This window comes from Citrobacter koseri ATCC BAA-895 (assembly GCF_000018045.1).
In the GTDB taxonomy this organism is placed as follows: domain Bacteria; phylum Pseudomonadota; class Gammaproteobacteria; order Enterobacterales; family Enterobacteriaceae; genus Citrobacter_B; species Citrobacter_B koseri.
In genome coordinates this window covers 3,915,538-4,028,770 of record NC_009792.1, presented here as the reverse complement: position 1 = coordinate 4,028,770, position 113,233 = coordinate 3,915,538, and the positions used below count along the sequence as shown (strand labels likewise).

Genomic DNA, 113,233 nt, shown 5'->3' with positions numbered 1-113,233 from the left:
ATGCCATTCTTGATATGTTGTATTTGTGTATTGTTTACGTTCTTCAAAGATATAATGATAAAATGCAGCTCAGAATACTGGCGAAAATAATCTGGTATATGGCCGACTGTAAGAATTATTCATCTTCATTGTGCCAAAATTTTGAACTTGATGATGGGAAAATCGAAGAGGTTTTACGGCGACTTCAGGATCTCGACGAAAAAGAGGAGATTCTTGAGAATCTGATCGGAGAATCCATATATCCTGTTACAGCCAGGTTACAGAAGATGGCCGTGAAGGGGGCTGTTCATATGGCTACAGATATGGTTACACAAGGAATTCTGGCGTACACTGCTGGACCTATATTGCCGGTTCGGCAAGCCTGAGTAAGTCCGTAAAAGATGTATTAACTGGATGGGGAGGGAGAGTCGTTGGTGTTCTTTCTGCCTATGGTAGAATTACGATAGCCACTGGCCTTATTGAAAGGCTAAAATTATGTAACCCAAAACTCTATCATTTACTGTATATCAATAATCTGGAAATGTTTTTCTTTCTCTTTGATAAATATCTTCCATCTGCAATATATCAGGGTGATTATGCCTTTGCGACTGAAGAAGATGCAGTGCGGTTTTTCAAGGAGATGATAAAGTGAAAGAATTTATTCGACGGGGGGCGCAATTGTTCAAGATGTTGCCTCCCGTGTGTTACCAGTTATATTTGTTATTGGTCTTTGGTTTATTGTACTGACGTTTTTTTCAGATTATTTTGATATGTTATTTCTTCCAATATTGATTGGAGTGCCGCTAATTATCTGCGCCATCATTTATCTTATGCCTAAAGACTGATAACGAAAATAGGATGATATATATGAATTTTTTATATTCTAACTGGTTGAGGATACCGATATTTTTTGTAAATGCATCTCTGGATATGCCTGTCTGTAATTTGCTTTCTGGAGGTTTTTTTGCGATTTTAGGAGTGATCTGTTTTCGTCAGAACGCAGGGAGTGTCCATGACTCAGGATAAATGAAATGGGTTCCCGACCGCCGAAAATCAGGTTTATCCAAGAGGCGATAAATGAAAAATTTAATTCTTTGGTTAGTCAAGAAGGTAAGGAATTTAATTAAATAGGTCTTGATTATTAATATCATTGGGTGGGTTCTTGTCGGTATTTTAGTTGTAGTTGCGGTATATTTTCCTGATTATATTGATATATTATTTTTTCCGATGCCTTTAATTGTTTCATTTGTTTTGGCTATAGTCTCAATATTTATTTTTGGTAATGATGATGATCTGTAGGGTAAGTATTGGGAATATCCATGAATAATTTTATGTTTAACCCTGTCGGGATCGCTGACGCTTTTTGTAAGCGTTATCCGGAAGCTATTAGCGGAATTGAAAAAGTCCGGTTAATGAAAGGCCGGGAAATTCCCGACTGGCCATACTGGTGTTTTTTTTCCGGAAAGTCACTGGACAATGTTGTTTATGGGTAAACAACGTAGTCAGTTCACCAGAGAAATGTGGCGGTATATACAAAAACGCCAGGTGCTGGGTACCTGGCGATATAGCAAAGGGATTTACTCTGTTCATCCGGCACTGCTGAATGCCCTGACAGAAACCTCCATCACTGACTCGCTGCCGATGGATGTGTTTTTGCAGCTTCCGGAATGGTGTATTTACGTCAGAACACCGGGGATGATTATGGACGGGGAACCGTTGTATGGATTCTGATCTATGGTCAGTCAGGATATTAAGAATGGCAGAAATCTTTATCTGCTTCTGAACGGGCAGAACGGTATACGGACTGAATTATTTGCCCTTAAAACCGGTTCCATCAAAGCTTTCCAGGAAAAGATGTTCAGTGACGGCCAGGGCAGTAGCGGTATGACGCCTGACGTTATTGAATCGCTGAAAAAATCCGGTTACATCAACGATTATCTAAAAAGAAAGTCGGACTATATCAGCAAATTATTGTCAATTTTGCTGTTTATTTGTTCTGGCGAGCCTGAAATTGACAGTGAGTGTCAACCTGTTACGTACCCGACTTGCTCAAAACTGGTGAAAACTAAAAAGGGATTCAGACTTTTTCCGGCGAATGGCCCCGGTACTGGACTGTCGGTGAGAATACGGAGCGGCATTCGATGATGCTGCGGTCAGTGCTGTGAGTGGGCGGCAGGTTCGTGCCCATTTGCGGAGTGGACGCTGGCATGGCTTCTGGTCTGGAAAAAGAGATGGCTCAGAGAACAGGAAATTTTGCCGCCACAAATTATTGGCGGCAGGCGAAGTGAAGGTGTTAATTACTGATAGCGGTTTGCCAGGTCTTTAATCACTGTGGCAAAGGTTTTTTGCTTTAACTGAGCGATCTGCTGTTCTGTGATCGGTGTTCTTCCGGTGAGTGGCTGGAGAATATTATCTTCGTAGTTAACAGGAGACCAGGTTGCCCATTCTCCCGTCGCCACATCCACGAGGGCGAAACGCACCAGGTAGCGCAACGAGACTGAATCAGACAACGTTTCGTTTCGGAAATCCGACCAGACAGTGGTTTTTGTCGCAGTATTATATTTCCCCAGTTGTAGCGTATCCCAGTAAACAATGATCGCTTTTTGTTGTCCTTTTGCCGCAATATAACGTAGGGCCTGCATATAATTCATATTTTCGCTGTTGACGGCTTCTCCTTCTTCGTTTTTCATCTTATTACAGGAAATAGCTTTTTGCCTGTCGGGGATACCTGAAAATGTTGATATCCGGTAATAGCGATTCATTTCTTGCTGCATGATCATTTCTGGTGCACGATTGCCAGACTGGACCAGAATGACGGCAGAGTTCAGCGGGACGCTGAATTTCTCATCATCCAGTGCGGCCTGGATATCTTCTTCTGAAACGGCAAGCGTGGTCTCGTTGCCGAAGATATCTTTATCTGTTAACTGGTTGGGAGTATTTTTACTGATGCCACTCTCCGTTCTGGGTAGGGCTTTTTTATTTGCATCAATTGGGGAGTGGATACAGGCACTCAATAAAAATATTGCGGCGCATAAACATATCATTGAACAGATTTTCATATATTTTCCTGAAAATGGATGTTAGATGTGGATGTAATTATAAAGCTCTGGTTGTTGTTATGACTATATCCTATTGTTGATAATTTTAGGAGAATTGTTTTTATATTCATGAATCAAATGAAATGATCTAATTTGATATTTTCTGTTTATTTTTGATTGGTTTCTCATCGATTCCTGCGATTGCGACAGGTTCTGGATAAAATCGGTCTCAAGCGTTCTCAGGTTTACGCCTACATGAAAACGGGACATTTCCTCAAATCCGTCAGGATTGGGCCTGCCAGTGTGGTCTGGCTTGAATCGGAGATTGATGATTAGATTAATGCGAAAATAAACAGTCGCTGACCGTCTTTCTGTTACTCACTGACTTATTCAGGATCATAATGATGAACATTGATCAGGGCATACTCATGCCTGTTGCACTGGATCAACTGTGGGCATTTGATTTAAATCCTCGTATTACCTGTAATCCGAATTACGATGAAATTAAAGAGTCGATTCGCCATCGTGGGCTGGAACATCCACCGCAGATCACCCAGCGTCCGGGAGAGCTGTTTTATATTATCGCCAACGGTGGAAATATCCGTCTTTCAGAGTATCAATAAAGGGTGTTCGAAAAATGAAACTGTAAAAATGCTGACTCTTCGTTCCAGTACCGAAAAATTCTGGGATAAAGCCTGCCAGGAATTACCATCGCCCGTTGAACGTAACCTGCCGTTATTTGATGATATTTTCGTGATGGCGCTGATATCGTTTAATGGCCCGACAACGGGATTCTCACAGGAGCATATTCAGGATGAACTGACCGACCTGAGCAGCCAGACGCTGAATATTGACTATAACACGGTTGTACTGGTGACAGATGCCCGCGCACAAAAGCGCACCTCAATACTCGGTATCTACGTCCTGATATCGCAACTCCAGACTCGATTTGCTTGCGTCGGTGTGAACTGCCGTTTCAGCAAGTTCGGGGAGGCAGATGTTTCTTCCCCGACGTTTCGGTAGGGATGTTTCCCTGGTTGGCGGCTCTCCAGACCACATTCTTGCATCAACCTACGAGCCAGCCAACGTCCCACGTTATAACCGGAGCGACGCATTAGCAGACTCAGGGTTCGATTTCCGGCTGACCCCCGGCTCTGTTGATGTAACTCCCGCAAACGGCTTCTCAGATGCAGTCGGCTTATATCGACCGACCGCTTTAGCGATGCATAGTAAACGCTACGCGTTATTTTCAGCAGACGACACAACTCAATCACCGGCCATTTTGCTTTCAGCCGTGTGATTAATGCATAGATTTGACGGGTATTTCGCTCATCAACACGGCTGCCTGCTTTAGTATTTCTTTTTCCATTTCTGGTCTCTTAATTCGCGCCCTCAGTGACTGGATTTCACGTTGCTCGGACGTCAGAGCAGGATTATCCGGCGTCACGTCACTCACTTCGGCCTAATACTGACGTATCCATTTACGTAATTGGCTGGGGTCTGGTTCAAGAGTATGAACGACCTCAACAGCAGACTGTTGATATTTAACAACCTGTTCAATCGCTTCGAGCTTAAATTCGGGAGAAAAACGGCGTTTGGTTTGTTTACGTTGGGTCATTATTCGCTTACCTCAATTTACTGTTGTTACAATTAACAGGCTATTGAGGTGTCCGGAATTACTGAGCCACTACAAGTCTCAGGCAATCTGTATGCCACAGGGTGGCGATATACTGAAACGTCAGAGATTCATCAACAATGATTTTTTCAGACCGACACTGTTGTGAAGGATTTAAACCTGATTTTAGTATCCGTTTAGTGGCATTGCGTTTTTCGCGGGCAAGGGCGGGTGAGGTTTCGGGATAAGAACCGAGTGGCACTCTTGATTCTTTTCCCTCAAAACGATATTTGAGATACCAGATAAGGGAACCGGGAAGATACAAATCGAGCGTGTTAACGAGCTTGTAGGGTTTATCAGAGGGTTTTGCACTGCGGACTTGTTTATCGGTTAATGCCATTTGGGGGGCATTCCTTTATCGAACCAGGTTGACCACCAAAAGCCCCAGATACAGACAGATAAATAGATATCCGCTGGGAAGAGTTTTCCGCTAACTTATTGAACCCGCTACATATAGAGATTCATAGAAACGCGCAAAACAAGCAAGAAAGTGGTGCCCGGACTCGGAATCGAACCAAGGACACGGGGATTTTCAATCCCCTGCTCTACCGACTGAGCTATCCGGGCAACGGGGCGCATTAAAACCGATTCGCTTCGTTTCGTCAACGAAATTTCTTCAAATCCATGCAGACTGCACAATCTATCACCAGATTGTTGGTATTGCACGCATTTTCAGGCAAAAAACGCGGTCCACGCGGCGGAAAGCGGCATCGCCAGGAGCAGGGCGGGGAGCATATTGACCACCGCAAACATCTTGATTCCGCAAATACGTAGACCGGTCGCCAGCAGCAGTAATCCGCCTACGGCACTAAAATCTGCCATCATCGCCGGGGTGGTGAGCGGTAAAATTAAGGCTGCGCAGGTGGCGAGCAATAGCTGGATAACCAACATAGGGGCGGAAATAACGGCGACGGCGACTCCCAGCGAGCAGGCGAAGATCATGGCCGTGAAGAAATCGAGAAACGATTTTGCGATGAGAATGCTCGGGTCGCCGGTCATGCCTTCATGCATCGCGCCGAAAATGCCGGTTCCGCTGGCGCAAAAAAGAACAATAATGGCGACATAGTTCTGAATAAAGGTGTCGTGGACGGCTTTCTTCCCCGGTTTCTTAATCAGTTGCTGCGCTTTCGTCACCGCCGTGTTGATGCCTTTTTCCAGGTAACAAAACTCGCCGATAAGCGCGCCGATGATTGTCGCCAGAACCATCACCGGAAGGTTAGCGCATTTTATGACCAGTAAAATACCGATCCCCAGCGATGCCAGCCCGAAAATAGAGGTCATTGAGACACGAATCCGTTCCGGTAAACGCTGGCTGAGAAGCGCGCCAAGCACGCCTCCAGCTAAAACGGCGCTGGCGTTAATAAAAGGCCCGATTACCACAGTCGCTCCTGCTATTTGTTTTATCTGATTGCATTATTATGCCCCGAATATCACGCATTATGCGCGTTTGTCGATGGCGCGTATGTCCGGGATTTGATCTTGCGCCCCCAGGGGAAAGGTGCCATGATTGCGCGAATTTTCTCCTGTTTGTACGGGGCTGCCTGGGATGATCATATTACCCTTACATCGCCTTCAACTTCGCCTTTCTGCGCGACGATTGCCCCTTTCTTTGATCTCCCTTCATTCTCTCACCATGCGGTGAGGGCAGCGCACGCTCACTGCGGGACAACAGTAAGATCAGAGGCTGTCTGCTTTTACTGATGTCTGGCGGTCGGAGCTGGTGACCAGTTTGACCCAACATTTCGTGGGGCAGGGTAATGTTACCTTGCCCGGGACTTCTATTCTCCCGAAACGGGTTTTTGCGCTTATGAAATCAATGAATATTGCCGCCAGTGGTGAACTGGTCTCTCGCTTGTCTACTCACCGCCATGTGGTGGCGCTGGATGGCACTGACTTTACTGATGTCGCGGCAGTCGTCATTACCGTTGCAGACAGTCGCAGCGGCATCCTGGCATTGCTTAAACGCACCGGTTTTCAGTTGCCGGTGTTTATTCTCTCTGACGATCATGTTGATGCGCCTGCCGGTGTTGAGGCGGTGATAAGCGGCAACGCGCAGGACTGGCTGGAACTGGAATCGGCCGCCTGCCGTTATGAAGAGAATCTGCTGCCGCCGTTTTATGACACGCTGACCCAGTATGTCGATATGGGTAACAGCACTTTTGCCTGCCCGGGCCATCAGCACGGTGAGTTTTTCAGAAAACACCCGGCCGGTCGGCATTTTTATGACTTCTTCGGCGAAAACCTCTTTCGGGCGGATATGTGCAACGCGGACGTAAAGCTGGGGGATCTGCTCATTCATGAGGGATCGGCCAAGCATGCGCAGAAGTTTGCGGCGAAAGTCTTTCATGCGGATAAAACGTATTTCGTGCTGAATGGCACCTCGGCGGCGAATAAGGTTGTGACCAACGCGCTGCTGACGCGCGGCGATCTGGTGCTGTTCGATCGTAACAACCATAAATCAAACCACCACGGGGCGTTGATTCAGGCGGGCGCCACGCCGGTCTATCTCGAAGCCGCGCGCAACCCGTTTGGTTTTATCGGCGGCATTGATGAGCACTGTTTTGACGAGGCATACCTGCGTGAGCAGATCCGCGAGGTCGCCCCGCAGAAAGCCGATCGGCCGCGCCCGTTTCGTCTGGCTGTCATTCAACTGGGGACGTATGACGGCACGATCTACAACGCCCGTCAGGTTATCGACAAAATCGGCAGTCTGTGTGATTACATCCTGTTTGACTCCGCCTGGGTCGGGTATGAGCAATTTATTCCGATGATGGCGGACGGTTCGCCGCTGCTGCTGGCGCTGAACGAAAACGATCCGGGGATTTTTGTTACGCAGTCGGTACACAAGCAGCAGGCTGGTTTCTCGCAAACCTCGCAGATTCACAAAAAGGACAACCACATTCGCGGTCAGGCGCGTTTTTGCCCGCACAAGCGCCTGAATAACGCCTTTATGCTGCATGCTTCCACCAGTCCGTTCTACCCGCTGTTTGCTGCGCTGGATGTCAATGCCAAAATCCATGAAGGGGAGAGCGGTCGCCGCCTGTGGGCAGAGTGTGTGGCGCTGGGCATCGAGGCGCGCAAGGCGATACTCGCCCGCTGCAAACTGCTTCAGCCATTCATTCCGCCGCTTGTGGACGGTAAGCCGTGGCAGGAGCATCCAACGGCACTGATTGCCAGCGATCGACGCTTCTTCAGCTTTGAACCCGGGGCGAAATGGCATGGCTTTGCAGGCTATGCGGAGGATCAGTATTTTGTCGATCCGTGCAAACTGCTGTTGACCACGCCGGGCATTGATGCTGAAACCGGGCGCTATACCGACTTTGGTATCCCGGCCACTATTCTGGCGCACTATCTGCGTGAGAACGGCATCGTGCCGGAAAAATGCGATCTCAACTCGATTTTGTTCCTGCTGACGCCTGCCGAAAGCGAAGCCAAAATGGCGCAACTGGTGGCGATGCTGGCCCAGTTCGAACAACATATCGAAGACGACACGCCGCTGGCGGATGTGCTGCCGACCATCTTTAACAAATATCCGGTACGTTACCGCGACTACACCCTGCGCCAGTTATGCCAGGAGATGCACGATCTGTACGTCAGTTTTGACGTGAAAGATCTGCAAAAAGCGATGTTCCGCAAAGAGAGCCTGCCTGCGGTGGCGATGAATCCGCAGGATGCCAATAGCGCTTTTATTCGCGGCGATGTTGAGTTAGTGCGTATTCGTGACGCTGAAGGGCGTATCGCGGCAGAAGGCGCGCTGCCATATCCACCGGGTGTGCTGTGCGTCGTGCCGGGCGAAGTGTGGGGTGGGGCGGTGCAGCGCTACTTCCTGGCGCTGGAAGAGGGCGTCAATTTGCTACCCGGCTTCTCACCGGAACTGCAAGGGGTTTACAGCGAGACTGATGCCGATGGGATTAAACGTCTGTATGGCTATGTGCTGAAATAAGTTCGCGTTATCCGGCCTACGGGGCGACTCCCTTGTAGGCCGGATAAGCATTAGCGCCATCCGGCGTAAAGATTAATGCGCGATAGTCTGCGCGCCTGCCGGAACGCGAACGTGTTTGTATTTAAACAGCGCCACGAACGCAAAGGCCAGAACCAGAGAGTAGCCTGCGAAAATCAGCCACACGGTCTGCCAGTCGGTAATCCCGTTCAGGGTGTAGTGTTCCACCACTTTACCGCTCACGACGCCGCCAAGGATACAACCGAAGCCGTTAGTCATCATCAGGAACATGCCCTGCGCACTGGCGCGGATTTCAGGGCGTACCTCTTTTTCCACAAACACCGAACCGGAGATGTTGAAGAAGTCGAAGGCGCAACCGTAAACAATCATCGACAGAACCAGCAGCACGGTACCGAACGGCGTTGGGTCGCCATAAGCGAACAGGCCAAAGCGCAGCATCCAGGCCACAATACTGATCAGCATGACGTTCTTAATACCGTAACGGCTTAAGAAAAACGGAATGGTCAGGATGAACAGTGTCTCGGAAATCTGCGAAATCGACATCATGACCGAGGCATGCTGCACGATAAAGCTGCTGGCGAACAGCGGATCTTTATCAAAGCTGTGCAGGAAGGTGTTACCGAACATATTGGTAATTTGCAGCTCGGCGCCCAGCATCATGGAGAAGATAAAGAAAATCGCCATGCGTTTGTTTTTGAACAGCGCGAAAGCATCCAGCCCCAGCATTGAAGTCCAGCTCTGGTTCTTCTGCTGTCTGGCAACCGGAATGTGCGGCAGCGTAAGCGTAAACAGTACCAGAATGACGGAAAGCGCCGCGCCGATGTACAGCTGCATATGGCTCAGTTCAAAGCCAGAGAAGCTTACGCCCCACATCGCCATAATAAAGCCGATGGTGCCCCAGATACGAATAGGCGGGAAGTCGGTGACGATGTCCAGCCCTGCAGATTGCAGGCGGTAGTAGGAGATGGTGTTGATCAACCCTAACGTTGGCATATAGGCCAGCGAGTTAAGCAAGATCACAAAGAACATGGCGCCTGGCGTGGTCACTTCGGCAGCCATGAACAATGTTGCAGCGCCAACGACGTGGCAAATGGCGTATACCCATTTCGCACTCAACCATTTGTCGGCCACAATCCCTAACAGCGTGGGCATAAAGACGGCGGCAATCCCCAGCGAGCTATACACAGCACCGATGGATGCACCGTCGAATTTAAGGGTGACAAACATATATGAGCCGAGGGTGGTAAGCCAGCTTCCCCACAGGCAGAACTGCAGAAAGGAGAGGACTTTCAGCTGCAGCTTAAGATTCATGTTAATTTCCTCACACCATATAGCGGATGAATGTTTTAAAAGGCACATTTGCCGTTGCAATATGATGTGATTCTATCAATGAGGAAAGGGTATTTTTTGTTACCTGTGACAAATATTTGCAAACAATTTCTAATTGCAAAGCAAAAGAGTGATGGAGTTAACACTTTTCGGCCTTCCCGCCCCAGTGCGATCGGGGGCGGGAACGGCGAGATTACTTCCGACGGTAGGATTTCTGGGTGGCATTGACCTTATACAGATAGCGACGCGATTCCGCAGAAGGATGCCGCGTGGTTAATGTCTGGTACACATCGCCCGGGGACATACTGTTGATAATGTTTGCCGCCTGAACCTTATCGTTAGAGAAAACGCGCAACACGCTGCCTGCACCGCCGTTATAGGCGGTGATCACCGCGTAACGACGCGATGTCGGATTATCAATGCCGCCTAAATAGACATTGTTGAGCATCGCCAGATAAGCGGTACCGGTATCAATGTTGCTGGCAGGATCGAACAGGAAACTGCGGCCTGGCGTGCCCGATTTCCCCTGTGAACGGAATACGTCCTTCCCGGCGGTGTGCTGTACCACCTGCATCAGCCCCAGCGCGTCGGAACGGCTGACCGCATACGGGTTGAAAGAGGACTCGGTTTGCATAATTGCCAGAATCAGCGACTCATCGACGCCGTATTTGCGTGCGGCCTGGCGAACCATGCCAACATATTTATGCGCACGTTTATCCAGGTGGTTCGGCACCAGATTGATCGTCACGCTGTAGATGATGCGCAGACCGTTACTGCGACTCTTAAGACGCGTTTTCAGCAGATAGTCAGCGAAGTTGGTTGCGCGTCCCTCCCAGCGAATGGGTTGCCCGGTATTATCGACCACCTGACCATACAGGAACGGCTCTCTGGAGATCTGAATATCATCGACGTCCGAGTAGAGGTCGACCGAACCGGGGTCGTCGCCCATTAGCAGCGTCTTGATGATCGCGCGACGCAGGTGCGCGGCGGGCTCTGTTCCGGCAATGGTTTCGACGGTGATCGTACCGTCGTCAAAGTTGATGTGGCTGCGGGTCTGATACTGGTCAGTGTACTTCACGTAGTCCTTCGGACCCGCGATCAACACTTCCTTGAACCCCCACAGATTCTCAATGTTATGGGCAAACTGCCCCATCAGAATATCAAAACCGTTGGTATCCTTGACCCAGGCTTCGTTATAGGTATCGCCTTTTTTGGTCGAACTGGAGCAGGAGATGAGCAACGGCGCAACAAGAGCAAGCGCGAAAAATTTTTTCATCATTCCGGGAGTGCGTGTTGTGTTTGTTGTTGTATCGTTTTGCCGGATGGCGGTGCAAGCACCTTATCCGGCCTACGAGATTGCCAGCAAGAGATGCTTATTTTTTCTCTTCCGGCGTATAGCCTTCAATATGCACGTCTTTCCCTTCAAACAGGAAGTTGATCATCTCCTGCTCCAGCAGTTTGCGGTGCTCGACGTTCATCATGTTGAGTTTCTTTTCGTTGATCAGCATGGTTTGCTTATGCTGCCACTGCGCCCACGCTTCTTTAGAGATCTCGTTGTAGATGCGTTTCCCCAGTTCGCCCGGGTACAGCTGAAAATCCTGGCCTTCCGCTTCACGTTGCAGGAAAGTACAAAAAATGGTTCTGCTCATAAAAAATCCTCTTTATCGACCGGGGTGCTCAAACCGGCGCGCCGGTACGTAACTGCTGTAACAAACGCTCCACGGGGGCCGCCAGTCCGACCGACGGCGGTTGCGCTAAGTTATACCAGAGCGCGTTGCCTTCATCCATGCACACGGTGAATGAAGACACGGGAAGCCACATAGGCACAATATCTAAGTGGAAATGGCTAAACGTGTGGCGAAAAGCATTAAGTTGACTGAGATTATCGGCCTGAATATGCCGTTGCGCCAGCCACTGACGTAAGCCATCTTCATCCTCAAACTGAGGAAAACAGTATAATCCGCCCCATAAGCCGCTCGGTGGACGCTGCGCCAGAAACACGTCGTCATTATGCTGCAACAGCAAAAAATAGCCTGTACGCTCCGGCAGCGTCTGTTTTGGCTTCTTGCCGGGGTACAGCGACCAGCTCTCGTTCGCGGCGGCAACGCAGCCATTCTGGAGCGGGCACAGCGAACATTTCGGCCTGGAGCGCGTACACACCATAGCGCCTAAATCCATCATCGCCTGGTTAAAACGCGCCACGCCGTTGGCAGGCGTAACCTGCTCGCTCAGATCCCACAGCCGTTTCTCAACCTCTTTTTTCCCCGGCCAACCGCTGACAGCATAGCAGCGTGCCAGCACGCGTTTAACATTGCCGTCGAGAATCGGAAAATGTTTATCCAAAGAGAGCGAGAGAACCGCGCCGGCGGTGGAGCGGCCTACGCCGGGCAGGGCGGCGACCTCGTCGAACGTTTCCGGGAACCGGCCGCCGTGCAGCGTCGCCACCTGTTGCGCCGCCTTATGCAGATTGCGCGCGCGGGCGTAGTAGCCGAGGCCCGTCCACAAATGCAGAACCTCATCCAGCGGCGCGTTGGCTAAATCCGTCACTGTTGGAAAGTGCGACATAAAACGTTCGAAATAGGGGATAACTGTCGCAACCTGCGTCTGTTGCAACATTACTTCCGAGAGCCATACTTTGTAGGGCGTCTTGTCAATTTGCCAGGGCAGGGTTTTCCGCCCGTATTTGTCGTACCAGCCCAAAACCTGAGCCGAAAATTGAGACGCTTGCATGGTCACCGCTTTAAAATTGCTGGGGGCAAGATTGCAGCACAGAGGCAACGAGGTGTAAACCGGAACTTTCCTGTGATCACTCTCTTCCTTTACTTGCATCCGGCAACTAACTTTGGATAATGCCCGTTTTCGGAACTCAATCACAAGCAGACTTAACTTTTATGAAGAACGACGTCATTTCACCGGAATTTGATGAAAACGGCCGCCCGTTGCGCCGAATTCGTAGCTTTGTTCGTCGCCAGGGGCGACTGACGAAAGGGCAGGAACACGCGCTGGAAAACTACTGGCCGGTGATGGGCGTTGAATTCAGCGAAGAACCGGTGGATTTCGCCACGCTGTTTGGCCGCGACGCGCCGGTTACGCTTGAGATTGGTTTTGGTATGGGCGCCTCGCTGGTCGCGATGGCGAAAGCCCGCCCGGAACAAAATTTCCTCGGTATTGAAGTGCATTCGCCTGGCGTTGGCGCATGTCTGGCGTCTGCGCACGAAGAAGGCGTCGGGAACCTGCGTGTGATGTGTCATGACGCGGTTGAAGTGCTGCATAAAATGATTCCTGACAATTCTTTATCGATGGTTCAGCTCTTTTTCCCTGACCCGTGGCATAAAGCGCGTCATAATAAACGCCGTATCGTTCAGGTTCCGTTTGCCGAACTGGTGAAAAGCAAACTGAAGCTGGGCGGTGTGTTCCATATGGCGACCGACTGGGAAGCCTATGCGGAGCATATGCTGGAAGTGATGTCCTCCATCGACGGGTATAAAAACCTGTCAGAGAGTAACGATTATGTACCGCGCCCGGAATCGCGCCCGGTAACCAAATTTGAACAACGTGGTCATCGTCTTGGCCACGGCGTATGGGACTTAATGTTCGAGAGGGTGAAATAATGGCAAAGAACCGTAGTCGTCGTCTGCGTAAAAAAATGCATATCGACGAATTCCAGGAATTAGGGTTTTCGGTTGCATGGCGTTTCCCGGAAGGCACTTCTGAAGAGCAGGTTGATAAAATTGTCGATGACTTTATCAATGACGTTATTGAGCCAAATAAACTGGCGTTTGACGGCAGCGGTTATCTGTCCTGGGAAGGGCTGATCTGCATGCAGGAAATCGGCAAATGCACCGAAGAACATCAGGCGATTGTGCGTAAGTGGCTGGAAGAACACAAACTTGAAGACGTGCGCACCAGCGAACTTTTCGACGTTTGGTGGGACTAATAAAGCATACGGGGCCAGCATTTGCTGGCCCGATTTGTCTTGAGGGAAAGTTATGATGCGCAAAACGCTGCTGGCGGCAGTTCTTTCGTTGACGGCGATGGCCGCACACGCAGATTATCAATGCAGCGTCACTCCGCGTGACGATGTGATTCTTAGCCCGCAAACGGTTCAGGTAAAAGGCGAAAACGGCAACCTGGTGATCGCGCCGGACGGCAATGTGATGTTTAACGGCAAACAGTACACCCTTAGCGCCGCGCAGCGCGAACAGGCGAAAGATTACCAGGCGGAATTGCGCAGCGCGCTGCCGTGGATCGATGAGGGCGCCAGAAGCCGCGTCGAGAAAGGCCGCGTGGCGCTGGATAAAATCATCGCGCAGGAAGTGGGCGAAAGCAGCAATATGCGTGGTCGATTGACCAAACTTGATGCGCAACTGAAAGAGCAGATGAACCGCATCATTGAGCATCGTACTGACGGCCTGACCTTCCACTACAAGGCGATTGATCAGGTGCGCGCCGACGGCCAGCAGCTGGTGAATCAGGCGATGGGCGGCATTTTGCAGGACAGCATTAACGAAATGGGCGCGAAAGCGGTGCTTAAAGGCGGCGGTAATCCGTTGCAGGGCGTGCTGGGTAGCCTCGGCGGTCTGCAAACGTCGATTCAGAATGAATGGAAGAATCAGGAAAAAGACTTCCAGCAGTTCGGCAAAGATGTGTGCAGTCGCGTTGTGACGCTGGAAGACAGCCGCAAAGCGCTGGTGAGCAGCCTGAAATAAAACTCTTGTCTATGGCACAGCGCCTGCTGTGCCGTTTTATGTTGTCATACCCCGCCGTTTTGATATCCATCTCTAAAAACCACAAACGTAAAAAGATATTTATCTGGTTAATTGGAAGACGTCACATTATTCATCTTCGACATTGGGATAATGCGTCAAATTCACGTAACTGGAGAAATAACATGGAGTTTTTCAGGAAAACGGTACTCGCCGCTCTGGTAATGGGTTGCAGCGGCGCGGCGCTGGCTTTGCCGAATGTCACTATTCTGGCGACCGGGGGAACCATTGCCGGTGGCGGTGACTCCGCGACAAAATCAAATTATACGGCGGGTAAAGTTGGCGTCGAAAGCCTGGTGGACGCGGTGCCTCAGTTAAAGGATATCGCAGTTGTAAAAGGTGAGCAGGTCGTCAATATCGGTTCGCAGGATATGAACGATGAAGTCTGGTTAACGCTGGCGAAGAAAATCAACACCGACTGCGATAACACCGACGGCTTCGTGATCACCCACGGTACCGATACGATGGAAGAGACGGCTTATTTCCTCGACCTGACCGTCAAGTGTAATAAACCGGTAGTGCTGGTCGGGGCGATGCGTCCGTCCACGTCAATGAGCGCCGACGGCCCGTTCAACCTCTATAACGCCGTGGTCACTGCGGCGGATAAAGCGTCCGCGAGTCGCGGCGTACTGGTGGTGATGAACGACACTGTGCTGGACGGCCGTGACGTTACCAAGACCAATACCACCGATGTCGCCACCTTCAAGTCTGTGAATTACGGGCCGCTGGGCTACATTCACAACGGTAAAATTGATTATCAGCGTACGCCAGCGCGCAAGCACACCACTTCCACGCCGTTTGACGTTTCTAAGCTGACTGAGCTGCCGAAAGTCGGGATTATTTATAACTACGCGAATGCGTCCGATCTGCCGGCGAAAGCGCTGGTGGATGCGGGTTACGAAGGGATTGTGAGCGCGGGCGTGGGTAACGGCAACCTGTACAAAACGGTTTTCGATACGCTGGCGACTGCTGCGCATAAAGGCACGGTTGTCGTGCGTTCTTCTCGTGTACCGACTGGCGCCACCACGCAGGATGCTGAAGTCGATGACGCGAAATACGGGTTTGTCGCTTCCGGTTCGTTGAACCCGCAAAAAGCGCGCGTGCTGTTGCAACTGGCGCTGACGCAAACCAAAGATCCGCAACAGATCCAGACGATGTTTAATCAGTATTAATCGGGGATGGTGGCTGCGCTTATCGCCCTAACCCTGTAGGCCTGATAAGCGCAGCGCCATCAGGCAATTTGCCGGATGGCGGCTCAAGGCCTTATCCGGCCTACATCTTCACCCGCCATCACTCCGCCAGAAACAGCTCCAGCAGGGAGTTTAAAAACAGCTTGCCGTGTTGGGTAATCTGCCAGTGCTGCTCGCATTCGGTGAGATACCCCTGGGCGATGGCCTCGTCGAGCTGCTCACGAATTACTGCTTCGGCAAGCCCGGTATACTGCGTAAACTCTGCCCGGGGAGCCGCTTCCAGTAACCGAAAACGGTTCATAAAGAACTCAAACGGCTTGTCGGCCTGTTCGACATCACGCTGGCTTTCCAGATAGCGCCCCTGCATATAACCGCGCGGGTGACGCGTTTTAGTGGTACGCAGGATGCGCCCGTCCGGGAAGGTCACTTTACCGTGTGCGCCGCAGCCAATTCCGAGGTAATCGCCAAAGCGCCAGTAGTTCAGATTGTGCTGACACTGATAACCCGGCCTGGCATACGCGGAGGTTTCGTACTGCTGATAACCTGCCGCCGTCAGCAACTGGTGGCCTTGCTCGAAGATATCCCACAGCGCGTCATCGTCTGGCAATACCGGCGGGCGTGAGCCGAACAGCGTGTTAGGTTCGATAGTCAACTGATACCACGACAGATGCGGCGGATTGAGCGCGATAGCCTGGCGCAGGTCGCCCAGCGCCTCTTCCAGCGTCTGATCCGGCAGGCCGTGCATCAGGTCCAGGTTGAAGCTGCGCAGCCCCAGACCGCTCGCCAGATTCGCTGCCCGCTTCGCCTCTTCCGGGCCGTGAATGCGCCCGAGGCGTTTTAGCTTCGGTTCACTAAAACTCTGCACGCCGATGGAAATACGGTTTACCCCGGCGCGTTGGTAATCAACGAAACGGTCGGCCTCTACCGTCCCCGGATTCGCCTCCATCGTGATTTCTGCATCCGCCGCCAGCGGCAGGCGCGCCCGCACGCCGTCCAGCAGCGTTTGCATTGCCGGGCCTGAGAGCAGACTCGGCGTACCGCCGCCAATAAAAATGGTCTTTACTTCGCGTCCCTGCGCATATGCCACGTTGGTATCGAGATCGCTCAGCAGGTGCTGAACATAATCATCGTGCGGCACTTCGCCTTTCAGCGCATGCGAGTTGAAATCGCAGTACGGGCATTTCTGCACGCACCACGGGATGTGAATATAAAGACTCAGCGGCGGCAGCTTAACCATTGCGTAAGGCGTCCAGCAGCAGCTTCAGCGCCTGCCCACGGTGGGAGATCGCGCTTTTTTCTTCACGGGTTAACTCGGCTGCCGTTTTACCTTCCGACGGAACAAAGAAAATAGGGTCATAGCCGAAACCGCCATTGCCCGCCGCTTCGCGGGTAATCATTCCTGGCCAGCTTCCGTGGCACACCAGCGGCGTCGGGTCTTCTGCATGGCGCATGTAGACCAGCACGCAGTGGAAGCGCGCCTGGCGCTTCTCATCCGGCACCTCCCGCAGGGTATGCAGCAGTTTTTCCAGGTTACGCTGGTCGGTGGCGTCTTCGCCGGAATAACGGGCGGAGTAAATACCCGGCGCGCCGCCCAGCGCATCAACGGCCAGGCCGGAGTCGTCGGCAATGGCGGGCAGACCGGTAGCTTTTGCGGCATGACGCGCTTTCAGAATCGCATTTTCGATGAACGTCAGACCGGTCTCTTCGGCTGAGTCAACGCCCAGTTCGGTTTGCGCGATGACATCAAGCCCAAAATCGCTCAACAGTGAGGCAAGCTCACGCACTTTACCGGCATTGCCGGTAGCGAGGACAACTTTTTGCATAGGATACCTAATCAGTTAACGCCGCGATTTCTGGCGGGATCTGTTGCGGATGAATGATTTTAACCTGTTTGTGGCGGCCCAGTTCGCCCTTTTCAATGACGACCTGGCTTTTCGCCACGCGGAATTGTTTGCCAAGAAACTTCACCAGATGGCTGTTGGCCTGGCCATCAACCGGCGGGGCGGTAATGGCGACTTTCACTTCGTCGCCATGTAAACCCACAATACTGTCACGGCTGGCTTTCGGCTGAATATAGAGCCGTAAAATCAGACCGTCAGCGCAGGGTGTAACGGCACTCATAGCGCCATCCACAGCCCCGGCAGCAGCATATTGCCTGTCGCCTGTAAGACTTCAGCGATGCCCATGTTGATAACATACAGCAGCAGAACCAGGATCATCGGCGAGAAGTCGATGCCGCCCATCGAAGGGAGCAGACGGCGAATCGGGCGCAGCAAAGGGTCCGCCAGTTGAAGCAGAACGTATTCAATCGGGCTGCGGCCCTGGCTCACCCAGCTCATGATCGCCATCACCAGCAGTACCCAGAAAATCAGCAGGCCGATGGTTTTCAGGACGATAAGTATGGCGGCGATCCAGATAATCGGCTGGAACGTCACGACCATGAAAAGCACTATCGCTTTGATAAAGCTCAGAATAAATGCCAACAGCATGGAGGCGCTATCAATCGGCCCCATTGGCGGAATAATACGACGCAGCGGCCCGATAATGGGTTGAGTCGCTTTCACCACAAACTGTGAGAAAGGGTTGTAAAAATCACAGCGAGCCCACTGCATCCATACGCGCAACAATAGCACCATGGTATACAGTTCAATTACCGTTGAGAGCAGGAAGGTCAACGTCTTCATGGCGTTCCTCAGTTTTCCTTAATTTTTTGTGTAATCACGCGCACCAAAAATAGCGGTGCCGATGCGCACCATCGTGCTACCTGCCGCAATTGCGGCGTCCATATCATCCGACATACCCAGAGAAAGGGTATCAACGCCAGGATAGCGCGTTTTCAGCCCGGCAAATGCTACAGCCATTTGGCGTGCAACTTCAAACTGCCTTACATAATCTGACTCAGGGGCGGGGATCGCCATCAGTCCGCGCAGCCTGATACCGGGAAGCTCAACAACGCTTGCCGCCAGAGCGTCCAGTTCCGTAAGCGGAATCCCGGACTTGCTGTTCTCATCGCTGATATTAATTTGAATCAGCACGTTCAGCGGCGGCAGACCTGTCGGGCGCTGTTCGCTCAGACGGGCGGCGATACGCAGACGATCGATCGTATGGCACCAGTCAAAATGCTCTGCCACCAGACGACTTTTGTTGGACTGCAAGGGGCCAATAAAGTGCCATTGCAGCCCTTCGACGCCGCTTTCTTTGAAGTGGCGAATTTTCTCTACCCCTTCCTGAACATAGTTTTCGCCAAACGCCCGCTGCCCGACCGCGATGGCTTCTGCGATGGCGCTCGCAGGCTTGGTTTTACTCACTGCAAGCAGCGTAACTTCTTCTGAAGACCGCCCGCAACGCGTCGCGGCGGCTGAGATTTTGTCCCGGACATGTGCCAGGTTATGCGCGATATCGTTCATTTTCCGAGGATGTTCGTATGGATATGGAAGAAATAGTGGCCCTTAGTGTAAAGCATAACGTCTCGGATCTACACCTGTGCAACGCATGGCCTGCGCGCTGGCGTAAACGGGGAAAAGTGGAAATAGCCCCGTTTAGCAGCCCGAATGTCGAGGTTTTGCTGTCACAATGGCTTAACGACGCGCAGCGCCGGGCGTGGCAGGCGGATGGTCAGCTCGACTTTGCGGTGTCGCTGCCGGGCGGACTGCGGTTACGCGCCAGCGCTTTTCATCACGAGCAGGGCGCATCGCTGGCGCTGCGGTTGCTGCCCACTACGTGCCCGCAACTGGACGCGCTCCAGACGCCTGCCGCGCTACCCGCGCTCCTTGGCGGCGAGAACGGACTGATTCTGGTGACCGGGGCGACGGGAAGCGGGAAATCCACCACGCTGGCGGCAATGGTAGAATACCTCAACCAGCATCTCGATGGTCATATCCTGACGCTGGAAGATCCTATTGAGTACCGCCATACCAGCCAGCGCTGCCTGATTCAGCAGCGGGAGGTTGGTGTACACTGCCGCTCCTTTGCCGCCGGGTTACGCGCTGCGCTGCGTGAAGACCCGGATGTGATTTTATTAGGCGAACTGCGCGACAGCGAGACCATTCGCCTGGCGCTGACGGCGGCGGAAACGGGGCATCTGTTACTGGCGACGCTACATACGCGCGGCGCGGCACAGGCGGTAGAGCGGCTGGTTGACTCCTTTCCGGCGCAGGAGAAAGATCCGGTACGCAGTCAACTTGCGGGCAGCCTGCGCGCCGTGTTGTCGCAGAAGCTGGAAACCGACAGGCAGGACGGACGCGTGGCGTTATTCGAACTGCTCATCAACACGCCAGCGGTTGGCAATCTTATTCGGGAGGGGAAAATTCACCAGTTGCCCGGCGTTATTCAGACCAGCCAACAGGCGGGGATGCAGACGTTTGCCCAGAGTCTGCAACAGCGGCAGGCGCAGGGCAGGCTTTAGCGAACGGTTGTGCCGGATGGCGGCCGATGGCCTTATCCGGCCTACAAGCGTGCCCGTAGGCCTGATAAGCGAAGCGCCATCAGGCGTTGATATGGAAGCTAATTTGTCAGCCTTAACGCTGCTCGCCATCAGGCAATTCGCTTCAGTAACCCTGCTCGAAATAGCTTTCGAGGATGATGACGGCCGAGGCGGAATCCACCTTGCCTTTGTTGAGTGCGCGATAACCGCCCTGTTCAAACAGGCCAGAACGCGCTTCTATGGTGCTGAGGCGTTCGTCATGCAGCGTAACCAGTACGCCAAAACGGCCATGAATGCGGTTGGCGAACTTGCGGGCGCGAGCGGTGAGGGGCTGCTCTGTGCCATCCATATTGAGCGGTAGCCCGACAATAATTTCATCCGGCTGCCACTCTTTCAGCAAACGCTCGATAATGTTCCAGTCTGGCGTTCCGTCCTGCGCTTTTATCGCTGGCAGTGCACGGGCGGTGCCGGTGATGCGCTGTCCTATCGCTACGCCGATGCTTTTGGTGCCGAAATCAAATGCGAGTAAGGTTCCGCTCATCAGGCATGCCCCGCCACACCAGGCATGGTCAGAATATCAATTCCGATTAATTTGGCCGCGTCTCGCCAACGGTCGGCAATCGGCGTTTTGAACAGAATATTGAGATCGGCAGGGGCCGTGAGCCAGGCATTATCCATCAGCTCTTGCTCCAGTTGACCTTTATCCCATGATGAATAACCCAGCGCCACCAGCACCTCAGAGGGTTGCTCCGGTGTGCCTAACGTCTCCAGCACGTCGCGGGACGTGGTGATCACCGTATTGTCAGAAATGCGAATACTGGACGAAAAGCGGGAGGGCGGAGTATGTAAAATAAATCCCCGATCTTCCGCCAGCGGCCCGCCGAGCATTACGGCTTTATCCAGACGAATCGCCGGATCGCGCGGTTCAGGCGTAATCTTCAGTTTTTCCAGAATCCCTTCAATCTGTAGATTTTCCAGAGGCTTATTAATGATAATCCCCATTGCGCCATCTTCATTGTGTTCGCAAATGTACACCACGGAGCGGCGGAAAATTGGGTCCTGGAGAGCAGGCATGGCAATAAGAAAGTGATGCTGTAAATTCATTGTCAGAGGTTCTGTATCCGGGTTCAAAAAAGCAACAGCGTCCAGTATGTGGGGAAAGTGCGAAGATGTCACCCTCTGAAAATAGCTTTGCCGGATGGCAGTTTCGTCTTATCCGGCCTGTGGGGTGAAATTCCAGGCCGGATAAGACGCGAAGGCGTCGTCATCCGGCAACTAATTTACTTCTGCAAACGCGCCTCAATGGCATCCATCAGCATTCCGGTAATCGAAACCGGGAACTCCGCTTCAATTTCACGAATACAGGTTGGGCTGGTGACGTTAATTTCGGTAAGACGATCGCCGATGATATCCAGACCCACAAAAATCAGCCCTTTCGCTTTCAGGGTTGGGCCAATGCGGCGGGCGATTTCCCAGTCGCTGTCGGTAAGCGGGCGCGGTTCGCCGCGACCACCGGCCGCCAGGTTGCCACGGGTCTCGCCGCCCTGCGGAATCCGCGCCAGGCAGTACGGAACGGGTTCGCCGTCAACAACCAGCACGCGTTTGTCGCCGTCTTTAATGGCAGGCAGGTAGTTCTGCGCCATGCAATAGCGGGTGCCATGCTCGGTCAGCGTTTCGGCGATCACGCCGAGGTTGGGGTCGCCTTCCTTCACGCGGAAGATAGACGCGCCGCCCATGCCGTCCAGCGGCTTGAGAATGATGTCGCTGTGCTTCTGCCAGAAGGCTTTCAGTTGCGCTTTGTTGCGCGTGACCAGCGTTTCCGGCGTCAGGTCGGAGAACCAGGCGGTGAACAGTTTTTCGTTGCAGTCGCGCAGGCTCTGGGGCTTATTGACGATCAGCGCGCCTTTCTCTTCCGCGCGCTCCAGAATATAAGTGGCGTAGATAAATTCGGTATCGAACGGCGGATCTTTACGCATCAGGATGACATCCAGATCGGCCAGCGGCAGATCCTGCTCGTCGTTGAACGTATACCAGTTGTCATAGTTCTGCTCTACGCTCAGGGTACGCGTGCGGGCGCGAGCCTCACCGTTGATCAAATACAGATCGGCCATCTCCATGTAATGAAGTTCGTAGCCACGACGTTGTGCTTCCAGCAGCATAGCGAAGCTGGAATCTTTCTTGATGTTGATGCTTGCGATGGGGTCCATCACGATGCCGAGCTTGATCATTGTTCTTCTCCGTTAGCCCAGATCGCCAAAACGCACCTGTAGCGCGGTAATGGCGGTGAGCGCAGTTGTCTCAGTACGCAGAACGCGAGGTCCTAACAGGATATCAGTAAACTGGTAGCGGGCGGTCATGGCGATTTCATCTGCCGACAAACCGCCTTCCGGGCCAATCAACAGGCGCACGCGCTCCACGGGGAGCGGCAGGGTGTTGATACTGGCGCTGGCGCGCGGGTGAAGGTTCAGTTTCAGCCCCTCGTCCTGTTCGGCGCACCAGGCTTCCAGATCCATTGCCGGGCGAATTTCCGGCACCCAGTTACGACCGCACTGTTCGCAGGCGGCAATAGCGATTTTTTGCCACTGCTGGCGCTTCTTGTTCAGACGTTCGCTGTCCAGTTTAACGCCGCAGCGCTCAGAAAAAAGTGGCGTAATGAGGCTTACACCCAGTTCGATCGATTTCTGGATAGTGAATTCCATTTTTTCGCCGCGCGACATCACCTGGCCGAGGTGAATATGCAGCGGGGATTCACGATCGTCGAGGGTGGCGCTGAGCACTTTTACATCGACGCTTTTTTTGCTGGCGTTGGTTATCTCGGCGTCAAACACCTGATTGCTGCCGTCAAACAACTGGAGCGCCTGGCCTGGCCCCATACGCAGCACGCGTCCGATATGGTTGGCGGCGTCTTCACACAGGGAGAACTGGCTGCCGGATGTGATGGGTTCAGGGTGATAAATGCGGGGAATGCGCATAATAGAAAAATCCGCGTCATCTCCCCACGCCATCTGATCGCGTGGGGCAGGGTTAAAAATATTCCCGCTAGTGTAGGTTAGCTCTTTTGCGCCTGGCAAGCGCGTTGCACGTATGGATTGTGGTTCCCTTGTACCCTGGCGATGCGTTCGTCGCGCTCGCACTCCCAGTCCGTGACCGGATACAGCTTGTTCCAGGCGTTGAAAAGCTGCGTTTGCTGACGGGAGAGCGTCAGATTGTACTGATCGCGCATATAAAAGTAGGTACGGGCGATCGCACCACGGGCGCGAGCAGGCGGTTCGGCGATTTTTTCCTTGAAATTGACCTTCATGGCGCACTGGCCGTACTGACCTTCGCCGCCATTCCACTGGCTATACATGAAGTTGCCGCGATCGCCATTCACCTCGCCGACGGCGGGTTGCAGATTGTGCATGTCGCTCTCCATCTTGCGGTAGACAGGATCTTTCGCACAGTTTTTTCGCCCGCCGTCCTGCCAACACTGACGCTGGTGGCCGAACTGCCAGGCGGGCACGACGTGTTCCCATTCAATGCGGCTGGCGCGGTTTTCATTTTTTCGGACTTTATAGCCGCAGGAGGCGAGATCCACGACGCCTTTTTTACCCTGCCAGTTAATTTTACACCCGCAGTAAAAATCGCCGGGAACATCGGCATTGACTTTGACCCCGGCGGTTTTGGCCTGAGAAAAACTGTTGATGCCTGTAGCCAGCACCTGCCCTGAGAGCATCATTGCCAACAACGCTGCGGCAAAAGAAAAATTACGGTACATCACGAACTCCGTGTCAAAACGAGCCCGCAACGTAGCGAAAGTTGTTCTTGTATGCAATCAGGCAGATCAGAAAAGTTCCTGATTATTCTGGCGATTATTCAGCAATAAGCGGTTCGCCGCAGTGAACGCAGCGGTAGGTGGCTTCACCGCGCACGATGCGATTATGGCGGCGCACGGTGAGCTGATGCTGCTGGCATTTACAGCGGTAGGTAAAGGTATTGCGGCGAACGGATTGCAGTTCAAACTGATGCGTGCGTCTGGCAGGGACGCCCAGTACGCTTTCCATCATCCATTTCCACTCTTTGCCGTGCGGCGCAACCCGGCCAAAATGCTTCCAGACCAGCAAATGCGCCAGTTCATGGGGCACCACTTCATTAACGAACGCGTCGACGTTTTCCATCAATAGCACAGGATTGAGACGGATTTCGTAGGTTTGTAGCCATGCTGTTCCCGCAGCAGTTCCACGTTGTTGATAAACCAGCCTGGGTTCCGGGTAATGACGTTCCAGTTTGAGATTGGCCTGGGCGAGTTTTTCCCGCAGGCTGCGCATGACGGCTTGCTGGACAGCGATAGGGAGACGGGAGGTTTTCATAACGACAGAGGATAATGGGAGGTGATGGAGACTGCAAGAGGGACGCTTCACCCCGCTAAGTTTTGCCGGATGGCGGCCGACAAACCGCGCTGCGTTCAACTGAGTGCAGTAGGCCCGATAAGCTTACGCCATCGGGCACTTACCGCTAATTATCAGCGTTAGTCGTGAGCGCCGATTTCGCGCAGCTTACGGCCTTTCATCAGGTTACGTTCAATGTGTTCCAGAGAGACGTGTTTGGTTTCAGGAACCAGCCAGATGGTCAGGATGATGAAGAACAGGTTCAGACCGGCATAGACCCAGAAGGTGTTTGCGTTGCCCAGCGTGTTGAGCATGGTCAGGAACGTTGCGCCGACGATCATATTGGCGATCCAGTTGGTGGCGGTAGAGCAGGTGATACCGAAATCGCGGCCTTTCAGCGGCTGAATTTCAGAGCACAGTACCCAAATCAGCGGACCGGCGCTCATCGCGAACCCGATGATAAACATCAGCAGCATGGCGATAGCGAAGTATTGCGCTGACGGCGAGTGAATGCCGATATGCATCATGGTGCCGAGAGTGCCCATGCCGATAGCCATGACCAGGAAGCCCAGCGTCAGCGTTGGTTTACGCCCCCAGCGGTCTACCAGGCCGATAGCGATAAAGGTGGCCAGCACGTTCGTCAGACCAACGATAACGGTGCCCCACATCTGCTCGGTGGTATTGGTATAACCTGCCAGTTCAAAGATTTTCGGCGCGTAGTACATGATGACGTTCATCCCGGTGAACTGTTGCATCACCTGCAAAAGCACCCCGAGGAACACCGCGCGACGGAAGTTGCTGTTCTCTTTAAACAGCGCCCAGCCGCTCTGTTTTACTTGCAGACTTTCACGGATCTCATCCAGCTCGCGTTTGGCTTCTGCGCTGGTATCACGCAGGCGCAGCAGTACGCGTTCGGCATCAATAAAGCGACGTTTCGCCGCGAACCAGCGCGGGCTGTCCGGCAGGAAGAACACGCCGATCAGCAGCAGAATGGCCGGAATGATGATCACGCCCAGCATCCAGCGCCATGCGCCGCTGTAGCTGAACGCGGTATCAGACAGATAGGCGCCAAGAATACCGATGGTGATCATCAACTGGTACATGGAGATCATACTGCCGCGAATTTTCTCCGGCGCGATCTCAGACAGGTACAACGGGGCGGTGTAGGACGCGACGCCAACGGCCAGGCCTAACAGAACGCGGGAAACGATCAGCACCTCAACGTTAGGCGCGGCGGCGGAAAACAGCGAACCGGCCACAAACAGGATCGCGCCGATCATCAGGCTTTTCTTACGACCTAATTTGAAGGAGAGCCAGCCGCTGCCGACGGCACCGACGGCGGCGCCGAACATCATCGAACTGACCACCCACTCCTGAGTGTGCGCGGTAATCTGGAATTCGTCAGTGATGAAGGGTAAAGCACCGGCGATAACGCCGATATCCAGGCCAAAAAGTAATCCTGCCAGGGCTGCAAGAAAGCAGACAAAAAATGTCATGGCCTTGTTTGAACGCCCCTGTTTTTTATTGTCAGGCATGATGCCTCCGGTTGGGTTGCCAGTTTTGTTGATGCTAAGGGTAGGTGAGTAGCCCGTAAAAATATGTGATTCGAATCACGTTAGTGTAATCGTTTACACTAGCATTTGATGGTGAAAGTAATTAATACTTTGAAAACATAGAGGTAAGTGAGGCCGTTTGTATCGTGAATACGCACATTTAAGACTTAACTGAAAAAAATGTAACGTCAGAAGAAAAATGATCATGCAAAAGGATTATTTTCAACGCGTGGCTTATAGAATGGAGGGTAAACGGTTTCATTAATCGCCGGGTGACGGCTATGCCAAAACGACAGAACCCGTAGGCCCGTGCAAGCGAAGCGACTCCGGGCAAAAGATGCGCGCACAAATACAAAAGGCCAGCACGAGGCTGGCCTTAAAAAAAGCAACGTCAGTAAATTACTTCAGACCTGCGGCATCACGCAGCAGCTGCGCTTTGTCGGTTTTTTCCCACGGGAAATGTTCGCGGCCAAAGTGACCGTATGCAGCGGTTTCTTTGTAGATCGGGTGCAGCAGATCCAGCATCTGAATCAGGCCGTACGGACGCAGGTCGAAGAACTCGCGTACCAGCAGGGTCAGCTGTTCAGAAGGCACTTTTTCAGTACCGAAGGTTTCAACCATGATAGAGGTTGGTTCAGCCACGCCGATAGCGTAAGAAACCTGAATCTCACAACGGTCAGCCAGACCTGCGGCAACGATGTTTTTCGCAACATAACGCGCGGCGTAGGCTGCGGAACGGTCAACCTTAGACGGGTCCTTACCGGAGAATGCGCCACCGCCGTGACGCGCCATACCGCCGTAGGTATCCACGATAATCTTACGACCGGTCAGACCGCAGTCGCCCATCGGGCCGCCGATAACAAAACGACCGGTTGGGTTGATGAAGAATTTCGTCGACGCGTTCAGCCATTCTGACGGCAGGATCGGCTTGATGATCTCTTCCATCACCGCTTCCTGAAGCGATTTCTGGTCAATTTCTTCAGCGTGCTGAGTAGACAGCACTACCGCGTCGATGCCGACAATTTTGCCGTCGTCATACTGGAAAGTGACCTGGCTTTTCGCATCCGGGCGCAGCCACGGCAGCGTGCCGTTTTTACGCACTTCAGCCTGACGCTGTACCAGACGGTGCGCGTAGGTGATCGGCGCTGGCATCAGCACGTCAGTTTCATTGGTCGCGTAACCGAACATCAGGCCCTGGTCGCCCGCGCCCTGTTCCAGCGGATCGGCACGGTCAACGCCCTGGTTGATATCCGGGGACTGTTTGCCGATAGCGCTCAGCACGGCGCAAGAGTTGGCGTCAAAGCCCATGTCGGAATGCACATAGCCAATCTCACGGACCGTGTTACGGGTGATCTCTTCGATATCAACCCATGCGCTGGTCGTGATCTCACCGCCAACTAAAACCATACCGGTTTTAACGTAGGTTTCGCATGCGACGCGCGCTTTCGGATCCTGTTCCAGGATCGCATCCAGCACGGCATCAGAGATTTGGTCAGCAATTTTGTCAGGATGCCCTTCTGATACGGACTCGGACGTAAAAAGGTGTTTTGCCATGTTTTATTTCACCTAAGGAGAATTTGGTTAGCTCAAACTGTTGTGTGGAATAGCCAAAGCAGAGGATTCTACCAAGGCTTGCAGGTTGATGACACTGGCAGTCTGAGTGTTAATCAGTATGGATGGATTAACATCTGGATGGCTATTTTAGGTCACTTCTTCACCCGATTTCCAGTTTTTTTTGAATCAACTCTCGTTGCGTTGAAAACACGACTGGAAATTTTTCAGGACACTGCTGGCAATGTGCGCATTTATGCTTTGCATTTTTCCCCTCTTGTCGGTATAAAACGCGGCGCGCGGCTCATACTAAAAAGCACACGACGGATTCCTCGTGTCGCCACTTCCAGCCGGGCTAAAACGTTGCTTTGGCTTAGAGGCTTGTCTTACGGGGCGGCCGTGGAGGTGATACGAGATAATGAACCGTTGTATTCTGCTGAATCTGTCGCACCGTTCTGGTGTGCGCATGTCCCCCGCAATCTGCATCTCTGCTTTGCATACCTGCCGATGTTATACCCATCTCGGCGCTTCTCAGGACTCCAGAGCCGGTCGGTAACGGAAGACTGAACAAGGGCGCTCTTGTTGAAACAAGAGTTTTCTCGTGGTTTCGCCGAACCGTCATACTTAAGTTCGGTTACGTGTTTTACAATGATATGAAAAAGAAACCGGTCGCGCAGGCGGAGTGTCAGCACTATCTGCTGGAAAATACGTCTGTTTATGGGTTGTTATCGCGTCTACGGATTGCGATAGTAGTCAACTGTTTTACACTTGTTAATAAAATTTGAGGTTCGCTATGTCTGACGACATGTCTATGGGTTCGCCTTCGTCAGCAGGCGAACAGGGTGTACTACGCTCCATGCAGGAGGTTGCAATGAGCTCCCAGGAAGCCAGCAAGATGCTGCGTACTTACAATATTGCCTGGTGGGGCAATAACTACTACGACGTCAACGAACTGGGACACATCAGCGTGTGCCCGGACCCTGACGTCCCTCAGGCGCGCGTCGATCTCGCCAAACTGGTGAAAGCTCGCGAAGCGCAAGGCCAGCGTCTGCCTGCGTTGTTCTGCTTCCCGCAGATCCTGCAACACCGTCTGCGTTCCATTAACGCGGCGTTTAAACGCGCGCGTGAATCCTACGGTTATAACGGCGACTACTTCCTCGTTTATCCGATCAAGGTCAACCAGCACCGTCGGGTGATTGAATCGCTGATTCACTCCGGCGAACCGCTGGGGCTGGAAGCCGGTTCGAAGGCGGAGCTGATGGCGGTTCTGGCGCACGCCGGAATGACCCGCAGCGTGATCGTCTGTAACGGCTACAAAGACCGTGAATACATCCGTCTGGCGCTGATCGGCGAAAAGATGGGCCACAAGGTCTACCTGGTCATCGAGAAGATGTCAGAAATCGCTATCGTGCTGGATGAAGCCGAGCGTCTGAACGTGATCCCGCGCCTGGGCGTGCGTGCGCGTCTGGCCTCGCAGGGTTCCGGTAAATGGCAGTCTTCCGGCGGAGAAAAATCCAAATTCGGCCTGGCGGCGACGCAGGTGCTGCAACTGGTTGAAACCCTGCGTGAAGCCGGGCGACTGGACAGCCTGCAACTGCTGCATTTCCACCTCGGCTCGCAGATGGCGAATATCCGCGACATTGCCACCGGCGTGCGCGAATCCGCCCGTTTCTACGTTGAATTGCATAAGCTGGGCGTCAACATTCAGTGTTTCGACGTCGGCGGCGGTCTGGGCGTGGATTACGAAGGAACCCGCTCGCAGTCTGATTGCTCCGTGAACTACGGCCTGAACGAATACGCTAACAACATCATCTGGGCGATTGGCGACGCGTGTGAAGAACACGGTCTGCCGCACCCAACGGTGATCACCGAGTCTGGCCGTGCGGTAACTGCGCACCATACCGTGCTGGTATCGAATATCATCGGCGTGGAGCGTAACGAATATACCGTGCCCACCGCGCCTGCCGACGACGCGCCGCGCGCGTTGCAGAGCATGTGGGAAACCTGGCAGGAGATGCACGAGCCGGGCACCCGCCGCTCGCTGCGTGAATGGCTGCACGACAGCCAGATGGATCTGCACGACATTCACATTGGCTACTCTTCCGGGACGTTCAGCTTGCAGGAACGCGCCTGGGCGGAACAGCTCTACCTGAGCATGTGCCACGAAGTACAGAAACAGCTGGACCCGCAGAACCGTGCGCATCGTCCGATCATCGATGAGTTGCAGGAGCGTATGGCGGACAAAATGTACGTCAACTTCTCGCTGTTCCAGTCAATGCCGGATGCGTGGGGTATCGATCAACTGTTTCCGGTGCTGCCGCTGGAAGGGCTGGATCAGGTGCCTGAGCGCCGCGCGGTGCTGCTGGACATCACCTGTGATTCCGATGGCGCGATCGATCACTACATCGACGGTGACGGCATCGCCACCACTATGCCGATGCCGGAGTACGATCCAGAGAACCCGCCGATGCTCGGTTTCTTTATGGTCGGCGCCTATCAGGAGATCCTTGGCAACATGCACAACCTGTTCGGCGACACCGAAGCGGTTGACGTGTTTGTCTTCCCGGATGGCAGCGTGGAAGTTGAGCTGTCTGACGAAGGGGACACCGTGGCGGATATGCTGCAATACGTACAGCTCGATCCGAACACGCTGCTGACTCACTTCCGCGATCAGGTGAAGCAGACCGGTCTGGACGATGCGCTGCAACAGCAGTTCCTCGAAGAGTTTGAGACGGGGCTGTACGGGTACACTTACCTGGAAGACGAGTAGCCGCTGATGCCCGGTGGCGCTGCGCTTACCGGGCCTACGAATATAGGCCGGATACGGCGAAGCCGCCATCCGGCAGAATGCTATACTCACTTGAACCCGTATGAATTAACGGCGATAATTCGCCCCAATAAGCGATTTACGAATCAATCCCTTCCTCGTCGGGTTTAACGACGCGGAGGGGATTTTTTTTCATCTGTTTTTAATGTATCGACTTTAAAAGAGGTCAGGACATGAGCACTTTAGGTCATCAGTACGATAACTCCCTGGTTTCCAACGCCTTTGGCTTTCTGCGTCTGCCGCTGAATTTCCAGCCTTATGACAGCGACGCCGACTGGGTTATCACCGGCGTACCGTTTGATATGGCGACTTCCGGTCGTGCGGGCGGCCGCCACGGCCCGGCGGCAATCCGTCAGGTTTCCACTAACCTGGCCTGGGAGCACAACCGCTTCCCGTGGAACTTCGACATGCGCGAGCGTCTGAACGTTGTGGACTGCGGTGACCTGGTCTATGCGTTTGGCGACGCGCGCGAGATGAGTGAAAAATTGCAGGCGCATGCGGAGAAACTGCTGTCAGCCGGTAAACGTATGCTCTCCTTCGGCGGCGACCACTTCGTGACCCTGCCGCTGCTGCGCGCTCATGCAAAGCACTTTGGCAAAATGGCGCTGGTGCATTTTGACGCGCATACCGACACTTACGCGAACGGCTGCGAGTTTGACCACGGCACCATGTTCTACACTGCGCCGAAAGAGGGGTTGATTGACCCGAACCACTCCGTGCAGATTGGTATTCGTACTGAATTTGATAAAGACAACGGTTTCACCGTGCTGGATGCCTGCCAGGTGAACGATCGCGGCGTGGATGACATCATCGCGCAGGTTAATCAGATCGTTGGCGATATGCCGGTCTACCTGACCTTTGATATCGACTGTCTGGACCCGGCGTTCGCACCGGGCACAGGGACACCGGTGATCGGCGGCCTGACTTCCGATCGCGCCATTAAACTGGTGCGCGGTCTGAAAGATCTGAACATCGTCGGGATGGACGTAGTGGAAGTGGCTCCGGCTTATGACCAGTCCGAAATCACCGCGCTGGCTGCGGCGACCCTGGCGCTGGAAATGCTCTACATTCAGGCGGCGAAAAAAGGCGAATAAGTGCTTCCCCCTCTCCGTCATCAGGAGAGGGGTTTTAACTTAAAAGATGTTAAACGGATATTCCACGTAAGCGCGAATCTCGTTGCCGCTGACGTTATAGTCGCTGGCGTTGCTGGACACGCGTAATACGGAATAGCGCAGCTTCAGTTTCAGGTCTTTCGCCATGCCGTCCTGAACCTGGTATTGCACCTGGTTGAACCACTCGTGCTCTTTGCCGTTGCTGGTTGCCGATGTTTTGATGTTATCGCCGCGAACATAAGCGGTTGTCCAGCTCAGCCCCGGTAAACCGAGACCGGCAAAATCCAGTCCATATGACGCCTGCCAGGAACGTTCGTCTTCACCGTTAAAATCAGACCAGTAAGAGTTCGCCAGCCAGATGGTGTTGCCGCCATCGCCGACGCCGCCCTGATCGCGATAGCTGCCGTAGTGATAACCGGTGCTGCCGCTGCTTTGCTGATACGCCACTTTAAAGGTATGAATATCCCAGATATAACTTGCCGCCAGGCTCCAGATGCTGTTGCTGCGGCCAGTATTCAGGCTATCGGCGTAACCGGAATCCAGACGTGAGTTGTAGCCGTTGAAGTCCAGCACCAGCTGCTGTCCGGTGCTGAAAGGCTGTTTGAAGTTCAGCCCCAGATACTGTTTGTTCAGCACATCTTCGACGTGCGAGGCATACAGGGCGCCGCTGAACTGATCGTTAAACTGGTAGCTCGCGCCGCCGAAAGAGAGGCTTTTCAGGCCGCTGTTGTGGCGGTCGTCGCTTTTGCGCTGCTCGTCGGTGAAGTAACCGGCATTAATCTCCAGACCGTCGATCTCTCTGGAGGTCAACATGGTGCCGGTGAAGCTTTCAAACAGCAGACGGGAATCGTCGGCGTAGACGATCGGGAGCTGCGGACGCTGGTTGCCGTAGCTCAGGACGGTGTTGGAGATGCGCATTTTGGCGGTTGCGCCAAATTTTGCCAGATCGGATTTCGCGCGGCCGTCGCTGTCTTGTTTGAAGAAGTCGATACCGCCTGCGCCACTGCGGCCACGGCCGCCGTCCAGACGCACGCCATACTGCGCAATACCGTCAACGCCAAAGCCGATCAGACCTTCGGTATAGCCGGATTCAAAGGTGGCGACAATGCCCTGGCCCCATTCGGCTTTGTCCTGTACGCCGCCCTGATAGTCGCGGTTAATCCAGGCGTTACGTAAAAAGAGATTTAAATGGCTGTCATTAACAAAACCCTGGCTGTCGGATTGTTGGCTGGCAATGGCAGGCAATGCGGCGAATAAACTTAATGCGATTAACGATATTTCTTTTTTCACTGAGGGAACTTCTCTTTATGGATAATATCAAATTGAATTGCTGCGTTACGGATAGTTACCTGAATAATTATTGATTGCAAACATTTTGTGACAAAGGCTTACAGCCGTTGGCGTGCCGGCCATATCGGGGCTGGACTATTTTATATTTTGTCTGTGGCGTTAAAAAAAGTGATAAAACATGCCGGGGAATATAAATACTAAAATAATCCTCTATCAGAGAATAAAACGTCGAATATATCGCTACTGTTTATATTCTGATATTTAACGTTCTGTGCGCTTAAGTTATCAATTTATGCGTTATAAGAATGGGGTAATTACCATTTGAGCGCTATTCTGTCTGCCGGGAGAATATTTAGCCAGGAAGATTGTTTCCGTTCACCTGATGTTCAACATTCCTCTGAAAACTCAGTATTCGTGAACGTGCAAGGGAGGCTCGCCGCCGCCTCCCTTGCAACCCAGGCTCTCCGGCAAGGAAAATCGCCGCTGCGCGGTTCATTCGCCTTATTCCGTCTGCCTTTCGGGTCGGGGCCGAGCCTGCGTCCCGGCAGGCCGTCCCCTCCGCCCGCGTCCTTGCGGGCGGACCCGGTCAGCCGTCAACGTCTCATCGATTTTCAGCCGGAACAGGGGCATTGCTGTAATGCCCTGATTTTCAGTTGCACCGGTTTTGCTGTTAAAAAAACAAACCGTGGAAATGGTCAGGTGTGGGCGGGTCCGGCTGAAAATTGCCGACGTGTTTCCGTAAGGCCGGAGGAACCCGCATGGATGCGGGTTCAGGGCGCGTTTTGCAGGGACGCTACCTCGCGCCCGCCCCGGTAGCCAGGAGGAATAAGCGGAGGGTATTGCGAAGCAACAATTTTCCCGCCGGGAGCCAGGATTGTTAAGGAGGCGGCGACGAGCCTCCTTAACACGTTCGCAAATGCTATGGTTTCAGACAGGTAACGAACATAAGGCGAACGGAACAGCTAACAAGAGCTACATGTTGCTCTCGTTTTTATTTAATACCGTCTGCCGCCATTCGGTCGCGAATATGCTGGGCACGTTCGGCGGAGGCCGGGTGATCGTCAAACATGGAGCTTTGACGTCCCGCTTCCAGTTTCGCCAGTTTCTCAAAGCTGGTTGCCAGACCGGCCGGACTGATGCCGCGTTTGCGCAACAAGTCATAGGAGTAATCATCCGCTTCGGACTCCTGGCGCTGGGAGAACTGTGAGTTCACCAGTTTCTCGCCAAGATCGCCCAACTGCGACTGCGACAGACTGCCGACAATACCGCCAGCGGAAGCGGCTGCGGCGCGAACCGCGTTAGTCCCCAGCGCAACCTGCATCCCTTTCTTCACATGGCCGAGCGCAACGTGTCCCATTTCGTGGCCGATGACCGCCTCCACTTCGTTATCGGTCATGATGTCCATCAGGCCGCTATAGACGCGGATACAGCCGTTCGCCATTGCAAACGCGTTAACGTCTTTCGCCACATAGACTTTGTAATTCACCGGCTGGCCGTTGATATTGTCGCCGAGCGCAGAGGCGATTTTGCTCAGTCGCTTCGCGTATTCGCTGCTGGCCGGGGCGATTGTCGCCTTGCTGTCCATTTCCGTACATGCCTGGTCGCTGAGCGCTTTTACTTGCTCATCACTGAGGCTGTTAAGCCTGAAAAGCGCCTGCACCTGAAGCGAGCAGTCCATTGGAGTCCATATTCTGGCAACCGGTCAGAACCGTCGCCATGCTCATAGCAAGCAGTAAAGCGCGAATTTTCATGTTTTCTCTTCCGCACGAAATCAGGATTGTTCTAAAAGTGCGCCTTGTGTCGATGAACCAGCGCCACGCTAAGTATAAAGAAAAGAACGACAAGGGGGTGAGCAGATTGCGCAACATGCGAACACGATCCGGAGATTTCTGAAGCGGCGAAAGGATGCTCCATGTACATGGCTCGCGGCTTGGGTTACATTGTTGGCACTTTTTTCCGGCGTAGCCCAAAACGCGCTGTCGTCAAGTCGTTAAGGGCATGGCCTTCATCATCCGATCTGGAGTCAAAATGTCCTCACGTAAAGAGCTTGCCAATGCTATTCGTGCGCTGAGCATGGACGCAGTACAGAAAGCCAAATCCGGCCACCCGGGTGCCCCTATGGGTATGGCTGACATTGCCGAAGTCCTGTGGCGTGATTTCCTGAACCACAACCCGCAGAACCCTTCCTGGGCTGACCGTGACCGCTTCGTGCTGTCTAACGGCCACGGCTCCATGCTGATCTACAGCCTGCTGCACCTCACCGGCTATGACCTGCCGATGTCTGAGCTGCAAAACTTCCGTCAGCTGCACTCCAAAACGCCGGGCCACCCGGAAGTGGGTTACACCGCAGGTGTTGAAACCACCACCGGTCCGCTGGGCCAGGGGATTGCGAACGCGGTCGGTATGGCGATTGCGGAAAAAACACTGGCGGCGCAGTTCAACCGTCCAGGCCACGATATCGTGGATCACTTCACCTATGCCTTCATGGGCGATGGCTGCATGATGGAAGGTATTTCCCATGAAGTCTGCTCTCTGGCAGGAACGCTGAAGCTGGGCAAACTGATCGCGTTCTACGATGACAACGGTATCTCTATCGATGGTCACGTTGAAGGCTGGTTCACTGATGACACCGCTAAACGTTTCGAAGCCTACGGCTGGCACGTTGTGCGCGGTATCGACGGTCACGATGCTGAAGCGATTAAACGCGCGGTTGAAGAAGCGCGCGCCGTTACTGACAAACCGTCCCTGCTGATGTGCAAAACCATCATCGGTTTCGGTTCCCCGAACAAAGCGGGTACGCACGACTCTCACGGCGCGCCGCTGGGCGATGCTGAAATCGCACTGACCCGCGAACAGCTGGGCTGGAAATACGCGCCGTTCGAAATCCCGTCTGAAATCTACGCGCAGTGGGATGCGAAAGAAGCCGGTCAGGCAAAAGAAGCGGCCTGGAATGAGAAATTCGCCGCCTATGCAAAAGCCTTCCCGCAGGAAGCCGCTGAATTTACCCGTCGTATGAAAGGCGAAATGCCGTCTGACTTCGACGCGAAAGCGAATGAATTTATCGCTAAGTTGCAGGCTAACCCGGCGAAAATCGCCAGCCGTAAAGCGTCTCAGAATGCGATTGAAGCGTTTGGGCCGCTGCTGCCTGAGTTCCTCGGCGGTTCCGCTGACCTGGCGCCAAGCAACCTGACCCTGTGGTCGGGTTCTAAAGCCATCAACGAAGATGCTGCGGGTAACTACATCCATTACGGCGTGCGCGAGTTCGGTATGACCGCCATCGCTAACGGTATCTCCCTGCACGGTGGTTTCCTGCCGTACACCTCTACCTTCCTGATGTTCGTGGAATATGCCCGTAACGCGGTGCGTATGGCTGCGCTGATGAAACAGCGTCAGGTGATGGTCTACACCCACGACTCCATCGGTCTGGGCGAAGATGGCCCGACTCACCAGCCGGTAGAGCAGGTGGCTTCTCTGCGCGTAACGCCGAACATGAGCACCTGGCGTCCGTGTGACCAGGTTGAATCCGCAGTGGCGTGGAAATACGGCGTTGAGCGTCAGGACGGCCCGACCGCGCTGATCCTCTCCCGTCAGAATCTGGCGCAGCAGGAACGTACCGAAGAGCAGCTGGCGAACATCGCGCGCGGTGGTTATGTGCTGAAAGATTGCGCCGGTCAGCCGGAACTGATCTTCATCGCAACCGGTTCTGAAGTTGAGCTGGCCGTTGCCGCATGGGACAAACTGTCTGCCGAAGGCGTGAAAGCGCGCGTGGTCTCCATGCCGTCTACCGACGCGTTCGACAAGCAGGATGCCGCTTACCGTGAAGCCGTACTGCCGAAAGCGGTTTCCGCTCGCGTGGCAGTAGAAGCGGGTATCGCTGACTACTGGTTCAAATACGTGGGCCTGAATGGCGCTATCGTCGGCATGACCACCTTCGGTGAGTCTGCGCCTGCTGAGCTGCTGTTCGAAGAGTTCGGCTTTACCGTTGATAACGTTGTCGCGAAAGCAAAAGAACTGCTGTAATCACGATACAACACCGAACGGGTCGCTCAGGCGGCCCGTTTTTTATAAAGGAATTATAAATAATTTCGTTCAGACAAGTGGCTATATATGATCTAATTCACATATTTGATATTTAGTGATTTGATGTAATTGTGATAAATAGCACATAAATACAGTTGCTTTTTATTTTTATGTTTTTAACTGTCTGTTTTTATTGAGTTCTAAAAAAACACTTTCTCCTTCTTCGCATTTTTCCCCTCGATTGATTTCGCTTTGCCGCGCGAGTATTTTGTTTTTAACGATAAGCAGTACCCTATATAAATAAGGATAATTTATGCGGCTGATTGATTATTTCCCTGAATCGTCAATAGCAATAAAAAATGCAGCGACTGACTGGCGCGAAGCAATTGATTTTTCCATGTCCTCTCTGCTTTCTCATGATTATGTTAACTCACGGTATATTCAGGCCATTAAAGAGTCCACATTAACCAATGGACCTTATTATATTCTGGCGCCAGGCGTCGCAATGCCGCATGCGCGCCCTGAATGTGGTGCTTTAAAAACGGGGATGTCGTTAACACTCCTCCGGCAAGAAGTGAAGTTTACAAAAGATGATCCGATCAAATTATTAATCGGTTTATCCGCCGCAGATGCGGACTCTCACATTGGCGCTATTCAGGCGTTAAGTGAATTATTATGTGAAGATGAAATTCTTACTGAGTTGTTAACAGCGACATCTGAAAAACAGCTAGCGGATATTATTGCTCGCGCATAATTAATTTCTCCTCTACAGGATATTATTATGGAACACAAGTCTGCTCGTGCAAAGGTCCAGGCTTTTGGGGGCTTTTTGACTGCAATGGTCATTCCCAATATCGGCGCATTTATTGCCTGGGGGTTTATTACTGCCTTATTTATTCCAACCGGTTGGCTACCGAATGAACATTTCGCCAAAATAGTTGGCCCTATGATCACCTATTTGCTGCCAGTAATGATCGGTTCTACTGGCGGCCATCTGGTGGGCGGGAAACGAGGCGCGGTGATGGGGGGAATTGGTACGATTGGCGTCATTATCGGCGCGGATATTCCTATGTTCCTCGGCTCAATGATCATGGGGCCACTTGGTGGGCTGGTGATTAAACATATCGACCGACTGCTGGACAAGCGTATTCCCGCTGGCTTTGAGATGGTGATTAATAACTTCTCTCTGGGGATTGCCGGGATGCTCCTGTGCCTGCTGGGGTTTGAGGTGATTGGCCCGGCAGTGCTCATCGCGAATAATTTTGTGAAAGAGTGTATTGAATCGCTGGTGCATGCCGGTTATCTGCCGCTGCTGTCGCTTATTAACGAACCCGCGAAAATTCTCTTTCTGAATAACGCGATTGATCAGGGCGTCTATTACCCGTTGGGGATGCAACAGGCGTCGGAGACGGGGAAATCGATTTTCTTCATGGTGGCCTCTAACCCTGGCCCGGGATTAGGGCTGCTGCTGGGCTTTACCTTCTTTGGCCGTGGTATGAGCAAAAAGTCCGCGCCGGGAGCGATGATCATCCACTTCCTGGGGGGGATTCACGAGCTGTACTTCCCGTATGTACTGATGAAACCGTTAACGCTGATTGCGATGATCGCTGGCGGGATGACGGGAACCTGGGTGTTTAATCTGTTAGGCGGTGGACTGGTTGCAGGCCCAAGTCCGGGTTCGATTTTTGCGTACCTTGCGCTGACGCCGAAAGGATCTTTCCTGGCTACGATCGCGGGTGTAACGGCGGGAACGCTGGTGACCTTCATCGTGACTTCGATCATCCTGAAAATGGAAAAGAGCGTTGAAACGGAGAATGAAGAAGACCATTTCGCAGAGTCTGCGAAAGCCGTGAAAGCAATGAAACAGGAAGGCGCATTTTCTTATAAGAATATTAAACGTATCGCTTTTGTTTGCGATGCCGGAATGGGTTCCAGCGCGATGGGGGCAACGACATTCCGTAAGCGTCTGGAGAAAGCCGGTCTGGTGATTGCGGTGGCTCATCATGCTATCGAAAATGTTCCTGATGACGCCGATATTATCGTGACGCATGCCAGCCTTGAGGGCCGCGTTAAGCGTGTGAGTAATAAGCCCACGGTGTTAATTAAAAATTACATCGGTGACCCACTGCTGGATGAATTATTTAAAAAACTCATCGCGGATTAGCATCATCAATTTTTCGGAGTAACTATGAAGACCAAAGTAGCTGCTATTTATGGTAAGCAGGATGTTCGCATCCGCGAGTTTGAATTGCCTGAAATTACAGATAATGAACTTTTAGTGAGTGTAATATCAGACAGCGTGTGTTTATCGACATGGAAAGCCGCCACGTTAGGTAGCGAGCATAAACGTGTGCCTGATGACTTAGAGAATCACCCGGTTATTACTGGTCATGAGTGCGCAGGTATTATTGTTGAGGTGGGGAAAAACCTGACCGATAAATATAAAAAGGGACAACGTTTTGTGTTGCAACCGGCGATGGGGTTGCCCAGCGGATATTCAGCGGGATATAGCTATGAATATTTTGGCGGCAATGCGACGTATATGATTATTCCTGAGCTGGCGATTAACCTCGGCTGTGTTTTACCGTATCACGGCTCTTATTTCGCGGCGGCGTCACTGGCAGAACCCATGTGCTGTATTATCGGCGCATACAATGCGAACTACCACACGACGCCTTATGTTTATGAGCACCGTATGGGGGTGAAACCCGGCGGTAATATTGCGCTTCTGGCGTGTGCCGGGCCGATGGGGATCGGCGCCATTGATTATGCCATCAACGGTGGTATCCAGCCTTCGCGAGTGGTGGTGGTCGATATTGATGAAGCCCGTCTGTCACAAGCGAAAAAACTGCTGCCGGTCGAGCTGGCGGCGGCGAAGGGGATTGAGCTTGTTTATGTGAATACCTGCGGCATGGAAAACCCGACGGCAAAACTGCGTGCGCTAACGGAAGATGCGGGTTTCGATGACGTTTTCGTTTATGCCGCCGTCCCGGCGGTGGTGGAAATGGCCGATACACTGCTGGCTGAAGACGGTTGTCTGAACTTTTTCGCGGGCCCAACGGATAAAGATTTTAAGGTTCCGTTTAACTTCTATAACGTGCATTACAACAGTACCCATGTTGTGGGAACGTCCGGCGGTTCGACCGATGACATGAAAGAGGCCATTGCGTTGAGCGCCACAGGGCAACTACAGCCTTCATTTATGGTAACGCACATTGGCGGGCTGGATGCCGTCCCGGAAACGGTGCTTAACCTGCCCAATATTCCGGGCGGGAAAAAACTCATTTATAACGGCGTGACCATGCCGCTGACCGCTATCGCCGATTTTGCCGAAAAAGGAAAAACCGACCCGTTATTCAAAGCGCTGGCGCGTCTGGTTGAAGAGACGCACGGCATCTGGAATGAAAACGCGGAGAGATATTTGCTGGCGCAGTTTGGCGTAGATATTGGGGAGGCGGCGGCATGATGTCTCTGGCGTGGCCGCTTTTTCGGATTACGGAACAGGCAGCGCTTGCTGCCTGGCCGCAAACCGGATGCGGCGATAAAAACAAAATCGATGGACTGGCGGTGACAGCCATGCGTCAGTCATTAAATGAAGTCGCCATGCGGGGCAAAATTGTTATCGGCGAAGGCGAAATCGACCATGCGCCGATGTTGTATATCGGTGAGGAGGTCGGAACCGGGACAGGGCCGAGCGTGGATATCGCCGTCGACCCGATTGAGGGAACGCGCATGGTGGCGATGGGGCAGAATAATGCGTTGTCCGTGATGGCGCTGGCGCCGCAGGGGAGCCTGCTGCATGCGCCTGACATGTATATGCGCAAACTGGTGGTTAACCGTCAGGCGAAGGGGGCGATTAACCTCGCGTTATCGCTGGAAGAGAACCTGCGTAATATTGCCGCTGCGCTGAATAAGCCGCTCACGTCGTTGCGTATGGCGACGCTGGATAAACCGCGCCATCAGGCGGTTATTCAGCAGGCCGCGCAGCTTGGCGTTAAGGTGTTTGCTTTGCCGGATGGTGATGTCGCCGCCAGCGTATTAACCTGCCAGCAACATCATCCGTTCGATGTGATGTACGCTATTGGCGGCGCGCCGGAAGGGGTGATATCAGCCTGCGCCGTGAAGGCGCTTGATGGTGATATGCAGGCTGAGTTGATTGACTTTTGTCAGGCGAAAGGTGAAACGGCGGAACACCGATTGATCGCGAACGATGAGTTACGTCGCTGTAAGCAAATGGGTGTCGCGGTGAACCGGGTTTATACGCTGGATGAACTCGTGGGAAGCCAGGATATTCTGTTTTCAGCAACGGGCGTAACGGGAGGCGATCTGTTACATGGCGTGCAGAAAACGGAAAATGGCGTCAGTACGCAAACATTACTGATCGGCGGCATCGATCGAACGTGTAATATAATAGACTCTCTGCATTGCTGGTGATTTATCGAGAAACGCATGACGACGTTGACAGAAGATGATGTACTTGAGCAACTGGACGCTCAGGATAATTTACTTTCGTTTATGGCAACCGCAAATGACATCCTGTTGCAGGCCATCAAAAATTTTCTGCCGTCATTATTCGTCAATAACGATGAAGAAATCGTCGAATATGCAGTGAAGCCGTTACTGGCTCAAAGCGGCCCGCTTGATGACATTGATGTGGCAATACGTTTGATTTATGCGTTGGGAAAAATGGATAAATGGCTGTATGCCGATGTGATTCACTTTTCTCAGTTTTATCAGTATTTACGTGAACAGCATGAAATCCCCCGTTTTTCTGATGATATCACCTGGGATTTTATGAGTAACGTCAATAGCATAACGACGAATGCTACACTCTACAATTCGTTGAAATCAATGAAGTTTGCAGATTTCGCCATCTATTCAGAAATACGTTTTGTCACCATGATCAAAACCGGGTTGGCTTTAGCGGTAACGACGATATTAAGGGAATTAACACCGTGAAAATATCGCTCCAGATTAATGGGCTGATGACCGACGCCTGGTATGATGACGATGAAGTAGAAAATGTCCATAAACCGCTGTTACGGCATCTGGCAACATTAAACGCGAAAACACCTGAGCGCCGCACCGTTATTTTTCTGAGCGCCCCGCCAGGAACAGGAAAGTCAACGCTCACCACCTTCTGGGAATATCTGTCGCGTAACGATCCAGAATTACCGACGATCCAGACGCTGCCGATGGATGGCTTCCATCATTATAATCGCTGGCTGGATGAGCATGAACTACGCGCCGCTAAAGGTGCGCCTGAAACCTTTAACGTTGAAAAACTGGCGAGTAATTTACGTCAGCTCCATGAGCAGAATGCAACCTGGCCTCAATATGATCGCCAACTGCATGACCCTGTCGAAAATGCCATTCAGGTGACGGCGCTTGTCGTTATTATTGAAGGAAACTGGCTGTTGTATAACGCGCCGTCCTGGCGCGAGCTACGGCAGTATTGCGATTATTCACTGTTTATCCGCGCGCCTGCCGATGTGCTACGCGGACGTTTAATCGCACGTAAACAGGCAGGAGGACTGAGCGAAGAGCAGGCGCAGATATTTTTTGACCGTACCGACGGGCCTAACGTTTGTCGGGTGCTGGAAAACAGCTTACCTGCGAGTCTTACGTTAGAGATGACGGCAAAGGGTGAGTATCGTCTTGCGCAGGCGTTGCCTGACGAGCCCCAGTAATGGCCCCGTTATGCAGACGAACCACCCTGGAAAAATGGCGCTGCGTAAAGGCGGCGTCATGACTGATCGCCACCACGCTGGTTCCCCGTTGTCGGCAAACCGCGAGCCAGTTTTCAAAGATTGCCAGCCAGTGGGCGTCAAAATCCCGGCTGGGTTCATCAAGCGTCAGAATTGCTGGTCTCATGACGTCAAGACTGGCAACAGCGACCATACGGCGTTGCGCCGTATGAAGATCTAACGGATGCATATCCGCGACCTCTTCCAGAGCGCATAATTTCAGCGCCGTAGCGGTGCGTTGCGCAATTTCGGTCGGCGGCAACTTTTGTAGCCGCAAGCCAAAAGCGACCTCTTCGGCGACATTACTGTGAAAAAGCTGGTTTTCCGCTTCCTGAAACAGCACGCCGAGAATCTGCGCGCGTTCGCGGTTTTTGCGTTGCGCAATCGGCGTTCCCTGAAGCAGCACGTCGCCGGATGACGGAGTGAGTAAGCCAGCCATGATGCGCAGAAGCGTCGATTTCCCCGCGCCGTTATCACCGGTCAGCGCCAGCCATTCCCCTGCGTTCAGCGTCAGTGAGATATCGTGAAGGCAGGGAGTAGCGGCGCCCGGCCAGCGAAAAGTCACCTGTTCTAGCGTCAGCATCGTAAAGATAATCCTTCGTTGTGCAACTGCCATGTGCGATCGCAATAGGCGAGAAAGGGGGCGGGGTCACGCTCAAAAAGAATGATTAACGCCTGTTGCGTATGCGCCCAGTCCTGTAAACGCGCCAGCAGCAGCGCCGTGGCCTGAGCCGTTAAACGGCTGAACGCTTCATCAAGAATCAACAGTTTCGGCTGCATAGCGAGTGCGCTGGCAATCACCACGCGCTGAGTTTCCCCGCCGGAAAGCGTACCCGGGTGGCGATGGCGCAATGGCTGGCATTCCGTCAGCGAGAGCGCGGCATCAACGCGACGCAGGATCTCCGCTTCTCTGAGCGCAAGGTTTTCCGGGCCGAACGCGATCTCTTCCTCTACGCTGAAGGTACAGCCGGAAAGTTGCAGCCAGGGCGACTGCTGGACAAGCTGGATGGTTTGCGCGTGTTCCGCCAGGGAGCGCTGCCCTATGGGCGTGCATAACAGTTCGCCTTTGCCGTCGATCGCGCCGGGAAGAAAATCGGGAAACCAGCCCGCCATTAACTGCGCCAGCGTACTTTTTCCGCTGCCGTTATTGCCAAAAATCGCCACGATACCGGGCGTGTCGTAATGAAAATCGAAGCACAGCGGGGCGCGCGTCGCATGTGTCGGGTGATAACGGAACTGCTCTAGCGTAACCATATCCACACTCCGGTTTCGACCAGCATCGCCAGTATCATGCTGTAGCGTGCGACCCGTTGCCGGGCGCTGTCCTCCGGCGCCCACAATGTGGTGCGACGGCGATGTAAACGAAACGCCCGCATATCCAATGCCGCGCCGCGAACCGCCAGATCGTTGAGCGCATTGTGCGTTAACGGAACGATAAGCGCAGGCATGGCGCGAAGTCGCTGATACCAACGTTCGTCCAGCGGCACGCCGCGGGCGCGCTGGGCTTCATGAATGATCGACAGCTGGCGTTTTAGCTGTTCGACAACCAGTAGTGGGCCGGCAAACAGGTAGGCGATGCCCGGCGGCAGGCGTGAGGCGAACAGGGCGCGAATAAACTGGCGAACCGGCACGTACTGCATCCACAACTGTGAGGTGGAGACTATCGCCAGAATCCGTAGCCAGAGCGTGACGGCGTGTTGCCAGCGTTGCGGATCGCGCGGCTGGCCGCTGATCCACTCGGTCAGCCAGCCTCCGTGTACCAGCCATAGGCCGAACCCCAGAGAAAACATCAGCCACGCGACATATTTCGCCCGCGGGCGCGTGGCGCTTATCCCCAGTAAACAGAGAAACGTCGCCGCGCTGTACAGCGTGAGCGCCATGCCGGCAGGAAGCAGCAGCGTGGTGCAGGCGGCCAGCGCCCAGAGCGTTAACGAGGTAAAAGGGTGCATTAGCGCACGGGCGACATCGTTGGGAAATGGCGCGTGGTGCGTAATGGCAACTGGCGCAACAGCACCCAGACGATAATCGCGGTCAGGATTTTATCGACCAGATTCGCCCCCAGGACGGTAATCGCAACGGACTCCACCAGGTTCTGACCGACAGAGTGCATCCAGGCGACAAACAGGTCGGCGCCGCTTCCGGTCACACCGCCAAACAGCGTGGTTCGCAGCGGCACGGCGACAACTGTGACCGCCAGCGTAATCACCACGCCGCTGGCCACCACTTTTGGCAGGGTGCGAAACCATCCGGCACGCGCCAGCCAACCGGCGACCAGACCAATCACCATCGCGACCGGCGCAAAGGCGGCGGCGATGGGATCGGTTAATAATCCCCAGAGTACGTTGGTGAGCAACCCGGTTAACATGCCGACAATCGGGCCGAGCAGGACGGCGCTGATCAACGTCCCGATGGAGTCGAGGAAAACCGGTAACTTCAACATGCTGATGAGCTGTCCGCCGATCATATTGATGGCGATAGCAATCACGATCAAAGCCAGGGACTGGCTGGAAAACTGGCGACGCGCCATAGAAAACCTCTTACTGAGTGAAACGTTAACGGGGTGAGATAACCAGTTCTTCATAACCGGAAACAGCGCAGGGCTGGCGGCTAAACGCCAGCGCGTTAAGCTCTCCGATGACTAGCTCAAGCGTGGTGCGAACGGTACAGCCTGCCATCATATGGCCGCCCAGCATTGCGCCTTTTGGGTCGGAAACAGAGAGATGAAGGTGTTCGCCAGTGAGTTCCAGCGTGCCGTTCAGGGAGATGACCTCATACGTTCCGGTGAGCAGGGTGGTTTCCTCTTGCCCGGCGAATCGCAGCGCGACGTCAGTCAGGCTGCCGGTACACCCGGCTATCCACGCGGCGCGCAGTTGGTGCTGTTGGACGAACGCGTGTAGTTGTGAAAAAACTTCCTGGCCGGGAAGCAGGCGCAGCGCATAAAAGCGTGCGGCAGATGAGGGAACTGGCGGCATTGTCATGGTTTGGGGACTCCGAGACTCGGACGTAGCGCTGATAATATAGACGCTGGCTCACGTACTTCCTGATATAAATCAGGATTTGTGATGCGGCAACGAAAAGATATTGCTACGCTTATTCGCCATTCTGGAATATGGAATAAATCGGGCGCTGAAGGGGGCGAAAGTGTGATGCAGGTCAGATAACTGGCTTCTTTGACTGGACAATCATTCCTTTTATTCCTCGTTTCGCTTATTCTAGCTGAAGCGTTTCAGTCGATTAAATGTTCGACAAATAATCAATCAGTCGCAGTTTGCGACAGGTAAGGTTTTCCTCGACGATTTGCTGGATTACTCTGTCAGCCTCATCTGAATCGGGATAGCCTTGCAGGAGACCTATGACCGTACGCGTAGCGATTAATGGCTTTGGTCGCATCGGGCGTAACGTGGTTCGTGCTTTGTATGAATCAGGACGCCGGGCGGAAATCAGCGTGGTGGCAATCAACGAACTTGCGGATGCTGCGGGCATGGCGCATTTGTTGAAATATGACACCAGCCATGGACGTTTTGCATGGGATGTTCGCCAGGAGCGCGAGCAGCTCATCGTCGGTGACGACACGATTCGCATTTTGCACGAGCGAACGCTGGATGCGCTGCCCTGGCGCGAACTGAGTATTGATGTCGTGCTGGATTGCACGGGCGTGTACGGTAATCGTGAACACGGCGAGGCGCATCTTGCCGCTGGCGCGAAAAAAGTGCTCTTTTCACATCCCGGCAGCCACGATCTTGACGCCACCGTCGTGTTTGGCGTGAACCAGGAGCAATTGCGTGCGGAACACCGCATCGTATCGAATGCGTCCTGTACCACGAATTGCATCATCCCCGTCATTAAATTGTTAGATGATGCATACGGCATTGAGTCGGGAACCGTCACGACGATCCACTCCGCTATGCACGATCAGCAGGTGATCGACGCGTACCATTCCGATCTGCGACGCACCCGCGCCGCCAGCCAGTCGATTATTCCGGTTGATACCAAACTGGCGGCGGGCATTACGCGAATTTTCCCGCAGTTCAACGACCGTTTTGAGGCGATTGCGGTACGCGTACCGACCATAAATGTGACGGCGATCGACTTAAGCGTGACGGTGAAAAAGCCGGTAAAAGCCAATGAAGTCAACCAGTTGCTGCAAAAAGCAGCACATGGGGCATTTCATGGTATAGTTGACTATACGGAATTGCCGTTGGTCTCGATAGATTTCAACCACGACCCGCATAGCGCCATCGTTGATGGCACCCAGACACGGGTCAGTGGCGCCCACCTGATCAAGACATTGGTCTGGTGCGATAATGAATGGGGCTTTGCTAACCGAATGCTCGACACGACGTTAGCGATGGCCGCAGTTGGTTTCAAGTAGGACATTTCATGCGCAAAATCCTTCAAAAGGATGAAGCGCATGACGTCTGCAAAACTTTATGAATCAATGAGAGGATTCACCATGTCTGTAATTAAGATGACCGATCTGGATCTTGCTGGTAAACGTGTTTTTATCCGTGCGGATCTGAACGTTCCAGTTAAAGAAGGGAAAGTAACCAGCGACGCGCGTATTCGTGCTTCCCTGCCGACCATCGAACTGGCCCTGAAACAGGGTGCGAAAGTGATGGTTACTTCCCACCTGGGTCGTCCTACCGAAGGCGAGTACAACGAAGAATTCTCTCTGCTGCCGGTTGTTAACTACCTGAAAGACAAACTGTCCAATCCGGTTCGCCTGGTAAAAGATTACCTGGACGGCGTTGAAGTGGCTGCCGGTGAACTGGTGGTTCTGGAAAACGTTCGCTTTAACAAAGGCGAGAAGAAAGACGACGAAGCCCTGTCTAAGAAATACGCTGCGCTGTGCGACGTATTCGTGATGGACGCTTTCGGTACTGCGCACCGCGCCCAGGCTTCTACCCACGGTATCGGTAAATTCGCCGACGTCGCTTGCGCAGGTCCGCTGCTGGCGGCAGAACTGGATGCGCTGGGTAAAGCGCTGAAAGAACCGGCTCGCCCGATGGTGGCTATCGTTGGCGGTTCTAAAGTGTCTACCAAACTGACCGTTCTGGACTCCCTGTCCAAAATCGCTGACCAGCTGATCGTTGGCGGCGGCATCGCAAACACCTTCGTTGCCGCTCAGGGCCACAATGTGGGCAAATCCCTGTACGAAGCTGACCTGGTTGACGAAGCGAAACGCCTGCTGACCACCTGCGATATCCCGGTTCCAACTGACGTACGCGTAGCAACCGAGTTCTCCGAAACCGCTACCGCGACCCTGAAATCTGTTAACGATATCAAAGACGACGAGCAGATTCTGGACCTGGGCGATACTTCCGCTGAGAAACTGGCTGACATCCTGAAGAATGCGAAAACCATTCTGTGGAACGGCCCGGTTGGCGTGTTCGAATTCCCGAACTTCCGTAAAGGCACCGAAATTGTTGCCAACGCGATCGCAGACAGCGAAGCTTTCTCCATCGCAGGCGGCGGCGACACTCTGGCGGCAATCGACCTGTTCGGCATTGCTGACAAAATCTCCTACATCTCCACTGGCGGCGGCGCATTCCTCGAATTCGTGGAAGGCAAAGTGCTGCCAGCAGTAGCAATGCTCGAAGAGCGCGCTAAGAAGTAATCGTTACGGGCAGGGATTCCTGCCCGTTGATTTATTGCCGTGCTGACATTCAGGGCGGCCCGTGTTTTTTCTAAGGCCCGACGATACAGGACAACGAAACATGTCTAAAATTTTTGATTTCGTAAAACCAGGCGTAATTACTGGTGATGACGTACAGAAAGTGTTCCAGGTAGCAAAAGAAAACAACTTTGCTCTGCCAGCAGTTAACTGCGTGGGCACCGATTCCATCAACGCCGTTCTGGAAACCGCTGCTAAAGTTAAAGCGCCGGTCATCGTCCAGTTCTCCAACGGTGGCGCTTCCTTTATCGCGGGTAAAGGCGTGAAAACCGACGTTCCTCAGGGCTCGGCAATCCTGGGCGCTATCTCTGGCGCGCATCACGTTCACCAGATGGCTGAACACTACGGTGTTCCGGTAATTCTGCACACCGACCACTGCGCGAAGAAACTGCTGCCGTGGATCGACGGTCTGCTGGACGCGGGTGAAAAACATTTCGCTGCGACCGGTAAGCCGCTGTTCTCTTCTCACATGATCGACCTGTCTGAAGAGTCTCTGGAAGAGAACATCGAAATCTGCTCCAAATACCTGGCGCGCATGGCCAAAATGGGCATGACTCTGGAAATCGAACTGGGTTGCACCGGTGGTGAAGAAGACGGCGTGGACAACAGCCACATGGACGCTTCTGCACTGTACACCCAGCCGGAAGACGTTGATTACGCGTACACTGAGCTGAGCAAAATCAGCCCGCGTTTCACCATCGCGGCTTCCTTCGGTAACGTACACGGTGTTTACAAACCGGGTAACGTGGTTCTGACCCCGACCATCCTGCGCGACTCTCAGGAATATGTTTCTAAGAAACACAACCTGCCGCACAACAGCCTGAACTTCGTATTCCACGGTGGTTCCGGTTCTACCGCTCAGGAAATCAAAGACTCCGTAAGCTACGGCGTAATCAAAATGAACATCGATACCGATACCCAATGGGCGACCTGGGAAGGTGTTCTGAAGTATTACAAAGATAACGAAGCGTATCTTCAGGGTCAGCTGGGCAACCCGAAAGGCGAAGATCAGCCGAACAAGAAATACTACGATCCGCGCGTATGGCTGCGTGCTGGCCAGACTTCCATGATCGCGCGTCTGGAACAGGCTTTCAAAGAACTGAACGCGATTGACGTTCTGTAATTCAGCCTGCTGATTGTAAAAATGGCTTCCTTCGGGAAGCCATTTTTTTTGCCGGATGGCGACGCGAAAGCGTCTTATCCGGCCTACGGGAAGCATGGTTGCCAATCGTAGTCGCCATCCGGCAAAAAGAGGTTTACCGCGTCACGCAGGTGCCTTTTTCCCCCGCCAGAATCTGTGGCGCATCTTTTAGCGCGCCGATAAACGCAGTGTTCCCGGTCTGCTTAACAAACTGCATCACCGCTGCGGCTTTGGGGCCCATCGCACCATCGGGGGCGGCAAACGGCGCCAGTTCTTCTACCGTTGCATGGCGTAGCGCGCGCGCCTGTGGCGTTCCCCAGTTCTCATACACAGCGTCCGCATCCGTCAGGATCAACAGATGATCGGCGTGGAGAGACTGCGCCAGCACCGAGGCCGTTAAATCTTTATCAATGACCGCTTCGACTCCCTGATATCCCTCGTCTTGTGCGATAACCGGAATGCCGCCGCCACCGCAGCAAATTACCGTATGTCCGGCATCTATCAACGTTTGTATTGCGTCACTGTCGAGAATTTTTAATGGCGTTGGAGAGGGAACAACCCGACGAATATAGTTGCCATCGGCTTTCATCAGCCAGCCGTAGCGTGCTTCCAGCTCCGCCTGCTGCGCTGGTTGATATACCGGGCCGATATACTTACCGGGCGTTGCAAAGGCGTCATCCCGCGGATCGACCGCCACGCGGGTCATCAGCGTTGTGACGGGCGCGCCGCCGGTACATGACGCCAGTTCCTGAGCGATAGCAAAACCGATCATTCCCTGGCTTTCGGCGACCAGAATATCCAGCGGCCAGGCGGGGGAGTCTGTACAGGCCGCATTCTGTAACGCCAGCAGACCCACCTGCGGGCCGTTGCCGTGAACAATCACCAGTTGATAATCCCGGGCCAGTACGGATGCCATTCTGGCGAATACCTGAATGCTACGCTGCTGATTTTCCGCGCTAAGAATTTCTCCGCGCTGTAATAACGCATTGCCGCCAAGGGCAATGACGATTTTCTTTTTCATGATGACCTCATTGTGCGAAATATCTCGCGGTAAAAATATCGTTTTGTTATTTTCATAATGTGATGTAACCGACAGCTCATTTACCCACAAAAATATCTCGCTAATCCTTAGCGTTTTTATCTCTTTTATTTAAATTGTTTTAAAAATGATTATTAGACTTTTTTTAATAATGCAGTGGTCAGTTCCCAGGAATTTATAACAATGGATTTTGTGTGATTTTGTTCAAATGAAATGGATTTTTCCCTCGATAAGGTAGCCTCAGTTAAAACATCAAACCTCACGTATCATGTCAGATAGCATGAGGTGTTCAGCGGTAAATATTACCGGGAGATTGCTTATGTCTGGATCATATGAAGTGACTGAGGTCACGAATAAAAGAGGAATACCGGCCTGGTGGGTCACCGTTTTCCTGTTCTGGTTAGGGTGGATTTTTATGTACGCTGACCGCACGATACTCAATCCGGTAATGGGAGAGCTGGAAAAAGAATTTGGCTTAAGTGGTACGCAATTAGGTATTCTTAATTCAGTTTTCTATTTTTCTTATGCTTTGCTTCAGGTTCCGGCAGGCATTCTGGGCGATAAGATTGGCAAAAAGAAAGTGCTGGTGCCGGGGTTTATTCTTTTTGGCGTATTCACCGCCGTCACAGGTTGGGCGAAAAGCTGGTATACGCTGCTGTTTGCCCGCGTGGTAACGGGAGCGGGAGAAGGGACTTACTATGGCCCGCAGTATGGCTTGTCTTCCGAGCAGATCCCCAAAAAATACCGTTCGCTGGGCAGCGCCATCATCAATAGCGGGATGGCCTTCGGTATTGCGCTGGGCCTGATGACCTCCAGTTGGCTGGTGTACGACCAGGGGTATTCGTGGCGTATGCCATTTTACGCGATGGCGATCCCCTCCGTGCTGGTTGGGATTGCGATCTGGTTGTTTGTGAAAGAGAAGAAGCGCACGGCCGAAGCCGATGGCAAACCGGTAAAAAAAGGGAATTTCAGCGACCTTCTGAAAAACCGTAATTTAATTATCACCTATATTATGGTGTTCTGTAGCCTGTTTGGTTTCTTCGTTATTCTGACCTGGCTTCCCTATTATCTGCAAAGTGAACGTGGCATCGCGGGCAGTGAAACCGGATTTATTTCTTCGCTGGTGGCGTGGATTTCAATTCCTGGCGCGCTGTTATTCTCCAGCTTGTCTGACAAACTGGGTAAGCGTAAACCATTAATTATGTTCCTGGTGCCCGTTGCCATTCTCAGCATGCTGTCAATTATCTGGATGCCAAATATGACCGGTGTCATTATCGCTCTGTGCGTTTATGGCCTTGTCGGGAAACTGGCGCTGGACCCGGTACTGGTCGCTCTGGTGGCGGATAGCGTCGATGAAAATAATTACAGCACGGCATTTGGTTTATTTAATTTCATCGGCATGAGTTCATCCATTCTGGCACCCATTATTGCAGGCGCAGCGCGTGATATCACCGGAAGTCTGGCTTCCAGTTTCTATGTTTCAGCCGCGCTGCTGGCTGTCGGTTTATTCGCCATGTTGTTTTTAAAAGAAAAACGCACATAAAGAGGTAGCGGTAATGATTTACGCCTTTATTAAAAAGGGAAGTTTTCAGGACTCCGTCAGCCTGATGATTATTTCCCGAAAACTCAGTGAACGCCCGGAAGTTGATCAGGTCTCGGTGATGATGGGCACGCCAGCGAATAAGTCGATGCTGGATTCAACCGGGTTCTGGCATGACGATTTTGCCGATGCCACGCCAAACGATATTTGCGTGGCGGTGCGAACCGAAGGCGAACAGCCCGGCATTCTGGATTTGATTCGTGAGCAACTGGAGAAAGAACTGAATGCGATGACGAATGCCTCGGGCAGCTCGCACCAGTTGACTAAAGCGCGCCGCTGGGAGAGCGCATGTCAAAAATTACCCCAGGCCAATCTGCTGTTAGTTTCCGTTGCCGGGGAATATGCCGCATCGGTTGCCAGAGAGGGGCTGCTGGCGAATAAAAACGTGATGCTGTTTTCCGATAACGTGCCGCTGGAACAGGAGGTCGAGCTGAAAACAATGGCGCGCGAGCGGGGGCTGATTGTGATGGGGCCTGACTGCGGCACGGCGATGATTGCCGGAAGTCCGCTGGCGTTTGCCAACGTACTGCCTGAAGGCGGGATTGGCGTAATTGGCGCATCGGGGACGGGGATTCAGGAAGTGACGTCGCAGATTGCGCTGCATCAGCAGGGAATCAGCCATGCGATAGGTCTGGGCGGGCGCGACCTGAGCGCGGAAGTGGGCGGCATCAGCGCGCTGACCGCGCTCGACATGCTGGCCGCGGATGACGCCACGCGGGTGATTGCTTTTGTCTCCAAACCGCCGTCGCCGCAGGTGCGAACCCGCATCATCGCGGCCATGCAAAACGTGGGGAAACCGGTGGTCGCGTTGTTCCTCGGGCGTCAACCGGAACAGCGCCGTGAAGGTAACGTCTGGCTGGCGAACTCCTTGTCGGATGCCGCCCAACTGGCGGTGCTGCTGATGCGCGTGGCGCAACAGCGACGGATTCAGCCGGAAGTGGCAGGGAAAGGTATTTATGGCCTGTACGCCGGGGGCACGCTGGCAGCCGAAGCCGCCATGCTGCTCTCCGCCGGGCTGGGCGTCCCCGTCAGCGAAAGCCACGACCAGGGCGTGATGCTGGAGGCTGGCGGCCATCGCATTGTCGACCTCGGTGATGACAGTTACACCCTGGGCAGACCCCATCCGATGATTGATCCAACTACCCGCAGTATTGAAATTGAAAAACTGACCGCAATGCCGACAGTGGGCGTGCTGCTGTTGGATGTGGTGCTGGGCTATGGCGCCTGTGCCGACCCGGCGGGAGCGGTCGTCGAGACGATAGAGCAAGTGCGCGCCAAACGCGCCGCGCCGCTGGTGGTGATTGCCACCCTGACCGGTACTGATGTCGACCCGCAGGGGCGCAGCGGGCAGGCGGAAAAACTTCGCGAGGCCGGGATTGCGGTGGTGGAAACGCTGGAAGAAGCCGTCCTGCTCGCCATCAGTCTTACACGCCATCAGGAGCGCGGCATACCGCAAGCACATAGCGCGCTTCTTGATGGCGTGCAGGTCATCAACGCCGGGTTGCGCAGCTTCGCGCTGGATCTGCAAAGCAGCGGTACGCCGGTTGTGCATTATCAGTGGGCGCCCGTTGCCGGTGGCAACGCCCGTCTCGCCAGTCTACTCAAACAGTTACATTAAGTTCAGAGGTACGGATATGTATTCATCTATTGCACAGGCCAACGAAGCCATTATTGAACGAATCAAAGCCGCGCGCCCACATTGGGTTGCGGTACGCCCGGCGAAAGACGCGGTGGCCGAATTAGCGTCTGGACGTAAATTACTGCACGCCGGCCCGCCGATCGCCTGGGAAGAGATGACCGGCCCGATGCGCGGCGCCTGTATCGGCGCGTCGCTGTTTGAAGGCTGGGCGGCCAGTGAGGAAGAGGCCGTACGCATGCTGGAACAAGGTGAGGTGGCGTTTATGCCTTGTCATCATGTGGGCGCAGTGGGGCCGATGGGCGGTATCACCTCCGCCAGTATGCCGGTGCTGGTGGTACGTGACGTGGTGCATGGCAACTTGTCCTGCTGCAACCTTAATGAAGGGATCGGCAAAGTGATGCGTTTCGGCGCTTACGGCGATGACGTCCAGAAACGCCTGCGCTGGATGCGTGATGTGCTGGCGCCGGTGTTGCAGGAAGCGCTCTCGCGGATGGAAAACGGCGTCGATCTGACGGCGCTGATGGCGCAGGCTATCACCATGGGGGATGAGTTCCACCAGCGTAATATTGCCGCCTCTTCTTTGCTGCTGCGCACGTTGTCGCCGGTGATCGCCGGACTGGATCGTCCGAAGGCTGAAATCATTGACGTGCTGCAATTCCTCAGTGTCACCGACCAGTTCTTCCTCAACCTGGCGATGGCTTACAGTAAAGCGGTGATGGATGCGGCGGCGGAAATTAAAGCCGGATCGGTCGTTACGGCCATGACGCGTAACGGTCGCGACTTTGGTATTCGCGTAAGCGGCACCGGCGACCGTTGGTTTACCGCGCCGGTGAATACGCCGCAGGGGCTGTTTTTTACCGGTTACAGCCAGGCCGATGCGAACCCGGATATTGGCGACAGCGCCATCACGGAAACACTGGGGATCGGCGGCGCGGCAATGATTGCCGCGCCTGGCGTAACGCGTTTTGTCGGCGCAGGCGGTATGGGGGCGGCGCTGGAAACGTCGGAAGAGATGGCCGAAATCTATCTGTCCAGCAATCCGCTGTTCCAGATTCCGTCCTGGGATTTCAGGGGAGCCTGCCTGGGGCTGGATATTCGCCGCGTTGTTGAAACGGGGATCACGCCGCTGATTAATACCGGTATTGCCCATCGTGAAGCGGGAATTGGGCAGGTGGGGGCGGGAACCGTACGCGCTCCGCTGCTTTGCTTTGAAAAAGCGCTGGAAGCGCTGGCGGAGTTGCATCACATCACGGCGTAATCGCTTTGCCCGGTGGCGCTACGCTTACCGGGCCTACGGTCTGGCAATGCTGTAAAGGCGTTTACGCCGCCATCCGGCATACTGGAGTGTACCGATGAGCATTATCAATCCCCTGGCCTGTGCCGGACTTTATCGACTTCCCGATGGTGAGTGGTCGTTACACAGCCGCTTCTCGCAGGCGACTAACTTTTGCCATTCCGGTGGCGAGCTATTGACGCTGTTTCGCTATGGGAAAGGAATGGGGCCGACGGGCGTGTTACTGAGCACCGCGCAGTTTTCCCGCGTGTCCCATGTTGAACGACTTATCAAACAGGGGAACACCCTGTGGGGGCAGGGCATAATGCTTGACCCTCGTCGCATACTTCGTGTGTCGCTGAGTTCTGCTGCTGTCGCTCCTGTCGATCTCTCATTCTGTACGCAACGCAGCGGCTTCTCCGGGGCGTTAAATCAACCGCTGACAGCTATGCCGTATTATCCTGAAATAATTAAGCAGCTTGCATGCTGGCATCATGGCATGATGCCGGACTGGCGCTGGCTTATCGGGTGTGGGCCAGGACTGACGCCCAGCGGCGATGATATGCTGACGGGTATGCTTGCCGTGCTGTATGTCGCCGGGTTTTCTGCGCGGCTGGGGCATTTCTTACCTCCGGCGGATCGGCTTGCGCAACTTACAACATCGGTAAGTTGCAGTTATCTGAACAGCGCCAGAATGGGGGAGTTTTCAATACCGGTGCTGAAGGTGATGCGCCGTTTACAGTCAGGGCGCGACCCGCAGCCCGCGATTCAGCGTTTGCTCGCGGTTGGACACACTTCAGGCGCCGATACATTACTGGGGATAGCAATAGCGCAACGGTGGTTACAGATGGTCGACTCAAGGGGAAGGCATGCTCGATCAGGAAACAATACGCACATTTATTCGGGTTGCGGAGACGGAGAGCTTTTCCCGCGCGGCCAGTTCGCTACATAAAACGCCAGCGGCGATCAGCTATCGCATAAAAACGCTGGAGGAGCAGGTGGGAACGCAGCTCTTTTTACGCACGACCCGATCGGTCAGCCTGACTCTTGCCGGGCAGCACCTGCTTGAGCATTGCCGCCAGTGGCTTAACTGGCTGGATGCAATGCCGGACGAGCTTCAGCAGATCAACGCAGGCGTTGAGCGGCAGGTGAATATCGTTATCAATAACCTGCTGTATCAGCCGCAGACCACGGCGGACTTACTGACGTGGTTACATCAACAGTTTCCGTTTACCCGTTTTCAAATTTCCCGTCAGGTCTACATGGGCGTGTGGGATTCGCTTTTGTATGACGACTTTCAGTTAGCGATTGGCGTAACGGGCTCGGAGTCGCTCTCCAATAACATCTCTCTGCTGCCGCTGGGGGATGTCAGTTGGCAGTTTGTGGTGGCGCAGAGTCATCCTTTGGCGAGCCATCCTGCGCCGGTATTGTCTGACGATATGCTGCGCCGTTACCCCGCCATTAATATTGAAGATACTTCGCGAACGCTGACGCGCCGTGTTGCCTGGTTGCTGAGCGGACAAAAAGAGATCAAGGTTCCAGATCTCAGCACCAAGCTGGCCTGCCATTTAAGCGGCCTCGGCGTCGGTTTTTTACCGGAGCGATTGTGCCGTCCGTATGTCGAGTCCGGGGCGCTGGTTGCCCGCTCAGTGGTCAATCCACGCCAGCCTTCGCCGCTTTCTATCGCATGGAAGAATGCGGGCAGCGGAAAAGTGGTGAGTGAAATCGCCGACGTCTTTAAGCAGAAGAGTGCATTAGTGAGCGGATTTCTCAGAAGGGTCGATCGACCTGCGGAGTATTAACGCTGCGCGTTTCCTTGATGGGAGCATGTTGAAAAATGGCATATTCGACTGTTTTTGTTTACCTTTAAAAGGTCGTTTTCGTGAGAATGATCTCATTTGCGTTTTTTTGATATGACCAAGGAATATTGAATGGAAGATTTGAATGTTGTCGACAGCATAAATGGTGCGGGCACCTGGCTGGTGCGCAATCAGGAGCTGTTGCTGAGTTATGCGGTTAACATCGTTGCGGCTATCGCTATCATCATCATCGGGATGATCGTGGCGCGTATTGTTTCCAATACCGTTAATCGCCTGATGCTGGCGCGCCATATTGATGCGACCGTGGCTGACTTCCTGTCTGCGCTGGTGCGTTACGGCATTATTGCCTTTACGCTGATTGCCGCGCTGGGGCGTGTTGGCGTACAAACGGCTTCCGTTATCGCTGTGTTGGGTGCCGCCGGTTTAGCGGTCGGTCTGGCCTTACAAGGTTCTTTGTCTAATCTCGCGGCAGGCGTACTGCTGGTGATGTTCCGTCCTTTCCGCGCGGGAGAATATGTCGATCTCGGCGGCGTCGCGGGTACGGTACTGAACGTACAAATTTTTTCGACCACCATGCGTACCGTGGACGGCAAAATTGTGGTGATCCCGAATGGCAAGATTATTGCCGGAAATATCATTAACTTTTCCCGCGAACCGGTGCGTCGTAACGAATTTATCATTGGCGTGGCGTATGACTCTGATATCGACCAGGTGAAAAAAATCCTGACCGATATTATCCAGTCTGACGAGCGTATTCTGAAAGACCGTGAAATGACGGTGCGCCTGAATGAGCTGGGCGCCTCCTCCATTAATTTCGTGGTGCGCGCATGGAGTAAAAGCGGCGATCTGCAAAATGTTTACTGGGATGTGCTGGAACGCATTAAACGTGAGTTCGATGCCGCAGGCATCAGCTTCCCGTATCCGCAGATGGACGTGAATTTCAAACGAGTGAAAGAGAACGCGGAATAAGCCGTTTCGCCCGGTGGCGCTGTCGCTTACCGGGCCTACAGGTTGTTTTGTAGGCCGGATAAGGCGTTAGCCGCCATCCGGCATTTCCTTCCCCCTTTATTAATTCCCCTAATCTGCGATTAAAATTATCAATTTCCGCTAATGATTCTCTCGCGCTATAGTCTGCGCTTAAGAGAAACAGTTCGGAATAATTATCGTGATATCTTATTATTTTCAAGGTTTTGCGCTTGGCGCGGCCATGATCCTGCCGCTCGGCCCGCAGAATGCGTTTGTGATGAATCAGGGGATTCGTCGGCAGTATCACATCATGATTGCGCTGCTTTGCGCGATCAGCGATTTAGTGCTTATCTGCGCAGGCATCTTTGGCGGCAGCGCATTGCTCATGCAGTCTCCCTGGCTGATGGCGTTAGTGACCTGGGGCGGTGTGGCGTTTTTATTGTGGTACGGCTTTGGCGCGTTAAAAACGGCAATGAGCAGCAACCTGGAACTGGCCAGCGCCGAGGTGATGAAGCAGGGGCGCTGGAAAATCATCGCCACGATGCTGGCGGTGACGTGGCTGAATCCGCACGTTTATCTGGATACCTTCGTGGTGCTGGGTAGCCTGGGCGGGCAACTGGAGATGGAGCCGAAGCGTTGGTTCGCTTTGGGAACCGTCAGCGCCTCTTTCTTGTGGTTCTTCGGTCTGGCGCTGCTGGCCGCCTGGCTGGCACCGCGACTGCGTACCGCCAAAGCCCAGCGTATCATCAATACTCTGGTAGGGCTGGTGATGTGGTTTATCGCTTTTCAACTGGCAAAAGAAGGGGTTGCACACGTTCACGCATTGTTCAACTAAGCGTTGTCTGATGGACAACGCGCAGATACCCGCTAAGCTTGCCTGCATGCGCCCTGAGTTTCAGGGCGATTAACGTAACATGGAGGAGCGACAGTGAAGTTCAAAGTGATGGCCCTTGCGGCATTAGTCGGATTTAGCGCAATCCCGGTACAGGCAAATGAGTTGCCGAATGGACCGCACATCGTGACTTCCGGGACGGCAAGCGTGGATGCGACGCCTGACATCGCCACCCTGGCGATTGAAGTCAACGTGTCGGCAAAGGATGCCGCTTCCGCCAAGAAACAGGCCGATGAGCGTGTTGCGCAATACCTTTCTTTCCTTGAACAAAATCAGATTGCCAAGAAAGACATCAGCTCTGCAAACCTGCGCACTCAGCCGGACTATGACTACCAGAATGGTAAAAGTGTGCTGAAAGGCTACCGCGCGGTGCGAACCGTTGAAGTTACGCTGCGCCAGCTGGACAAACTCAACTCTCTGCTGGATGGCGCGCTGAAAGCGGGTCTGAATGAGATCCGGTCGGTGTCATTAGGCGTTGCGCAACCGGATGCCTATAAAGATAAAGCGCGTAAAGCGGCGATTGATGACGCGGTTCACCAGGCTGAGCAACTGGCTGCGGGCTTTAACAGTAAGCTGGGGCCGGTTTATAGCGTGCGTTACCACGTTTCTAATTATCAGCCGAGCCCGGTGGTGCGAATGATGAAAGCGGACGCGGCGCCTGCGGTGTCGGCCCAGGAAACCTATGAGCAGCCGACAATTCAGTTTGCTGATCAGGTCGATGTGGTGTTCCAGTTAGAACCAGCAGCAGAGACGAAAGCACAGTAAGCGTTGTTGAAACGCCTTATCCGGCCTACAAACCATCGTAGGCCCGGCAAGCGCAGCGTCCCGGGCAAATTGCCGGATGGCGGCGTAAACGCCTTATCCGGCCTACAAAATAACCTGTAGGCCTGATAAGCGTAGCGTCATCAGGCACGGCGCGTTAATCCTGCCTTAAAACCTTATGCCCATACTCCAGCAGCGCGTCAGTCACGTTGCGCATCATACGGCTTTCCGGCGCAAAACGGTGCCAGTAGAGCATCCGACGCTGGAACAGGCCAGGCGTTAAATCGATCAGCTCACCGCTCTCCAGCTCTTTCTCGATCTGCAAATGCGGGATCATACAGCAGGTGGTGCCCTGACGCGCGAGCTGTACGAAGGCTTCGGAAGAGTTAACGATATGGCACGGCACGCTGCCCGGCGGTAAATCGAAGTTCTGCTGTAAAAAGGCCTGGTGCATGTCGTCCAGATGGTCAAACGCCACTGCGGGCGCTTTCAGCAGCGCAGAACGGGTGACGCCGTTGGGGAAGTAGCGCTCGGCGAAGGGTTTTGATCCCACGAACAGATAGTCGAGCGCACCAAGTTTGTCTACCAGGCAGCTTGGCAGCGCCTGGTGCTGAATACTCACCGCGCCAACCACTTCGCCGCGACGCAGACGTTCCTGGGTGCGGGTTTCATCTTCCACCTGCAAATTGAGGCGAATAGGCGAGTCGGCCAGAACCGGCGCCAGCGCCGGAAGCAGCCAGGTCGCCAGACTGTCGGCGTTGACCGCCAGCGACAGCAGCAGCGGCGTGGAGCCGGTTTGCTCATCGCCAAGCCACTCATCTTCCAGTAGCTCTACCTGACGCAGCAGCGCCAGCAATTTTTGCCCTTGTTCGGTAGGACGCGGCGGAACGGTTCGTACCAGCAGCGGTTGCCCAAACATATTCTCAAGCTGTTTTATGCGTTGTGAGACAGCGGATTGTGTGATGCACAACTTCTGTGCGGCGCGTTCAAATCCCCGTTCACGAATCACCGCATCCAGCGCTTGTAGTGTTCTGTAGTCTGGACGTTTCATTGCTCTGAGGTACTCCTGAAATTTTTCTTATCCCGCACTATGACATAAATTTCACTCAGGTACAGACGAAATCCGCCGCTTGCGAGCGGGGTCGGAGGGATTTTTTCGCACAATGATCTATAATGCGCCTGAATTTTCACACCACAGGCGAAACGATCATGACGCAGGATGAACTGAAAAAAGCAGTAGGATGGGCGGCACTTCAGTATGTACAGCCCGGCACCATTGTGGGCGTAGGTACCGGTTCAACAGCCGCGCACTTTATTGATGCGCTGGGCACAATGAAAGGTCAGATTGAAGGGGCGGTGTCCAGCTCGGATGCATCTACTGAAAAACTCAAGAGCCTCGGCATTACCGTTTTCGATCTGAATGAAGTGGACAGCCTGGGCGTCTATGTTGATGGCGCGGATGAGATCAACGGCCACATGCAGATGATTAAAGGCGGCGGCGCGGCGCTGACGCGTGAGAAAATCATTGCTTCGGTGGCGAAGAAATTCATCTGCATCGCGGATGCCTCCAAAGAGGTCGATATTCTGGGTAAATTCCCGCTGCCGGTGGAAGTGATCCCGATGGCGCGCAGCGCTGTCGCACGCCAGTTAGTGAAGCTGGGCGGTCGTCCTGAGTACCGTCAGGGCGTAGTCACTGATAACGGCAATGTTATCCTCGACGTATACGGCATGGAAATTCTTGATCCGATCGCGATGGAAAACGCGATTAACGCCATTCCGGGCGTCGTGACCGTCGGCCTGTTCGCCAACCGTGGCGCGGATGTGGCGCTGATTGGTACGGCAGACGGCGTAAAAACTATCGTAAAATGATCTGGCGAGGGTGATTCATCCCGCGTTAAAAAAATTTGGCAGGGCAAATTTGGTGACTTGTGTCACGTTTTGGATGTTGCCCTGCCGATCTCTCCAAAGAAAATCTTATCCCCAGCATTTTCCTCTGCCATTTCACGCTGAATGATATTTCTTCAGAGTGGCGACGCAAACGTTCATATTGCCGCAATAGTTTTTTTTGATATGTTGAAAGGCGGATACAAATCCACATACAACACATCAGTTTCGATAAAAAGACAGGGTCGGGGAAATGGCAAAGGTATCACTGGAGAAAGACAAGATTAAATTTCTGCTGGTTGAAGGTGTGCACCAAAAGGCACTCGAAAACCTTCGCGTGGCAGGTTATACCAACATCGAATTTCACAAAGGCGCTCTGGATACTGAGCAGTTGAAAGAGTCCATCCGTGATGCCCATTTCATTGGCCTGCGATCCCGAACCCATCTGACCGAAGATGTGATTGACGCCGCAGAGAAACTGGTGGCGATTGGATGTTTCTGCATCGGCACCAACCAGGTTGATCTGAACGCAGCGGCAAAACGCGGAATCCCCGTGTTTAACGCGCCGTTCTCCAACACGCGTTCTGTTGCGGAACTGGTGATTGGCGAGCTGCTGCTACTGCTTCGCGGCGTGCCGGAAGCGAACGCGAAAGCGCACCGTGGCGTGTGGAACAAACTGGCGGCCGGTTCGTTTGAAGCGCGCGGCAAAAAGCTGGGGATCATCGGTTACGGCCACATTGGCACGCAGTTGGGCATTCTGGCGGAATCGCTGGGCATGCACGTCTTCTTCTACGATATTGAAAATAAACTGCCGCTGGGCAACGCGACCCAGGTACAGCATCTTTCCGATCTGCTGAACATGAGCGACGTTGTGAGCCTGCATGTGCCGGAAAACGCCTCCACCAAAAACATGATGGGCGCGACGGAAATCGCACTGATGAAACCGGGCGCGCTGCTGATCAACGCGTCTCGCGGTACAGTGGTGGACATCCCGGCGCTGTGCGATGCGCTGGCGAGCAAACACCTGGCGGGCGCAGCTATCGACGTGTTCCCGACGGAACCTGCGACCAACAGCGATCCGTTTACTTCTCCGCTATGTGAATTCGACAATGTGCTTCTGACGCCGCATATCGGCGGTTCTACCCAGGAAGCGCAGGAGAACATCGGCCTTGAAGTGGCAGGCAAACTGACGAAGTATTCTGATAACGGCTCTACGCTGTCTGCGGTGAACTTCCCGGAAGTCTCCCTGCCGCTGCACGGCGGTCGTCGTCTGATGCACATCCATGAAAATCGTCCAGGCGTGCTGACCGCGCTTAACCAGATTTTTGCCGAGCAGGGCGTTAACATCGCCGCGCAGTATCTGCAAACGTCTGCCCAGGTCGGTTACGTGGTGATTGATATCGAAGCGGATGAAGATGTGGCGGAGAAAGCCCTGCTGGCGATGAAAGCGCTACCGGGTACGATTCGCGCTCGTCTGCTGTACTAATTTGTATACTGTGCCGGGTGGCGGCTATGCCTCACCCGGCCTGTGAGATCGGCTCGTAGGCCGGGTGAGGCGTAGCGCCATCAGGCAATTCACTGCGGCCACTCCCACACTTTTGACGGCGTCACCACCGCAGGCAGCGGGATATCCCACTCTTCGACAGGCAACTTTTCCACTAACTGACAATCGTGCGCATAACCCACCGGTTGGATCTTATGCTGTCGCCAGTTCTGCAACGTTCTGTCGTAGAACCCGCCGCCCATTCCCAGACGCTGGCCGTCTTCGTCGAAAGCGACTAACGGTGTGACCAGCACATCTAACTGAGAGAGCGGCAGCACGTCACGCACGTCCAGCTTCGGTTCCTGAATTTTCAGACGATTCATCACCAGCGAGCTTTGCGGATGATAATGCAGAAACAGTAAATTGCCGGGGCTGAACGGATGGAGAACCGGTAAATACACGCGTTTTCCCGCGCGCCAGAGCTGCTCAATCAAGGGTTGCGTGTCCAGCTCGCCATCGAATGAAAGAAACACCGCGACGGTGTGGGCAAGAACCACGGGAGGATAAGCAAGCATTCTGGTGGCGGCCTGTTGACCGAACGCGGTTTGCTGTTGAGACGTCAGCGTACGGCGACGTTGCCGAATCATCTGGCGGATTTCTTGTCGGGATAAAAGAAGTTCAGGAAGTTGCGTCATGGCTGTCGCCAGGTAGAAGGGGAATCTCCGAGATGCCGCCGCAGGCTGTAACCCTTGAACCCTTGGTTCAAGGTGAATGCGTCGTCACGGTTTTAAGGCTTCTCGGACTAGCCGAGCATGCTCACCAACCATGGAGCGCCACATTCTTGTGGTATGAAATATCGGCTCAGGGGACTGGCCCGCTTGCAAACATCTCAGAGAAATTTTGTCTTCACGGTCACTCTACCATAGTAAACCGAAAAGTGTTATTCAAAGTTTTGGCCCGTTTTTTCGGTTATGCGACCCTGATCAAGCAACGCCTGTTCAATGGTCTGTTGAAGCATCCGAATTCGTTGTTCCATGCTCGCCGCGTAGTCGCGGGTCTTCGCTTTTTCCTGAGTTAATTCATAGCTGATGTTCAATGCGGCAATGAAAACCAGCTGCTCAGTATTTGTGACTCTAGTGCGAACTTTTAGATCTTGCAACCGCTGATTCAGATCGTCCGCAGCCTGATTCAACGCATCCCTTTGTTCAGGCGGGCAATTCACGCGGAGTGAACGGCCAAAAATTTGGATATCGACGGGTTGTGCAGACATGCCACCTTCCTGCTGATTGACTGCGCTGCCTTCGCCTCCAGACCCTGGGTCGGCGAAGGGGCGACACTATAGCTACCCCGGTGTGAAGATACAAGCCCTTTTCTGGTTCACCAGGGTCCAAAGTGGTAGCATATCATGAATATCCTCCCTTTGATGACGAATGCTTATGTCTATACAGAACGAAATGCCTGGTTACAACGAAATGAACCAGTTTTTGAACCAACAGGGGACGGGGTTAACCCCGGCCGAAATGCACGGTTTGATCAGTGGGATGATTTGCGGCGGCAACAACGACAGCTCATGGCAGCCGCTGTTGCACGACCTGACGAACGAGGGGCTGGCATTTGGTCACGAACTGGCGCAGGCGCTGCGTAAAATGCACGCGGCAACCAGCGACGCGCTGGAAGACGACGGCTTCCTTTTTCAGCTTTTTCTGCCTGAAGGCGACGAGGTGAGCGTGTTCGATCGCGCTGATGCGCTGGCCGGCTGGGTTAACCACTTTTTACTGGGGCTTGGCGTCACGCAGCCTAAGCTGGATAAAGTGACCGGCGAAACCGGTGAAGCCATTGACGATCTGCGCAACATCGCCCAGCTCGGTTATGACGAAGACGAAGATCAGGAAGAGCTGGAGATGTCGCTCGAAGAGATCATCGAATATGTGCGGGTTGCGGCGCTGCTGTGCCACGACACCTTTACGCGTCAGCAGCCGACGGCGCCGGAAGTCCAGAAACCGACTCTGCACTAAGAACGTAAACGCAATGGAGAGTGTTATGAGCGATATATCTCAGCAGGAGTATCAGCGTCGCCGCCAGGTATTACTGGCGCAAATGCAGCCGGGCAGCGCCGCGTTGATTTTTGCAGCTCAGGAAGCCACGCGCAGCGCGGACAGTGAATATCCGTATCGCCAGAGCAGTGATTTCTGGTATTTCACCGGTTTTAACGAGCCGGAAGCGGTGCTGGTGCTGATTAAAAGTGATGACACTCATAACCACAGCGTTTTGTTTAACCGCGTTCGCGATCTGACGGCGGAGATCTGGTTTGGCCGCCGCCTGGGGCAGGACGCCGCGCCGGAAAAACTGGGCGTGGATCGCGCGCTGGCATTCAGCGAAATCAACCAGCAGCTTTATCAGCTACTCAATGGCCTTGACGTGGTTTACCACGCGCAGGGCGAATATGCGTATGCCGACGAGATTGTTTTCGCCGCGCTGGATAAACTGCGTAAAGGTTCCCGACAGAACCTGACTGCACCGGCGACGATGACCGACTGGCGGCCAATGGTGCACGAGATGCGCCTGTTTAAATCGCCGGAAGAGATTGCCGTCATGCGTCGCGCGGGCGAGATCAGCGCGCTGGCGCATACCCGCGCAATGAAAAAATGCCGTCCGGGGATGTTCGAATATCAACTGGAAGGTGAAATTCACCACGAGTTTAACCGTCACGGCGCGCGCTATCCGTCTTATAACACCATTGTTGGCAGCGGTGAGAACGGCTGCATCCTCCACTACACTGAAAATGAAAGCGAAATGCGCGACGGCGATCTGGTGTTGATCGACGCCGGATGCGAATACAAAGGTTATGCTGGCGACATTACGCGTACTTTCCCGGTGAACGGCAAATTTACGCCCGCCCAGCGCGAAATCTACGATATCGTGCTGGCGTCGCTGGAAACCAGCTTACGGCTGTTTCGCCCGGGAACGTCTATCCAGGAGGTCACGGGAGAAGTGGTGCGCATCATGATCGCGGGGCTGGTGAATCTGGGCATTTTGCAGGGTGACGTGGAGCAGTTGATCGCGGAAAACGCCCATCGTCCATTCTTTATGCATGGTCTTAGCCACTGGCTGGGGCTGGATGTACACGATGTTGGCGTTTACGGGCAGGATCGCTCCCGCGTGCTGGAGCCGGGCATGGTGCTCACCGTTGAGCCGGGTCTGTACATCGCGCCGGACGCCGACGTGCCGGAAGCGTATCGCGGCATCGGCATCCGTATTGAAGATGACATCGTCATTACGGAAACGGGCAACGAAAACCTGACCGCCAGCGTGGTGAAAAAGGCGGACGATATTGAAGCCTTAATGGCGGCGGCGCGTCAGCTATGAGCGTGATTATTGTTGGCGGCGGTATGGTGGGCGCGACGCTGGCGCTGGCCCTTTCTCAGCTTAGCCACGGCAAACTGGCCGTGCACCTGATTGAAGCAAGCGCGCCTGAAGCTGCCGCGCATCCCGGGTTCGACGCCCGGGCGATCGCGCTGGCGGCAGGCACCTGTCAGCAACTGGCGCGGATTGGCGTCTGGCAGGCGATTGCTGATTGCGCAACGGCGATCAACACGGTACATGTCAGCGATCGCGGCCATGCCGGTTTTGTCACTCTGGACGCGCAGGATTACAGCATCGCTGCGTTGGGGCAGGTTGTGGAGCTGCATGATGTCGGTCAGCGACTGTTTGCGCTGTTGCGCAAAGCGCCGGGCGTGACGCTGCATTGCCCGGATCGCGTTGCCAGCGTGGCGCGAACGCAAGAAAAGGTGAATGTCACTCTGGAAAACGGTGACGTGATTTCTGGTCATGTCGTGGTGGCGGCCGACGGTACGCACTCCGCTCTGGCGACCGCCTGCGGCGTGGACTGGCAGCAGCAGCCTTATGAACAACTGGCGGTGATCGCCAACGTTGCGACCGCTACCCTGCATGACGGACGTGCGTTTGAACGCTTTACCCAACACGGCCCGCTGGCGATGTTGCCGATGTCCGAAGGTCGCTGTTCGCTGGTGTGGTGCCATCCGCTTGAACAGCGCGATGAGATCATGCGCTGGTCGGATGAACGTTTTTGCCATGAGCTACAGTCGGCGTTTGGCTGGCGGCTGGGACGAATCACCCATGCGGGTAAGCGCAGCGCTTATCCGTTAGCGCTCACCACGGCGGCCAAAGCGATAACCCATCGCACCGTGCTGGTCGGCAATGCGGCGCAGACGCTGCATCCTATCGCCGGGCAAGGGTTTAACCTGGGGCTGCGCGATGTGATGAGCCTTGCCGAAACGCTGGTGCAGGCGCATGAGTCTGGGGCAGACGTCGGCGAGTACGGCGTGCTTTCTGAGTACCAGTCGCGCCGTCAGGCTGACAGAGAGGCGACGGTTGGCATAACGGATAGCCTGGTGCATCTGTTTGCTAACCGCTGGGCGCCGCTGGTTGCCGGGCGCAACGTCGGCTTAATGGCGATGGAGTTATTGCCTCCCCTTCGCGACACGTTGGCAAAACGGACGTTGGGCTGGGTCGCACGATAATTCACCGGTAGGTCGGAATAAAGAAGTAGGCCTGATTAGCGCAGCGCCATCAGGCAATGCCGCGGAAGTAATGTAATGCCGGATAGTGGCTTTGCCTTATCCGGCCTACGGTTTTTGATTGTCCTATTTTCAGGAGTACACAGTGCAAAGTGTTGATGTAGCCATTGTTGGCGGAGGCATGGTAGGCCTGGCTGTCGCCTGCGGTTTGCAGGGCAGCGGTTTACGCGTTGCCGTTCTGGAACAGCGCGTTCCACAGCCGCTGGCGAGCGACGCTCCCCCGGCATTACGCGTGTCGGCTATCAATGCCGCCAGTGAAAAACTGCTTACGCGTCTTGGGGTCTGGTCAGACATTCTTGCTCGCCGCGCAAGCTGCTACCACGGTATGGAAGTCTGGGATAAAGACAGCTTTGGCCGCATTGAGTTTGATGACAAAAGCATGGGATACAGCCACCTGGGGCACATCATTGAAAATTCGGTGATCCACTACGCGCTATGGCAAAAGGCGCAGCAGTCAGCGGATATTACCCTGATGGCGCCGGCTGAATTGCAGCAGGTCGCCTGGGGAGAAAATGAAACCTTCCTGACCCTGAAAGATGGCGCGATGCTGACGGCAAGGCTGGTGATTGGCGCAGACGGCGCGAACTCCTGGCTGCGCAACAAAGCGGATATTCCGCTGACCTTCTGGGATTACCGTCATCATGCGCTGGTGGCGACCATCCGCACCGAAGAGGCGCACGGCGCCGTTGCGCGTCAGGCGTTTCATGGCGAAGGCATCCTGGCGTTCCTGCCATTAAGCGATCCGCATCTGTGTTCCATTGTCTGGTCGCTGTCTCCGCAGGACGCTGAGCATATGCAGCAGGCGAGTGAGGATGCGTTCAATCGGGCGCTGAACGTCGCGTTTGATAACCGCCTCGGCTTATGCCTCGTTGAGAGCGAACGCCAGGTGTTCCCGCTGACGGGACGCTATGCGCGTCAGTTTGCCGCACACCGGCTGGCGCTGGTGGGCGACGCCGCACATACCATCCATCCGCTGGCGGGGCAGGGGGTGAACCTCGGCTTTATGGACGCCGCAGAGTTGATCGATGAACTCAAACGTCTGCAACGCCAGGGCAAAGACATTGGTCAATACCTCTATTTGCGTCGCTACGAGCGCAGCCGTAAGCACAGCGCCGCGATGATGCTGGCAGGTATGCAAGGTTTTCGCGAACTGTTTGCCGGAGAGAACCCGGCGAAGAAATTGCTGCGCGATATTGGTCTGAAACTGGCCGATACTCTTCCGGGCGTAAAACCGCAACTGATTCGTCAGGCGATGGGATTGAACGATCTGCCTGAGTGGCTCCGCTAAGCATTTCCCTCCTGCTTCTGAGAGTTTGAAACCCGTCACATTTTCCTCTCCCGGCCTTCGCGCCGGGACGCTTTCCTCATTTGAAATAATCTAATTTCACCTCTCTTTTCGCATTAGTTTTTTTAATATTACGATTTTCAACTATCGTCATTTTTGACATTTTTTCCACATTTAATATGGGTGTGTGCGGGATGGTTACGTATTTTATTATCGTTTATGGAGGTGGTTTGTTTATTTTGTGGTTTTTTATGCTGAGGTGGGTTTGGCGTTTTTTGGTCATAAGCTAATGTGATGGTTAATTTTGCCTTATGGTTTAGCGTCTGCTTCGGTGGTAAGTTCAGGTAAAAGAGAACGTTTGCGTCGAAGCCCTGGAGTGGCTGCGACGCCGGGTTTCGTGGCGAAGATTTCACCATGAAATGGTTGTAAGCCCCGCTTATTCAATGAGGACAAGATGGCTCAACAGACTCCTTTATACGAACAACACACGCTTTGTGGCGCGCGCATGGTGGATTTCCATGGCTGGATGATGCCGCTGCACTATGGTTCTCAACTTGATGAGCACCATGCAGTTCGCACTGATGCCGGTATGTTTGATGTGTCGCATATGACCATCGTCGATCTACGCGGCAGCCGCACCCGGGAGTTTTTGCGTTATCTGCTGGCGAATGACGTGGCGAAACTCACAAAGACCGGTAAAGCCCTCTACTCTGGCATGCTCAATGCCTCGGGCGGCGTGATAGATGACCTGATTGTCTATTACTTCACTGAAGATTTCTTCCGCCTCGTTGTAAACTCCGCCACCCGCGAAAAAGACCTCTCCTGGATTACCCAACACGCCGAACCTTACGCCATCGACATCACCGTTCGTGACGACCTGTCGCTGATTGCGGTACAGGGGCCGAATGCGCAGGCGAAAGCGGCCACGCTGTTTACTGAAGAACAGCGCAAGGCGGTGGAAGGCATGAAACCGTTCTTTGGCGTGCAGGCGGGCGATCTGTTTATTGCAACAACCGGTTATACCGGCGAAGCAGGCTATGAAATTGCGATGCCAAACGAAAAGGCGGCGGATTTCTGGCGTGCGCTGGTGGAATCCGGCGTGAAGCCGTGTGGCCTGGGCGCGCGCGATACGCTGCGTCTGGAAGCGGGTATGAACCTGTATGGTCAGGAGATGGATGAAGGCGTCTCTCCGCTGGCGGCGAACATGGGCTGGACCATCGCCTGGGAACCGGCCGATCGCGATTTTATTGGTCGCGAGGCGCTGGAAGTCCAGCGTGAAAAAGGCACCGAACAACTGGTGGGTCTGGTTATGACCGAGAAAGGCGTACTGCGTAACGAACTGCCGGTACGCTTTACCGATGCCCAGGGGAATCAGCTGGAAGGCGTTATCACCAGCGGCACTTTCTCTCCAACGCTGGGCTACAGCATTGCGCTGGCGCGCGTTCCGGCGGGTATTGGCGAGACGGCGATCGTGCAGATCCGCAATCGCGAAATGCCAGTAAAAGTCACTAAACCTGTTTTTGTGCGTAACGGCAAAGCCGTCGCGTGATTCATCCTTTTTTGGAGATTTATTGATGAGCAACGTACCTGTAGAACTGAAATACAGCAAAGAACACGAATGGCTGCGCAAAGAAGCAGACGGTACTTACACGGTTGGCATCACGGAACACGCTCAGGAATTGCTGGGCGATATGGTTTTTGTCGATCTGCCAGACGTCGGCGCCACCGTTGCGGCGGGCGATGACTGCGCGGTAGCAGAATCGGTAAAAGCCGCTTCTGACATTTATGCGCCGGTGAGCGGTGAGATTGTGGCGGTAAACGACGCGCTCAGCGACTCCCCTGAACTGGTCAACAGCGAGCCGTATGCGGGTGGCTGGATCTTCAAAATCAAAGCCAGCGACGAAAGCGAAATCGACTCGCTGCTGGATGCAACCGCATACGAAGCATTGTTAGAAGACGAATAAATACGCTTCATCCTTCACGCAGCAGGTGTGTTGGCTTCCTCGCTCACCCCAGTCACTTACTTAGGTAAGCTCCTGGGGGTTCTCTGCGTCGCCGCCGTCCTGCAACGTGAATGATTTTGCGTATTCGTTTTCGCACGCGTAGGCCCGGTAAGCGTTAGCGCCACCGGGCAATTAAGCCAGAGACAATCACGATTCACTGCACGTTTCAGGAACCATCGCCCATGACACAGACGCTAAGCCAGCTTGAAAACAGCGGCGCTTTCATTGAACGCCACATTGGACCGGACGCCGCACAGCAGCAAGAGATGCTGAATACCGTTGGCGCCGAGTCGTTAAACGCGCTGATCGGCCAGATTGTGCCGAAAGACATTCAGCTTGCCACGCCGCCGCAGGTAGGTGAAGCGGCGACGGAATACGCCGCGCTGGCCGAATTAAAAGCGATTGCCGGTCGCAACAAGCGCTTCACGTCTTACATTGGCATGGGTTATACCGCGGTGCAGCTGCCGCCGGTTATCCTGCGCAATATGCTGGAAAATCCGGGCTGGTACACCGCGTATACGCCTTATCAGCCGGAAGTTTCGCAGGGGCGTCTGGAAGCGCTGCTGAATTTCCAGCAGGTGACGCTGGATCTGACCGGGCTGGATATGGCCTCTGCTTCGTTGCTGGATGAAGCAACCGCTGCCGCAGAAGCGATGGCGATGGCAAAACGCATCAGTAAACTGAAAAACGCCAACCGCTTCTTTGTCGCCTCTGACGTTCACCCGCAAACGCTGGACGTCGTGCGCACCCGCGCGGAGACCTTCGGTTTTGATGTGATCGTCGATGACGCGGAAAAAGTGCTGGATCACCAGGATGTGTTCGGCGTGCTGTTGCAGCAGGTTGGCACCACCGGTGAAGTCCACGACTACAGCGCGCTGATTAGCGAACTGAAATCACGTAAAGTTATCGTCAGCGTAGCCGCCGATTTTATGGCGCTGGTGCTGCTGACGGCGCCGGGTAAACAGGGTGCGGACATTGTGTTCGGCTCTGCGCAACGCTTCGGCGTACCGATGGGCTACGGCGGCCCACACGCGGCGTTCTTTGCCGCCAAAGATGAATTCAAACGCTCCATGCCGGGCCGTATTATCGGCGTATCGAAAGATGCGGCGGGCAATACCGCACTGCGCATGGCGATGCAGACTCGCGAACAGCATATCCGTCGCGAGAAAGCGAACTCCAATATTTGTACTTCGCAGGTGCTGCTGGCCAACATCGCCAGCCTGTATGCTGTTTATCACGGTCCGGTTGGGCTGAAGCGCATTGCTAATCGCATTCACCGCCTGACCGACATTCTGGCGGCGGGCCTGCAACAAAAAGGGCTGAAACTGCGCCATGCGCATTACTTCGACACCCTGTGCGTAGAGGTGGCCGATAAAGCCGCCGTCCTGGCGCGCGCGGAGGTCGCAGAGATCAACCTGCGCAGCGACATCCACAATGCTGTCGGCATCACGCTGGATGAAACGACAACCCGCGAAAACGTGCTGCAACTGTTCTCTGTACTGCTGGGCGACGACCACGGTCTGAACATTGATACGCTGGATAAAGACGTGGCGCACGATAGCCGCTCTATCCAGGAGAGTATGCTGCGTGATGACGCGATCCTGACGCACCCGGTGTTCAACCGTTACCACAGCGAAACGGAGATGATGCGCTACATGCACTCGCTGGAGCGTAAAGATCTGGCGCTGAACCAGGCAATGATCCCGCTGGGTTCCTGTACCATGAAGCTGAACGCGGCGGCGGAGATGATCCCCATCACCTGGCCGGAATTTGCGGAACTGCATCCGTTCTGCCCGGCAGAGCAGGCGGAAGGGTATCATCAGATGATCAACCAGCTTTCTGACTGGCTGGTGAAACTGACGGGCTATGATGCCGTGTGTATGCAGCCGAACTCCGGCGCGCAGGGCGAATACGCGGGCCTGTTGGCGATTCGTCATTATCACGAAAGTCGCAACGACGGTCATCGCGATATCTGTCTGATCCCGGCCTCCGCTCACGGCACCAACCCGGCTTCCGCACAGATGGCGGGTATGCAGGTGGTGGTGGTCGCATGCGATAAGAACGGCAACATCGATCTGGCGGATCTGCGCGCTAAAGCCGAGCAGGCGGGTGACAATCTCTCTTGCATCATGGTGACTTACCCATCCACCCACGGCGTGTACGAAGAAACCATTCGTGAGGTGTGCGAGATCGTGCATCAGTTCGGCGGCCAGGTATACCTCGATGGCGCAAACATGAACGCGCAGGTTGGCATTACCTCTCCGGGCTTCATCGGCGCGGATGTTTCACACCTCAACCTGCATAAAACCTTCTGCATTCCGCACGGCGGCGGCGGCCCGGGTATGGGGCCGATCGGCGTGAAATCACATCTGGCGCCGTTTGTTCCGGGTCACAGCGTGGTGCAGATCGAAGGGATGCTGACCCGTCAGGGCGCGGTGTCCGCCGCACCGTTCGGCAGCGCATCCATTCTGCCGATCAGCTGGATGTACATCCGCATGATGGGCGCGGAAGGGCTGAAGCAGGCGAGCCAGGTGGCGATTCTGAACGCCAACTATATCGCCAGCCGCCTGAAAGACGCGTATCCGGTGCTGTATACCGGTCGCGATGGCCGCGTGGCGCACGAGTGTATTCTCGACATCCGCCCGCTGAAAGAAGAAACCGGCATCAGCGAACTGGATATTGCCAAGCGTTTGATCGACTACGGCTTCCACGCGCCGACCATGTCGTTCCCGGTGGCGGGAACGTTGATGGTTGAACCGACGGAATCTGAAAGCAAGATGGAACTGGATCGCTTTATCAATGCGATGCTGGCGATTCGTGCGGAAATCGATCGCGTGAAAGCCGGTGAGTGGCCGCTGGAGGATAACCCGCTGGTTAACGCGCCGCACACGCAGAATGAGCTGGTCGCGGAGTGGAACCACGGATACAGCCGTGAAGTCGCGGTGTTCCCGGCGGGGGTAGCGAACAAGTACTGGCCGACCGTGAAACGCCTTGATGACGTTTACGGCGACCGTAACCTGTTCTGCTCCTGCGTACCGATGAGCGAATATCAGTAATCTCTCTGCCATGCTGTAGGCCGGGTAAGCGCAAGCGCTACCCGGCTTTTTTTTATTCGGAGACAGAACTTGTCGGCCGGATAAGGTATTAGCCGCCATCCGGCAAAAAATTACAGCTTCTCGCCGTTGCTGGCGATAACCTCTTTATACCAGGTAAAACTTTTCTTCCGCGAGCGCGACATATCGCCGCTACCGTCGTCATGCTTGTTCACGTAAATAAAACCGTAACGCTTGCTGTATTGTCCGGTCGTGAATGACACGCAGTCGATGCAGCCCCACGGCGTATAGCCCATCAGATCCACACCATCATACGTCACCGCTTTCATCATCTCTTCTACGTGAGCACGCAGATAGTCGATGCGGTAATCGTCGTTGATGCTGCCGTCTTCTTCCACTTTGTCGTAGGCGCCAAACCCATTTTCCACAATAAACAGCGGCTTCTGATAGCGTTCATACAGCTCGCACAGGGAATAACGCAGGCCGACCGGGTCAATCTGCCAGCCCCAGTCGGAAGCTTTGACGTGCGGATTCGGCACGCTGCCCTCGAAGCCGGAAATGGCATCGCCGCTACCGCCTTCCGCTTTTACTGCGTTAGTCATGTAATAGCTGAAGCCAAGGTAATCGCAGGTGCCTTCGCGCAGAATCTCCGCGTCGCCAGCGTCCATGTTGATGTTAAAGCCGCGACGTTCCCATTCGTTCAGTACATAAGACGGGTAGTAGCCGCGTAGCTGAACGTCGGTAAACACATAGCGCTCGCGCATGGATTCCTGCGCGAACATGACATCTTCTGGCTTACAGGAAAACGGATAGAGCGCGACCATCGCCAGCATACAGCCGACCTTCATCTCCGGGTTGATGCGGCGTGCCGCCTTCACCGCCAGCGCGCTGGCGACGAACTGGTGATGCAGCACCTGATACATGGTTTCTTCCGGGTTTTCATGCTCGGTATACACCACGCCGGAACAGCAGTAGCCAAACAGCGGCGCGCGCCAGTTGCGCTGGTTGTTGATCTCGTTGAAGGTCATCCAGTATTTGACTTTGTGCTTGTAGCGCTCAAATACCACCTCCGCGAAGCGGACGAAGAAATCCACCACTTTACGGTTGGTCCAGCCGCCGTATTGCTGTACCAGATGCAGCGGCATTTCAAAGTGGGAGAGGGTGATGACCGGTTCGATGTTGTATCTGAGCAACTCATCGAACATATCATCGTAGAATTTCAGCCCTTCTTCGTTCGGTTGCGTCTCGTCACCCTGCGGGAAAATGCGGGTCCAGGCGATAGAGGTGCGAAAGCATTTAAACCCCATCTCGGCGAACAGCTTAATGTCTTCTTTATAGTGACCATAAAAATCGACCGCTTCATGGTTCGGATAATATTTACCCGCTACGACTTGTCGGGTGATTTCACGCGGTACGCCATGCGCTCCGCCGGTCAGCACATCACAGATGCTCGGCCCTTTGCCGCCTTTGTTCCAGCCGCCTTCAACCTGATGAGCGGCAACTGCGCCGCCCCATAAGAAATCTTTTGGTAAGGTGAGTTTTTTCATTGTTGCTCAATCTCAAATTAATACAATCTGATTTTGAGTCTAACAAAGGAAGGCAAAAAGTCACGATATAACAAAATAGCGTTGGTGTAATTTGTTACGCCCAAAAAACAAATTGTTTTTTTACGCTAATTTTTTCGCCAGCTTACGGCCTAATGATTCAAGAATATAGATAACGGGGATCTGCGTTGTAATATCATAAACGCCGGCAATACGGGTTTGTGGTACATGCCAGGAGAGATTAAAATCAGCCAGCTTTGCCAGCGCCGAGTGTTCATGGCTGGTAATCGACAGCACTTTGCAGTTGTGCAGGCTGAACTGGCTGGCAAAGCGCAGGATCTCCGCAGTCTCTCCCGATACTGAAAGCACAATCGCCAGCGCGTTTTTTGCCATGTCGTTGGTGACCGGAAAATAAGGATCGTCAATATGATTACTGAATTTCCCGACGTTAGAGAAAAAACGTGCGCCATATTTTGCCAGCGCGCCGGAAGTTCCTGCGCCGACAAATATAATACGTTCGGAAGATAAAATGATATCGACAGCCTGATCGAGTAATTTATCAAACTCATCGTTATTGACGCTTTTAAAGAAACTGATAATTTCGCTGGCGCCAAAATTAGCCTGTTGCGGCTCATCCTGCTCTAAATATAATTTAAAGCGCACGCGGAATTCAGAGTAGCCGTCACAGTGAAGTTTGCGACAAAAGCGCAGTACGGTGGTGGTGGAAACGCCCACGGCATCAGCCAGTTCGCGAATGGTCATGTACATGACTTTGTCACGGTTTTTGATGACATAGTTGTAGACCAGCATCTCAAGATTGTTGAGACTGGCGATGGCAGCGTGGGAGAACATACTCACAATGGCAAAACTCACTCATCAGACTTCATCTACAGGGAATAATAACATGCAGCCAAATGACATCACTTTTTTTCAGCGTTTCCAGGATGACATTCTGGCCGGACGCAAAACTATCACCATTCGTGACGAGTCCGAATCACACTTCAAAGTCGGGGATATTCTACGGGTTGGACGCTTCGAAGATGAGGGTTACTTCTGCACAATTGAGGTTGTTGGCACTTCAACCGTCACGCTGGAGACGCTGACGGAAAAACATGCCCGGCAGGAAAACATGACGCTTGAAGAGCTTAAACATGTGATTGCCGGGATTTACCCGGATCAGACGCAATTTTATGTGATTGATTTTAAATGCCTTTGATTTTAATGAACAACTGTTAGTTGAAAAATAAGTTTCAACATCATGATTTTCAAAGATTAATCTTAAGTTGATATTTATTTTAGCTAACAGGTGTTCACTGGAACCATTCTCAGTTACGCTAGGAACGCTATCACGATTGTGAACGTTCTTTGGAGTAAGCTATGGTTCAGAAACCATTAATCGCACAGGGATATTCGCTGGCAGAGGAAATTGCCAATAGCATCAGCCACGGTATTGGGTTGGTGTTTGGTATTGTCGGTCTGGTGCTGTTACTGGTTCAGGCGGTAGACGCGAATGCCAGTGCAACGGCCATTACCAGCTACAGCCTGTACGGCGGCAGCATGATCCTGCTGTTTCTTGCTTCAACCCTCTACCACGCGATTCCGCATCAACGGGCGAAGATCTGGCTGAAAAAATTCGACCACTGCGCTATCTATCTGCTGATTGCCGGAACCTATACGCCGTTTTTGCTGGTGGGGCTGGATTCGCCGCTGGCGCGTGGGCTGATGATTGTCATCTGGAGCCTGGCGCTGCTCGGTATTTTATTCAAGCTGACTATTGCCCACCGGTTTAAGGTTCTCTCGCTGGTAACGTATTTAACGATGGGGTGGCTGTCGCTGATTGTGGTTTATCAACTGGCGATCAAACTGGCGGCGGGAGGCGTGACGCTGCTGGCGGTCGGCGGCGTGGTCTATTCGCTAGGCGTGATTTTCTACGTCTGCAAACGCATTCCCTATAACCATGCAATCTGGCACGGGTTTGTGCTGGGCGGCAGCGTGTGCCACTTTCTGGCGATCTATCTGTATGTAGGGCAGGTCTGACACACTGTTGCCGGATGGCGGCTACGCCTTATCCGGCCTACGAGGGATGGGGCCTGAAACCCAACTGCCGGATGGCGGCTAATACCTTATCCGGCCTGCATGGCGCACTGAACCGTAGGCCTGATAAGCGCAGCGCCATCAGGCGTTATTCTTTTCACTCTTCCAGCGAATAGGGCAGCGGTACGATGTGCAGAGTATTCGCATCATCGCGTACGCGAAATACGCTGTCAGCTTCCATATCGTTGTTCATGACCACCTGCACCAGAATCTGGCCGTCATCCAGTTGCACTGCCGCAAGAACGGTGCCGGTACGACGCCAGTTCTCACCCATCTGCAACTCCAGATCTTCTCCGGTTTCCGGTACGCGGCTGGCTTTACCCGCCAGAGACCAGAGCGCGCGTTTGTTCGCACCGCGGAATTTTGCCCGGGCGACCATCTCCTGCCCGCTGTAGCAGCCTTTCTTAAAGCTGATGCCGCCCAGCGCCTGTAGGTTGGTTGCCTGCGGTATAAATTGCCCGCTGTTCGCGGAGTCAATGACCGGAATGCCCGCTTCAATATCCAGCGCCAGCCACTGCTGGCTGTTGTTCAGCGCCGCTTCGCCACGCAGTTTTTCAGTCAGGGATTCAGCCGTGGCGACATCCGTAATCAGCAGAAAACGTTCCGCCGGATGTTCAAACCAAAGCAGGGTGGACGCTCCTTCGCTCACGACCTGTTTTTCGCTGTTCGGTAACTCGCTAAAGATATTCGCCAGCGCTGCGCGAGCCTGAAAACCAGCGATACCGAGCAGAACACGCTCATCGTCAGGCGCGATCGCGACTTTAGAGAACACGGCGTATTTTTTCAGCTCGGTCAGTTGGGCCTCGCGCAGACTGCGGCGTTCGAGCCAGGCAAAACCGTCGCCGTCGCGGAACAGACGCAGGTTGCTCCACATCTTCCCTTTTGCATCGCAATGGGCGACCAGTAAGTGTTGCTGTTCGGTAAGCTGGTTGACGTCCGCGGTGACCTGACCTTGCATATACTTCTCGCTGTCGGTGCCGGTGATCGAGGCCAGCGCCCAGTCATCGAGAGTGATCAGCGTCAGAGGCAAACGGGCTGACGCGGACGGTTGACGAGGAGGAAAAGGTGTAAAAGCCATAATAATGTCCTGATTTGCTTAACGCAGTAATAGTGACTAATGGTAAAAGAGCTATAGCCCATTGCAAGCGGTTTAAACATCCCATTTGTGCCTTATCGCCCGCTTTGCGAGGCGCGATGCAAAATCGATGAACCCTTTGACTTAATGTGGTTTTATTTGCCGATCATGCTTCCGTTTATGGAGATTCCCGTAAAAGAACATGAAAAACACGTTACAATAGCCGGGTACTTCATTTTCGCGAGACAGGAAGAAGAACATGGATATTAATAACAAAGCACGTATTCATTGGGCATGCCGTCGCGGTATGCGTGAGCTCGACATTTCTATCATGCCGTTTTTCGAACATGAGTACGATAACTTAAGCGATGAAGAAAAATGCATCTTTGTTCGTTTGCTGGAATGCGACGATCCTGATTTATTTAACTGGTTGATGAACCACGGTAAACCGGGGGATGCAGAACTGGAACAAATGGTGAAACTCATCCAGACACGGAATCGGGAACGTGGTCCTGTGGCAATCTGATTTACGCGTCTCCTGGCGCGCACAATGGCTCTCTTTGCTCATTCATGGGCTTGTCGCCGCATTGGTTTTATTGATGCCCTGGCCATTGAGCTACACGCCGCTCTGGCTGATATTGCTTTCGCTGGTGGTGTTCGACTGTGTGCGCAGTCAGCGGCGGATTAATACCCGGCAGGGCGAAATTAAACTGCTGATGGATGGGCGTTTACGTTGGCAAGGGCAAGACTGGACGATTCAGGGGCCGCCTTGGATGCTTAAAACCGGCATGATGCTGCGTTTGCGCGCCGACAGCGGGAAGCGTCAGCATTTGTGGCTGGCGGCAGACAGCATGGATGACGCCGAGTGGCGGGATTTACGGCGGTTAATGTTGCAACAGGCGACGCAGGGGTAACGCCAACGAAGGCCTGATGGCGCGCAGCTTTAAGGCCTACGGTTCGGTGCGCCATGCAGGCCGGACAGGGCGTTCACGCCGCTATCCGGCAAAACGGTCAGCAGGAATAGTGCTCTGCCATCTCACCGAGAATTTGCTCGCACCAGGCCTGGATGCGCTCATCGCTGAGATCGTACTGGTTGGTTTCATCCAGCGCCAGGCCGACAAAAAGTTGCCCATCGGCAATGACCGGTTTCGGGCTGGTGAACTCATAGCCTTCGGTAGGCCAGTAGCCGACAAATTTAACGCCTTTGGTGACAAGTTTGTCATGCAGCATACCCAGCGCATCCAGGAACCACTCGCCGTAGCCTAACTGGTCGCCCATGCCGTAGAGCGCGACAATTTTGCCTTCCAGCTTGAGATCGTCCAGTTGATTCCAGACGGCTTCCCAGTCTTCCTGTATTTCACCAAAATCCCAGGTCGGAATGCCTAAAATGAGCACATCGTACTGCTCCATTAAGGTCGGAGAGTCATCCTTGAGGTTGTGTAATGTGACCAGTTCCGGGCCAATAATGTCGCGAATTTTTTCCGCTGCCATTTCGGTATAGCAGGTGCTGGAACCATAAAAAAGGCCGATATTCATGACGTACTGCTCTCGATTCTTGCGATGACGATGCGGCTAGTGTACCAGAAAGGCGTCGGCTTCAGGCATAATGGCGTTGATTTAACACGCAGAGGGGCCCGAGATGGATAAGGATCTGGCGCGTATCGAGCAGTTTCTCGATGCCCTGTGGCTGGAGCGTAATCTGGCGGAAAATACGCTGAGCGCGTATCGGCGCGACTTGTCGATGGTGGTCGAATGGTTGCATCATCGTGGAAAAACGTTGGCGACGGTGCAGAGCGATGATTTACAAACGCTGCTGGCGGAACGTATGGATGGCGGGTATAAAGCCACCAGTTCCGCACGGTTGTTGAGCGCCACGCGGCGCTTCTTTCAGCATCTGTACCGTGAAAAATTTCGTGAGGACGATCCGAGCGCGCAGCTCGCGTCGCCCAAACTTCCGCAGCGTTTGCCAAAAGATCTCAGCGAAGCACAAGTTGAGAGATTATTACAGTCGCCAGTTGTTGACCAACCGCTGGAATTACGCGACAAAGCAATGCTGGAAGTGCTGTATGCGACGGGCCTGCGCGTTTCTGAGCTGGTCGGGCTGACCATGAGCGATATCAGCCTGCGCCAGGGCGTCGTGCGGGTTATCGGTAAAGGCAATAAAGAACGTCTGGTGCCGTTGGGCGAAGAGGCGGTGTACTGGCTGGAGACGTATCTGGAGCACGGGCGCCCGTGGCTGTTGAACGGCGTGTCGATTGACGTTTTATTTCCCAGCCAGCGGGCGCAACAAATGACGCGTCAGACCTTCTGGCACCGCATTAAACACTATGCCGTGCTGGCGGGAATCGACAGCGAAAAGCTGTCGCCGCACGTTTTGCGTCACGCTTTCGCCACCCATTTGCTGAATCATGGCGCTGACTTACGCGTTGTACAGATGCTGCTTGGGCATAGCGATCTCTCGACCACACAAATTTATACTCATGTCGCAACGGAGCGCTTGCGTCAACTTCATCAACAGCATCACCCGCGAGCGTGAGTGCTGACAGGAAAGGATAGGTTATGAAAAAACGTTTTATGATGTTCACCCTGCTGGCGGCGGCATTTTCGGGAATGGTTCATGCGGACGATGCAGCCATTCGCCAGTCGCTGACTAAGCTGGGCGTGCAGAGCACGGAAATTCAACCCGCGCCGGTTGCAGGCATGAAAACCGTGCTGACCAACAGCGGTGTGCTGTACGTCACCGACGATGGTAAGCATATTATTCAGGGGCCGATGTATGACGTCAGCGGCGCGTCGCCGGTAAATGTCACCAATCAGTTGCTGATGAAACACCTGAATGCGCTGGAAAAAGAGATGATTGTTTACAAAGCGCCGCAGGAAAAACATGTCATCACCATCTTTACCGATATCACCTGCGGCTACTGTCACAAGCTGCATGAAGAGATGAAAGACTATAACGCGCTGGGGATTACCGTGCGTTATCTGGCCTTCCCGCGCCAGGGGCTGGAAAGCCAGGCCGAGCAGGATATGAAGTCCATCTGGTGCGCGAAAGACCGAAACAAAGCCTTTGATGAGGCGATGGCGGGCAAAGGCGTGAAAGCCGCCACCTGCGATATCGATATCGCCAATCATTATGCGCTGGGCGTGCAGTTCGGCGTGAGCGGCACGCCAGCGATTGTGCTGAGCAACGGCTATGTGGTGCCTGGCTATCAGGGGCCGAAAGAGATGAAGGCGTTCCTTGACGCGCACCAGAAACAGACCAGCGGTAAATAATTCGCGTGAAACAACAGATACAACTTCGTCGGCGTGAGGCCGACGAGACAGCTGAGCTGCCAGCCGATCTGCCGCCGCTGCTGCGCCGTTTATACGCCAGCCGGGGCGTACGCAGCGCGCAGGAGCTGGAGCGCAGCGTAAAAGGGATGCTGCCGTGGCAGCAGCTTAGCGGCGTCGAAAAGGCGGTTGAGATCCTCTATAACGCGTTTCGCGAGGGGACTCGCATCGTCGTCGTGGGCGATTTTGACGCGGATGGCGCCACCAGTACGGCGCTTAGCGTCCTCGGTATGCGTTCGCTGGGCTGTAACAATATCAGCTACCTGGTGCCAAACCGTTTTGAAGACGGCTACGGATTAAGCCCGGAAGTGGTCGATCAGGCGCATGCTCGCGGCGCGCAGATGATTGTGACGGTGGATAACGGTATCTCTTCTCATACCGGTGTGGAACATGCCAGAGCGTTGGGGATTCCGGTGGTGGTGACCGATCACCACCTGCCGGGCGATACGCTACCTGACGCAGAAGCCATCATTAACCCGAATCTGCGAGATTGCGATTTCCCGTCGAAGTCGCTGGCAGGCGTTGGCGTGGCGTTTTATCTGATGCTGGCGCTGCGCACTTTCCTGCGTGATAAAGGCTGGTTTGATGAGCGTGGCATTACGCCGCCGAATCTGGCGGAACTGCTCGACCTGGTCGCGTTAGGCACGGTGGCGGACGTGGTGCCGCTGGACGCCAATAACCGCATCCTGACGTGGCAGGGGTTGAGCCGTATCCGCGCCGGGAAATGTCGCCCAGGCATTAAGGCGCTGCTTGAGGTGTCGAACCGCGATCCGCAGAAGCTGGCGGCCAGCGATTTAGGCTTTGCGCTGGGGCCGCGTCTGAATGCCGCAGGGCGGCTGGATGATATGTCCGTCGGCGTGGCGTTGCTGCTGTGTGATAACATCGGCGAAGCGCGGGTGCTGGCGAATGAACTGGATGCGCTGAACCAGACGCGTAAAGAGATCGAACAGGGGATGCAGGCGGAAGCGCTGACCCTGTGCGAGAAACTGGAACGCAGCCGTGAAACGCTGCCTGGCGGCCTGGCGATGTACCATCCAGAATGGCATCAGGGCGTGGTCGGCATTCTGGCTTCGCGCATTAAAGAGCGCTTCCATCGCCCGGTGATTGCCTTTGCGCCCGCCGGTGACGGTACGCTGAAAGGTTCCGGTCGTTCCATTCAGGGGCTGCATATGCGCGATGCGCTGGAGCGTCTGGATACGCTGTATCCGGGGATGATGCTCAAATTCGGCGGCCATGCGATGGCGGCAGGATTGTCGCTGGAAGAGGCGCAGTTTGAACATTTCCAGCAGCGTTTTGGCGAGCTGGTGACCGAATGGCTCGACCCATCTCTGCTACAGGGCGAAGTGGTTTCTGATGGCCCGCTGAGCGTGGCTGAGATGACGATGGAAGTGGCGCAACTGCTGCGTGACGCAGGGCCGTGGGGGCAGATGTTCCCGGAACCGCTGTTTGACGGACGTTTTCGCCTGTTGCAGCAGCGGCTGGTCGGCGAACGCCACCTGAAAGTGATGGTCGAACCGGTTGGCGGCGGCCCGCTGCTGGACGGCATTGCGTTTAACGTTGATACCGCCTGCTGGCCGGATAACGGCGTACGCGAAGTTCAGCTTGCCTATAAGCTTGATATCAACGAGTTTCGCGGCAACCGTAGCCTACAGCTGATCATTGATCACCTCTGGCCAAATTGACAACAGTATATTAATGAGAGCGCGAATCCGGTAGAATTCCGCTCTTATCACTGCATTTTGACTAGTCCAATAAAAGAAATCAGACCATGTTTGAAATTAACCCGGTAAATAACCGCATTCAGGACCTCACGGAACGCTCTGACGTTCTTAGGGGGTATCTTTGACTACGATGCCAAGAAAGAGCGTCTGGAAGAAGTAAACGCCGAGCTGGAACAGCCGGATGTCTGGAACGAACCCGAACGCGCGCAGGCGCTGGGCAAAGAGCGTTCCTCCCTTGAAGCGATTGTCGACACCCTCGACCAAATGACTCAGGGTCTGGAAGATGTTTCCGGGCTGCTGGAGCTGGCTGTAGAAGCCGACGACGAAGAAACCTTTAACGAAGCCGTAGCTGAACTCGATACGCTGGAAGAAAAGCTGGCGCAGCTGGAATTCCGTCGTATGTTCTCCGGTGAGTATGACAGCGCGGATTGCTACCTCGATATTCAGGCAGGTTCCGGCGGTACTGAAGCGCAGGACTGGGCAAGCATGCTGGAGCGTATGTATCTGCGCTGGGCAGAAGCGCGCGGCTTTAAAACCGAAATTATTGAAGAGTCTGAAGGTGAAGTCGCGGGGATCAAATCCGTCACCATCAAGATTTCCGGCGAATACGCCTATGGCTGGCTGCGTACCGAAACCGGCGTTCATCGCCTGGTGCGTAAGAGCCCGTTCGATTCCGGCGGTCGTCGTCATACCTCGTTCAGCTCCGCGTTCGTCTACCCGGAAGTTGACGATGATATTGATATCGAGATCAACCCGGCAGACCTGCGTATCGACGTTTATCGCGCATCCGGCGCGGGCGGTCAGCACGTTAACCGTACAGAATCTGCGGTACGTATTACGCACATCCCGACCGGGATTGTGACGCAGTGCCAGAACGACCGTTCCCAGCACAAAAACAAAGACCAGGCCATGAAGCAGATGAAAGCGAAGCTTTATGAACTGGAGATGCAGAAGAAAAATGCCGAGAAACAGGCGATGGAAGATAACAAATCCGACATCGGCTGGGGCAGCCAGATTCGTTCTTATGTCCTTGATGACTCCCGCATTAAAGACTTGCGTACCGGGGTTGAGACCCGCAACACGCAGGCGGTGCTGGATGGCAGCCTGGATCAATTTATCGAAGCAAGTTTGAAAGCAGGGTTATGAGGAACCAACATGTCTGAACAACACGCACAGGGCGCTGACGCGGTAACCGATCTTAACAACGAACTGAAAACGCGCCGCGAGAAGCTGGCTAGCCTGCGCGAGCAGGGTATCCCGTTCCCGAATGATTTCCGTCGCGATCACACCTCAGACCAACTGCACGCTGACTTCGACGCGAAAGAGAACGAAGAACTGGAAGCGCTGAACATCGAAGTGTCCGTTGCGGGCCGTATGATGACCCGTCGTATTATGGGTAAAGCGTCTTTCGTTACGTTGCAGGATGTCGGCGGCCGTATTCAGCTGTACGTTGCCCGTGACGATCTGCCGGAAGGCGTTTACAACGAGCAGTTCAAAAAATGGGATCTGGGCGATATCCTCGGCGCGAAAGGGAAGCTGTTCAAGACCAAAACCGGTGAGCTGTCCATCCACTGCACCGAACTGCGTCTGCTGACCAAAGCGCTGCGTCCGCTGCCGGATAAATTCCACGGCTTGCAGGATCAGGAAGCGCGCTATCGCCAGCGTTACCTGGATCTCATCTCTAACGATGAATCCCGTAACACCTTTAAAGTCCGTTCACAGATTATGGCGGGTATTCGTCAGTTCATGGTGGGCCGCGGCTTTATGGAAGTGGAAACCCCGATGATGCAGGTGATTCCTGGCGGTGCGGCAGCACGTCCGTTTATCACCCATCACAACGCGCTGGATCTGGACATGTACCTGCGTATCGCGCCGGAACTGTACCTGAAGCGTCTGGTGGTTGGCGGCTTCGAGCGTGTGTTCGAAATCAACCGCAACTTCCGTAACGAAGGGATCTCCGTTCGTCATAACCCAGAGTTCACCATGATGGAACTCTATATGGCGTATGCGGACTATAAAGACCTGATCGAACTGACCGAATCGCTGTTCCGTACGCTGGCGCAGGATATCCTGGGCAAAACTGAAGTGCCTTACGGCGATGAAGTGTTCGACTTCGGCAAGCCGTTCGAAAAACTGACCATGCGCGAGGCTATCAAGAAATACCGTCCTGAAACGGATATGGCCGATCTGGATAACTTCGACTCCGCCAAAGCGATCGCTGAATCTATCGGCATCAAGGTTGAGAAAAGCTGGGGCCTGGGCCGCATTGTAACTGAGATCTTCGAAGAAGTGGCGGAAGCGCACCTGATTCAGCCGACCTTCATCACCGAATATCCGGCAGAGGTTTCTCCGCTGGCGCGCCGTAACGACGTGAACCCGGAAATCACCGACCGCTTTGAATTCTTCATCGGCGGCCGTGAAATCGGTAACGGCTTTAGCGAGCTGAACGATGCAGAAGATCAGGCGCAGCGTTTCCAGGATCAGGTTAACGCGAAAGAAGCCGGTGACGACGAAGCGATGTTCTACGACGAAGACTACGTTACCGCTCTGGAGCACGGTCTGCCGCCGACAGCGGGTCTGGGAATTGGTATCGACCGCATGGTAATGCTGTTCACCAACAGCCACACCATCCGCGACGTGATTCTGTTCCCGGCGATGCGCCCGGTAAAATAAGACGTGAGATGCCGGATGGTGGCTTCGCCTTATCCGGCCTACGTTTTGCACCTCTGTAGGCCCGGTAAGCACAGCGCCACCGGGCACAAAGCCAGTAAATTACCCCTGGTTATACTCCCGCAACAACTCACGCGCCTTGTCGTCAGACGCCTGCAATACCATCCACGGACTGAACGCCCACGGCGCCGCGCTCAATGCTTGCAGTACGGTTTCCAGGCCGCTCCACTGGTAATCCATCACTTCATCCGGGTTTACCTGTAGCGCACTGGTCACCTGCGCGGCGTATACCGGACAGACCTCATTTTCCACGATGCCATTCGGGTCAGTTGCCCGATAGCGAAAATCTGGATAGACAGGCGTCAGGTTGGTAATTTCGACGCCAAGCTCAAAACGGCTGCGTCGGATAATTGCCGCTTCAGTGCTTTCTCCCTGCTGTGGGTGTCCGCATACTGAGTTGGTCCAGACTCCCGGCCACGCTTTTTTACTGAGCGAGCGGCGAGTGACCAGCAATTGCCCCTGCGCGTTAAACAACCAGCATGAGAAGGCGAGATGTAAAAGGGTATCAGAGGTATGAGCCGCATATTTCTCCAGTATGCCGTCAGGATTACCCTGCTCATCCAGCAATATGACATGTTCCCCGGTCATAAAAACTCCTGAATATGAAAATAGCCGCATACTGCTGCAAGCCATATACTCTGGCAACTAGCGTAGTCTATATAGGGTGGAAAGGCATTACCAAAAGTAGCGGCGGCAAGAAGGAGATATCGTGACGCCGATGGCAATACATTGGGCATCTGGCTTTTGGCTGCTATGATAAGGCGTTTGAAATGTTGCGAGGAATAGTTTTGAGTGCAGGACGCCTGAACAACAAGAGCCTGAGTATTGTGATGCTGCTTTGTGCAGGCTTGCTTTTAGCGGGCTGCTCCAGCAATCAATCTTCTGATTCGGGTTCCGTCTATACCGTTAAGCGGGGAGATACGCTCTACCGCATTTCGCGCACGACGGGAACCAGCGTGAAAGAACTTGCCCGCCTGAACGGTATTTCCCCGCCTTACACTATTGAGATAGGGCAAAAACTGAAACTGGGCGGCGGGACGAAGCGTTCCGGTTCATCGCGTGCGACCACGGCGAAATCCTCTACGAAAACGGCGGCAGTCAGACCATCTTCTTCTGTGCCGCAATCGTCCTGGCCTCCGGTAGGACAACGTTGCTGGCGCTGGCCTGCCAGCGGCAAAGTCATTTTGCCTTATTCAACGGCGGAAGGCGGCAATAAAGGCATTGATATTTCCGCCGCGCGCGGCACGCCGATTTATGCGGCAGGGGCAGGGAAGGTGGTCTATGTCGGCAACCAGTTACGCGGTTACGGGAACCTCATCATGATTAAACATAATGAGGATTACATCACCGCTTATGCCCACAACGACACGCTGTTAGTTAACAACGGGCAGAGCGTGAAAGCCGGGCAGAAAATTGCCACAATGGGGAGCACTGATGCGGATTCTGTTCGCTTGCACTTCCAGATTCGCTACCGCGCAACAGCGATTGATCCGCTGCGTTATTTACCGCCGCAGGGGAGCAAACCAAAATGCTGACGGTGAATTAATCGCCAGTCAGTGAGCAAGCACCTTGTCAATAAGAGCGTAAGGTTTATAATGCCTTACGCATCTCGAAGCGGGCGTAGTTCAATGGTAGAACGAGAGCTTCCCAAGCTCTATACGAGGGTTCGATTCCCTTCGCCCGCTCCAGCTTCAAGTTTCCTGAACTCCGCATTCAACGCCCAACAGGATTAACTGCCCGCTATTATGGCGTCCGTGCCAGTAGTGCGGTCATTAACAGCCGTATCAACAATCTTCAATAATCAGATATACCGCCTTAACCGGGCCATGCACGCCGACCACCTTGATCAGTTCGATATCCGCCGTTGAGCTGGGTCCACTGATGATGTTAATACACGATGGCATGCGTTCACCGGCCTGCGATTTCTGATGCAGTTTTTCCGCCAGTTGTGCCACGCGCGGCAGAATGGTGCTCTTGCGTAGCACGAAAATCGAGGACTCCGGCAGCAGGCTTAATGAACGCCCGCGCTCAGGCGCGGAAAACAGCACCACACCGCCCGATTCCGTTAAGCCATATTCGGCATACACTACGCCGACTTTCGCTTGTTCGGCTTGGGTAACATTTTCTGCTCCCCGGGCCGGGGCCCAGACCACGGCGTTGCATTCCTGTTGCAAGCGTTCGGTGATGCCCAGTTCAACCAGTCGGCTATCGCCGCTGAGCACCACCGATTTATGCCCCAGTTCTTCACACAGGCGTAACGCCGCTTCCGGCGCCTGCGCTTCGCTGGTCAGTTCGCAGCGTACCAGCATGACATCGCTCGCAAACTGGATAAACGCGTCGCAGCGCTGCTGCTGGCTAAGTTCGGTCAGTCGCTCGTTCGCATAGTTGTTAACCGGCAGCGTATCTGCCTGCGGTTCGAATCGCAGCGGGCGGCCCAGCGCCTGGGCGATGGTGTTTAAAAACGCGCTACGGTTATCCATTCTTTTTCTCCTCTGCCTGATGTTTCTTAAACCAGCTACGGAAACTCTCTCCGTCAGCATCAGGGAGATCTCGCGCCTCCATCCAGTCACCAATAGCGCCGACTTTAAGCGGCGTTTTACCGCCATTAATAAACCAGCTTGCCGCATGGGCGCCCGCCATCATCCCGACTTTCCACAGCCCAGGATGGCTATTGGCATAAGCGAACATTTTGATCGCCCGTCGCTCGGCTTTCGGGGTAATGCCCTCTTCGGCCATCACTCTGCGATGGCGCAGGATCAGTTTTGACAGCGGAATGCGCACCGGGCAGACGCTGTCGCAGGCCGTGCATAATGAACAGGCATACGGCAGATCTTTAAAATCCTTATAACCGCCGAGCAGCGGGGAAATCACCGCGCCGATAGGGCCGGGATAGATAGAGCCATAGCCGTGTCCACCAATGTGGCGGTATGCCGGGCAGGTGTTCATACAGGCTCCGCAGCGAATGCAGCGCAGCACGTCGCGAAATTCAGAACCGAGTACCTGGGAGCGCCCGTTATCCACGATAACCAGATGGAACTCTTCCGGCCCGTCAACGTGGCCTGCCTCGCGTGGGCCGGTCAGCCAGGTGTTGTAACCCGTCAAACGTGCGCCAACGGCGCTGCGCGCCAGCATGGTGATCAGTACATCCACGTCGGCAAAGGTGGGGGCGATACGCTCCATCCCCATCACCGCAATGTGCGTTTTCGGCAGCGTGGTACACATCCGCGCATTGCCTTCGTTGGTCACCAGGCACACCGATCCGGTTTCCGCCACGGCGAAATTACAGCCGGTAATACCGATTTCAGCGCTGAGAAAATCCTCGCGGATCTTCTGGCGGATGAATAAGGTCATCGCTTCTGGCGTTTCCGGGCCGTCATAGCCCAGACGTTCATGCAGCACGCGGCGGATCTGATAGCGATCCTTATGGATTGCCGGAACTACAACGTGTGAAGGCGGGTCCTGATCCAACTGGAGAATATACTCGCCCAGATCGGTTTCGATCACCTGAATTCCGGCATCCTGCAACACATGATTGACGCCAATCTCTTCGGTCACCATCGACTTGGACTTCACTACCTTGCGCGCGTTTTTACTTTGGGCGACCTGTAAAATGTAGCGGGTGGCTTCTTCTTTGGTTTTGGCGAAGTAGACGTGCCCGCCGTTTTCCGTCACTTTCTCGGTGAGTTGATACAGGTAAGCGTCGAGATTACTCAGAACGTGATCGCGGATCTGGCTGGCACGGTCACGCCATTCGTCCCAATGCCCTAACTCATCGACCATTTTTTGCCGATTCGCGCCGATTCGCTCCTGCGCATTGGCCACGGCTTTGCGCATGATCGGATCTTCAATTTGCTGACGAATGCGCAGTTTAAATTCTACATCGCTGGTTTTTATCGACATCTCTTTCCCCTCAGCGGCTCATCAGCACTTCAGCAATATGCATCACTTTGACCGGCTGGCCTTCCCGTTGCAGTCGACCGCCAATGTTCAGCAGGCAGCTGACGTCTGCGCCAATCAAATATTCAGGCCGGGCATCCATCAGGTGTAAGACTTTCTCTTTCACCATCTCGCCGGATATTTCGGCCATTTTGACCGAGAACGTCCCGCCAAATCCGCAGCAGGTATCCTGATCGGCAAACGTCAATAGCTCCAGCCCGCGCACATTTTTCAGTAGCGTGAGCGGCTCTTCCTTCACTCCCAGCTTGCGGGTCAGGCTACAGGATGGGTGATAGACGGCTCTGCCCTGAAGGCTGGCTCCCACATCCACCACACCCAGTTTATTAACGATAAAGGAGGTGAGATCCTGCATGCGCGCGGCGACCTTTTCCGCACGTAACGCCCATTCAGGCTCATCGACCAGATATGTTGGGTAGCTTTTTACCGCGTAGGTACAGGAGCCAGCAGGAGAGATAATCGGGTCGTCGTTGTCTTCCAGCGCTGCGATCAGGTTTTTCATCCCAGGGATCGCTTCTTTGATGTAGCCGCTGTTGATGGCTGGCTGGCCGCAACACCCTTGCTTCTCGGGGAAATTAACGCGGCAGCCCAGTTTTTCCAGCAGCAATACGGAGTCTCGTGCCATCCGTGATTTCAGCGCGTCACCAATACAGGTAACAAAGAAATTTACATTCACAATTAATGCTCCATTGCTTCACTTCTATTTAGCCCCGATGGCAACCGGCCACCGGGTCATAAATCAATAATAAAAACGACCATTGTTTTTCGGTTTATCCTACTCTACGTTCATTTGTATGACAAAATGGAATAATCCACCAATCAATACCCATATGCAATACCCGGGTTTATTTATTTCGGCATCGCTCACATTTTTATAATGAAAACCACAGCGATGTGAACGTCCGAAAAATAGTTTCAAGTGATTACTAATTTCGTCAATATCATTATTAAACAGGTTGTTAAATAACTATTTATAGGTATCTGTCTTGCTCTTAAGTATATTTGCCTGGCATTGAATTTTAATTAAAAGATTACAATAGTTACAAAACTACAAATCATAATTACTTTATTCACTGAAGCGATTCAGTTTACATATTTCATTTGGCCAGCAATGTAGCCTCCCCACCATAAATATAAATCAGGTTTAATGAACCAATCAGGAATAGTAATGAACGAATATTTTATGTTTGCCCTGGCACTCTCTCCTTTGCTGCTTATGGTATTTTTAATTCTGAAATTGAAAATGCCCATCCATTATTCAGTTTTGATTTCGCTGGCATTCACTGCCGCGCTGTCTGCAATATTCTGGGACATGCCAGTACAAAATCTTAAAGCCTCGATGGGTTATGGCGCACTGAAAGGATTATGGCCGATCGTGATTGTGATCCTCGGCGCTATATTCAGTTATAACGTCATGCAGGCGACCAAAGCGCTGGATATTCTCCGCGATATTCTCGCCAGTATTAGCGAAGATAAGCGTATTCAGGTACTGCTGATTTCGTGGTGTTTCGGTGGATTCCTTGAAGCGGCTGCCGGGTACGGTACGGCGGTCGCGATACCTATCGGTATTCTCATCGCGCTGGGATTCAACCCACTGAAGGCAGCAATTGCTTCACTTGTGGCCAACACCGTACCCACGGCGTTCGGGGCGGTTGGTATTCCGGTCTCTATCCTGGCTGAACAGGTTAATCTGCCGGTTTACACCTTAGGCGGAACGATTATTCTGCAATTAGCCCTTTTTAATATCCTGCTGCCGTTTGTCATAATTTGCATTATTGGCGGTGGCCTGAAAGCCATTCGCGGCGTGTTCCTTATTACGCTGCTTTGCGGTATCACAACGCTTGTTCCGCAGTATTTTGTCGCCATACATCTCGGGGCAGAATTACCCGCTTTTGCCGGCAGCCTGGTCAGTCTTTTTGCCGTCGCAATTGCCAGCCGCCTGCGCAAAGGGAAAACAGATCCCGAGTGGCGCATTGAAGTCAGCCACACCCGTGAAACGACGCCGCGCTCGGCGAAAGTGCTGTTCCGGGTCGGTTCTATCTATCTGTTTATTTTTGTCTTTATTCTGCTGTGCTCGCCGTTATTCCCAACGATAAAAGCGGCGGCTTCTCAGTTGGCTTCGGTGCTGCATTTTACGCTGGCCGATGGCAAAACGCTGGCGCTGAAAGTCGAATGGGTCACCACGCCCGGAATGTTGATCATCTTTGCGACCATTATTGGCGGTTTTATTCAGGGGGCATCAGCACGCGGTATGCTGGAAGTGTTTATCAAGACCGTATTCCAGCTTAAAAATTCCATTGTCGCGATTATGGCGATCGTCGCTCTGGCAACGGTAATGGATCTTAGCGGTATTATCTCCACGCTGGCCCAGTCGATTGTCGATCTGACCGGAAGCTCGTACGTTTTTCTCGCTCCGGTGATTGGCGCGCTGGGAACGTTTGTTACCGGCAGCGACACCAACTCGAATATTCTGTTTGGCAAACTACAAACCATTGCCGCCAGTAAATTAAATATTGATCCAAACTGGCTGGCTGCGGCAAATACCTCCGGCGCAACAGGCGGGAAAATGATTTCACCGCAAAGTATCGCCATTGCGGTTTCGGCAACCAAAATGGAAGGACAGGCGAATCAGATAATGTCTGGCACCATGAAGTACTGCTGTGCCTATATTGTGATTCTTGGATTAAAAGTTGGTCTCTTTTATTACTGGTTTATGACTTAACGTTATTTTGCGCAACGACGACTGTTCATCAACTGGCAAATGCCTCTGTTTTCCTGTAGCCACGCCACTTTGACGGGGCTATGCTTACTAGCGAAAACATAACAATTACAGAGGCAATGTCATGGATCAGGAACTACTGGATGCGGGTTACCGGGCCTATACCGGCGAGAAAATCGATGTCTATTTCAATACGGCCATTTGTCAGCACTCGGGTAATTGCGTGCGCGGTAGCGCGAAGCTCTTTAATCTGAAACGTAAGCCGTGGATCATCCCGGATGAAGTGGATGTGGCAACGGTTGTGCGTGTTATTGATACCTGTCCGAGCGGCGCGCTGAAATACTGCCAGAAATAAGTGAGGAAATGATGGAGATACTCGAAGGCCACAACAAATTTTATGTGAATGATGCTGCGGGTAATCAGGTCGCCGAAATCGTATTTGTACCGACGGGCGAACATCTGAGCATTATTGAGCATACGGATGTCGATCCCAGTCTGAAGGGGCAGGGCGTCGGTAAACAGCTTGTCGCGAAGGTGGTTGAAAAGATGCGCCAGGAGAACCGCAAGGTTATTCCGCTTTGCCCTTTCGCCAAATATGAGTTCGATAAAACGCGCGAGTATGACGATATCCGCGCCTGATGCGTTTTACCGGTCATCGCCGTGGGTTTCTGCCCACGGTATTTTCCGGCGCTCCGCTGTTTATTATCGGTTTCTCATAAACCCAGCGATTACCGTGGTCGTTGATAAGCTCGTACCTGACGGTACGACAATGTCCCACTTTCCCGGATAACGCTAGCGGTTGTGAAGACAGCGGAGCGATCATCAGCGGCGTTGCGCTGGTGTTGTCGCACGCCAGCGCTGCCAGCGTGATGTACCACGGCGTCGGGTTATTAACATAAAGCTGCGCCTCCTGCGGCTGGAATGTGAAGGTCAGCCGTTCGCCATCCTGCTCTCTCAATGGCCCAACGCCCTGTGGACGAATAAACACTTTCATGCGGATGCGCAGCGGCAGCACGAGTTTTTGCCGCGTTTTCGCATCCTGATCGGTCATCGGCGGGATCTGGTAGATATTCAGCCAGTAAAGCGACTCCCGCTCGCGCGCTAACTCAGGCTTCTCTGCGAGCTGTAACTTTACCGTCCGAATTTCCGTCGGCTGCATTTTGAATACGGGCGGTATCGCGACGATGGGCGTGATGGTCTCAGCAGGCTGACTCAGCGGATCGCCTTCATCCGTCCAGATTTGAACCAGGGCAGGGTGCTGCGCTGAATTTGCCAGCGCCAGCGAATAATGGCTCTCTCCGGCGTTAAAAATAACGCGAGTCACTTCCGTATTGACCACGGCCCGTGCGGGGGGCGCCGTCCATCCTGTCCAGACGATAAGAAGCGTGTATGTGGGCCAGTTACTGAAAACTGACCACCACCTGGAGCTGTGCATAGACCGTTCCTGCTGTTACGTTTTCCCCCGGAATCGCTTCCAGAGAGGCGGTAAAGTCGCCGCTGTAGAGGCTGGTTGAGCCGCTGGCGGTTTGCGTGGTCAGATCCTGATAGCCGTACCAGCCGCCCGCGTTGCCCGTGGCTGTGGCTATTCGGTTGGGCAGAAGATTCAGCGCATTGCCATTTTGCTTGTCGCTGTAGAGGCGAATGCCAACGCCTGATGCAACGCCGTTTACGCCATAATGATTGTCGAGTAGCCATGTATAGGCGCCGGAACCGGTCTTGAGGCCCAACTGAGAGGCCGCATTGGCTGCGGTGGGGTTGCTGACCAGGAATCCCATCGCCACATATGCTCTTAAGCTGGTGGACGCCGTCGTGCCGGACAACGCCCCGGTTTCGCATTCAACGCTAATGCTAAAAGGAGCCTGACTGCTGCCGCCGCTGATGAGTTCGCCAACGCTGGCTGGCGGTAACCTGACAATGGCGGGATAGTCGTTGACCCGGCAGGCGGCGCCGCGCACGAACACGGTCTGGCTGGTTAACGTCCAGCCGCCGGGCCACTGCGCCGCGCCCCAGCCGCTATAGTTGGTTCGGCTGTCAGCGCCCTCGAAAAGCCCTGAACTCATGCCGCCGCCGTGGAAAGCAATATAGCCTGCCGGTCCCGCGTAGGGATAGGTATAACGGTTGGAACCATCAACGCCTCTGGCGCTGTCATCAACCCGAAACAGTTCAACAAATACGTCGCTAAAGGCGCTGGCTGGGATGTAGATATAGGTGCCGTCATTGAACATTTCACTTTCCGGGATTGCGCGCGCTTTCCAGTAACGGGAGTAATATTCTCCGGTTTTTAGATTGGTCAGCCTGACCGCCACGTTTTTAACGTAGGTGTAGTAAGCGCCGTCGATTCCCGGTACGTCGACCATGCCTCCCCAGTAATCGTCGCCGTTGGTGGCGTAGTATTCATATACCTGGCCGATTTCGGAAACGGTACAGCGAAACATAATCTGATTGGTCGTGACGCCCTGCGTTCGTCCATTGGGGACGAAACTGGCAGCGGCGCTGCCCAGCAACGTGCCTTCGCTCTGAAATCCCGTCCCGTTGCTTAAGGTAATGACGCCGGGCAAGCCCAGTTTCCCTTTTACATCGCCATCCCCCACGCCGCCCCAACTGGCGCCCACATAGCCTGCGTCTTTCGCCGCCTGAGAAAGGGGGCTGGCTGACGTGACCTTGATGCAGGCGGACAAGGCGGGATGCGCAACCATGCCGCTGAATAACAGGCCGTAAAAGAGCTGTCTGATTTTCATACGTTATTCCTGACGACAAGGTAGTGTGAGCTGGTACAGCGGCGTATGCGTTTTAGCCGGTAGTTGATACCAGACCTGGCATCGCTGCGTGGATTTTTGCCCCCACTGTACGAACAGCACGCCGGATTGTTCCGCCAGTCGGGCGTAAATTTGCCCGCCCTGGCCGACCATTCCCACGGATTCGCCGTGGCCGTCCGTCACGTCAGCGCCCATCGGCGGCTGGTCGCCATCGGGAAGCGTTGTGTTGATGAGTGCCGCTTTACCGCTGGTGGTCATGAATTTCACGCGGGAAATCGCGCCGGCGTAGGGCACGATGCGCTTGCTGCCGCTCTGTAGCTCTACTTCGGCATTCATGTTTCCGCTGTCCAGGCTTACGGTGTTATAGCGATAGGGGGTCATGGAAGGGAGCAGGGCATAGCCGAAATAATCGACCGTTGCGCCTTGCCCGTTACGTACCGCCGCGCCGCGTGCGCCTGGCGCTTCGATAAGCGCAAATGTATCGCTGGTGTAGGGGCCAGCGGTGATCCCGCCGCGGTGCGCAACCAGCGTGCCGGACATCCCCAGACCATATTGCTGGTAATCGCTGCCGCGGGAGGCAAAGCCGCGAAACGCGCCGACGGCGGTTCGTTGCTCCACGTTGCCGCCCCAGGTTGCGCTGCTGCCGTCGTGCTTATCTCGCTCCAGGCCGCTATAAACGGCCCAGGATGTGGCGCTGTTCTCGCCCGTGGCGCCGCTTATCCCCACCGTGGCGGTGCGAACGTCGCGGCTGCGATTCATATCCAGATTTAGCTGCGTGCGGCTGGCGCCAACATCGAAGGGGATGGAGATCCCCAGTGAAAGCGTGTTTTCGGTGTATTTACGCTGGTTTTCGCGGTCAAAATCCTGGTCGTTTACGCTGGTGTCGTAGCGGCTGGCATAACTGCTGCGCTGTCTGGCGGCGCTAAGATTAAAGGTGATGTTGCGCCAGCTGTTGCTGTAGCCAAACTGGAGTTGGGTGATGCGCGACGCGTCGCTGTAGTAATCTGACGTACTGCCGGTGAAGCTAACCATGCCCCAGTCGCCCATCGGCTGGCTGAGCGTGGCGGAAAAGTTATTACGCTGGTGCAGCGTATCCGAATAATACGCCACGCTGTTTTTCTGCTGACGGCGCACGCCCAGCACATCCTGCAAATCACGATAACCGCTGGTGGAGTAACGGTAGGCCGCCAGCACCAGATTTGTGCCGGTGGTAAACGTTTTGCTGTAGCTGGCCTCAATGCGCCAGCCCTGCTCGTTATCGTCGTTTTCGACTCTGGCGTTTGAGTAAACGGTATTGAGGCCGAATGCCCCGACGGATGTTGCCATCACCCCGCCCAGCAGAAACGCCTGATAATCATCGGCCAGCCGTGAACCCAAATTGGCGGTTAGCGTGTTGCTCATCCCGCGCTGCAAAACGGCTTCGACAAATTTATTCTCCACGCTGTAGTAGTGGCGAACGTAGCCCATTGCCAGCTCATAGTTCCAGTTTCCCGGTCGAACGGAATCAGGAACCGCCGAGTAGGGAACGGTAAAACTTGAGATTTGCCCGTTCGCTTCGATGACATCGACGGCCAGATCGCCCTGACCACGGGTATTGTAGAGATCGTTAATAACAAAAGCGCCGGGCGCGACGGTGGTTTCGTAAATCACTTTACCCTGCTGGCGTACCACCACGCGGGCGGTTGTGGTCGCCACGCCGCGCACTTCCGGCGCGTAACCGCGTTTGCCCTGCGGCCACATCCGTTGATCGGTGTTCAGTTTTATGCCGTTGAATGAGAGGCTGCCGAACAGGCTGCTGTTGGTGTAATTGTCCCCAAACGCTATCACGCTCTCAAACTGAGGAAGAGGGCGCTGAATCGCAGTCGCTACCGCATTGTATTTGTAGTGGCTACCCGTCTGGTTGTCATCGGCATAGCGGAGGTTCCCCTGATGGCGAAATTGCCACAGCCCGATGTTGAAACCGCCATTGATATTGCTCCACAGGTAGTCGTAGCGCAGGTGTGAGTCTGTATTTTCCGTATGATAAAAATTGGTATTGTGGCGCAAAAACAGCGCGGTCTCTCCGGCGTCCCATTCGGAAACGGGAATATACCCCCGGGGAGCGTGGTAAAGCCCGGCCTGAGGAATCGTCATATTCAGGCGCAGCTTCGCCATATCCACTTGCCAACTGATTTTTTGCCCGGTCTCGCTGATGCGCAGACAGTGCGGCGTTGAAGACGCCGCAGAGGAGCGGGTGCGAATCGCGCTGGCTCGAACCACCTCAAACGGCAGACAAGGTTCGACGGCGTTATCCGGCGTGGCGGATGCGATAAGTTCAATCTTTTCCTGCTGGCGAATCAACTGGTTATTAAGATAAACATCCAGCACGTATTCACCCGCAGGCACGCTGTCTTGGGTATGATTAAAGCGCTGGAGATCCAGACCATGACCGTATGCGGACCCCTGGAGCAGCGCGGGATCAAAATAGTAATCGGCCCTGGTCGCAGCGGAAAATGCCGTAACGCATACCATCAGGCCGAAACCCGCCGGGCGATTAAAGAGGAAAATCTTCACTGATTCTGGCTCCCTGATCGTTAATCAACGTGATGCGAACACGCTGATTTGCAGCCGATCGGGCGTCGGTAAAGACATAACGCTCACTGCTGAAAGGGGCAATCATGCCTGCTTTTTGGGCGCGGGTTTCTGAGACATTGATCAACTGTAGCCCGGCAATGGTGATGTAATAAGGCTGATTATTTTTAATGGTGATGCCGTTTTGACCCGTTCGCGTGACCTGAAGGTTCGCCAGCATTTTTTGTGGATTACCGTTTAATTCAGCCGGACGATAAAATAACTTCACCCGGTTGCGTAGCATGATCAGCAGGCTGTTTTGATTGCCCTGATCCTGGCTACGTTGGCCCACATTCGCGGGCGGAACCTGCATAAAATTAAAATAGAACAGAGATTCCCTGTCTTGTGGCAGGGACTGGGCCGCCGTAAAAACAATCCGAATAATTTGCCCTTCGCCGGGTTGAATACGAAATACCGGCGGCGTGGCGATAAAGGGAAGTTGAGCTGATTTCTCCGGCCCGTCTGCCATATTGCCGTTATCGAACCAGGTTGAGACCACGTAAGGGAAGGAATCTTTATTCTTTAAATGAACATCGACAGAGTTGGCTGAACCATTATAAATAATTCGCGTCCCGGTCATGGTAATACTGGCGGCGACGTGTTCACTCCAGAGTGTAAAAAAGATAAACAGAAACCCCGCGAGAGAATACAGGGCGTCGCGAATGGGGTTCATTTATTACTCCCTGGTCGAAAGAGGGCGGGACGAAATTCCCGCCTGGGTTAAATTACTGGTAAGAAACCGCGTATTGCATGGAGGCCTGCACCGTACCGGTGGTTGCTGCGCCCCCTGAGTAATATTGGGCCTTGTAGGTTGCCGTGGCTGATGTCTCATTTGCCGCCAGCGCTAAATCTCCGCCGCCATTAAACGCGTTGCGAAAATCGATCTCTGTATCGCTGGTGTCGAGGATCTGAATTTCAACATCGCTCGCCGAGCCATTGCTGGCCAGGTTTCCGGTCGTGGCGCTGATGTTATTTCCGACGAAGACGGTTGAAATATTGATCCCGGAGGCTGAGCCGGTGCATCCGCTGACGCCGATGTCGAAGGTCGTTTGTCCTGCAACCTGATTGGTGTTCAAGGTGTTTACCGTGACGGTAGGCAGTAAGACGACAGGTGAGGCCTCAGAACCATTTACCGATACGGAACAGGTTTCATCAGAAACTTCTCCCATAAATGTAATGGTATTATCAGAAGCCAGCGCGCCCGCAGAATAGATCGCGGAGATCACCAGCGCCGGAATTAGGGCACGATTCAGTTTCATAACTAAACTCCATTTTCATTCAGTCGTGTTGATTTACCCTGAGAATTCAGGGTGTTCCCAATGCTCAGGGACATTCATAAAAATGGCACTGTGCTGGAATGTTGCTGTATTAAGTCAGTGTTGGCGAAAATATTGGTATTAATCCTGGTGTTGAGGCGTTGAAATAGGAAAATGTGCTGCTGCACGCGCCTTCTCAGTTTTTATTCAACAATGCGTCCCAGGCGACAAATAGCCCATCTGAAAATATATCTTTTTTCTTATGCCGGAATTTTAACGACAGTAATCTTAAATATGAAAATCGTTTAAAACATCCGAATAAATCTTTTGCAATAGGCGCTGGCTATTAAAAACTGGAAATAGATCGGTTGTGTCGATATTAAGATAATTAGATATTCGCTTTATTGGTATTAATGATTTAGCCGTAAAGTCGTTCCATGCCGGTGAGTTAATTAATTGAATGTGTGATGTAAACAGATACCGGTTTTATAATAATCATCAGCATCGCTATACTGTTTCTGTTACTGACTATTAGGTGCGTACTCTTTACTTTAGGAATTTTATTTTATTTTGTTGGATCTTTTGGAGCTTAAAAGGCTTAGTTTCCAATAAACCCCATTTGATTAAGATCAACAATTGATGCAATCGTATTTAAGTTGCCAGTTGATATAGTGCGTTTTGTTCGCATGAAGCGTGTTTTCTGCGCGGAATTATGCTGATGTTGAGCGTGGGAGAGAACAATTTTTCCGCAATAAATCCGCAATGCCTGCGCGCTTGTCGCAAAAGCGCAGAACTGCAATACGCGTCGGGTAATAGCATCGAATTATACGGCCAGGCGACTTTCTGGAAAGATTCGTTAATGCGCTTCACTCATCAGAGCGGCTTACCGCCCGCCTACGGTCTGCTCATGGCTTGCGAAAAATTGATATGAACGGACGTGCAGCACTTGGGTCGCTGCACGTTTGTGGAAAAAGGCGGGGAACAATTAGCGGATAATGCCCAGATAACCATGCATTCCCATATAAAGCCCCACCAGACCGATCAGTATGCTGGAGAAATAGGGGGCTTTTCTCGCCAGGGTATTAAATCCGCTCCAGCGTTTTGCGGCCTGTTGCACGCTGATGGCTGCGCCCACGCCAACGGCTACCAGCGTTAACGCCAGACCAATGCTGAAGCACAGTACCATCGTGGCTCCCAGCGTGAAGGCTTTAAGCTGGATGCAGATCAGCAATACGGTGATGGCTGCCGGGCAAGGGATCAGGCCGCCCGTCAGGCCAAACAGTAAAATCTGTCCGTTTGTCACTTCCCGGTCGTGAAAGCGGCGCTGAATATCGGTTGCATGCGCCCGTTCATGGGCATCCTGCCAGGCGTGCGATCCGTCCGTTAGCCCCTTCAGGGAAATATGAACATGCTGGTGGTCGTGGTGATGGTCGTGGTCGTGGTCGTGATGGTGGTGCTCATGGTCGTGATGGTGGTGAGTGTGGGCAGGAAGCCTGTTAGCCAACCCGTCCCGCTCCCCTTTCCAGGTACGCCAGAACATCCAGAACGCCGTGCTCAGAATAATGATGGCGGAGACCAGCTGTAGCCAGGGTTCCACGGATTCTGCGGTAAACGCTCTGCTGACGTACATGCCGCCCAGGGCGATAAGCCACACAACGGCGGTATGTGAAAGCGTGGCTGCCAGCCCCAGCATCACAGCCTGCTTAATCGTCCCTTTGATGGCGATGATAAACGCCGCCATCATCGTTTTGGAGTGCCCGGGTTCCAGCCCATGTAATACGCCCAACAGAATGGCGCTGGGAATGAAGAACCAGGCGTTTCCTTGCTGAAGTAATGTTGAAAATTCGCCCATGAGAATGATTCTTAGTTGTCTTATTTCCCCGCATTCTACTCCCCCCCAGTACCAAATACTACCCCCCAGTAGAGTCACAATGCTATAATCCATAATGATTTATGTTAATAAGGCGTTGTTATGTCACATACGATCCGGGATAAACAAAAACTTAAAGCTCGCGCCAGTAAAATCCAGGGGCAGGTTGTCGCACTGAAAAAAATGCTGGATGAGCCTCACGAGTGTGCCGCGGTATTGCAGCAAATCGCGGCGATACGCGGCGCGGTGAACGGATTAATGCGTGAGGTGATCAAAGGGCATCTGACCGAACACATTGTTCATCAGAGCGATGAAGTGAAGCGCGAAGACGATCTGGAGGTGATCCTGAAGGTGCTGGATTCCTATATAAAATAGCCGGGACCGGTGCCCGACTGTTGTCTTCAATGCTAACGCCGTCTTTGCAGATGAATAAGCGAGCCTTTGCATTCCTTTGTGATCATTGGGAATGCGGCTTTTTCATTGGAGAGTGGATGCGAATGAATAAACAGCGTGTTTATCTTCCCGCCCATTCTTTTCTCGATCCTCTGTTTATAAGCATAGACGCTGCGGATATCCATACTCAGTAACTCGGCGATTTGATGCGGATTTTTCCCTGCAACCATGTTACCCATAATGATGAACTCCGTCTGGGTCAGGGTATTCCCTTTTGTAAAAGACAGATGTCGCCCAATAAATACTTGTCTGATTTTTTCATTTGCAACCGCCAGTCCATCATCGTGATAAATGACGACAGAAACCGCCGGATGATGTTTACGCCAGTAGTTGGCTAACGACTGCATGTTCCGATCGCTCACCAGTACAATACCCATACGCGTACTGGCGAGATAATCAATCCACTGTTTGTCGAGAAACAGCCGCAAAAAGCTGATAGAAAAATCGACAAAAATATAACCATTTAATCGGGCATTATGATTATTATTTAAAATTCCCTCAATAACACCTCTGTTAAAGTAGATACTTTCTTCCGGCCACATACAAAAACATGCGTTAGCACAATATTGTAAACGAGGTGATTTTTCTGGCATTATTTTACAATGTAAAGAACAACTACTGCACGTAAGGTTTTTTAATTTAACATCCAGCTCCATACAGGAACCTCCCTATCCGTAGATAATTTCATAATTTCATCCGTTTTTAAATATGTCAATACTTTGCCAGACGGCAATTAGCGTGCGTAAAAAATCGATGTATATCACTTATTGCTATTTTTCTTAAAGCTTTGCGATGTATTTATAATAGTGGCTATTTACATGCTACTTATTTTCCTGGGGCGACGTCTCGTCAGAGACAGAAACAATTTAGCATCCAGGACTTTTATAGCAAAATCCAGGAATAGTTATATTGCAAAAATGTTTAAGATATTTTGTTAAATGGCATTTATGGACAAAAGTTGCATTAATGTTAATTGTTGTATCTTAATTGTAAAATCGCTATTGTTTTTCATAATTAATAAATTATGTATTTGTGTGCTTTTTAAGCTTATCGTAATAATATCAGGAGAGCATGAAAATGCTTTAAAAATAGTCTTAATTAAGAACAAATGATCTTTTTTGACTTAAGGTTTTTGATTTATAAGTAATTTTACCGCTGGCGTTTGATAGTAATCGCATAATCAAATATTTATAGTGATCTCGATATAAGAATTTTGTAGCATGGCATTCATCATGTGAATGCCAGAAGGAATACTGTGTCGGATTTGTTAAAACACGCCAGATGTTACACAATTAATAACCTGGTTGACTTTCACCCTGGAAATCGGGCGTTATCGAATAGCGCAATGCAGAAGACCGTAACGTTACAAAGTCCTGCAAGCCTTATCCTTTTATATCTTATTCAGCATAACAACACGGTGGTTTCTCAAAACCAGCTGATTACAGCGGGTTGGGGAGAGAAGAATCATGTTACCTCGGCGAATACTTTTTATCAGACGATTCTCATTCTAAGAAATGCGTTAAGTGATATTGGGTTACCGCGCGATCTTATAAAAACCATTGCCCGTCGCGGTATGATGATTTCAGCGAATATTCAGACGGATGAGATAACCGCAAAAGCATCAGCGATCGAAGCGCCGGCGCAGATTGTTGAACCCCAAATGGAGCCGAAGGGAGACACGCCAATAAAAAAGCGCCATCTCTCGCGGCCTGCGGCGCTTTGCGGACTGGCGCTTCTGGTGGTGATGATAAGCATTGCCGCCAGCCTGTTTTATATGTCTCCAGAGTCTCTGCTGTCGTCTTATGAGGTTCTGGATTCCGAGACTTTTTCATCCTGTACCGTCCTGCAAAAAGGGAATGATGTGCTGGAGAAAAATTATATTCGCTTTATGCACAAACATCGCGAGATTTGCGATAACAATAACTATGTGTTTCTCTCAGGAATGAGCAGCGCAAAAAATATCACGGCGATTATATGCCCGGAGGATGCCAGAGAAAATCCGTCCGTAAAGTGTATAACCTACTATTCGATAAATGATGAAAATTAAAATACTGGCCGCGGCTATTATTATCACGTTCTTCATTGTGGGCGGTGGAGGACTCTGGTATACACACAGCATTAACCCGAAAATTGATTGCAGTGGTTATGCCGTCTGGGATATTGACCATGAACTTTTTGCTGGTGATATTACCTACCAGATGCATAATCATCAGGGAATCGTGACATTAACCGGCGTGTTGAATACGCCCGACGCTCATTCTTATAAAATTAGCCGGATTATTTATTTTACGTACCAGAAGTTGCAGCAAAACTATATTATTACGACGCATAATCTGGTCCGATATCCGTCTGACGAATTACAGGGCAGTCATGAACGCAAGGCTATGCCGCTTATTTATTTATCAAAGGACGCGACGTTCTCGTTTTTGATACAACCCTGGCGGGAAGGCTGGACGTTTACGACAGTCGGGTCGCCCTCACTATTATGCCGATAGATTAAAGACTGAGTAAAACGGCTCGCCCCTCTTCAGGTGGATGAGCCGTTTTGTATTGAGATTAGCCAAAAAACATCACGGACACGCAAAGCAGACCCACAATCAGGGTAAGCAGATTTCCCAGAGAGCGGTATGGTTTGAGCGCGGGGATCAGATAGGTCGACAGCGTCGGCATGATAAACAAAATCATGGCGATAAGCGGGCCGCTGATCGCATAAATCATCGAAATGGCGTTGGGATTAATGCAGCAAACGACAAAGGTAATCAGCGAGACCAGCATGATAGACAGGGCGCGATTAAATGCCCGGCTTTTCTTCACGCCAGTCTGAAGTAACGCCGTTCGTACTATCTCTGTTGCCCCTTCAATCACTCCAAAATAGGTGCCCAGAAACGATTTTGACATCGCGATAACGGCGACAATAATCCCTGAAATGGAGAGCCATGCCGGTGCGGCTGGCATCATAGACAGCGCTGACAGGATGGTCACGCCTTCATGTTTCGCGGCTTCAATATAGGATGGCGGAATGGAGAGCAGACAGCTGAAAACGAAAAACAGCACGCTCAGGCAAATGATCAGATAAGCCACCTTCATGATTTTTTTGCATTTACCCATGGCCTGCTCGCCGTATCTTTCACGTCTGTCGATAGCAAACGTGGAGATAATGGGCGTATGGCTAAAAGCGAAAACCATCACCGGAATGGATATCCATACCTGATGAAGTGTGTGCCGATCGAAAGACATCTGGCTGGTCAATAACGCGGGCTGCCAGCTTCCGGTCAAATAAAGCGACAGAAATAAGAAATAGGCGATAAGCGGAAACACTAAAAAGCCCATCACGCGGATAGTCGCATGTCGTCCCATCAGGAAAATCAGATTCAGAATCAATACGACGCCCAGACTGACCAGAACACGCACCCGCAGGTCTATCGTCATCTGCTTTGCCAGCTGTTCCGTCAGAGAATTGGTTATCGCCACGGCGTAAATCAGGACCACCACGAAAAACGCAATAAAGTATAGCGAGGTGATGAGACTGCCGATCTTCTTGCCGTAGTAATGCGTTACCGCACCGGTGATCCCTTCGCCAGCGGAGGTTTTCGAAGAGAGGATAAACTGGCACAGCGCTTTATGAGGCCAGTAAGTCAGAGGCCAGGCAACCAGTGCGGTAATAAACAGCACGATGGCCCCCGCGGAACCCAACTGAATGGGGAGGAAAAGGGTGCCTGCGCCGACCGCAGTCCCATATAGTGCAAAACTCCAGAGAGTTTCTTCTTTTGACCAAATTTTCGACATTATTTGAACGTATCAACTATAAAATAAACAAAAAGAAGCGCAATTTACCATAAATGGCATGGGGCTGGGGAAACTAAAGCGGTGTGCGAGGGCAGGCAGGAAGCGCCGGAACGGGGAATGTTCCGGCTAAACAGAGCATTATCAGGCAGTAACGCGCTGCTGGCGGCGTCTTACTACGCGAAGACGCAACGTGTCATAGGCCCAGTTGTAGAACATGGTGTATGGCAGGAAGAAAAGGAAGAAACCGATTTCCAGCGTGAAGGCCTGCAACAGGCTGACGTTCAGCGCCCAGGCGACAATACTTACACCAATAACGATAAAGCCGCTTTCAAATCCCAGCGCGTGCAGTGCGCGAACTTTAGCGGTGCGCGTCACTACGTGTGACGGCCAGAAGCGGTCAAACAGCGCGTTATAGATGATATTCCAGATCATCGCCGTGGTTGCCAGCAGAATGGTTAAGCCTCCCATTTCCAGCACTGAGCGCTGCATCAGCCAGGCGGTAGTCGGGGCCAGAATGGCGGTGGCAATGCCTTCGAAGCAGACCGCATGGAAAATGCGTTCGAGTAGCGAACGGCGTTGGACTAAATCATGTTGCATAGGATCAAACCTTTTTTTCATCTCCGGGAAAACGGAATGTCAGGCATTTTATCGTTTAATATGATATATAAAAGATAGAATCCATCGATAAAGTAGATAGTTCATGCGCTACTCTCCCGAAGCATTGATCGCATTTGTTGAGACGGTCTCCTGCGGCTCGTTTTCCGCTGCGGCGCGCCGGTTACGGAAAAGTCAGTCCACCGTCAGTACGGCGATTGCCCACCTGGAAGCCGATCTGGGGTTTTCACTGTTTGATCGCTCTTCACGACAGCCAGTGCTGACGGAAGAGGGCAAGCGGGTGCTCAGCTATGTGCAGGCTATTCTGTCAGCAAGCGATCGTCTGGATGAGGTGGCGTTATCCCTGTCTGGCGAAACAGAAACCCGTCTGACATTCGTGCTATCCGACACCCTGCATCCAGACGTTCTGGAAGAATTAATGGTGCAGTTCGACCGCCAGTTTCCCCATACGGAATTTGAATGTCTGATCGGCGAAGATGAAGATGTCATCGATCTCCTGCAAAAGGGACGCGCGCAGGTTGGGCTGATTGAAGCGCGCAATCATTACCCTACCGAGATGGGGGTGACGCGCCTGCCCATGCAAACCTGGATGGGACTCTACGTGGCGGCCTCGCATCCTCTGGCCGCGCAGAAAACCCTGCAATGGGATCAGCTGCATACCTGGCGTGAACTGCGGCTGAATACCTATCTGGAAAATGGCGCCAGCGTGGCGCGCGGCCCGGCCTGGTCTGCACCTAACTATTTGTTATTACTGAGTATGTCGGTACAGGGATTTGGCTGGTGCGCATTGCCTTGCGCGCTGGTGGAAGAGTTCGCGGCTGAAAAACCGCTGGTGCAACTGGATGTGCCCGGCTGGCCAAAGGCGATCTCGATTGATCTTCTCTGGAACAAGAAGTCGCCGCCGGGCGCGGCGGGAAGCTGGCTCCGCGATCATTTACAGCAGGGGCGTATACCGGCTGATTAAAATAGCTGCAATTTCCTTTGTGATAAAACTCACCATTTTTAAACAAGCAGGATAATTATCTTTAACAATCCTCTACTATTGCGGTGTTATTTTGCGCTGAGGTGGTGATGAAAGAGGTTGTGATAGTTGGGGCTTTACGTACGCCGATCGGATGCTTCCAGGGAACGCTGTCCCGCCATTCTGCCGTTGAACTGGGCAGCATGGTGGTAAAAGCGTTGATGGAGCGTACCGGCGTTGATGTACATGCTATCGATGAAGTTATCCTCGGTCAGGTGCTCACGGCGGGCGCAGGACAAAACCCGGCGCGGCAGTCAGCCATCAAAGGTGGGCTGCCCAACACCGTTTCCGCTATCACCATCAACGATGTCTGCGGCTCCGGCCTGAAAGCGCTGCACCTGGCTACACAGGCGATTCAGTGCGGCGAGGCGGATATTGTCATTGCCGGCGCGCAGGAGAACATGAGCCGGGCGCCGCACGTTCTTACCGACAGCCGCACAGGGGCGCAGCTCGGTAACAGCCAACTGGTGGACAGCCTGGTTCACGACGGCTTGTGGGATGCGTTTAACGATTACCACATGGGCGTTACCGCTGAAAATCTGGCGCGGGAATACGGCATCAGCCGCGAATTGCAGGACGCCTATGCCCTCAGTTCCCAGCAAAAAGCGCGGGCGGCCATTGATGCCGGGCGTTTTAAAGCTGAGATTGTCCCGGTTGTCACCCAGCGTAACGGCCAGCCTGTCGTTGTCGATACTGATGAGCAGCCAAGAACCGATGCCAGCGCGGAAGGATTGGCCCAGTTGAACCCGGCATTTGATCTCCTCGGCTCGGTCACGGCGGGCAATGCCTCGTCAATTAACGATGGCGCGGCTGCCGTCATGATGATGAGCGAAGCCAAAGCGCAGGAACTGGATTTACCCATACTGGCGCGTATTCGCGCTTTTGCCAGCGTCGGCGTCGATCCCGCACTGATGGGCATCGCACCCGTTTACGCCACCCGACGTTGTCTTGAACGGGTAGGCTGGCAGCTGGCGGACGTGGATCTTATCGAGGCTAACGAGGCTTTTGCTGCGCAGGCGTTATCCGTCGGCAAAATGCTGGAGTGGGACGAACGCCGGGTGAACGTTAACGGCGGAGCGATTGCGCTCGGTCATCCCATTGGCGCATCCGGCTGCCGGATTCTGGTGTCGCTGGTGCATGAGATGGTTAAACGCAATGCGCGAAAGGGCCTGGCGACGCTCTGCATTGGCGGCGGGCAAGGCGTGGCGCTTGCTATCGAACGAGATTAAGACCGCCTTCATTTTCCGCTTCCCCCGTGCTGGCGCTGCCAACCGCGCCAGCCGCAATATGTGCTGATATTTCCCCTCCCTGACGCCGCGGGTTGCAGCAATCCGGCGTTTCTTTTCAGGAGCACACGCTGCTCCCATATTCACCTGATAAACCTATCTTATTGTTTTTAATTTTATTTTAAGCATCTCCACCTGTGCCTGTTAAAGGGAAATCTCGCGCTGACGTGATCGCAATTACACTTTTGATAATAAGATGCGGAAAAAATGAAACAACGTTTTATTTGTAATTGAAAACCCGTTTCTGGAGGGATATCATTACCGCATAAAGTAAAACGGAACGGTGTTTCGCCTTCCGTTCTGACATTCACGGTCGGTTTATTATTGGAGGTTGATGTGGACGTAAGACAGAGCATCCACAGCGCGCACGCTAAAACGCTGGACACCCAGGGGCTGCGCAACGAGTTTTTGGTCGAGAAAGTGTTTGTTGCTGATGAATACACCATGGTTTACAGCCACATCGACCGCATTATTGTCGGCGGCATCATGCCGGTAGCGAAAACGGTTTCCGTTGGCGGTGAAGTTGGTAAACAGCTGGGCGTTACCTACTTCCTGGAGCGTCGTGAACTGGGGGTGATCAACATCGGCGGGCCGGGCACGATTGCTGTCGATGGTCAGTGCTATGAGATCGGCCACCGCGATGCCTTATACGTCGGTAAAGGCGCGAAAGAAGTTGTTTTCGCCAGCGTTGATGGCGCAAATCCGGCGAAGTTCTACTACAACTGCGCGCCGGCGCATACCACTTACCCGACTAAAAAAGTGACGCCAGCCGATGTCGCGCCGGTCACTCTGGGCGACAACCTCACCAGTAACCGCCGCACCATTAACAAATACTTCGTGCCGGACGTACTGGAGACCTGCCAGCTGAGCATGGGCCTGACCGAACTGGCGCCCGGCAACCTGTGGAACACCATGCCTTGTCACACCCATGAACGCCGCATGGAAGTGTACTTCTATTTCAACATGGAAGAGAACGCCTGCGTCTTTCATATGATGGGGCAGCCTCAGGAAACGCGTCATATCGTGATGCATAACGAGCAGGCGGTTATCTCCCCAAGCTGGTCTATTCACTCCGGCGTCGGCACCCAGGCCTATACGTTCATCTGGGGGATGGTGGGTGAAAACCAGGTCTTTGATGATATGGACCACGTTGCAGTAAAAGATCTGCGCTAGTCGCGGACGGCAATCATGTCTGTCCGTGACAGGCACTAAGAAAATAAGGATTAACAATGATTTTGAATGCATTCTCTCTTGAAGGTAAGGTCGCGGTAGTCACAGGTTGTGATACCGGTCTGGGTCAGGGGATGGCGCTGGGTCTGGCGGAAGCGGGCTGTGATATTGTCGGGATCAACATTGTTGAGCCGACGGAAACCATTGAACGCGTCACCGCGCTGGGCCGCCGTTTTTTAAGTCTGACGGCGGATTTGCGTCAGATTGACGGTATTCCTGCCCTGCTTGAACGTGCGGTGGCGGAATTCGGCCACATCGATATTCTGGTGAATAACGCCGGTCTGATCCGCCGTGAAGACGCGATCGACTTCAGTGAAAAAGACTGGGATGACGTCATGAACCTGAACATTAAGAGCGTGTTCTTTATGTCTCAGGCTGCGGCGAAGCACTTCATCGCCCAGGGTAACGGCGGCAAAATTATTAATATCGCCTCTATGCTCTCCTTCCAGGGCGGGATTCGCGTTCCTTCTTACACCGCGTCTAAAAGCGGCGTTATGGGCGTAACGCGCCTGATGGCGAACGAATGGGCGAAACATAACATCAACGTGAACGCTATCGCGCCGGGTTACATGGCGACGAACAATACTCAGCAACTGCGTGCTGATGAGCAGCGTAGCGCGGAAATCCTCGACCGTATTCCGGCGGGGCGTTGGGGTCTGCCGAGCGATCTGATGGGGCCGGTGGTGTTCCTGGCGTCCAGCGCATCTGACTATATTAACGGCTATACCGTTGCGGTGGATGGCGGCTGGCTGGCGCGTTAATTCTGATGTCGTAAAAGCCTCGCCCCGGTGAGGCGATAACATCCGGCCTGTGCAGGCCGGATGCGTATGGCTTACGCGTTGAGGAAATCTTCGCGTACTGGCGTGAAGGTATCCAGCAGTGTCCCCGGTTGTAAACACACGCAGCCATGCATGATATTGGGCCGTTTATATAGCGTGTCGCCAGCGCGCACCACATGCTTTTCTTCACCAATAGTAAACTCAAATTCACCGGACAAAACGTAAGTCAGCTGTTCATGAGGATGATTGTGCAACGGCCCGATTGCGCCTTTTTCGAAATTCACCTCTACCGCCATCATGTTGCCGTCGTGAGCCAGAATACGCCGGGTAACGCCATTTCCCAGATCCTCAAGCGTCGTCTCATTATGAAAAATAAACATGCGGTGATCCTGTTATTTATTGAAACAATGTTTCAACTAAATTAGTTCATACCGGGGAAAAAGAAAATGGCAGACCAAATGAACTGGAAACTTGATCACAAGTTTGCTTCACTGCTGTCATCAAGGTGAGAAGGAGAAGGTAATGAAAACGATTGGACTGCTGGGCGGCATGAGTTGGGAATCGACGATCCCCTATTACCGTTTGATTAATGAAGGAATCAAAGCACGCCTGGGCGGTTTGCATTCCGCCAGCCTGTTGCTGCATAGCGTTGATTTCCATGAAATTGAAGAGTGTCAGCGCCAGGGCGAGTGGGATAAAACGGGAGATATTCTGGCGCAGGCCGCACTGGGTTTGCAGCAGGCGGGCGCAGAAGCGATAGTGCTGTGTACTAATACCATGCATAAAGTGGCGGATACGATTGAGTCGCGCTGTTCACTGCCGTTTTTACATATTGCGGATGCGACAGGGCGGGCGATTGCGCGCAAAAACATGACGCGCGTGGCGCTACTGGGGACGCGCTACACGATGGAGCAGGATTTTTATCGCGGGCGTCTGGAGCAGCGGTTTGCGATTGAAACCCTGGTGCCGGAAACGGACGACCGCGCGCAGATCAACCAGATAATCTTTGACGAACTGTGCCTCGGCGAGTTTAGCGAACGCTCCCGCCAGTATTATTTGCAGGTGATCGAACGTCTGGCGGCGCAGGGCGCTCAGGGCGTGATTTTCGGCTGTACCGAGATTGGGTTGCTGGTGCCGGAAGCGCAGAGCGCGCTGCCGGTGTTTGATACTGCGGCGATCCATGCGGCTGACGCCGTGGAGTTTATGCTTTCGTAACCGGCTCCAGAATGGCCTCCAGCGGATCGACAAGACGCGGAAGGCTGGTTTGCAGGTGCTCGCTGAACGCATCCACCAGCGCGGATGATGGCCGGTGCAGCGGGCGGATCAGACTGACGGTAAACGGAACGTCGACACTGAACCGCCGCACGGTCACTCCGCTGGCGGCATAATCCAGCGCGGTGAGCGGGTTAACCACCGAAAGCCCGGCGCCCGCGCGCACCATCGCGCAAACCGACGCCGCGCTGTGGGTTTCCACGACCATCCGGCGTTTAACCTGGTGTTCGTTAAACAGCGCATCCAGCAGCTGACGATAGCTGTCGGTGCGTGACAGGCTGATGTAATTCTCTCCCTGAAAGTCGCCCGGCGTCAGCACGGATTTGGTCGCCAGCGGGTGGCCGGGCGGCAGCACGCACACTTCATTTAGCGTCAACAACGCGGTGCGTTCGGTGCCTGCCGGGGTATGCAACGTCTCCGTCAGGCCGAGGTCGTGGCGTTGAGCGGAAAGCCACTCTTCCAGCAGCGGCGACTCCTGCGGCACGATGTTCAGGCTGACATCAGGATAGCGGGCGAGAAACGGTTGCAGCAGCGTGGGTAAAAAGGACTGGGAGAAAACGGGCAGGCAGACAATCGACAGCTCGCCCTGGCGAAATTCACGCAGGCTCTCCGCCGCGTTTACAATGCGATCCAGCCCATACCAGGAACGCTGCACCTCTTCGAATAGCCGTAATCCTTGCACCGTCGGGTGCAGGCGTCCGCGCGTGCGCTCAAACAGTTTAAGCCCCAATACTTTTTCGAACCGCGCCAGCTCCCGGCTAACGGTGGGCTGTGAGGTATGCAGCAGGCGCGCCGCTTCGGTCAGGTTTCCGGCGGTCATCACGGCATGAAAGATTTCAATGTGGCGCAGGTTCACGGCTGCCATCGTTGGCTTTCCCCTCAGTGGATATTATCTATATCATTTTTGCATAGACTCGCCATAAAACGATATTTTTTATTCCCTTCAGTTTGTGGCGTAATCATAAAAAATGTTTTGCCCGGAGTCTGCTATGCCACATTCACTGAATTGCACTGATACTGACCTCAACGCTGAAAATCTGCTCAGACTACCGGCGGAATTCGGCTGCCCGGTATGGGTCTATGACGCGCAGATTATTCGCCGTCAGATCGCGGCCCTGCAACAGTTTGATGTGGTGCGCTTTGCGCAAAAGGCCTGCTCGAATATTCATATTTTGCGCCTGATGCGTGAGCA

General features: G+C 53.5%; 114 protein-coding genes, 2 tRNA genes, 1 other RNA gene and 2 pseudogenes (2 of these 119 running past the window's edge). 66 read left to right on the top strand and 53 right to left on the bottom strand.

What is annotated here, in order from left to right; translation table 11 throughout:
* The 3 genes from CKO_RS18575 to CKO_RS18565 all read left to right on the top strand — a co-directional run.
* A protein-coding gene (locus CKO_RS18575; RefSeq protein WP_112001559.1) for a hypothetical protein crosses the window boundary here: on the top strand, positions 1–365 show its 3' portion. It extends 286 nt beyond the left edge of the window; 365 of the gene's 651 nt are visible here — the last part of the coding sequence; its start codon lies off the left edge, out of view; it ends in the stop codon at positions 363–365.
* A 1,099-nt stretch (positions 366–1,464) separates the two neighbouring features.
* A complete protein-coding gene (locus tag CKO_RS18570; protein WP_134863651.1) occupies positions 1,465–1,710 on the top strand; it encodes an AcrVA2 family anti-CRISPR protein in 246 nt (81 codons plus the stop codon).
* Between the two features lie 3 nt (positions 1,711–1,713).
* Positions 1,714–2,124 (top strand): hypothetical protein, encoded by a 411-nt coding sequence (locus tag CKO_RS18565; RefSeq protein ID WP_012135090.1) that lies wholly within the window; start codon positions 1,714–1,716, stop codon positions 2,122–2,124.
* 152 nt (positions 2,125–2,276) lie between these two features.
* Here CKO_RS18565 and CKO_RS18560 read toward each other — a convergent pair whose 3' ends face one another.
* On the bottom strand, positions 2,277–3,038 hold the full coding sequence (locus CKO_RS18560; protein WP_024130942.1) for a lipoprotein YafT: 762 nt from the start codon (positions 3,036–3,038) through the stop codon (positions 2,277–2,279).
* Positions 3,039–3,194: 156 nt separating this feature from the next.
* On the opposite strand from CKO_RS18560, the gene CKO_RS22780 reads away from it, so the two are divergent.
* The 3 genes from CKO_RS22780 to CKO_RS23130 all read left to right on the top strand — a co-directional run bounded on the left by CKO_RS22780 (position 3,195) and on the right by CKO_RS23130 (position 4,040).
* Complete coding sequence (locus tag CKO_RS22780; RefSeq protein ID WP_012135086.1) at positions 3,195–3,353, top strand: AlpA family phage regulatory protein; 159 nt, start codon at positions 3,195–3,197, stop codon at positions 3,351–3,353.
* Positions 3,354–3,418: 65 nt separating this feature from the next.
* The gene (locus CKO_RS18555) at positions 3,419–3,640 is read left to right on the top strand and encodes a hypothetical protein (protein WP_012135085.1); all 222 of its coding nucleotides are present in this window, start codon (positions 3,419–3,421) and stop codon (positions 3,638–3,640) included.
* A gap of 28 nt (positions 3,641–3,668) precedes the next feature.
* Complete coding sequence (locus CKO_RS23130) at positions 3,669–4,040, top strand: hypothetical protein (protein ID WP_012135084.1); 372 nt, start codon at positions 3,669–3,671, stop codon at positions 4,038–4,040.
* Here CKO_RS23130 and CKO_RS23660 read toward each other — a convergent pair.
* The 4 genes and pseudogenes from CKO_RS23660 to CKO_RS18530 all read right to left on the bottom strand — a co-directional run.
* Positions 3,944–4,635 (bottom strand): annotated as a pseudogene (locus CKO_RS23660) (transposase); the annotation flags it as partial. The gene CKO_RS23130 and the pseudogene CKO_RS23660 overlap by 97 nt on opposite strands.
* 58 nt (positions 4,636–4,693) lie before the next feature.
* Positions 4,694–5,032, bottom strand: coding sequence for an Arm DNA-binding domain-containing protein (locus tag CKO_RS18540; protein ID WP_024130940.1), 339 nt, complete (start codon positions 5,030–5,032; stop codon positions 4,694–4,696).
* 151 nt (positions 5,033–5,183) lie between these two features.
* A tRNA-Phe gene (locus CKO_RS18535) sits at positions 5,184–5,259 on the bottom strand.
* A gap of 105 nt (positions 5,260–5,364) precedes the next feature.
* Entirely contained in the window at positions 5,365–6,072 is a 708-nt protein-coding gene (locus CKO_RS18530; RefSeq protein ID WP_012135082.1) for a DUF554 domain-containing protein, read from the bottom strand.
* Between the two features lie 427 nt (positions 6,073–6,499).
* Between CKO_RS18530 and CKO_RS18525 the strand changes: the two genes are divergently transcribed.
* Positions 6,500–8,635: an ornithine decarboxylase gene (locus CKO_RS18525; protein ID WP_012135080.1), complete on the top strand. Its 2,136-nt coding sequence runs from the start codon at positions 6,500–6,502 to the stop codon at positions 8,633–8,635.
* Positions 8,636–8,707: 72 nt separating this feature from the next.
* On the opposite strand, the gene CKO_RS18520 is transcribed toward CKO_RS18525, so the two are convergent.
* From CKO_RS18520 to mutY, 4 genes are all read right to left on the bottom strand, one after another.
* The gene (locus CKO_RS18520; protein WP_012135079.1) at positions 8,708–9,964 is read right to left on the bottom strand and encodes a nucleoside permease; all 1,257 of its coding nucleotides are present in this window, start codon (positions 9,962–9,964) and stop codon (positions 8,708–8,710) included.
* A gap of 211 nt (positions 9,965–10,175) precedes the next feature.
* A complete protein-coding gene (mltC, locus tag CKO_RS18515; RefSeq protein ID WP_024130939.1) occupies positions 10,176–11,258 on the bottom strand; it encodes a membrane-bound lytic murein transglycosylase MltC in 1,083 nt (360 codons plus the stop codon).
* Between the two features lie 97 nt (positions 11,259–11,355).
* Complete coding sequence (locus CKO_RS18510) at positions 11,356–11,631, bottom strand: oxidative damage protection protein (RefSeq protein ID WP_012135077.1); 276 nt, start codon at positions 11,629–11,631, stop codon at positions 11,356–11,358.
* A 28-nt stretch (positions 11,632–11,659) separates the two neighbouring features.
* On the bottom strand, positions 11,660–12,712 hold the full coding sequence (gene mutY, locus CKO_RS18505) for an A/G-specific adenine glycosylase (protein ID WP_024130938.1): 1,053 nt from the start codon (positions 12,710–12,712) through the stop codon (positions 11,660–11,662).
* Between the two features lie 161 nt (positions 12,713–12,873).
* Between mutY and trmB the strand changes: the two genes are divergently transcribed.
* From trmB to ansB, 4 genes are all read left to right on the top strand, one after another.
* A complete protein-coding gene (gene trmB, locus CKO_RS18500) occupies positions 12,874–13,593 on the top strand; it encodes a tRNA (guanosine(46)-N7)-methyltransferase TrmB (protein WP_024130937.1) in 720 nt (239 codons plus the stop codon).
* Positions 13,593–13,919 (top strand): YggL family protein, encoded by a 327-nt coding sequence (locus CKO_RS18495; protein WP_012135074.1) that lies wholly within the window; start codon positions 13,593–13,595, stop codon positions 13,917–13,919. The genes trmB and CKO_RS18495 overlap by 1 nt, the downstream gene beginning before the upstream one ends.
* Positions 13,920–13,971: 52 nt before the next feature.
* Positions 13,972–14,691 carry a YggN family protein gene (locus CKO_RS18490; RefSeq protein WP_012135073.1) on the top strand — a complete coding sequence of 240 codons (720 nt, stop codon included), beginning with the start codon at positions 13,972–13,974 and terminating at the stop codon, positions 14,689–14,691.
* Positions 14,692–14,873: 182 nt separating this feature from the next.
* The gene (gene ansB, locus CKO_RS18485; RefSeq protein ID WP_012135072.1) at positions 14,874–15,920 is read left to right on the top strand and encodes an L-asparaginase 2; all 1,047 of its coding nucleotides are present in this window, start codon (positions 14,874–14,876) and stop codon (positions 15,918–15,920) included.
* A 118-nt stretch (positions 15,921–16,038) separates the two neighbouring features.
* Here the strand turns inward: ansB and hemW are convergent, their stop codons facing one another.
* From hemW to CKO_RS18460, 5 genes are read right to left on the bottom strand one after another with little or no spacing between them, the layout of a single operon-like run.
* Complete coding sequence (gene hemW / locus CKO_RS18480) at positions 16,039–17,175, bottom strand: radical SAM family heme chaperone HemW (protein WP_012135071.1); 1,137 nt, start codon at positions 17,173–17,175, stop codon at positions 16,039–16,041.
* A complete protein-coding gene (locus tag CKO_RS18475; RefSeq protein WP_012135070.1) occupies positions 17,168–17,761 on the bottom strand; it encodes an XTP/dITP diphosphatase in 594 nt (197 codons plus the stop codon). Before CKO_RS18475 ends, hemW begins: the two co-directional genes overlap by 8 nt.
* A 7-nt stretch (positions 17,762–17,768) precedes the next feature.
* A complete protein-coding gene (gene yggU / locus CKO_RS18470; RefSeq protein WP_012135069.1) occupies positions 17,769–18,059 on the bottom strand; it encodes a DUF167 family protein YggU in 291 nt (96 codons plus the stop codon).
* Positions 18,056–18,622, bottom strand: a complete 567-nt coding sequence (locus CKO_RS18465; RefSeq protein ID WP_012135068.1) for a YggT family protein — start codon at positions 18,620–18,622, stop codon at positions 18,056–18,058. The genes yggU and CKO_RS18465 overlap by 4 nt, the downstream gene beginning before the upstream one ends.
* Positions 18,623–18,640: 18 nt before the next feature.
* Positions 18,641–19,345, bottom strand: coding sequence for a YggS family pyridoxal phosphate-dependent enzyme (locus tag CKO_RS18460; protein ID WP_012135067.1), 705 nt, complete (start codon positions 19,343–19,345; stop codon positions 18,641–18,643).
* Between the two features lie 17 nt (positions 19,346–19,362).
* Between CKO_RS18460 and CKO_RS18455 the strand changes: the two genes are divergently transcribed.
* Complete coding sequence (locus CKO_RS18455; protein WP_012135066.1) at positions 19,363–20,343, top strand: type IV pilus twitching motility protein PilT; 981 nt, start codon at positions 19,363–19,365, stop codon at positions 20,341–20,343.
* A 142-nt stretch (positions 20,344–20,485) separates the two neighbouring features.
* Here CKO_RS18455 and ruvX read toward each other — a convergent pair whose 3' ends face one another.
* From ruvX to metK, 8 genes are all read right to left on the bottom strand, one after another.
* Positions 20,486–20,902: a Holliday junction resolvase RuvX gene (gene ruvX, locus CKO_RS18450; protein WP_012135064.1), complete on the bottom strand. Its 417-nt coding sequence runs from the start codon at positions 20,900–20,902 to the stop codon at positions 20,486–20,488.
* Positions 20,902–21,465, bottom strand: coding sequence for a YqgE/AlgH family protein (locus CKO_RS18445; RefSeq protein ID WP_012135063.1), 564 nt, complete (start codon positions 21,463–21,465; stop codon positions 20,902–20,904). The genes ruvX and CKO_RS18445 overlap by 1 nt, the downstream gene beginning before the upstream one ends.
* Positions 21,466–21,641: 176 nt before the next feature.
* Positions 21,642–22,589 carry a glutathione synthase gene (gene gshB / locus CKO_RS18440; RefSeq protein ID WP_012135062.1) on the bottom strand — a complete coding sequence of 316 codons (948 nt, stop codon included), beginning with the start codon at positions 22,587–22,589 and terminating at the stop codon, positions 21,642–21,644.
* A gap of 12 nt (positions 22,590–22,601) precedes the next feature.
* Complete coding sequence (gene rsmE, locus CKO_RS18435) at positions 22,602–23,333, bottom strand: 16S rRNA (uracil(1498)-N(3))-methyltransferase (RefSeq protein WP_012135061.1); 732 nt, start codon at positions 23,331–23,333, stop codon at positions 22,602–22,604.
* Between the two features lie 77 nt (positions 23,334–23,410).
* Positions 23,411–24,118, bottom strand: coding sequence for a deoxyribonuclease I (endA, locus tag CKO_RS18430; RefSeq protein WP_012135060.1), 708 nt, complete (start codon positions 24,116–24,118; stop codon positions 23,411–23,413).
* Between the two features lie 94 nt (positions 24,119–24,212).
* A complete protein-coding gene (locus CKO_RS18425) occupies positions 24,213–24,710 on the bottom strand; it encodes a SprT family zinc-dependent metalloprotease (RefSeq protein WP_024130936.1) in 498 nt (165 codons plus the stop codon).
* Between the two features lie 158 nt (positions 24,711–24,868).
* Positions 24,869–26,263 (bottom strand): galactose/proton symporter, encoded by a 1,395-nt coding sequence (gene galP, locus CKO_RS18420; RefSeq protein ID WP_012135058.1) that lies wholly within the window; start codon positions 26,261–26,263, stop codon positions 24,869–24,871.
* Positions 26,264–26,680: 417 nt separating this feature from the next.
* Positions 26,681–27,835 carry a methionine adenosyltransferase gene (gene metK / locus CKO_RS18415; protein ID WP_012135057.1) on the bottom strand — a complete coding sequence of 385 codons (1,155 nt, stop codon included), beginning with the start codon at positions 27,833–27,835 and terminating at the stop codon, positions 26,681–26,683.
* A 415-nt stretch (positions 27,836–28,250) separates the two neighbouring features.
* Between metK and CKO_RS23700 the strand changes: the two genes are divergently transcribed.
* The 4 genes from CKO_RS23700 to speB all read left to right on the top strand — a co-directional run bounded on the left by CKO_RS23700 (position 28,251) and on the right by speB (position 31,753).
* A complete protein-coding gene (locus tag CKO_RS23700) occupies positions 28,251–28,388 on the top strand; it encodes a hypothetical protein (RefSeq protein ID WP_269475138.1) in 138 nt (45 codons plus the stop codon).
* Between the two features lie 97 nt (positions 28,389–28,485).
* Positions 28,486–28,617: an acid stress response protein YqgB gene (gene yqgB, locus CKO_RS18405; RefSeq protein ID WP_048902450.1), complete on the top strand. Its 132-nt coding sequence runs from the start codon at positions 28,486–28,488 to the stop codon at positions 28,615–28,617.
* Between the two features lie 8 nt (positions 28,618–28,625).
* Entirely contained in the window at positions 28,626–30,602 is a 1,977-nt protein-coding gene (gene speA, locus CKO_RS18400; protein WP_024130934.1) for a biosynthetic arginine decarboxylase, read from the top strand.
* 230 nt (positions 30,603–30,832) lie between these two features.
* Complete coding sequence (gene speB / locus CKO_RS18395) at positions 30,833–31,753, top strand: agmatinase (RefSeq protein WP_012135054.1); 921 nt, start codon at positions 30,833–30,835, stop codon at positions 31,751–31,753.
* A 39-nt stretch (positions 31,754–31,792) separates the two neighbouring features.
* Here speB and CKO_RS18390 read toward each other — a convergent pair whose 3' ends face one another.
* Entirely contained in the window at positions 31,793–33,061 is a 1,269-nt protein-coding gene (locus CKO_RS18390; RefSeq protein ID WP_012135053.1) for an OprD family outer membrane porin, read from the bottom strand.
* Between the two features lie 991 nt (positions 33,062–34,052).
* Positions 34,053–34,812, bottom strand: a pseudogene (gene loiP / locus CKO_RS18385) (metalloprotease LoiP).
* A 277-nt stretch (positions 34,813–35,089) separates the two neighbouring features.
* Between loiP and tkt the strand changes: the two are divergent.
* The 7 genes from tkt to CKO_RS18350 all read left to right on the top strand — a co-directional run bounded on the left by tkt (position 35,090) and on the right by CKO_RS18350 (position 42,771).
* Positions 35,090–37,081: a transketolase gene (tkt, locus tag CKO_RS18380; RefSeq protein WP_024130933.1), complete on the top strand. Its 1,992-nt coding sequence runs from the start codon at positions 35,090–35,092 to the stop codon at positions 37,079–37,081.
* A gap of 313 nt (positions 37,082–37,394) precedes the next feature.
* Positions 37,395–37,835, top strand: coding sequence for a PTS mannitol transporter subunit IIA (cmtB, locus tag CKO_RS18375; RefSeq protein WP_012135048.1), 441 nt, complete (start codon positions 37,395–37,397; stop codon positions 37,833–37,835).
* Between the two features lie 27 nt (positions 37,836–37,862).
* Entirely contained in the window at positions 37,863–39,245 is a 1,383-nt protein-coding gene (locus CKO_RS18370; protein WP_012135047.1) for a PTS mannitol transporter subunit IIBC, read from the top strand.
* A gap of 24 nt (positions 39,246–39,269) precedes the next feature.
* On the top strand, positions 39,270–40,547 hold the full coding sequence (locus tag CKO_RS18365) for a zinc-binding dehydrogenase (protein WP_012135046.1): 1,278 nt from the start codon (positions 39,270–39,272) through the stop codon (positions 40,545–40,547).
* Positions 40,544–41,515 carry a class II fructose-bisphosphatase gene (gene glpX / locus CKO_RS18360; protein WP_012135045.1) on the top strand — a complete coding sequence of 324 codons (972 nt, stop codon included), beginning with the start codon at positions 40,544–40,546 and terminating at the stop codon, positions 41,513–41,515. The genes CKO_RS18365 and glpX overlap by 4 nt, the downstream gene beginning before the upstream one ends.
* 15 nt (positions 41,516–41,530) lie before the next feature.
* A complete protein-coding gene (locus CKO_RS18355) occupies positions 41,531–42,040 on the top strand; it encodes an MltR family transcriptional regulator (protein WP_012135044.1) in 510 nt (169 codons plus the stop codon).
* Positions 42,037–42,771: a nucleoside/nucleotide kinase family protein gene (locus CKO_RS18350; protein ID WP_012135043.1), complete on the top strand. Its 735-nt coding sequence runs from the start codon at positions 42,037–42,039 to the stop codon at positions 42,769–42,771. The genes CKO_RS18355 and CKO_RS18350 overlap by 4 nt, the downstream gene beginning before the upstream one ends.
* Here CKO_RS18350 and CKO_RS18345 read toward each other — a convergent pair.
* From CKO_RS18345 to CKO_RS18325, 5 genes are read right to left on the bottom strand one after another with little or no spacing between them, the layout of a single operon-like run.
* The gene (locus tag CKO_RS18345) at positions 42,704–43,411 is read right to left on the bottom strand and encodes an ABC transporter ATP-binding protein (protein WP_012135042.1); all 708 of its coding nucleotides are present in this window, start codon (positions 43,409–43,411) and stop codon (positions 42,704–42,706) included. The genes CKO_RS18350 and CKO_RS18345 overlap by 68 nt on opposite strands.
* Positions 43,405–44,082 (bottom strand): energy-coupling factor ABC transporter ATP-binding protein, encoded by a 678-nt coding sequence (locus tag CKO_RS18340; protein WP_012135041.1) that lies wholly within the window; start codon positions 44,080–44,082, stop codon positions 43,405–43,407. The genes CKO_RS18345 and CKO_RS18340 overlap by 7 nt, the downstream gene beginning before the upstream one ends.
* Positions 44,070–44,777: an energy-coupling factor transporter transmembrane component T gene (locus CKO_RS18335; RefSeq protein ID WP_012135040.1), complete on the bottom strand. Its 708-nt coding sequence runs from the start codon at positions 44,775–44,777 to the stop codon at positions 44,070–44,072. The genes CKO_RS18340 and CKO_RS18335 overlap by 13 nt, the downstream gene beginning before the upstream one ends.
* Positions 44,777–45,355: an ECF transporter S component gene (locus CKO_RS18330; RefSeq protein WP_012135039.1), complete on the bottom strand. Its 579-nt coding sequence runs from the start codon at positions 45,353–45,355 to the stop codon at positions 44,777–44,779. The genes CKO_RS18335 and CKO_RS18330 overlap by 1 nt, the downstream gene beginning before the upstream one ends.
* A gap of 25 nt (positions 45,356–45,380) precedes the next feature.
* Positions 45,381–45,806 (bottom strand): PPC domain-containing DNA-binding protein, encoded by a 426-nt coding sequence (locus CKO_RS18325; RefSeq protein ID WP_012135038.1) that lies wholly within the window; start codon positions 45,804–45,806, stop codon positions 45,381–45,383.
* A 374-nt stretch (positions 45,807–46,180) separates the two neighbouring features.
* Between CKO_RS18325 and epd the strand changes: the two genes are divergently transcribed.
* From epd to fbaA, 3 genes are all read left to right on the top strand, one after another.
* The gene (gene epd / locus CKO_RS18320) at positions 46,181–47,200 is read left to right on the top strand and encodes an erythrose-4-phosphate dehydrogenase (RefSeq protein WP_012135037.1); all 1,020 of its coding nucleotides are present in this window, start codon (positions 46,181–46,183) and stop codon (positions 47,198–47,200) included.
* A gap of 81 nt (positions 47,201–47,281) precedes the next feature.
* Positions 47,282–48,445: a phosphoglycerate kinase gene (gene pgk / locus CKO_RS18315; RefSeq protein ID WP_024130932.1), complete on the top strand. Its 1,164-nt coding sequence runs from the start codon at positions 47,282–47,284 to the stop codon at positions 48,443–48,445.
* A gap of 100 nt (positions 48,446–48,545) precedes the next feature.
* A complete protein-coding gene (gene fbaA, locus CKO_RS18310; protein ID WP_012135034.1) occupies positions 48,546–49,625 on the top strand; it encodes a class II fructose-bisphosphate aldolase in 1,080 nt (359 codons plus the stop codon).
* A 133-nt stretch (positions 49,626–49,758) separates the two neighbouring features.
* On the opposite strand, the gene CKO_RS18305 is transcribed toward fbaA, so the two are convergent.
* Positions 49,759–50,664 (bottom strand): carbamate kinase, encoded by a 906-nt coding sequence (locus tag CKO_RS18305; RefSeq protein WP_012135033.1) that lies wholly within the window; start codon positions 50,662–50,664, stop codon positions 49,759–49,761.
* A 337-nt stretch (positions 50,665–51,001) separates the two neighbouring features.
* Here CKO_RS18305 and CKO_RS18300 point away from each other — a divergent pair, with 337 nt between their 5' ends.
* The 8 genes from CKO_RS18300 (at position 51,002) to CKO_RS18270 (ending at position 59,637) form a co-directional block, all read left to right on the top strand.
* Complete coding sequence (locus CKO_RS18300; RefSeq protein ID WP_012135031.1) at positions 51,002–52,225, top strand: MFS transporter; 1,224 nt, start codon at positions 51,002–51,004, stop codon at positions 52,223–52,225.
* 13 nt (positions 52,226–52,238) lie between these two features.
* Positions 52,239–53,900: an acyl-CoA synthetase FdrA gene (locus tag CKO_RS18295; RefSeq protein ID WP_012135030.1), complete on the top strand. Its 1,662-nt coding sequence runs from the start codon at positions 52,239–52,241 to the stop codon at positions 53,898–53,900.
* 16 nt (positions 53,901–53,916) lie between these two features.
* The gene (locus CKO_RS18290; RefSeq protein WP_012135029.1) at positions 53,917–55,179 is read left to right on the top strand and encodes a YlbE family protein; all 1,263 of its coding nucleotides are present in this window, start codon (positions 53,917–53,919) and stop codon (positions 55,177–55,179) included.
* A gap of 94 nt (positions 55,180–55,273) precedes the next feature.
* Positions 55,274–56,146 (top strand): oxamate carbamoyltransferase subunit AllH family protein, encoded by an 873-nt coding sequence (locus tag CKO_RS22760; protein WP_024130931.1) that lies wholly within the window; start codon positions 55,274–55,276, stop codon positions 56,144–56,146.
* Positions 56,064–56,996, top strand: a complete 933-nt coding sequence (gene allS / locus CKO_RS18285) for an HTH-type transcriptional activator AllS (RefSeq protein ID WP_012135026.1) — start codon at positions 56,064–56,066, stop codon at positions 56,994–56,996. Before CKO_RS22760 ends, allS begins: the two co-directional genes overlap by 83 nt.
* Before the next feature lie 129 nt (positions 56,997–57,125).
* Positions 57,126–57,983, top strand: coding sequence for a small-conductance mechanosensitive channel MscS (locus CKO_RS18280; RefSeq protein WP_012135025.1), 858 nt, complete (start codon positions 57,126–57,128; stop codon positions 57,981–57,983).
* A gap of 196 nt (positions 57,984–58,179) precedes the next feature.
* Positions 58,180–58,815 (top strand): arginine exporter ArgO, encoded by a 636-nt coding sequence (gene argO / locus CKO_RS18275; RefSeq protein ID WP_024130930.1) that lies wholly within the window; start codon positions 58,180–58,182, stop codon positions 58,813–58,815.
* 93 nt (positions 58,816–58,908) lie between these two features.
* Positions 58,909–59,637, top strand: coding sequence for an oxidative stress defense protein (locus CKO_RS18270; RefSeq protein ID WP_012135022.1), 729 nt, complete (start codon positions 58,909–58,911; stop codon positions 59,635–59,637).
* Positions 59,638–59,791: 154 nt separating this feature from the next.
* On the opposite strand, the gene argP is transcribed toward CKO_RS18270, so the two are convergent.
* Positions 59,792–60,685 carry a DNA-binding transcriptional regulator ArgP gene (gene argP / locus CKO_RS18265; RefSeq protein ID WP_012135021.1) on the bottom strand — a complete coding sequence of 298 codons (894 nt, stop codon included), beginning with the start codon at positions 60,683–60,685 and terminating at the stop codon, positions 59,792–59,794.
* Between the two features lie 158 nt (positions 60,686–60,843).
* On the opposite strand from argP, the gene rpiA reads away from it, so the two are divergent.
* Positions 60,844–61,503, top strand: coding sequence for a ribose-5-phosphate isomerase RpiA (gene rpiA, locus CKO_RS18260; protein WP_024130929.1), 660 nt, complete (start codon positions 60,844–60,846; stop codon positions 61,501–61,503).
* Positions 61,504–61,771: 268 nt separating this feature from the next.
* On the top strand, positions 61,772–63,004 hold the full coding sequence (gene serA / locus CKO_RS18255; protein ID WP_012135018.1) for a phosphoglycerate dehydrogenase: 1,233 nt from the start codon (positions 61,772–61,774) through the stop codon (positions 63,002–63,004).
* 89 nt (positions 63,005–63,093) lie between these two features.
* Here serA and CKO_RS18250 read toward each other — a convergent pair whose 3' ends face one another.
* The 3 genes from CKO_RS18250 to zapA form a co-directional block, all read right to left on the bottom strand.
* Entirely contained in the window at positions 63,094–63,696 is a 603-nt protein-coding gene (locus tag CKO_RS18250) for a 5-formyltetrahydrofolate cyclo-ligase (RefSeq protein WP_047461402.1), read from the bottom strand.
* Between the two features lie 20 nt (positions 63,697–63,716).
* Positions 63,717–63,900: non-coding RNA, 6S RNA (gene ssrS, locus CKO_RS22750), on the bottom strand.
* Between the two features lie 41 nt (positions 63,901–63,941).
* A complete protein-coding gene (zapA, locus tag CKO_RS18245) occupies positions 63,942–64,271 on the bottom strand; it encodes a cell division protein ZapA (RefSeq protein ID WP_006686880.1) in 330 nt (109 codons plus the stop codon).
* Positions 64,272–64,437: 166 nt separating this feature from the next.
* Between zapA and ygfB the strand changes: the two genes are divergently transcribed.
* The 7 genes from ygfB to gcvP all read left to right on the top strand — a co-directional run bounded on the left by ygfB (position 64,438) and on the right by gcvP (position 73,943).
* Positions 64,438–65,016, top strand: a complete 579-nt coding sequence (gene ygfB, locus CKO_RS18240; RefSeq protein ID WP_024130926.1) for a UPF0149 family protein YgfB — start codon at positions 64,438–64,440, stop codon at positions 65,014–65,016.
* A 25-nt stretch (positions 65,017–65,041) separates the two neighbouring features.
* Positions 65,042–66,367: a Xaa-Pro aminopeptidase gene (gene pepP / locus CKO_RS18235; protein ID WP_024130925.1), complete on the top strand. Its 1,326-nt coding sequence runs from the start codon at positions 65,042–65,044 to the stop codon at positions 66,365–66,367.
* Positions 66,364–67,542, top strand: a complete 1,179-nt coding sequence (gene ubiH, locus CKO_RS18230) for a 2-octaprenyl-6-methoxyphenyl hydroxylase (RefSeq protein WP_012135014.1) — start codon at positions 66,364–66,366, stop codon at positions 67,540–67,542. The genes pepP and ubiH overlap by 4 nt, the downstream gene beginning before the upstream one ends.
* Positions 67,543–67,684: 142 nt before the next feature.
* Positions 67,685–68,887, top strand: coding sequence for an FAD-dependent 2-octaprenylphenol hydroxylase (gene ubiI, locus CKO_RS18225; RefSeq protein WP_024130924.1), 1,203 nt, complete (start codon positions 67,685–67,687; stop codon positions 68,885–68,887).
* A gap of 451 nt (positions 68,888–69,338) precedes the next feature.
* On the top strand, positions 69,339–70,433 hold the full coding sequence (gene gcvT / locus CKO_RS18220) for a glycine cleavage system aminomethyltransferase GcvT (RefSeq protein ID WP_012135011.1): 1,095 nt from the start codon (positions 69,339–69,341) through the stop codon (positions 70,431–70,433).
* 25 nt (positions 70,434–70,458) lie between these two features.
* Positions 70,459–70,848, top strand: coding sequence for a glycine cleavage system protein GcvH (gene gcvH / locus CKO_RS18215; protein ID WP_012135010.1), 390 nt, complete (start codon positions 70,459–70,461; stop codon positions 70,846–70,848).
* A 221-nt stretch (positions 70,849–71,069) separates the two neighbouring features.
* On the top strand, positions 71,070–73,943 hold the full coding sequence (gcvP, locus tag CKO_RS18210) for an aminomethyl-transferring glycine dehydrogenase (RefSeq protein WP_012135008.1): 2,874 nt from the start codon (positions 71,070–71,072) through the stop codon (positions 73,941–73,943).
* Positions 73,944–74,053: 110 nt separating this feature from the next.
* Here gcvP and bglA read toward each other — a convergent pair whose 3' ends face one another.
* A complete protein-coding gene (bglA, locus tag CKO_RS18205; protein ID WP_012135007.1) occupies positions 74,054–75,487 on the bottom strand; it encodes a 6-phospho-beta-glucosidase BglA in 1,434 nt (477 codons plus the stop codon).
* Positions 75,488–75,607: 120 nt separating this feature from the next.
* The gene (locus tag CKO_RS18200) at positions 75,608–76,336 is read right to left on the bottom strand and encodes a MurR/RpiR family transcriptional regulator (RefSeq protein ID WP_012135006.1); all 729 of its coding nucleotides are present in this window, start codon (positions 76,334–76,336) and stop codon (positions 75,608–75,610) included.
* Positions 76,337–76,388: 52 nt separating this feature from the next.
* Here CKO_RS18200 and yqfB point away from each other — a divergent pair, with 52 nt between their 5' ends.
* On the top strand, positions 76,389–76,700 hold the full coding sequence (gene yqfB, locus CKO_RS18195) for a N(4)-acetylcytidine aminohydrolase (RefSeq protein WP_012135005.1): 312 nt from the start codon (positions 76,389–76,391) through the stop codon (positions 76,698–76,700).
* A gap of 161 nt (positions 76,701–76,861) precedes the next feature.
* The gene (trhA, locus tag CKO_RS18190; RefSeq protein WP_012135004.1) at positions 76,862–77,521 is read left to right on the top strand and encodes a PAQR family membrane homeostasis protein TrhA; all 660 of its coding nucleotides are present in this window, start codon (positions 76,862–76,864) and stop codon (positions 77,519–77,521) included.
* A gap of 154 nt (positions 77,522–77,675) precedes the next feature.
* Here the strand turns inward: trhA and ygfZ are convergent, their stop codons facing one another.
* Positions 77,676–78,656: a tRNA-modifying protein YgfZ gene (gene ygfZ, locus CKO_RS18185; protein ID WP_024130923.1), complete on the bottom strand. Its 981-nt coding sequence runs from the start codon at positions 78,654–78,656 to the stop codon at positions 77,676–77,678.
* A 256-nt stretch (positions 78,657–78,912) separates the two neighbouring features.
* Here ygfZ and sdhE point away from each other — a divergent pair, with 256 nt between their 5' ends.
* Both sdhE and CKO_RS18175 read left to right on the top strand, forming a co-directional pair.
* Positions 78,913–79,179 (top strand): FAD assembly factor SdhE, encoded by a 267-nt coding sequence (sdhE, locus tag CKO_RS18180; RefSeq protein ID WP_024130922.1) that lies wholly within the window; start codon positions 78,913–78,915, stop codon positions 79,177–79,179.
* Positions 79,160–79,567, top strand: coding sequence for a protein YgfX (locus tag CKO_RS18175; protein ID WP_024130921.1), 408 nt, complete (start codon positions 79,160–79,162; stop codon positions 79,565–79,567). Before sdhE ends, CKO_RS18175 begins: the two co-directional genes overlap by 20 nt.
* 97 nt (positions 79,568–79,664) lie before the next feature.
* Here the strand turns inward: CKO_RS18175 and fldB are convergent, their stop codons facing one another.
* Positions 79,665–80,189 carry a flavodoxin FldB gene (fldB, locus tag CKO_RS18170; protein WP_012134999.1) on the bottom strand — a complete coding sequence of 175 codons (525 nt, stop codon included), beginning with the start codon at positions 80,187–80,189 and terminating at the stop codon, positions 79,665–79,667.
* 103 nt (positions 80,190–80,292) lie between these two features.
* Between fldB and xerD the strand changes: the two genes are divergently transcribed.
* The 5 genes from xerD (at position 80,293) to lysS (ending at position 86,377) form a co-directional block, all read left to right on the top strand.
* On the top strand, positions 80,293–81,189 hold the full coding sequence (xerD, locus tag CKO_RS18165) for a site-specific tyrosine recombinase XerD (protein WP_012134998.1): 897 nt from the start codon (positions 80,293–80,295) through the stop codon (positions 81,187–81,189).
* A gap of 23 nt (positions 81,190–81,212) precedes the next feature.
* Positions 81,213–81,926 carry a bifunctional protein-disulfide isomerase/oxidoreductase DsbC gene (gene dsbC, locus CKO_RS18160; protein ID WP_012134997.1) on the top strand — a complete coding sequence of 238 codons (714 nt, stop codon included), beginning with the start codon at positions 81,213–81,215 and terminating at the stop codon, positions 81,924–81,926.
* 5 nt (positions 81,927–81,931) lie between these two features.
* Complete coding sequence (gene recJ / locus CKO_RS18155) at positions 81,932–83,665, top strand: single-stranded-DNA-specific exonuclease RecJ (protein WP_012134996.1); 1,734 nt, start codon at positions 81,932–81,934, stop codon at positions 83,663–83,665.
* Between the two features lie 86 nt (positions 83,666–83,751).
* A protein-coding gene (gene prfB, locus CKO_RS18150) for a peptide chain release factor 2 (RefSeq protein ID WP_096753903.1) occupies positions 83,752–84,850 on the top strand; the annotation gives its coding sequence in 2 pieces (ribosomal slippage) (positions 83,752–83,826 and positions 83,828–84,850; 1,098 coding nt in all).
* Positions 84,851–84,859: 9 nt separating this feature from the next.
* Positions 84,860–86,377 (top strand): lysine--tRNA ligase, encoded by a 1,518-nt coding sequence (gene lysS / locus CKO_RS18145; RefSeq protein WP_012134993.1) that lies wholly within the window; start codon positions 84,860–84,862, stop codon positions 86,375–86,377.
* A gap of 99 nt (positions 86,378–86,476) precedes the next feature.
* On the opposite strand, the gene idi is transcribed toward lysS, so the two are convergent.
* Positions 86,477–87,022, bottom strand: coding sequence for an isopentenyl-diphosphate Delta-isomerase (gene idi / locus CKO_RS18140; protein ID WP_012134992.1), 546 nt, complete (start codon positions 87,020–87,022; stop codon positions 86,477–86,479).
* Positions 87,023–87,222: 200 nt separating this feature from the next.
* Here idi and actS point away from each other — a divergent pair, with 200 nt between their 5' ends.
* Together actS and CKO_RS18130 are read left to right on the top strand one after the other, a co-directional pair.
* Positions 87,223–87,969 (top strand): amidase activator ActS, encoded by a 747-nt coding sequence (gene actS / locus CKO_RS18135; protein ID WP_024130920.1) that lies wholly within the window; start codon positions 87,223–87,225, stop codon positions 87,967–87,969.
* 79 nt (positions 87,970–88,048) lie between these two features.
* Positions 88,049–88,122, top strand: a tRNA-Gly gene (locus CKO_RS18130).
* A 96-nt stretch (positions 88,123–88,218) separates the two neighbouring features.
* On the opposite strand, the gene CKO_RS18125 is transcribed toward CKO_RS18130, so the two are convergent.
* Genes CKO_RS18125 through CKO_RS18115 form a run of 3 tightly spaced genes read right to left on the bottom strand, consistent with a single transcriptional unit; the run spans position 88,219 to position 91,064 of the window.
* On the bottom strand, positions 88,219–88,914 hold the full coding sequence (locus tag CKO_RS18125) for a LutC/YkgG family protein (protein WP_012134990.1): 696 nt from the start codon (positions 88,912–88,914) through the stop codon (positions 88,219–88,221).
* Positions 88,907–90,334 (bottom strand): LutB/LldF family L-lactate oxidation iron-sulfur protein, encoded by a 1,428-nt coding sequence (locus CKO_RS18120; protein WP_012134989.1) that lies wholly within the window; start codon positions 90,332–90,334, stop codon positions 88,907–88,909. The genes CKO_RS18125 and CKO_RS18120 overlap by 8 nt, the downstream gene beginning before the upstream one ends.
* A gap of 10 nt (positions 90,335–90,344) precedes the next feature.
* Positions 90,345–91,064, bottom strand: coding sequence for a (Fe-S)-binding protein (locus CKO_RS18115; RefSeq protein ID WP_024130919.1), 720 nt, complete (start codon positions 91,062–91,064; stop codon positions 90,345–90,347).
* 492 nt (positions 91,065–91,556) lie between these two features.
* Between CKO_RS18115 and CKO_RS18110 the strand changes: the two genes are divergently transcribed.
* The 3 genes from CKO_RS18110 (at position 91,557) to CKO_RS18100 (ending at position 93,746) form a co-directional block, all read left to right on the top strand.
* On the top strand, positions 91,557–93,110 hold the full coding sequence (locus CKO_RS18110) for an L-lactate permease (protein WP_024130918.1): 1,554 nt from the start codon (positions 91,557–91,559) through the stop codon (positions 93,108–93,110).
* A gap of 121 nt (positions 93,111–93,231) precedes the next feature.
* Entirely contained in the window at positions 93,232–93,462 is a 231-nt protein-coding gene (yjdI, locus tag CKO_RS18105) for a 4Fe-4S mono-cluster protein YjdI (RefSeq protein ID WP_012134985.1), read from the top strand.
* Positions 93,463–93,473: 11 nt separating this feature from the next.
* Positions 93,474–93,746 carry a GNAT family N-acetyltransferase gene (locus tag CKO_RS18100; protein WP_024130917.1) on the top strand — a complete coding sequence of 91 codons (273 nt, stop codon included), beginning with the start codon at positions 93,474–93,476 and terminating at the stop codon, positions 93,744–93,746.
* Positions 93,747–93,759: 13 nt separating this feature from the next.
* On the opposite strand, the gene CKO_RS18095 is transcribed toward CKO_RS18100, so the two are convergent.
* From CKO_RS18095 to CKO_RS18065, 6 genes are all read right to left on the bottom strand, one after another.
* On the bottom strand, positions 93,760–94,542 hold the full coding sequence (locus CKO_RS18095) for a fimbria/pilus periplasmic chaperone (protein ID WP_024130916.1): 783 nt from the start codon (positions 94,540–94,542) through the stop codon (positions 93,760–93,762).
* The gene (gene stbD / locus CKO_RS18090) at positions 94,508–95,845 is read right to left on the bottom strand and encodes a fimbrial usher protein StbD (RefSeq protein ID WP_012134981.1); all 1,338 of its coding nucleotides are present in this window, start codon (positions 95,843–95,845) and stop codon (positions 94,508–94,510) included. The genes CKO_RS18095 and stbD overlap by 35 nt, the downstream gene beginning before the upstream one ends.
* Before the next feature lie 3 nt (positions 95,846–95,848).
* Positions 95,849–98,374, bottom strand: a complete 2,526-nt coding sequence (locus tag CKO_RS18085; RefSeq protein WP_048902449.1) for a fimbrial outer membrane usher protein — start codon at positions 98,372–98,374, stop codon at positions 95,849–95,851.
* Between the two features lie 22 nt (positions 98,375–98,396).
* Positions 98,397–99,146 (bottom strand): fimbria/pilus periplasmic chaperone, encoded by a 750-nt coding sequence (locus tag CKO_RS18080; protein ID WP_012134979.1) that lies wholly within the window; start codon positions 99,144–99,146, stop codon positions 98,397–98,399.
* Between the two features lie 52 nt (positions 99,147–99,198).
* A complete protein-coding gene (locus CKO_RS18075) occupies positions 99,199–99,732 on the bottom strand; it encodes a fimbrial protein (RefSeq protein ID WP_012134978.1) in 534 nt (177 codons plus the stop codon).
* A gap of 982 nt (positions 99,733–100,714) precedes the next feature.
* A complete protein-coding gene (locus CKO_RS18065; protein WP_024130914.1) occupies positions 100,715–101,581 on the bottom strand; it encodes a nickel/cobalt efflux protein RcnA in 867 nt (288 codons plus the stop codon).
* A gap of 120 nt (positions 101,582–101,701) precedes the next feature.
* Here CKO_RS18065 and rcnR point away from each other — a divergent pair, with 120 nt between their 5' ends.
* The gene (rcnR, locus tag CKO_RS18060; RefSeq protein ID WP_012134972.1) at positions 101,702–101,974 is read left to right on the top strand and encodes a Ni(II)/Co(II)-binding transcriptional repressor RcnR; all 273 of its coding nucleotides are present in this window, start codon (positions 101,702–101,704) and stop codon (positions 101,972–101,974) included.
* 32 nt (positions 101,975–102,006) lie between these two features.
* Here rcnR and CKO_RS18055 read toward each other — a convergent pair whose 3' ends face one another.
* Positions 102,007–102,708, bottom strand: a complete 702-nt coding sequence (locus CKO_RS18055; protein ID WP_024130913.1) for a helix-turn-helix transcriptional regulator — start codon at positions 102,706–102,708, stop codon at positions 102,007–102,009.
* Between the two features lie 689 nt (positions 102,709–103,397).
* Between CKO_RS18055 and CKO_RS18050 the strand changes: the two genes are divergently transcribed.
* Both CKO_RS18050 and CKO_RS18045 read left to right on the top strand, forming a co-directional pair.
* Positions 103,398–104,099 carry a winged helix-turn-helix domain-containing protein gene (locus tag CKO_RS18050; protein WP_012134970.1) on the top strand — a complete coding sequence of 234 codons (702 nt, stop codon included), beginning with the start codon at positions 103,398–103,400 and terminating at the stop codon, positions 104,097–104,099.
* Positions 104,086–104,547: a hypothetical protein gene (locus tag CKO_RS18045; RefSeq protein ID WP_012134969.1), complete on the top strand. Its 462-nt coding sequence runs from the start codon at positions 104,086–104,088 to the stop codon at positions 104,545–104,547. Before CKO_RS18050 ends, CKO_RS18045 begins: the two co-directional genes overlap by 14 nt.
* A 61-nt stretch (positions 104,548–104,608) precedes the next feature.
* On the opposite strand, the gene CKO_RS18040 is transcribed toward CKO_RS18045, so the two are convergent.
* Together CKO_RS18040 and CKO_RS18035 are read right to left on the bottom strand one after the other, a co-directional pair.
* Positions 104,609–105,838: an amino acid permease gene (locus CKO_RS18040; RefSeq protein ID WP_012134968.1), complete on the bottom strand. Its 1,230-nt coding sequence runs from the start codon at positions 105,836–105,838 to the stop codon at positions 104,609–104,611.
* 141 nt (positions 105,839–105,979) lie between these two features.
* Positions 105,980–106,435 (bottom strand): multidrug/biocide efflux PACE transporter, encoded by a 456-nt coding sequence (locus CKO_RS18035; RefSeq protein ID WP_024130912.1) that lies wholly within the window; start codon positions 106,433–106,435, stop codon positions 105,980–105,982.
* Positions 106,436–106,538: 103 nt separating this feature from the next.
* On the opposite strand from CKO_RS18035, the gene CKO_RS18030 reads away from it, so the two are divergent.
* The 4 genes from CKO_RS18030 to kduD all read left to right on the top strand — a co-directional run bounded on the left by CKO_RS18030 (position 106,539) and on the right by kduD (position 110,751).
* The gene (locus CKO_RS18030; protein ID WP_012134966.1) at positions 106,539–107,417 is read left to right on the top strand and encodes a LysR family transcriptional regulator; all 879 of its coding nucleotides are present in this window, start codon (positions 106,539–106,541) and stop codon (positions 107,415–107,417) included.
* Positions 107,418–107,524: 107 nt separating this feature from the next.
* Complete coding sequence (locus CKO_RS18025; protein ID WP_012134965.1) at positions 107,525–108,703, top strand: acetyl-CoA C-acetyltransferase; 1,179 nt, start codon at positions 107,525–107,527, stop codon at positions 108,701–108,703.
* Between the two features lie 393 nt (positions 108,704–109,096).
* A complete protein-coding gene (kduI, locus tag CKO_RS18020) occupies positions 109,097–109,933 on the top strand; it encodes a 5-dehydro-4-deoxy-D-glucuronate isomerase (protein WP_024130911.1) in 837 nt (278 codons plus the stop codon).
* Between the two features lie 56 nt (positions 109,934–109,989).
* The gene (gene kduD / locus CKO_RS18015; protein WP_005123393.1) at positions 109,990–110,751 is read left to right on the top strand and encodes a 2-dehydro-3-deoxy-D-gluconate 5-dehydrogenase KduD; all 762 of its coding nucleotides are present in this window, start codon (positions 109,990–109,992) and stop codon (positions 110,749–110,751) included.
* A gap of 71 nt (positions 110,752–110,822) precedes the next feature.
* Here kduD and CKO_RS18010 read toward each other — a convergent pair whose 3' ends face one another.
* Positions 110,823–111,149, bottom strand: coding sequence for a cupin domain-containing protein (locus CKO_RS18010; RefSeq protein ID WP_012134962.1), 327 nt, complete (start codon positions 111,147–111,149; stop codon positions 110,823–110,825).
* 142 nt (positions 111,150–111,291) lie between these two features.
* Here CKO_RS18010 and CKO_RS18005 point away from each other — a divergent pair, with 142 nt between their 5' ends.
* Positions 111,292–111,984, top strand: a complete 693-nt coding sequence (locus CKO_RS18005) for an aspartate/glutamate racemase (RefSeq protein ID WP_012134961.1) — start codon at positions 111,292–111,294, stop codon at positions 111,982–111,984.
* Here CKO_RS18005 and CKO_RS18000 read toward each other — a convergent pair.
* Positions 111,971–112,906: a LysR family transcriptional regulator gene (locus CKO_RS18000; RefSeq protein WP_012134960.1), complete on the bottom strand. Its 936-nt coding sequence runs from the start codon at positions 112,904–112,906 to the stop codon at positions 111,971–111,973. The genes CKO_RS18005 and CKO_RS18000 overlap by 14 nt on opposite strands.
* A 124-nt stretch (positions 112,907–113,030) precedes the next feature.
* Here CKO_RS18000 and lysA point away from each other — a divergent pair, with 124 nt between their 5' ends.
* Positions 113,031–113,233, top strand: partial view of a diaminopimelate decarboxylase gene (gene lysA, locus CKO_RS17995; protein WP_012134958.1) — the start only. It continues 1,060 nt past the right edge of the window; the window shows 203 of its 1,263 coding nt (coding positions 1–203); its start codon is at positions 113,031–113,033; its stop codon lies beyond the right edge, outside the window.

Excerpts from the sequence above, each read along its gene's own strand:
- gcvT (WP_012135011.1), top strand. The coding sequence starts at position 69,339 with ATGGCTCAACAGACTCCTTTATACGAACAACACACGCTTTGTGGCGCG.
- CKO_RS18335 (WP_012135040.1), bottom strand. The coding sequence starts at position 44,777 with ATGCACCCTTTTACCTCGTTAACGCTCTGGGCGCTGGCCGCCTGCACC.
- CKO_RS23700 (WP_269475138.1), top strand. The coding sequence starts at position 28,251 with ATGAACCGTTGTATTCTGCTGAATCTGTCGCACCGTTCTGGTGTGCGC.
- CKO_RS18365 (WP_012135046.1), top strand. The coding sequence starts at position 39,270 with ATGAAGACCAAAGTAGCTGCTATTTATGGTAAGCAGGATGTTCGCATC.
- cmtB (WP_012135048.1), top strand. The coding sequence starts at position 37,395 with ATGCGGCTGATTGATTATTTCCCTGAATCGTCAATAGCAATAAAAAAT.
- CKO_RS18055 (WP_024130913.1), bottom strand. The coding sequence starts at position 102,708 with ATGGAGCTGGATGTTAAATTAAAAAACCTTACGTGCAGTAGTTGTTCT.
- gshB (WP_012135062.1), bottom strand. The coding sequence starts at position 22,589 with ATGATCAAGCTCGGCATCGTGATGGACCCCATCGCAAGCATCAACATC.
- speB (WP_012135054.1), top strand. The coding sequence starts at position 30,833 with ATGAGCACTTTAGGTCATCAGTACGATAACTCCCTGGTTTCCAACGCC.
- CKO_RS18565 (WP_012135090.1), top strand. The coding sequence starts at position 1,714 with ATGGTCAGTCAGGATATTAAGAATGGCAGAAATCTTTATCTGCTTCTG.
- CKO_RS18570 (WP_134863651.1), top strand. The coding sequence starts at position 1,465 with ATGGGTAAACAACGTAGTCAGTTCACCAGAGAAATGTGGCGGTATATA.
- sdhE (WP_024130922.1), top strand. The coding sequence starts at position 78,913 with ATGGATATTAATAACAAAGCACGTATTCATTGGGCATGCCGTCGCGGT.
- CKO_RS18250 (WP_047461402.1), bottom strand. The coding sequence starts at position 63,696 with ATGACGCAACTTCCTGAACTTCTTTTATCCCGACAAGAAATCCGCCAG.
- epd (WP_012135037.1), top strand. The coding sequence starts at position 46,181 with ATGACCGTACGCGTAGCGATTAATGGCTTTGGTCGCATCGGGCGTAAC.
- CKO_RS18540 (WP_024130940.1), bottom strand. The coding sequence starts at position 5,032 with ATGGCATTAACCGATAAACAAGTCCGCAGTGCAAAACCCTCTGATAAA.
- CKO_RS18325 (WP_012135038.1), bottom strand. The coding sequence starts at position 45,806 with ATGACAATGCCGCCAGTTCCCTCATCTGCCGCACGCTTTTATGCGCTG.
- hemW (WP_012135071.1), bottom strand. The coding sequence starts at position 17,175 with ATGGTTAAGCTGCCGCCGCTGAGTCTTTATATTCACATCCCGTGGTGC.
- trmB (WP_024130937.1), top strand. The coding sequence starts at position 12,874 with ATGAAGAACGACGTCATTTCACCGGAATTTGATGAAAACGGCCGCCCG.
- CKO_RS18095 (WP_024130916.1), bottom strand. The coding sequence starts at position 94,542 with ATGCACAGCTCCAGGTGGTGGTCAGTTTTCAGTAACTGGCCCACATAC.
- metK (WP_012135057.1), bottom strand. The coding sequence starts at position 27,835 with ATGGCAAAACACCTTTTTACGTCCGAGTCCGTATCAGAAGGGCATCCT.
- trhA (WP_012135004.1), top strand. The coding sequence starts at position 76,862 with ATGGTTCAGAAACCATTAATCGCACAGGGATATTCGCTGGCAGAGGAA.
- idi (WP_012134992.1), bottom strand. The coding sequence starts at position 87,022 with ATGACCGGGGAACATGTCATATTGCTGGATGAGCAGGGTAATCCTGAC.
- CKO_RS18445 (WP_012135063.1), bottom strand. The coding sequence starts at position 21,465 with ATGAATTTACAGCATCACTTTCTTATTGCCATGCCTGCTCTCCAGGAC.
- allS (WP_012135026.1), top strand. The coding sequence starts at position 56,064 with ATGCTCGATCAGGAAACAATACGCACATTTATTCGGGTTGCGGAGACG.
- kduD (WP_005123393.1), top strand. The coding sequence starts at position 109,990 with ATGATTTTGAATGCATTCTCTCTTGAAGGTAAGGTCGCGGTAGTCACA.
- CKO_RS18455 (WP_012135066.1), top strand. The coding sequence starts at position 19,363 with ATGGATATGGAAGAAATAGTGGCCCTTAGTGTAAAGCATAACGTCTCG.
- CKO_RS18300 (WP_012135031.1), top strand. The coding sequence starts at position 51,002 with ATGTCTGGATCATATGAAGTGACTGAGGTCACGAATAAAAGAGGAATA.
- CKO_RS18295 (WP_012135030.1), top strand. The coding sequence starts at position 52,239 with ATGATTTACGCCTTTATTAAAAAGGGAAGTTTTCAGGACTCCGTCAGC.
- endA (WP_012135060.1), bottom strand. The coding sequence starts at position 24,118 with ATGTACCGTAATTTTTCTTTTGCCGCAGCGTTGTTGGCAATGATGCTC.
- CKO_RS18555 (WP_012135085.1), top strand. The coding sequence starts at position 3,419 with ATGATGAACATTGATCAGGGCATACTCATGCCTGTTGCACTGGATCAA.
- lysS (WP_012134993.1), top strand. The coding sequence starts at position 84,860 with ATGTCTGAACAACACGCACAGGGCGCTGACGCGGTAACCGATCTTAAC.
- zapA (WP_006686880.1), bottom strand. The coding sequence starts at position 64,271 with ATGTCTGCACAACCCGTCGATATCCAAATTTTTGGCCGTTCACTCCGC.
- glpX (WP_012135045.1), top strand. The coding sequence starts at position 40,544 with ATGATGTCTCTGGCGTGGCCGCTTTTTCGGATTACGGAACAGGCAGCG.
- ygfZ (WP_024130923.1), bottom strand. The coding sequence starts at position 78,656 with ATGGCTTTTACACCTTTTCCTCCTCGTCAACCGTCCGCGTCAGCCCGT.
- bglA (WP_012135007.1), bottom strand. The coding sequence starts at position 75,487 with ATGAAAAAACTCACCTTACCAAAAGATTTCTTATGGGGCGGCGCAGTT.
- pepP (WP_024130925.1), top strand. The coding sequence starts at position 65,042 with ATGAGCGATATATCTCAGCAGGAGTATCAGCGTCGCCGCCAGGTATTA.
- CKO_RS18510 (WP_012135077.1), bottom strand. The coding sequence starts at position 11,631 with ATGAGCAGAACCATTTTTTGTACTTTCCTGCAACGTGAAGCGGAAGGC.
- ubiH (WP_012135014.1), top strand. The coding sequence starts at position 66,364 with ATGAGCGTGATTATTGTTGGCGGCGGTATGGTGGGCGCGACGCTGGCG.
- CKO_RS18525 (WP_012135080.1), top strand. The coding sequence starts at position 6,500 with ATGAAATCAATGAATATTGCCGCCAGTGGTGAACTGGTCTCTCGCTTG.
- CKO_RS18030 (WP_012134966.1), top strand. The coding sequence starts at position 106,539 with ATGCGCTACTCTCCCGAAGCATTGATCGCATTTGTTGAGACGGTCTCC.
- serA (WP_012135018.1), top strand. The coding sequence starts at position 61,772 with ATGGCAAAGGTATCACTGGAGAAAGACAAGATTAAATTTCTGCTGGTT.
- CKO_RS18460 (WP_012135067.1), bottom strand. The coding sequence starts at position 19,345 with ATGAACGATATCGCGCATAACCTGGCACATGTCCGGGACAAAATCTCA.
- gcvP (WP_012135008.1), top strand. The coding sequence starts at position 71,070 with ATGACACAGACGCTAAGCCAGCTTGAAAACAGCGGCGCTTTCATTGAA.
- CKO_RS18280 (WP_012135025.1), top strand. The coding sequence starts at position 57,126 with ATGGAAGATTTGAATGTTGTCGACAGCATAAATGGTGCGGGCACCTGG.
- CKO_RS18330 (WP_012135039.1), bottom strand. The coding sequence starts at position 45,355 with ATGGCGCGTCGCCAGTTTTCCAGCCAGTCCCTGGCTTTGATCGTGATT.
- mutY (WP_024130938.1), bottom strand. The coding sequence starts at position 12,712 with ATGCAAGCGTCTCAATTTTCGGCTCAGGTTTTGGGCTGGTACGACAAA.
- gcvH (WP_012135010.1), top strand. The coding sequence starts at position 70,459 with ATGAGCAACGTACCTGTAGAACTGAAATACAGCAAAGAACACGAATGG.
- CKO_RS18100 (WP_024130917.1), top strand. The coding sequence starts at position 93,474 with ATGGAGATACTCGAAGGCCACAACAAATTTTATGTGAATGATGCTGCG.
- CKO_RS18045 (WP_012134969.1), top strand. The coding sequence starts at position 104,086 with ATGATGAAAATTAAAATACTGGCCGCGGCTATTATTATCACGTTCTTC.
- CKO_RS18425 (WP_024130936.1), bottom strand. The coding sequence starts at position 24,710 with ATGAAAACCTCCCGTCTCCCTATCGCTGTCCAGCAAGCCGTCATGCGC.
- rpiA (WP_024130929.1), top strand. The coding sequence starts at position 60,844 with ATGACGCAGGATGAACTGAAAAAAGCAGTAGGATGGGCGGCACTTCAG.
- CKO_RS18520 (WP_012135079.1), bottom strand. The coding sequence starts at position 9,964 with ATGAATCTTAAGCTGCAGCTGAAAGTCCTCTCCTTTCTGCAGTTCTGC.
- CKO_RS18490 (WP_012135073.1), top strand. The coding sequence starts at position 13,972 with ATGATGCGCAAAACGCTGCTGGCGGCAGTTCTTTCGTTGACGGCGATG.
- CKO_RS18010 (WP_012134962.1), bottom strand. The coding sequence starts at position 111,149 with ATGTTTATTTTTCATAATGAGACGACGCTTGAGGATCTGGGAAATGGC.
- CKO_RS18025 (WP_012134965.1), top strand. The coding sequence starts at position 107,525 with ATGAAAGAGGTTGTGATAGTTGGGGCTTTACGTACGCCGATCGGATGC.
- ygfB (WP_024130926.1), top strand. The coding sequence starts at position 64,438 with ATGTCTATACAGAACGAAATGCCTGGTTACAACGAAATGAACCAGTTT.
- CKO_RS18050 (WP_012134970.1), top strand. The coding sequence starts at position 103,398 with ATGCAGAAGACCGTAACGTTACAAAGTCCTGCAAGCCTTATCCTTTTA.
- ansB (WP_012135072.1), top strand. The coding sequence starts at position 14,874 with ATGGAGTTTTTCAGGAAAACGGTACTCGCCGCTCTGGTAATGGGTTGC.
- CKO_RS18495 (WP_012135074.1), top strand. The coding sequence starts at position 13,593 with ATGGCAAAGAACCGTAGTCGTCGTCTGCGTAAAAAAATGCATATCGAC.
- fldB (WP_012134999.1), bottom strand. The coding sequence starts at position 80,189 with ATGAATATCGGCCTTTTTTATGGTTCCAGCACCTGCTATACCGAAATG.
- CKO_RS18000 (WP_012134960.1), bottom strand. The coding sequence starts at position 112,906 with ATGGCAGCCGTGAACCTGCGCCACATTGAAATCTTTCATGCCGTGATG.
- CKO_RS18005 (WP_012134961.1), top strand. The coding sequence starts at position 111,292 with ATGAAAACGATTGGACTGCTGGGCGGCATGAGTTGGGAATCGACGATC.
- CKO_RS22760 (WP_024130931.1), top strand. The coding sequence starts at position 55,274 with ATGAGCATTATCAATCCCCTGGCCTGTGCCGGACTTTATCGACTTCCC.
- CKO_RS18340 (WP_012135041.1), bottom strand. The coding sequence starts at position 44,082 with ATGGTTACGCTAGAGCAGTTCCGTTATCACCCGACACATGCGACGCGC.
- CKO_RS18345 (WP_012135042.1), bottom strand. The coding sequence starts at position 43,411 with ATGCTGACGCTAGAACAGGTGACTTTTCGCTGGCCGGGCGCCGCTACT.
- CKO_RS18370 (WP_012135047.1), top strand. The coding sequence starts at position 37,863 with ATGGAACACAAGTCTGCTCGTGCAAAGGTCCAGGCTTTTGGGGGCTTT.
- CKO_RS18035 (WP_024130912.1), bottom strand. The coding sequence starts at position 106,435 with ATGCAACATGATTTAGTCCAACGCCGTTCGCTACTCGAACGCATTTTC.
- CKO_RS18125 (WP_012134990.1), bottom strand. The coding sequence starts at position 88,914 with ATGGATAACCGTAGCGCGTTTTTAAACACCATCGCCCAGGCGCTGGGC.
- galP (WP_012135058.1), bottom strand. The coding sequence starts at position 26,263 with ATGCCTGACAATAAAAAACAGGGGCGTTCAAACAAGGCCATGACATTT.
- xerD (WP_012134998.1), top strand. The coding sequence starts at position 80,293 with ATGGATAAGGATCTGGCGCGTATCGAGCAGTTTCTCGATGCCCTGTGG.
- ruvX (WP_012135064.1), bottom strand. The coding sequence starts at position 20,902 with ATGAGCGGAACCTTACTCGCATTTGATTTCGGCACCAAAAGCATCGGC.
- CKO_RS23130 (WP_012135084.1), top strand. The coding sequence starts at position 3,669 with ATGCTGACTCTTCGTTCCAGTACCGAAAAATTCTGGGATAAAGCCTGC.
- CKO_RS18200 (WP_012135006.1), bottom strand. The coding sequence starts at position 76,336 with ATGTTCTCCCACGCTGCCATCGCCAGTCTCAACAATCTTGAGATGCTG.
- dsbC (WP_012134997.1), top strand. The coding sequence starts at position 81,213 with ATGAAAAAACGTTTTATGATGTTCACCCTGCTGGCGGCGGCATTTTCG.
- CKO_RS18080 (WP_012134979.1), bottom strand. The coding sequence starts at position 99,146 with ATGAACCCCATTCGCGACGCCCTGTATTCTCTCGCGGGGTTTCTGTTT.
- tkt (WP_024130933.1), top strand. The coding sequence starts at position 35,090 with ATGTCCTCACGTAAAGAGCTTGCCAATGCTATTCGTGCGCTGAGCATG.
- speA (WP_024130934.1), top strand. The coding sequence starts at position 28,626 with ATGTCTGACGACATGTCTATGGGTTCGCCTTCGTCAGCAGGCGAACAG.
- CKO_RS18065 (WP_024130914.1), bottom strand. The coding sequence starts at position 101,581 with ATGGGCGAATTTTCAACATTACTTCAGCAAGGAAACGCCTGGTTCTTC.
- argP (WP_012135021.1), bottom strand. The coding sequence starts at position 60,685 with ATGAAACGTCCAGACTACAGAACACTACAAGCGCTGGATGCGGTGATT.
- CKO_RS18110 (WP_024130918.1), top strand. The coding sequence starts at position 91,557 with ATGAACGAATATTTTATGTTTGCCCTGGCACTCTCTCCTTTGCTGCTT.
- CKO_RS18465 (WP_012135068.1), bottom strand. The coding sequence starts at position 18,622 with ATGAAGACGTTGACCTTCCTGCTCTCAACGGTAATTGAACTGTATACC.
- CKO_RS18040 (WP_012134968.1), bottom strand. The coding sequence starts at position 105,838 with ATGTCGAAAATTTGGTCAAAAGAAGAAACTCTCTGGAGTTTTGCACTA.
- CKO_RS18290 (WP_012135029.1), top strand. The coding sequence starts at position 53,917 with ATGTATTCATCTATTGCACAGGCCAACGAAGCCATTATTGAACGAATC.
- CKO_RS18075 (WP_012134978.1), bottom strand. The coding sequence starts at position 99,732 with ATGAAACTGAATCGTGCCCTAATTCCGGCGCTGGTGATCTCCGCGATC.
- CKO_RS18475 (WP_012135070.1), bottom strand. The coding sequence starts at position 17,761 with ATGCAAAAAGTTGTCCTCGCTACCGGCAATGCCGGTAAAGTGCGTGAG.
- rsmE (WP_012135061.1), bottom strand. The coding sequence starts at position 23,333 with ATGCGCATTCCCCGCATTTATCACCCTGAACCCATCACATCCGGCAGC.
- yqgB (WP_048902450.1), top strand. The coding sequence starts at position 28,486 with ATGAAAAAGAAACCGGTCGCGCAGGCGGAGTGTCAGCACTATCTGCTG.
- pgk (WP_024130932.1), top strand. The coding sequence starts at position 47,282 with ATGTCTGTAATTAAGATGACCGATCTGGATCTTGCTGGTAAACGTGTT.
- fbaA (WP_012135034.1), top strand. The coding sequence starts at position 48,546 with ATGTCTAAAATTTTTGATTTCGTAAAACCAGGCGTAATTACTGGTGAT.
- CKO_RS18120 (WP_012134989.1), bottom strand. The coding sequence starts at position 90,334 with ATGTCGATAAAAACCAGCGATGTAGAATTTAAACTGCGCATTCGTCAG.
- yqfB (WP_012135005.1), top strand. The coding sequence starts at position 76,389 with ATGCAGCCAAATGACATCACTTTTTTTCAGCGTTTCCAGGATGACATT.
- mltC (WP_024130939.1), bottom strand. The coding sequence starts at position 11,258 with ATGAAAAAATTTTTCGCGCTTGCTCTTGTTGCGCCGTTGCTCATCTCC.
- CKO_RS18355 (WP_012135044.1), top strand. The coding sequence starts at position 41,531 with ATGACGACGTTGACAGAAGATGATGTACTTGAGCAACTGGACGCTCAG.
- yggU (WP_012135069.1), bottom strand. The coding sequence starts at position 18,059 with ATGAGTGCCGTTACACCCTGCGCTGACGGTCTGATTTTACGGCTCTAT.
- CKO_RS18560 (WP_024130942.1), bottom strand. The coding sequence starts at position 3,038 with ATGAAAATCTGTTCAATGATATGTTTATGCGCCGCAATATTTTTATTG.
- CKO_RS18305 (WP_012135033.1), bottom strand. The coding sequence starts at position 50,664 with ATGAAAAAGAAAATCGTCATTGCCCTTGGCGGCAATGCGTTATTACAG.
- stbD (WP_012134981.1), bottom strand. The coding sequence starts at position 95,845 with ATGAAAATCAGACAGCTCTTTTACGGCCTGTTATTCAGCGGCATGGTT.
- CKO_RS18085 (WP_048902449.1), bottom strand. The coding sequence starts at position 98,374 with ATGGTATGCGTTACGGCATTTTCCGCTGCGACCAGGGCCGATTACTAT.
- rcnR (WP_012134972.1), top strand. The coding sequence starts at position 101,702 with ATGTCACATACGATCCGGGATAAACAAAAACTTAAAGCTCGCGCCAGT.
- yjdI (WP_012134985.1), top strand. The coding sequence starts at position 93,232 with ATGGATCAGGAACTACTGGATGCGGGTTACCGGGCCTATACCGGCGAG.